This window comes from Sporosarcina sp. P18a (assembly GCF_002743135.1).
In the GTDB taxonomy this organism is placed as follows: Bacteria; Bacillota; Bacilli; order Bacillales_A; family Planococcaceae; genus Sporosarcina.
Genome location: NZ_PDYQ01000002.1, coordinates 1 through 115343 on the forward strand (window position 1 = coordinate 1; position 115343 = coordinate 115343).

A 115343-nucleotide genomic window follows, 5' to 3' on the forward strand; every position below is an offset into this window, starting at 1 on the left:
TACACCTTCACTACGTCTTTGATAGCCAGTTCTTTCACCGTGACGGTATCGGCGATACCCACATTATTTGCTACCGTGATCGTATCACCGTCAGGAGTAGGTGTTTCTTTCTCAGCGGCAAATGTAGCTTCCGTCTTCTCACTCTCTAGACTGTTGGCATTCGTCACACTAACTTGAACTTTTTCTCCTGTCAACTGTGCTTTCAAGCTCACAACGACATCGCCTGCTTTTAACGCGACTGCGGAGCCGAGTAACGTTTTTCCATCCTCCGTGTACACTTTCACTACGTCTTTGATAGCCAAGCCTGTCACTGTGACCGTATCGGCCACCCCGACATTGTTCGCTACGATGATTGTGTCAACCTCTGGAGCAGCTGTTTCTTCCTCAGCGGCAATTGTAGCTTCCGTCTTCTCACTTTCTAGACTGTTGGCATTCGTCACACTGACTTGAACTTTCTCGCCTGTCAACTGCGCTTTTAAGCTCACGATTACATCGCCTGCTTTTAACGCGACTGCGGAGCCGAGTAACGTTTTTCCATCTTCCGCATACACTTTCACTACGTCTTTGATAGCCAAGTCTTTCACCGTGACGGTATCAGCGATACCCACATTATTTGCTACCGTGATTGTCCCCACTACCGGTGCCGGTGTCGTCGCTTCTGCTACTACTTCAGCTTCCGTTGTAGGACTTTCTTTACTATTTGCATTCGTTACACTGACCTTAACCTTCATTTCGTCCAGTGGAGCTTTCAAGCTGACAACTATCTCTCCATCTTTCGTCGCGGTAGCTGTACCTAGTAACGTTACGCCATCGACTTTATATACTTTTACTACATCTTTTGCAGTTAAGTTTTTTACCGTAACCGTATCGGCCACCCCGACATTGTTCGCTACGGTGATTGTGTCGACCTCTGGAGCAGCTGTTTCTTTTTCAGCCGCAATTGTAGCTTCCGTCTTCTCACTCTCTAGACTGTTGGCATTCGTCACACTAACTTGAACATTTTCTCCTGTTAACTGTGCTTTCAGGCTCACAACGACATCGCCTGCTTTTAACGCGACTGCTGAGCCGAGTAACGTTTTTCCATCCTCCGCGTACACTTTCACTACGTCTTTGATAGCCAAGCCTGTCACTGTGACCGTATCGGCCACCCCGACATTGTTCGCTACGGTGATTGTGTCGACCTCTGGAGTAGGGGTTTCTTTCTCAGCGGCAATTATTGCTTCCGTCTTCTCACTCTCTAGACTGTTGGCATTCGTCACACTAACTTGAACTTTTTCTCCTGTTAACTGTGCTTTTAAGCTCACAACGACATCGCCTGCTTTTAACGCGACTGCGGAGCCGAGTAACGTTTTTCCATCCTCCGCGTACACTTTCACTAAGTCTTTGATAGCCAAGCCTGTCACTGTGACCGTATCGGCCACCCCGACATTGTTCGCTACAGTGATTGTGTCGACCTCTGGAGCGGTTGTTTCTTTTTCAGCCGCAATTGTAGCTTCCGTCTTCTCACTCTCTAGACTGTTGGCATTCGTCACGCTGACTTGAACTTTGTCTCCTGCCAACTGCTCTTTTAAGCTCACGACAACATCGCCTGCTTTTAACGCGACTGCGGAGCCTAGTAATGTTTTTCCATCCTCCGTATACACCTTCACTACGTCTTTGATAGCCAGTTCTTTCACCGTGACGGTATCGGCGATACCCACATTATTTGCTACCGTGATCGTATCACCGTCAGGAGTAGGTGTTTCTTTCTCAGCGGCAAATGTAGCTTCGGTCTTCTCACTCTCTAGACTGTTCGCATTCGTCACGCTAACTTGAACTTTTTCTCCTGTCAACTGCGCTTTTAGGCTCACAACGACATCGCCTGCTTTTAACGCGACTGCTGAGCCTAGTAACGTTTTTCCATCTTCCGTGTACACTTTCACTACGTCTTTGGCCACTAACCCTTTCACAGTAACTGTATCTGCAATTCCCACATTGTTCGCTACAGTGATCATTTCAGCGTCTGGTGCCGTAGTGGCAGTTTCATCCGGAACATCCGCTATAATTTTACTACTCTCTAATTTGTTATAATTAGTTAGGCTTACCTGAATTGTTGCCTCCGAAAACTGTGCTTTAAGAGAAACAGTCAAATCACCATTTTTAGTAGCAGTTGCACTACCAAGTAGTTTTTCTCCTTTAGAATCATAAACTTTCACTACATCTTTGGCTACAACACCTTTAAACACTACTGTATCTGCCGCTCCTACATTATTGTTTACTTCAATATAGGATTGTGTAGCAGCATTCACACTCCCAATTGGTGCTACTACGCTTGCCGTTACTAAAGCTGATGCAATTAGAGTAGAATAAAGCTTTTGTGATTTACTTTGCATAATTATTATCCCCTTTTAAATTGTATTCTACCGCCTCAATCTGTTGAACAAAAAGCAAGCTTCTAAAATATTAATAGCCAATAAGGAATAGGTATTTCGGAAGGCTCCCTTTGCACTAATTGATATATCGGTTCTAATTTATAGATTTATAGATAGGAAAAAAATAAATTATGTTGATAATAATTAGATATATAACAAATTCCACTAGTGTCAGAATGTAAAATATTTATTTCAACTTATACAATTGTCGTAAATGTGGAATTTAGTTTACACGCACAGATTTGCGGATAATTATTAGGGAACTGCTGTCTGACTACACAAGGAAATAGAAAGTCAAGATTTTAATTCAGGTATCGAATTGAGGATGCTGGCCAGGCGCGATATTGTTATGAACTCCTGCAAGGTTCCCGGCCTCTCTATACGCCTTCCTACTCGAAATTCACGAATCCGCACTATAGTTAACAATACACAAGTGATTTCAACTTTGAATTATACAAATCAAAAACGGATCTGAATAGTTGCGCATCACTATTTAAAGCATTACTTAGATATTGAGTACGGAAAGATTCAATATTTAGGTATTAGAAAATTAAGTTGATTTTTTCCAGCTATTTATATATAGTTATACAAATAGGAAATAGGGATTAGATAATATGGCAATATACGAGGAAATGGCAGAACTACAATCTTTATACTTCTTACTTAGAGAAAATACTTATGATGTTCTTGATAGCTGCGGCTCAACAAATAATGACCTAATTATCATGCAAATGCCTGGAATAAATGATGAGTTGCTTGAGGATATGATAAACAATTTGGAAAGTATCAACGATGAACTCAAATCTAGCCTATTAAATAATATTATAGAATATCTCGATCCAGATTCGAAAATAATGGAGTATGTTAATTTTGATGAAGAATCATTTCAAATGAATCATATTAATGACATTTCTGATGGAGATGAGGAAAATCTTAGTATCTACCAAAATGAGGCTGCTCAACTAACTGGAGAGAGAAAATTACAACTATGGCATGACGCATATGACGATTTCCAGTATTTAATGGAAACACTTTTTCCAAGGCTGTTTGATGTATCAGATAGCATATAACTAATATTAATAACACTTAGATCCTACACATTACCTGTAGGATCTAAGTGTTATTAATTATATTGAAGTAAGAATAATCTATTAAGATTAAGATCACAAATAATTCCGCAAGCACTCAACCACCGCCCTATGCTCTTCTATCTGCTTCTTCAACTCCCGCTTCCGTTTCCCCACGAAGCCGATACTTCAAAGGATACTCCGCAATCCTCTCATCTTAAACAACTGCTTCCCTATCTCTTCTAATATCCGATCCTGCTGTTTAACCTGCTCTAGTTGTTTTTCAACTGCTCCAGTTCTTCCTAGTTATCCTACATTTACTACTCTCCCTATACTTGCACACCAGTTCAATTAAACGATTATAATTAGCTAATAACCGTCCAATATTATATAACAAGAACATACATTCTTATCTTGTAGGAGGGTTCACTATGACGATTGGAAAATTGATATATACTACGAATTCACGATCTTACGGCTTTTTACTAGAAGATGGTAAAGCGGCAAAGGAACAATACACTGCCAATTGTAAGGACAGCAACTCGAAGTTAAATTTACTGCCTTCTTCTAATGAAAAATTGAACAGTCTGCTCTGCGCATTGCTGCTTGGCAATGGACGTATTATGTCTTCAACAACTAACCACAAATATTTCCGTTTCACTTTCAATACAAAACACAGTGAATGAGCCCATTCCTGCTATCAGCAGTTACAATCGTATGTACCAGACTTTCTTATAAAGAAGGAACAAACTACGGATAAACGGAGTAAATTCGGCTTTACAGAGCGCGTGGTGATTGAATCTGCTTCTTGTGCTACTGCTGAAGCATATTATACTGCGATTGGTATCGGAACGGCTCTAAGGGCATGTCTCTGGAGTTTGTTGAACAGCATATGACCGTCCAGACACTCGCGCGGTGGTACCAGGAATGCGGTCACTTGAAAGTGAAAGAAAACGGTACGCTGGAGAAACTGATTCTCTCAACCGAGCAATGGACCGAGGACGAGCTTCGGTTACTTCAATATGTAGTAAATATCAAATTCAATTTCCTGTTTGCAATAGACGGTCAACGAAGACTTATTCTATATAACCAACTGCAAATCAAATACTTTATAGGTATGGTTGCACCTTGGATCCATCCTGTCTACTCCTATAAAACTATGAATGTAGAAGTTCGCAAACCCATTGCAAAACGGACCACTATACGGCTTCCCAAACAGATATCTATTCCCTCACCTACTGAAGAAATCAATCAAATCATTCAGCAATACGCTTCCTCTATCACAGTAACAACAGAGAACTTTCAAAGATTCAACTACGCTAGGCAAGAGAACAATGAATCCAAACGCTATCAAGTGAGCCTTACTGAAGAAAATCGAGACATTCTTTGCTCCGTCCAAGCCTCAACAGGTTTAACTTTAGGTGAGATTGTGCACGAATGTTTTCATCAACAGAATAGTATTTCGCCGCGACCACTGAATACGTTGGATGATCTTTCTACTACACAGCAAAATATTGTGCTTGGTTCTATTATTGGAGATGGTATGCTGACGCATAAAAAGTCCAAATACAAAGGTATACGAAGCAGTTATCACGAGCACTTTTCAATCAAACAAAAAGAATATCGTGCTTGGAAAGTAATGAAATTGAAACCCTATTTGAGTTTCATTCCTAGAGGAGATCATATTATTTCAAAAACAGAAGACTTGTGGAGCAGCCTAGAAGAAGTGATTTACAGTGAAAGTATAGAGGGGAAGAACAGGATTAAACAGCTGCCCCTCAGCATTCTGGAGAAATTAGATGATTTGCACAGCTTGGCCACTATCTATATGGACGACGGGTCGCTGCTGCTGACTACCCGTGTAAATCACAATTGTAAAAAGATTTACATCACTCCCCATATAGCAATTTATTTACAAAGTTTCACTTACGAAGAATTGTTGCTCTTACAAGGACAAATGAAAAAGTTAACCACAGTCGAATTCCGCCTGACCAAACTGCCAAGCGGCAATGGCTATTATTTACGAACTAGCCGGACAGCCGATACATTACAATTCCTACAAAACTTAGAACACGTTGTAGTTACCTGCCCTTCAATGAGTTACAAGACCAACTGGCAGTATCGATTTTACTTAGAGAAACAAAAATGGCGTCAAGAGTATCCGAACTATCAGTTGATTGTCAGCGACAGAAATCGTATGCGCCCCTACACGGCGGATGAAATAAGCAGGTTACGGCATATGAAGCAATCCCGTAAAACAGATTAACAGATAGCAGATGCGCTTGGCCGAAGTTACTGGTCAGTGGTCTACAAGATCAGTGAGTTGCGATTGCAAAATTTATTGTAAACTAAAAGAGACTCCCTTTGGGAAGTCTCTTTAAGCGAGCCGAAAGTTCTATTAACGTAATAGTTGTAGAACGCCCTGAGGCTGCTGATTGGCTTGCGTGGCCCCTAATTATTTCCAATTAGGTCTAGACTATATCTCCATCCTTGTATCTAAATACCTAGGATGCTGGGCACTTCGAACGTCTGTTGACGCCCTACGGATTTCATCGTCATAGCGATTTGCCTTAGACGGTATATCCTAGTCGTTGAACCTTCTCCAGAGTTTCCTCACAGGAGCTTGGCTGCTGATTGTCCAATTCCACTTTTTTTCAACCGTTCACGTTTGCCGTTTCCAGCTGCGTTGTCGGAAAGTGGACTTCAGGAGGTTCCAGCAATTCACCCAGTTATGCGTCCTATCCGTTACCGAATAGGCGTCCCTGAATCATTTACCGTAAGAGTTGTAGAACTCCATTCGGCATTTGATTCGATTGAGAAAGCATTGCTTGTGCTGCTTGAGTTAAGATGTTGTTCTTTGTGAAGTCCATCATCTCTTTCGCCATCGTGCGAACATTAGCTTTCACTAATGACTAGACTATATCTTCACCCTCCACTCTCGGTAGGGGCCGGGCACTTCGGATTCACAAGCTACTCAGTCTTGTGTTTCCTACGGATTTCATCACCATAGCTTATTGCCTTAGATGGTCTATCCTAGTCGTTGAACCTTCTCCACTCTTTCGAGACAGGAGCTTGGCTGCTGATTGCCCAATCTGTTCTTTTTTTGAGCCTTCACGCTGACCGTTTCCAGTTACGTTGTAGCAAGAACAGTTTCAGGGGTTTCCAGCAATTCACCCGGTCGTACTCTCTGACCGTTACCAGTCAGGACGACTGTGTCTGTTACTGCTTATGCAGCTAAGACATAATCCACGTCGCGGATACGTGATTCCGCAGCCGTTAAGTTTTCTGACGCATTATTCAAGTTATTAATAGTATGCTCTAAGCGGTTTTGAATTGAACCTAGATACGAACGACCAGTTGAAACATTTTTAATTTCATCATCAATCGTCTTAATTAAAGCCGTTGCCGTTGCATTATCTTTAACGTCATCGGCAGTTAAAGCACCTACAGCTGTTTCAACACCTGTTAAATCAACACCAGTTGTAGTAAAGTCTACGTCCATACTTTGAGCATTGTTAGCACCAACTTGAAAAACAACAGCACCTGCTCCATCACCAGCAGTCGCGTCAAGTAGGTTTTGTTCGTTAAATTGTGTAGTTTCTTTAATACGTGTAATTTCTTTCCCTAATTCTGTCAGTTCCTGCCCGATTGCCTCTCTATCTGCAGTAACATTTGTGTCATTTGATGCTTGTACAGCTAGCTCACGCATACGCTGAAGAATATCATGTGTTTCATTCAGTGCACCTTCAGTAGTTTGAATCATTGAAATACCATCTTGTGAGTTCTTTGAAGCCATGTCCAACCCACGAATTTGACCTCGCATTTTTTCAGAAATAGAAAGACCTGCTGCATCATCGCCTGCTTTATTAATTTTCAAACCAGAAGATAGCTTTTCGATATTACTAGCTGCATTTGCATTATTGACACCTAATTGGCGGTGCGTGTTCATCGCTGCCATGTTGTGATTGATAATCATAATAATTTCCTCCTTGAGTGTTTGTTGGGTACACGTCCTTGTGTCCCTTATTTGTATGACGGTTTTGAGTGCCGGCCGGACGCTCTCTGCCGCTTACACTACTAATATCGGACGGGTGACTAGAGTGTTTAGCAGTTTAGTGAAATCTTTTTTCTATTTATCTAAAATGTGGAGATTAGGTGACTTGCACTGGATAACTTGATGATGTAATCACGATTTACTAGTTATCCTTCAAGTTTTTATACCAGTCAATATCCAACGTCAATGATTCGGCATTGGTTTCTTTAATAGATTCAATGAGTTCACCACGTACAATATCCACTGACTTTGGCGCCTCAATCCCCACCCGCACCGTTTCGCCCTTCACTTCCAAAATTTTCACTTCTATATTATCTGCGATTTTGATCGTATCGCCCGCTTTGCGTGAGAGTACTAACATATTATTCGCTCTTTCTGCTAGTTGTTTTTTCTTTCATTTCATCCAATTTCTTTTCATCGATTGGATGTTTGATAAGAAAGCGCTTATCATTCAACACCATTTGTTTGGCTTTTCTGTTGTTTGTTTGGAATAGAAGTGGTGCTTGTAAGTTAATTGTGGAATCTTCAAATGGTTCTTTAATGAAGACAATACCGAGTACCATCAATTCTTCTGGGCTTTTCACTTCTAGTAAATCAATTGTCGGATCATCTACTTTGAAGTCATACTCTTTCACAATTTTGTATGGATTCGCTACGACGAATGCTATACCTGCTTCTTTCGTCGACTGCAATACTTGAAATTGTTGATTCTCACCGATTGGCAAGATGACGAATTCATTCTCCTCCTCGAATCCTGGAAGTCCTTTCGGGAAGTGCCATGCTTTCGATAAATCTACTTCTATTTTACTGTGAAATTTTGTTGCGATTTCTTTTAGTGGTTGTGTCACTACTTCTCTCTCCTCTTCAATGTTGTGCTAGTTTACTACGTACCGTTCTATTTATTAAACTTTCCAATCAATCTCTATCGATCCGTACTGTTGCATCTCTACAGATACTTTCCCGGGTGTGTAATGATGAATCGGTTTATTTATTTGGGCATCTATTTTCGGTTTCTGTGGCGTCACATTGATATCCAGTGAACCTTCAGAAAAACTCATTTTGATTTTGGTACGGTCGCCTACGAATTTCACTTGAAGTTCGGCCATTGGTTTCTCTGTGTTCTGTTTCACAATATCTGCTATCGTTGAACCGTTCTCAATTTTCATCAGTTGCTGGCCCTCTTGCGCGCGACGAGCTGCTCCTTCTTGTACTTTTTGCATGCCGTATTGTGCGTTCTCGGCAGTACGGCGGAACACGCTTTTCAGGTCAAGATCCGCACGGTTTTCCGTTGTGTCGAGTGATAGTTGCGGTCGGGTGGTCGACATTTCCAAAATGGCTGCTGGTTGTTCAATACTCAGCGTCGCTTTTGGTTGTTGAATTTCTTGAACAGGTTTCGTCACTTGTAGATCAATCTTGGCCGGTGTCGTTTGGATTTGAAGCTGTGGAATGTTCACTTCTATCACTCCCTTACTTTCTTATATAAAAATAGCGGACACTTGCTTAGTGTCCGCCACGTCATTTAGCGTAGGAAATCCATTAAAGAAGGCTGCATGATTCTAGCGCCAACTGACAATGTGGCACGATGGATCGATTCTGATGTAATCAAGTCCGTAATCGTTTTTTCATAATCCACGTCTTCGTTTTGCGAACGTTGCTTTTTTGCAGCGCCTTCTTGCATTTCCAAGCGATTATGCATAAGTTCTGCACGATTGGAACGTGCGCCGATGTCTGCACGTTTGGACAATACAGTATCTAACTTGCTGTCAATAGAAGTGATTAAGCCACTGAAGCCATTTCCTGTCGCAATCATACCCTCAACTTCTCCAAACATATCATCAATCTCTTTAAACATTTTACTTACATCTGTACTGACTCGTAAGTTTATGCCGTCGAATACTTCTATTTCTACATTTGCAGAAAAAGAATTTCCATCTTCAAACTTACCCGTCCCTTTATTAAAAAGTGGTTTATCCGTCATACTGCCGCTAAATATGTGCTTGTCGCCTACTTTAGTATTGGCGACATCACGTAAGTGTTCACGCAACTGATTCATTTCTGTTTCAATCGCTCTTCGGTCTGTCTCTGTCATCGTACCGGTATTAGCAGCATTCGTAGCCAGCTCTTTCATTCGATGCAATACTTGTCCTACCCCATCCAGCGCATCATCCGAACTATCCAGCCAGTTATTCACTTCGCCCATATTCTTTTGATATTGTTCCACTTTGTTCACTTGCATGCCGTAGCCCATGCCTTTCATGACGACGACGGGGTCATCGGATGGGCGATTGACTTTTTTGCCGGTATTCAATTGTTCTTGTAGTTTCCCCATATTATTATAACTGCTTGATAAGTTGCGCAGCATGTTTTGAGATAGCATGGATTGTGTTACACGCATGAGAATTCCTCCTTCATTATCTGCCGACGGTGCCCATTCCGTTGATGATTTTGTCGAGTGCTTCATCCATCACGGTGATCATGCGGGCAGATGCGTTATATGCTTGCTGGAAGCGGATCATGTCGGTCATTTCTTCGTCGAGTGAGACGGAGCTGATGGAGTCACGGCGGTTTGATACCGCTAATAGTAAAACACCCGAGCTTTCCGTCATTTTTAACGCCTGTTGCCCTTCGACTCCAAGTTGTCCGATCGTTTGCGCGTAGAAGCCCTGAACGCTCGAACCATCTAATTCATCTAATTTAGCGAAGAATACATCACTAAGTTTTTTAGCGTTTTGACCGTTACCGATTTCCGCGTTACCACTCGGGTTATCTGGATCTGTACTGATCGGGTCTGAAGTAGATGCCGCTAGCTGATTAGGATCCGTCCTAATGTTTTGATTTACTGCGATAGTGCTAGCAGAAAATTCCGCTGCGTCAGTTGTAGAAACAAAGAATGGTTTACCTTTTTCTCCTTTTAAGTTCGTACCGCCCTCATGTACAAAATTAAACGCCTTCGCAAATTCATTCGCCATTCTATCCAATTTCGTCATCATCTCTGGGTAAAAACCTTTTTCTTTTCCAGCTGAATCTATATAACCATACGAGTCCACAAGTGATTTCAATTCGCCGCTTTTGACCATTTCGTTAACAGACAGCTCACCTTTAGTAGGATCCTCAATCGGTCCGCCTTTAAATGTAAAGCCTGTCAGTAAATTTGGAAACGGTTTTTCCGGATCCTTGCCGTCTACAGTAAGTTCTGCTACTTTGTCTTTTTGTACTACGGTTATCGTTTTTCCTGGAATATTCGTTTTAATTTTAATCGTCACCGTACCTTCTGCTATAGCAAGAGCACGTCCACCAGATTTCTCATAGCTCGTTTCAATCGGTACATAACTAGACAACTTGTCCAGTAAGCCGTCACGTGTATCATAGAGATCATTTGGCAAGTAGCCATTCGGTTCGACGTTGGCGATTTGTTTGTTTAGTTCTCCAATTTGAGTTAGCAAAGAGTTAATATCATTTGTACTAAAGTCAATTTGGTCGCCTAGATTGCCTTTAATTTCAGAAACAGATTTATAAATATAGTTAAACGAGTCAGCTACCGCCACCCCGCGCTCCACAACAACCGCACGCGCCCCACCATTTTCCGGACTCGTCGCAAGTGTCTGCAATGATTGCCAAAAGTCGCTCATCGATTGCTGTAAACCATACTCGGAAGGTTCGCCTATCGCGTCTTCCATTTGTGCAATGGCATTCGTACGCGATTCCCAGTACCCAAGCTTCGTGGTTTCACTACGAAACTGATGATCGACAAATGAATCTCGAATCCGCTGAATGCTCCCTGCTTCTACACCCGTCCCGAGAAATCCTGGAACCGTACCCGCGTTCAGTCCAACGCCTGGAAAACCAGAAGTCGCCTGCATGTTGACACGCTGACGTGAGTAACCGGGTGTGTTCGCGTTCCCAATATTATGCCCTGTCGTATAAAGAGCGGATTGTTGTGTGTACAATCCGCGTTTGCTAGTTTCTAGTCCCATGAATGTCGAGCGCATGTTGTGTCCTCCTTAAGCTTGGGAGTCGAATGAGGAGAGCTTGGTTTTGGCTCCGCTTTGTGACTGCCCTTGTACTTCGTTTTTCGAATAGTTGACGGTTTCCGGACGCGGACGGACCATGTCCAGCGATAGATTCACAAATTGAAGAGATTGATAGGTCAGTTGCTGATTGAGTTCATTCTGCTGTTTCAACTCATGAATCGCATGCAGGAGACGGTCCCTCGCCTCTGCTAACTGTTCTTTGTCCGGATCGCTTGCTAGTTCGATTAATTGCGTCATGGTCGGTTCAGCAGGAACTGCACTTCCTTGTGCAGCTATGTACTGCTTCACTTCCTGTACACGCTTTTGGTCCATTTGCATAATAGCTGCTAAGTGAGCTTGCTCCTCCTTCAACAGCTGGTCAATCCCGTCGACGTCGCCGCTTTTTAGCAATGCGGTCTTATCGTTCGACAGACGGAGCAAGCTCGTATGCAGTTTTTCTAGGTGATTGAGCGTTGTCAAAATGGGTTCAATGGACATGTGTAACCCTACTTTCCTTATAGCTTATTAAAATACGACAGCATAGTGGAAGCGAGTTTACCCGCATCTACTTGATATTCTCCGGATTGTACTTGCGCTTTCAATTCCTGTACACGCTGTTGTCTAGCCGATTCAATCGGTGAAGTAGCGGATAATTTTTTCGCCTCTGAAGAAATCTCGAGCTTATCCGTTTTCACTTGTGCTGCTTGTTTGGTTTGATCGACTTTCATTTGCTGATTTCTGTACGGGTTGACGGCTTGTGGTTTAAATCCTTCTATTTTCATACGTCTCGCTCCTTTCAATTCTTATGTTGGATTTGGGTCCTACTCTTTACTTCGGCAGATATCATGAAGTTTTAAGAGGCTTTTGTACGAAAAAACGAGCAGTACGAACTGCTCGTTTCCTATGTCATCCTCTACGGTCTTTTTGTGTGAAATATGTGCCTTTATCTTGCGCGTTGATCGCTTCACGGAGTTCTTGCGCCGCGTCAAATGTCCGTAAGTCGGATTGAATCTCTTCCGTACATTTCGCACAGATCTTACCTGACGATGTTAATGCGCCACATTTATCACATGGATAGCCAAGGTTCGGGAACAATGCCGGTTGCAGTCTTCCTTTACGAACCCAGCGATGCAGTAATTCCTGTGTCACGCCTGTTACTTCCACAATCCGCTCGATATTCGCTGCACGGTTCTCTCGTTTACGTAAAAATCGATAGACTGTTTCATACATTTCCTCTTCCGCTTGCGCACACGTGCCACATACGTCCCGAAGTCCTGTGTAATTAAACATACTGCCACATGTCGGACAATTTCGTACTTCCGCCATCTCCATCACTTCTCTCTAATAGGTCTAAATAACGTCACTGCTTCCACTCGATGTACGCCGCGCTGTTTCAACGCTTCCGCTGCGTGACGCAATGTGGTGCCGGTCGTATAAATATCATCAACGAGCACGTACACTGCTTCATTATAAGGTATATCGGCTGGTATGTGGAATAGTTCAGTCATTGCGAGACGTTCACTGCGAGATTTTTCACCCATGACGGATTCCGTTGTTTTTTCAAGTAGCGATTGATACGGAATCTTCGCTGCTTCTAGTAACGCATCCACTTGCGAAAAAGTTCGTTTCTTTTTATTGAGAGGATGCATCGGAATCGGTACGACGATCTTTTTGGAGTCGTTTAATACGGTACGTAGTATGGGGGCAAAAATTTGTGCGAGCGCGACGTCTTGCATGAACTTGAATTGATGTAAGTACTCTCGTGCTGCTTCATTATATGCATAGAGTGAATGAACAGAATCGAGTACATCGTCTTGTATGATTTCGTCGATGCGTTCAAATCTTTCCAGACAGATTGGACAGGCGGACGCGTCTTTTCGAATTCCGAGGAAGTGTTGCCAAGTGGGCTGGTCGTGCAATGGCTTATCGCATAGTAAGCAAGTCATTGTGGCACCTCTGTGTGATTTAGCTTGCGAATTTCGCGTTTCGCTTCGTCCATAGCATATGTGATGCCTTGATGAAACAGTATGAAGTCCCCTGACGTGTTCGGTACAGAACGCCCTACTCGCCCACCGATTTGGATGAGTGCGCCTTTATTGAAAATCGTTTGCTCCGCTCCGACAACCGCCACTTGCACATTCGGAATGGTAATGCCGCGCTCAAGTATCGTAGTCGTCAGCAATCCAGGGACCGCTTTCTGTCTAAGTAACTGCACCCGTTCTTTCCGGTCTTCATGTTCCGCATGGACTGCGCAAATTCGCCCATCGAGTTCCTGGAATAGCGGTTCTGCGATTTCCATCAGTTCAATCTGATGAAAGAAGATGAGAAACGGTTGCTGTTTCTCAAGACGTTCCGTTGTCCAGCGCAGTAATTTCGCAGGAATCCGTTTCTTTTTCAGCTGTTTTTCGTAATTCCATAGCGCAACGTTTCGCGGTACGGGTAACGGCTGCCCATGATAGCGCCGCGCCAGAACCGAGATATGGTCTTGCTTTTTATTCATAGCAAGCAACTGACTAGAAGGCGTTGCCGTCACGAAATGAATTGGGGCGTTCGGTTTTGCTGCTTTCCTGACTGCTCGCTGTAACGTTTCGTCCGCCGTATACGGAAACGCATCGGCTTCATCGACGAAAACCGCATCAAACGCCTCGTGAAAACGATAGAGCTGATGGGTCGTCGCAAGGATCAGCTGTGCGTCAACGTGTTCTACTTCTGCCCCACCATATAATGCTTCTACTTTCGTATCAGGAAAAGCTGTCGTCAACCGCGGCAATAATTCTAAGATGACGTCCACACGAGGCGCTGCTAGACATACCCGCTTACCTTCTTGTAATACATAATGAATCGGTTGAAACAGCATTTCCGTCTTGCCCGATCCGCACACTGCGTAGAGTAAATGAGATACGCCTTGTTTCGTACTTTCAAGCAATTCACTCGTCGCTTTCTGCTGAGAAGGCGTCAAATTCCCTTGCCAGTTCATACGGTGGCTAGTCGGGAAAGTCGGTGGTGTGCCTGTCCACGTGAGCAGCTCTGAACAACATGACACGCGTCCCATGTTAAGACAGTTTCTACAATAAGCGCACGGTGCTTCGCATTGTGCACACGCAAATACGGTGAAGCGCGCTTGATTTTCATTGTGGCAACGCTGACAAGTATAGTGCGTACCATGCCACACTTTTTTTGTCGTGACGCCTTGTTCTATATGAATATCGCCTTGACGAATCGCTTTATCAACGGCTTCTTCCGAAAACGGCAAAAGATGACGCAACCAAATGCGCCCTGCCAAGAATTGCTTGAGTTGGTCTCGTTCGGACATGCAGTTCCCCCTGTTCAGGTTCCGCGTCGTTTCACCCAACCGAGTCCCATGGCGCCTTCACCAAGATGCGTGCCGATCACCGGACCAAAGTGGCTGATCGTGAAATCGACGTTCGGATGTTTTTCTTCTAATTGTTTCTTCCATTCTACTGCGTCGTCATAGCGATTCGCATGGATCACTACTGCATCGAGCAATTGATTTTTCGCATCTTCCGACAGTAAGTCCGAAATGCGTTTCATCGCTTTTCTAGACGTCCGGATTTTTTCGAACGGCACGATGATTTTGTCTACGAAATGTAAAACTGGTTTCACTTGCAACAATCCGCCAACTAGCGCTTGTGCACCCGATAAACGACCGCCACGTTGCAGATGCGATAAGTCGTCCACCATGAAATAGGCTTTGACGTCTTTCTGCATGTCTTTCAATTCTTCGATGATCACACGCGGATGTACGCCTTCATTCGCAAGCTGTGCTGCACGGATCGCGTAAAAGCCTTGGGGATAGGCAGAAACTTCCGAATCAAACGCTAGCACTTCTAATTCCGGCACGAGCTCGGCAGCTTGTAACGCGCCCATATAGGTTCCGCTAATGCCGCTCGACAAGTGGATCGTAATGACCGCGTCGTAGTCTTTTGCGAGTTGGCTAAATAGCGCTTCGAAGTCACCGATTGCGGGTTGTGAGGTTTTCGGTAGCGGGCCCTTGCCGCGTACCATTTCATAGAATGCTTCGGTCGTAATGTCGGCATCTTCTTTGAATTCTTTGCCGTCGATAGTTACGAGTAACGGGATGGTATGAATCCCATGTTCTGCTTTTATGTCATCCGGCAAATACGCCGTCGTGTCTGTCACAATCGCTGTTTTCAATATGATCAACTCCTGTTATTTATTCTACCTGAAATTGGTGGAGTTGGCACCTGTGAAGAGGTGATTGGAGTGGTTAGGCTGAATTAGTTTTCAGGAAGGGATTTGCGCTACAGAGGGGGACGCTTTCCGGAGGGCGTGGCTTGAGCTTCCTCGTGCGCTTCGCTTCTGCGGGATCTCAAGGCACACGCTGATCCTCCCGGAGTCGCCCCCTCTTACGCTCCAATCCTACTTATAGTGGGGTGGCACTTCGTGTTGCTCATTGAAGTCAGGTTTAAGTTCACATTCAAGACCTAATTCAAGGGCAAATGTTTAGGAAAGAACTGTTTAAGTGACTAAAAGGGGAAGTGATTTTTTTGAGGTATTGAGCGGTGGATTGGTTTCATAGAGCGGTTAGCGTGGTGGATAGAGCGTTCGACGGAATGATAGAGCGGAAAACATACTTCATAGAGCGGTAACCGAGCTGGATTGAGCGGATCTCGGCCAACTATGAGCGCGAGCCAGCTACTACCCCATCTATAAGTAACAAATCCTTCCAATAGCATTAGGATTTCAAATAAAAAATCCCTCCAAGTTTACTCGGAAGGATTTTTCATATTATCGCATCGTGGGTTTTGCCCAACGATTCCCGCAGCCCACGCGACTTTCGTCAAGATGGCAGTGGCCCCTTGACGGTCGGCTTCGTGGACGGCGCGGATGTAAGCGCTGTTGGATTCATCGACGACATATTGAGGTTTCACGTTGTTCAACGTCATCGCGAGTACGTCGTTCAAGCAATGTTCGCATGTACACGGCAAATGCAACTCGTCTTTATATTTGGATATCACGTCGCGTACTACAACTTCCATAATATTATGCACTTTCATAGTCGAATACTCCTTATTACTTAGAAAGAATAATTTTCTTCTTCAACAACTCTTTACCCGAAATACCAGGCTTCGTCATCTCGAATGGATGCAGAATCGTATCCAACTCTTCTGTCGACAAGATATTTCTCTCGATACAAATCTCACGAATCGACTTATTCGTTAGCAATGCTTCTTTCGCGATCTCTGATGCCACTTCATAGCCGACGTGCGGATTGATCGCTGTGATGATCCCGATACTCTTCTCCACATACTCCGATAAGTGCTCGACGTTCGCTGTGATGCCGTCTAAACAATAATCGCGGAATGCGCCGAATACATTCGTCATGATTTTCAGTGACTGCAGCAAGTTGAACACCAGCACTGGCTCCATGACGTTCAATTCGAACTGCCCCGCTTCCGATGCCAACGCGATCGTCATATCGTTACCCACTACTTGGAACGACACTTGATTCATTACTTCTGCCATAACTGGATTCACTTTTCCTGGCATGATAGAGGATCCTGGCTGTCTTGCAGGTAATGCAATTTCAGATAGACCTGTGCGTGGACCCGATGCCATCAAGCGCAAGTCATTACAGATTTTAGACTGGTTCAGCATTGTGCCGCGTAGTGCTGCGGATACTTGCACGTACGAATCCGTATTTTGTGTAGCGTCCACTAAGTGTGTAGAAGACTTCAATTCGAAACCACTGTTTTCTGACAGATAGCTTGCTACTTTTTTGATATATAGTGGATCAGCATTCAAGCCTGTTCCGACAGCTGTTGCGCCCATATTGATTTCATACAAGTAGACACGTGATACACGAACGCGTTCAATATCGCGACGTAACACCATTGCGTATGCTTCAAATTCCTGTCCAAGACGAATTGGTACTGCGTCTTGTAAGTGTGTACGGCCCATTTTCAAGACCGATTGGAATTCGATCGATTTTTTCAAGTAGGTTCTATGAAGGGATTCCATTACGCCAAGTAGCTTATCTACTTTCATTAGTGTAGCGATATGGATCGCAGTCGGGAACGCATCGTTTGTCGACTGTGCCATGTTGACGTGCGTATTCGGGCTAATGATGTCGTATTCACCTTTTTTGTGGCCGAGAATTTCGAGTGCACGGTTGGCGATGACTTCGTTTGCGTTCATATTCACTGACGTTCCTGCTCCACCTTGAATCGGATCCACGAGGAACTGATCGCGCAATGCGCCATTGATCACTTCTTCAGACGCCTGGATGATTGCTTCTGCAATGTTCGCGTCCAATTGACCGATGTCACGGTTAGCTTGTGCTGCAGATTTTTTGACGATTGCAATCGCACGGATCAAGTCGCTATTGACGCGGTAGCCTGTGATAGGAAAGTTTTCCGCTGCGCGTAGTGTTTGTATACCGTAATACGCGTCTTGTGGAACCTTCTTCTCTCCGATAAAATCCGACTCTATTCTGTACAGTAGTTGTTCTTCCATCATGCAGAACCTCTTCTCAAGTAGTATTTAAAAGTATAATTCGTCTCTCATTATACACACAATATTTCTCATGTATAGCCGTTTAGGCATACCTTTTCATCTTACCTCACAGATACCGTTTAAACCACCCGGTAATCTCTTCTAATCTCGCAATTCGCAGATTCGGTTTCCCTGTCCTCGACATATTATGATCGGATTCGGGGAAGCGAACAAATTCTGTTTCTTTCCCTAAATCTTTTAGTGTAATAAATAATTGTTCAGCTTGCTCGATCGGACAGACGAAGTCTCGTTCAGCATGAAGAATTAACAGAGGCGTCTCGATGTTCTCTGCATACTTTAATGGTGACTGATTCCACAGCGTATCGACATCTGTCATTTTTGCTTTCAAATGCCAGTCGGTAAAGTAGTAACCGATGTTAGAAACACCAAAGAAGCTGATCCAGTTGCTGATCGAGCGTTGCGTGACGGCTGCTTTGAAACGGTTCGTATGCCCGACAATCCAGTTCGTCATGAAGCCACCGTAGCTACCACCTGTCACGCCAAGACGCGTTTCATCAATCCAATTTTCGGTTTTCAGTACTTCATCCAGTCCTGCCATAATATCTTCATATCCACCGCCACCATAATCGCCACGCACTGCGTCAACAAACGCCTGACTGTAGCCGTGACTGCCACGGGGATTGACATAGAGAACGCCATAGCCCTGCGCCGCTAATACTTGCATCTCATGGAAATACGTAAATCCATACATCGCATGCGGTCCACCGTGAATTTCCACAATGAGCGGATACGTTTTACCTTCTATAAAGTTCGCAGGCTTCATTAGCCACCCCTGAATATTTACATGGTCATTCGTATAATGAATCGTTTCCGGTTCAACTAACGCGACTCTTTTCAGCCAGTCTTCATTAAATGAAGTGAGTTTTATTCGTTCACCAGTCGCTATCGTTTGGCGATAAAGTTCTCCGGGATTCGTCATCGTGCTAACCGTGAGCAACGCGAATTCAGCATCTCTCGCCACATCATACCCGTAAACATGCTCTTCTTCACCCGTCGCAGGATAAATCGCGCCGTCAAGTGTAGCCGCGTATAAACGCACTTCTCCCATACTTGATAACTGGAAATACAGTTGCTCGTCTTCCGTCCAAACTACGCCTGGCGCAATCACTTGTTGCAAGTGATCGGAAATACTTTCGTCTCCAATCGGTGCGTCAATTCCCGCTGTCAAATTCATCGTTTGACCATTCGTTTGATCATAGACGAAGACATCTGCCTGCGTGACGTTTTGGAACGTCATGTCATACCCTGTATACGCAATATAGCGGTCGTCTTTAGAGAAGGCTACACCGCCGAAAAAGCCTTGTTCATCGAGAATGACTGTCTCTTTTTTAGTCTCCACATCCAACAGCACGAACGGAATACTGAAATCATGATCCGACTGCTCGTTGCGATTGATCCCGACTACCAATTGCTTGCCGTCATGTGAAACCGCCTCTAGTGAATGATCAAATGGTTCCATAGTGAAATTGCAAATAGTACACGTGGCCAGTTCAACATAACCGATTTGTGTATATTCGTCTTGCGGTACTACACCAATGAAATCTGCTTTGTATTTCATTTTCGTCACACGGATCGGTTGCGGAAATCCCTTTTGCTTCTGTACTGTAGTAGAAAATGTTTCGCCTGTTTTCAGCGTACCTGTAAACCAAATTTTCTTGCCGCACGGCGACCACTCGAATGAATCGATTCCTTTTTTACAGTCCGTTAGCGCATAGGCTTCCCCGCCCGTCTTTTGCATAATGTATAATTGATTCGTTTCGCTGCGATTGGATAAAAACGCTAATTTCTTGCCGTCAGGAGACCATTTCGGCGCACTGACTTGATGCTTACCATATGTCCACCGCGTAACATCACCCGTTTGCAAATCGATATGATGGATAGCTGAGTGGTACGCATTGTCCTTTTTATTTAATTCCGTCACTGTAAACACCGCTTCTTGATCGTTAGGTGCCAATACGGGATTCGTGACAGATTTCGTTTCAAATAAATCTTCAATCGTTACAACTCGTTTATTCATCTCATACCTCCTGTTTTCCTACTATTCTCTCTAAACCATAACAAGTCAGCACTTGCTTTGGCAATACATGCGTAAAAAAAGAGTGACGGGTTATAATTCCCATCACTCGTTTCCATTTTCATTAACTCTTAATTTGATCTTTCAATGAACGTCTTAAAATCTTACCCGTTGTATTTTTCGGTAATTCATCCAAGAACTCAATAGACTTTGGTACTTTATACTTCACGAGACGCTTCCCACAATAATTAAGCAGTGAATGTTCCGTAGCATCCGAACCTTCCTTCAACACCACATATGCTTGTACTTCTTCACCGAAGTTCGCGTCCGGCACGCCAACGACTGCTGCTTCTACAATATCACGGTGGCTAAACAGCACTTCCTCTACTTCCCGAGGATACACGTTGAATCCGCCGACGATGATCATATCTTTCTTGCGGTCTACTATATAAAAGTAACCGTTTTCATCCCGTCGCGCCAAGTCGCCCGTATAGAGCCAACCGTCACGTAGGACAGCTGCAGTTTCTTCTGGCATTTTATAATACCCTTTCATGACGTTCGGACCGCGTACGATTAATTCACCGACTTCATTGTCAGGAACTTCTTCACCATTTTCGTCGACCACTTTATTCTCAACATTCATAATATTCGTTCCGATAGATCCAGGCACACGATCGCGATCTAACGGGTTGAAACACGTCACCGGTGAGGCTTCTGACAAGCCATACCCTTCCGAAACACGCACATTGAATTTCTCTTCGAAATCATGAAGCAAAGATACAGGCAGTGAAGATCCACCTGAAACCGCCAGTCTGATGGATTCAAAGTCCGCTGTTTTACCTTCCGGATATTGATAAAGGAAGTTATACATAGTAGGAACACCGGCGAATATCGTGGCCTTTTGTTCACGAATTACGTGGAATATTTCACCCGGACTAAAGCGTGGCTCAAGTAATATAGTAGCGCCTTTGACGAGTGGTGCATTCGCTACAACCGTTAAGGCAAATACGTGGAATAAAGGCAATGTCGCCACCACTTTATCAGTTTCGGAGAAGCCTAAATAGTCTCCTACGTCACGTGCATTGGAGTAGATATTCTTATGTGTCAACATCGCACCTTTTGGGTGTCCCGTTGTTCCTGATGTATAAAGTATGACAGCGCTTTCATTTTCGTCAACTACTACCGCTTCCGTCATCGGTTTTGATTGCTTGATGAGCACACTAAATGGATGCACTTTTGCCTTCACTGCGTCATTCAGCGCAGCTAATTTCTCCCCTGCATCCGGACTCATTTCACAGACGACATAGTTCTCTATCGTCGGGAATGACTGGCTGGCTATTGCTACAAGTGGTAGTAATTGATCGATTGCAATAACGGCTTTGGCTTCACTGTTTTCTAAAATATAGGAAATTTCGTCAGGTGTATAGAGTGGATTGATCGGCACAGCTGTTGCTCCGATCCGCATAGTCGCATAGAGAGAGATCAGGTAATGCGGCGTATTACCAAGTAAAAATGCCACTTTATCCCCTTTGTTAACCCCTAGGTTTTGTAGTGCGTTGGCGAACATGGATACCGACAAGTCAAACTCTGCGTACGTCGTGTCTTTCCCCATAAAACGATAGGCGATTTTACTTGGCTTGCTCTGTGCTGTCTGTTGAACACTAGAAACTAAATTCATGCTTTCATCTCCCTAACAAGTGAATGAATAACCATTCAGTATTTCGTTCATTATACTGACAAAATAATTAATTGGCAAGAGTTTACTGGGAATTTTGTTTATTTACTTTATTAGGTAAGGCTGGACGGAGTAAAGGGTTAGGGATTTGCGCTCTAGGCGGACGCTTTCCCATGGGCCCGCGGTGAGCCAACTAGGTCGCAAGCTCCCTTTAGTTGTCTCACCTGTCAGGCTGATCCATCGGGAGTCGCCGCCTGCCGCTCCAATCCCTTGCAATGTTAGTGGGTGATACTTATTGTTGTGCATTGAAGTTTGGCTAGTAATCAGTGAATAACTAAAACTTGAATTAGATTTGAACTTGAACTACATAACGTGTAAAGACAACACAATTCACACACTATCTACAGTGATTGACCTACGTATCTACACTATCAATGTAGGATTGAAGCGGAAGCTGGGGCGACTCCGGGAGGATAAGCGTGCGCCTTGAGACCCCGCAGGGAGCGAAGCGGACGAGGAGGCTCAAGCCACGCCCTCCGGAAAGCGTCCCCAGCTGGAGCTTCAATCCCCTTATGCTAACTACGCTCACTCCCACTAGAACTAGAACTTCAACAAGTTCTAAGACAACAACAATTCACACACTATCTACAATGATTGACCTACGTACCTCCACTATCAACGTAGGATTGAAGCGGAAGCTGACGGGGAGTGCAAAGATGTGCTCCTAACGCTGCGCTTTTACTCGCAAAAGCCGTTCTTCGTTACGGCTCTTCCCGCAGGATCAGCGAAAGCTTGAGACCCTGGACTGAACGTAGTGAGGGAAGCGGCTCAAGCCGAGCCCATGGGAAAGCGTCCGGCAGCTGGAGCTTCAATCCCCACCCACTCACTCCTTCCACTAATACTTGAACTTGAACTTGTACTTGAACTTGAAATTAAATAAGTTCAATCCCCTTATACTCACCACGTAACTCACCAGTCAAAAAAGACACCCCTCCCTAAGAAGTAGGTGCCTTAATATGTGAAATATAGCGCCAGCGGATCAGATAGAAATAGCAAATTTGCATCAGCGCAAAGCCTGCCAGCACAAGCGCCAGCTCCTTGACAATGGAAATCTCCGCAAGCGCATCCCAAATCACCTGCAACGCCATAAACGCAAACACACTGTGGATGAACGACACACCCCACGGGAAGAAAAACTGTGGAATCAATTGCCGGTTGACAATCTTCGTAAACTCTCTATCCGTCATCCCAATCCGCTGCAACACCGCATACTGCCGTCGATCATGACTAAGCGATGTATACAACCGGAAGTAAATGAAGCTGCCGGACGCAAGGAAAAATACGCCTGCGAGTAATAATCCAATAAACAACAGCAACGAGAACGTCATCCGGATATGCGAATAATTTAACCCGGGATTCTCAAACTCGTAGCGCACCGGGTCACGGTGTTCGAGCATGAGCCCAGCCAACACTTGGGCATGGATAGATAATCCGATTTCCCGCGTCTTCTGCCAATCCCTTACGTTAAATGCATAATAATTAAACGCCAGTGCATTGACATGTGCTTGTTCTTCAATGCGGTCGAAATCCAAATGATTCACAACGATCGTATTGAGTCCAAGTGCGTTTGGCGGAAACAATTTATACGGATACACACCTTCAATCTTGAGTGAGACGCCACTGTCCGCCAGTTTAGTGCTGACCGATTCCGTCGACAACTGATTGGCCGCAGCAGCTGTTGCGGGCAAGAACAACGCATGCCCTCTGTGTAATGAAAGTGGCTTTTCCCCAAAGCTTACAGCCAGTTCATTCAGATCAGACAGCTTGACGATATTGACTTTATTTTTCGTGTAAGAAGATTGCTGTTCAAGCACACGAAATCGTACAGCCCAGTAATCAAGATCCGCTTGATCGAGTTCATTGGTCAATTGTGCGATATGTGGATACTCGAATTCATTATGCGGCAAGCTTTTATAAATGAGCCCGAGCGGATTTACTTCACGATATTGCGAAGCGAATGACGTTAACGATGCCAAAATGCCGACGGACATGAACGCTATCGTCGAAACGAGCGTCACGATGAAGAACATCCGCGCATTTTCTTTTAAACGTACGATGCTTTCCGAAATTGAGATCATCCAAAAATCGCGCCAGAAGATGTTCTTTTGCCGTCGCAATGCATGCAATACGAGCGGTAAAGTGTCGGTGAAAAAGTAATAGGTTCCGACTGTGATGAGTGGCGGTAGTAGGAAGAACAGACTGATGATGCTCGAACGTGATACGAATGCCGCCATAGCGTAGGCGAGCAACAATAGCACCACTCCGAAGATCCCACGGCTTTTCGAGTACGAATACACCGATTGTACAGCCATATCCCCATGTAACAAATCCGACACCTGTCCTTGCTGAATGAATACAGGTGCGATATATGAAATGATAGCGAATAAACTAAGGAATGCACCCATCGTCAGCACGAATGGTTTCCAGGATAAATAGAGCGGTAATACCGGAATTTGTACAATGGCTTTGACGATCATGAAAAAGAATTTCGAAAACATGAAGCCAAGGAAAATTCCACTTATGATCGATGCGAAGCCAAGCAACATCGTCTCGATGAAAATGAGTCGATGCAACTGACGTTTTGCCATTCCGAGAAGCAACAGCACCCCAAACTCTTTCGATCGCGCCTGCAAAAATGCACGCATCGAATAGAATAGGAAAAACAGCGTGAATATGAATAGGATGATTTCCGCTATTCCCATGCCAAGGGCGGAGATCTCTTTTAGAAAAGTGTTTTCAATCGATGGATGGAATAGCAGCATCGAATAGAGGAAAAACACCATGACGGAAAACACACTCGCCATGAAGAATGCTGCATAAACCCGGCGGTTACGAACGACATTACGGTAAGCGAACTGTCGAAAAGTCATTCACATTACCTCCAAGTAATGACAACACATTCAAGATACGCTGGAAAAATGTTTGCCGGCGTTCATCTTTATAGATTTCATTGAAAAACTCTCCATCTTTAATAAACAGGACGCGGTCACAATAGCTCGCAGCAATCGGATCGTGCGTCACCATAATAATGGATGTCTGTTCATACTGGTTAATATGTTCAAGTAATTCGAGTACATCCTTCGCTGACGTTGAATCAAGATTCCCTGTCGGCTCATCCGCTAACAGAATGCGCGGTTGATGGATAAGCGCCCGTCCTATCGCGGTTCGTTGTGCTTGTCCACCCGATAGTTCATCCGGTCGACGCTCCAAAATATCTTCCAAATTCAACTTTTTCGCCATATCTACTACACGTTTTTTCATTTCTTCAACGGGTAGTCCATCAAGAGTTAACGGCAATACCAAATTTTCTTCCACCGTCAGCATTTGCAGTAAATTGATTTCCTGAAAGACGAAACCAATTTGCCGTCTACGGAATAAGGCGATTTCGTTTTGACTGAGCTTTTCCGGTTCCACGCCTCCAATGACAATCTTGCCATAGGTCGGAATATCCGTGGCCATCAATAGGTTCAGTAGTGTCGTCTTACCACTCCCGGACGGCCCCATAATCGCAACGAACTCCCCTTCTTGCACATCGAAATCCAATTTATTCAATGCACGATGTATGACTTTTCCTTCATAGATCTTCGTGACATCTTCCATCTTAACGACCGGTTGCGTCATCTACTTGTTCACCCGCCTCTCCATCTTTAAATAATAATGCGATTGTCGTGCCTACTCCTTGTTTCGAGGAAATCGTCAGTTGGTGACCGAGTTTCTCACAGACTTCGGATGCGATATACAGTCCCATGCCCGTCGATTCTCCAGATAATCTACCATTTTCTCCTGTGAAGAAAGCTTTCGTCACCCGGTGTAAATCAGATGCCGGTATGCCGATTCCTTCATCTATAATTTCAAGACACAGTCCTTCTGGTAGCTGGAATGCATTCACGTGTATTTTCTTACCTTTTTCAAATGTATATTTCACTGCATTCGTAATGAATTGATTGAGCATAAACTTGATCCACTTTCGATCAGTCGCGACCGTTAAGTGTTCCTCCACATTCAGCACAGGAAACAGACCGTTCGCAATGAAAAGTCGTTTGTTCTCATTCAGCACTTCCTGCAAGACGTGTCTCAGCAATAGCCGCTCAATTTGCATATCTTCTTCAAACGTTTCAAGCCGTGCATTGACAAGGACGATATCCAATCCATTTTGGATGCGTCCCACTTCCTGCTCGAGACTCTTCTTGTCCACTTCCTCTTCTTGCAATAATAAATTAATGACCGAAATCGGTGTTTTCATTTGATGCACCCATTGATTCATGAAATGTAAATGACGATTTTGTCTATCATATAATGTCTGGACCTCATGTTGGTACAGGCGATATAATTCGCGCGTAAATGCCGTCGTCTGTCGATGTTCGGGCGTCATGATGTGCCGAATCAAAGCATCTTCCATTTGCTTCGGTTTTTCAACGATCTTCGCATAATACGTACGTCGCATGATGAACTTCGCTCCCAAATAGCCCGCCGTAAGTAAAATACTCATCGCGACCGAATAGATGGCCGTATTCGGATTGCGAAAGCCGTCAAGCCAAAACAATAGTAGTATGAACGATACGAGTCCGATCTGAAACAGCATGAACGATACATGCTCTTTAACGAACAGTGTTAATGCTTTCATTCGACTTCTGATTCCGGCATGAAACGATACCCCGCGCCACGCACCGTTTCAATCCAAGATTGCACATCGTAATCGGTCAATTTCTTGCGCACTCGAGCCATATTAACGTTCAGCGTATTTTCGTCGACAAATGATTGATCATCCCACAATTCTTCGAGTAACTTTTCGCGCGATACGACTTTCGGTGACTCGCCCATCAGCAATTCCAGAATGACGCATTCTTTCTTCTGAAGTGGAATTTCTTCTTTTCCTTTTTGTAACGTCATCCGTTCTATATACAACGTCAAATCGCCCGATACAATCATGCGCTCCGACTGATTTGGTGAATACTCACCGAACGATCGACGCAAATGGCTTTTAATTTTCGCCAATACAATTTCATAATGGAATGGCTTCGTTATAAAATCATCGCCTCCATTTTCAAGCGCAAACACTTGATCCATATCACCTGAGCGTGCCGAAATAAAAATAATCGGACACACCGTATGCTGTCGTAACTGACGGCACCAATAGTAGCCATCATAAATTGGCAAGTTGATATCTAACAGCACTAGATGTGGATTATACGCTTTGCATTCCTCCACGACTCGATCAAAATCCTGTATAATTGCGACTTCATATTGATATTTCTCAAGCGTTCCCGCTAACAATTTCGCGATTTTCACATCATCTTCTACAATAAATATTCGATGTTTCACCGTGACCCCTCACTTTCTCATTATGTTAAGTATAGCGCATTTCCCATCACACATAAATGAATCCTCATACACAAAAAGCGCATGCCCCGCAAGACATGCGCTTTCCCTTAATAGATTACATCTACAAATTCTTCGAGCTTAATACCACCAAGGATTTTCTCAACGTCCATAGACTCCAGTGCTTCTGTGATCGCCTTGCGCTCATATTTCACACCAATTAAACGATTTTCGATTTCTTGGACATCACCCACACCGAAAAAGTCCCCGTATATATTCACGTTTTCTATACTGCCCTTTTCCACTTGCAAGCGAACATCAATTCCACCCACAGGAAAACGTTTAGTCTGCTGCAAGTTGAACTTCGGTGAACGGCCGTAATTCCACTCCCAGTTGCCATAGCGCTCCGCAGACAATTCACGGATTTTTGTCCAGTCTTCATCCGTCAACACACGATACTCAATATTTTCTTCGCCGTCGAACATCGAATTCAAGATTTCTTGTCTAAACTGTTCAATTGAAATGGGCTCTTCCAAGAATTCTGAAATATTCGCGACACGGCTACGAATCGACTTGATCCCTTTTGACTCAATTTTGTCTTTCTTCACTTTGAGTGAATTCACGACACCTTCCATATCTGTATCAAACAACAGCGTCCCATGGCTAAACATGCGATCCTTTGTTGCGAATTGTGCATTTCCCGAGATTTTGCGTCCATCAATCAAAATATCGTTCCGCCCAAGCAACTCTGCTTTAATCCCCATTTTCGCAAGCGCATCTGTTACGGGTTCCGTGAACTTCTTAAAATTACGGAACGACTCCCCATCGTCTTTCGTAATGAAACTAAAGTTCAAGTTTCCTTTATCATGATACACCGCACCGCCACCTGACAGTCTTCGTACGACGTGGATGCCGTGACGATCGACAAACTCTGTATTGATTTCTTCCACTGTATTCTGGTTTTTCCCAATAATGATGGAAGGTTCATTGATATAAAACAGCAAATACGAATCTTTGTATACGTCCATCGTGTTGAGCACATATTCCTCAATCGCCAGGTTAATACGTGGATCTGTAATGCCTTGATTATCGATAAATTTCATATTTTCTTCTCTCCTCACAAAATTGTCACAATTTATTTTCAGTCAATTCTCACAATTGGAAGCACTAAAATAGCTCGAAAGCGCGTCACAATAGGCCTGAATCCATTTTAACAGAAAAATAAATGAAATGTTGACTTCCGGTATCTGTTATAATACAATGTGTATATACCAAAGAGTTATACAACAAACAAAGGGGATGGATGGATATGGTAGAAAGCATCGTAGAGTTTTTCAAGAACTTGCCGGCGAAGGTTTGTGCGACATGTGGAACTGAAATTGAAGAGCAGCACGAGTGTTACTCTAATCAATGTAATCATTGCAACGTAAAATAAAAAAACTTTCTTTCGGCGAATATTCCTATATTCGCTTTTTTTTGCGTAGATACATAGATAAGGTATTTTTCGTATTATGCTAGGCAAAACGCGCCAATGATGTGAAACATCGCGCTAAACTCGCTGGCAACCGCGCTATTCTCCTGACAGACCGCGCTAAACTCACCGACAACCGCGCTATTCCTCTGAAAGACCGCGCCATACTCGCCAACGACCGCGCTATTCCCCTGAAACACCGCGCCAAAATCGATGACGACCGCGCTATTTATTCCACTAAAACACCGCGCTAAACTCACCGACAACCGCGCTATTCCTCTGACAGACCGCGCCAAAATCGCCAACGACCGCGCTATTCCACTGCAACACCGCGCTAAACTCGCTGACAACCGCGCTATTCCACTGCAACACCGCGCTAAACTCACCGACAACCGCCCCATCCCCATAACAAACCGCGCCTCCCACTCAAATCCACATACCATACAACATAAAAAATCCGTACAACGAATGTTGTACGGATTTTATTATGTTACGTAAATAGCTTCGCCAGCACTTGATCTTTCGCTGCGACTCCTTGATCGATACAGTCAGGTAAACCGACTCCATTATAGGACGCACCCGCAAGCTCGACCATCGGAAACGCGGATTGCATTTCCTCCCGCGCGCGTAAGACTTTCTCTTTATGGCCAACGCGGTATTGCGGTCTGTCCTCTTTCCAGCGTGTTATGATACAGAAATCCGGTTCACCTTCAAGCTCGAGAATATCTTCCAAGTCTTTGCGAACGATTTTCTCTATTTCAGCATCTGGTAAGTCGACAATCGCTTCTTCCCCAACGCGTCCAACGAATGCACGCACCATTACTTTTTCGTCAGGTGTAGTTGTCGGCCATTTTCGGTCGACAAGTGTACAAGCTGTAATGGAATGATTGCTGCTGCGTGGTACTAAGAAACCCGTCCCATCGATATCGCTCTTCATCGCCTTTTTGGGGTAACCAAGAGCGACAGTTGCGACCGATGTGGTCGGAATCGTTCCTAGTTCTTTCAACAGACCATGTGGTTCAAACAAATGGCTCGCTACGGTATGACTCGTTGACATGATGACCGCATCCGCAACGATTTGCTGTTGATCATTCAATGTCAGAACGGCGCGGTCGTCTTGTTTCATTATGCTAGTGACACGCGTACCTTTCATAACATTGACATCTGTCAACTGTTCTTCGAGTGCTATTACCAATGAATCCAGACCATTTTTAAGAGTATGGAAAGCTCCCGTTTTCTTCGAACTATGACTATTCTTTTGTGGAAGTTGTTTAGGAGTAGTCTTTCTCATTCCTAAAATTAAGCTGCGGTGATTTTTTTCCACTTCATAAAACTGTGGGAAAGTTGATTCCAGACTCATATGATCGATATCGCCAGCATAGACGCCTGACAATAATGGCTCGATTAGATTTTCCACCACTTCTGTACCAAAGCGACGCCGGAAAAACTTGCCGAGCGACTGATCTCCAGTTATTTCAGAACGTGGTAATACAAAGTCGCCCGCCGCACGTATTTTACCGCTCAAACTAAATAAACCGGATGTAATGAAAGGTTTGATTTCAGTCGGTACACCCATAACAGCACCTGCCGGGATTTTGTGCATTTGATTATGCAGATAGATATACGCTTGCCCTGTTGCGTTTCGGACAAGCTGATCTCCTATACCCAGTTCAGTCGCTAATTGGTCTACACTTTGTTTACGGATCAAAAAGGAGTCCGGACCGCGTTCGATTACATAGCCGTCTCGACGGACTGTTTGGATTTTTCCACCAAGTTCTGTTGATGCTTCAATCATGATGATGTCTATGGGAAGTCCTTTTTCACGGGCATCTTTTTGCATATAGTACGCTGCAGCGAGACCCGTGATTCCGCCGCCGATTATGACTACTTTTTTTCGTTCACTCATGTCCTTTTTCACTCCGATCCAATTGATTTCATTTTGTTGCGTGTAATTGATCCATTACAGCATCAGCCATTGCATCAATGAATAAAGGATCGGTATTCGGCATGGCAGGTCTGTGATACGCTGCGCCGATATCGTCACATACTACTTTACACTCGTAGTCGTTATCGTATAGAACTTCCAAGTGATCCGATACGAAACCAACTGGTGTGTAAACGAATGATGTATATCCTTTTGTTTCAAACAGGTCACGCGTTAAGTCCTGTACGTCCGGACCTAGCCAAGGTTCAGGTGTTTGCCCTTCACTTTGCCAACCGAGTGCATATGTTTTAACGCCTGCTGCTTGTGTGATCATTTCTGCTGTTTCTTTCAACTGATCAGCATATGGGTCACCGTTAGCCAGAATCTTTTCTGGTAACGAGTGGGCAGACACGATCAAGCAAGAATTCTTACGCTCTGTCTCTTCCATCGCATCATAGGTTTGACGCAATTGGTTCGCCCAGTACTCAATAAATTTCGGTTGCTTGTACCAACTTTCAACAGAAGTAAGTGTAATTCCGTGCTTGTCCGCTTCCTCTTGTGCACGACCGTTGTAGGATTTAACGGAGAACGTAGAGAAATGTGGTGCCAATACAATAGATACTGCTTCAGTAATACCGTCATCATGCATTTCTTGTATTGCATCTTCGACGAATGGCGCAATATGCTTCAGACCGACATAGACTTTAAATTCTATTTCGTCTTGTGCTTCATTCAAACGTGCGCCTAATGCGTCCGCTTGATCATCTGTAATCCGCGCAAGTGGTGAAATGCCTCCGATTGCTTCATAGCGATTGCGAAGATCTTCCACTTGTTCCGGAGCCGGTGGACGGCCTCTACGGATATGCGTGTAATACGGCACTAGATCGTCATAGGAGTTTGGCGTTCCATACGCCATAACGAGTAAGCCCATTTTCTTTTTCGTCATCATTTTCACCTCATGGTTGGATTGTTATTTCGAACGTAATTCTCTACTATAGTCATGTACGAAAGCTGTTAAGCGTTTCAATGTTGCAGGTTGTACTTGAGGGAATACGCCGTGACCTAAGTTAAAGATGTGGCTACCGTGCTCTACACCTTGTTCAACAATAAGCTTTGCACGTTCTTCGATGACTGACCAGTCCGCTAGTAACATCGATGGATCCAAGTTACCTTGCACTGGTTTAGTGATACCGCGTTCACCAGCTTCTTTTATAGACAAGCGCCAATCCAATCCAACTACGTCAACTGGTAGGTCGTGCCATTCATTCGCCAAGTGGCTTGCACCTACTCCGAATGTAATCAATGGAATATTTAATTTACGAAGTTCTGAGAAAATACGAGTCATCGTAGGTTTAATGAAGATTCGGTAATCCGATACATTCAATGCGCCTACCCATGAGTCGAATATTTGCACGGCTTTCACGCCAGCTTTAACTTGTGCTTGGATATAACTAATCGTCATATCAGCTAATTTATCCATCAATGCGAACCAAGCTTGTGGCTCAGACACCATGAAGGATTTTGTCAGGTTATAGCTCTTTGAAGGGCCGCCTTCAATCATATAACTCGCCAGTGTAAACGGTGCACCAGCAAAACCGATCAGTGGTACATTCAATTGTTCTTGTGTCAGCATTTTGATCGTGTCCAAAACATAAGGAACTTGCTCCTCTGCTGAAAACTCGCCTAAGTTTGCGATGTCTTGCGCAGAACGAATTGGATTGGAAATAACAGGGCCTACGCCTGATTTAATCTTTACGTCTACTCCGATACCTACAAGTGGTGTAACAATATCTTTATATAAAATAGCCGCATCTACATCATATTGATCTACTGGAAGTTTTGTTACATACGCACATAGTTCTGGCTGATGCGTAATTTCTTCCAAGGAGTATTTTTCTTTGATTTTAAGATATTCCGGCTGTGAACGTCCTGCTTGACGCATGAACCAAACTGGCGTGTGTTCAATTTCTTCGCCTCTCGCAGCACGTAATAGCGTATCGTTAAAAGTTGACATATTCAGAGATACCTCTTTCCATATTTTTAATTTCTTTCACGTAACTCTTATACGTTCTCATGATAAACCGTTGACAGGTCAATGTATAGTGAATTGCGCCTTTGTCATAATTTTGTGCTAGGACACCCCTCACTTCTGCCATGCTTTAGACAATCATTCCTAACTTGCTTGCAATTAGTGTTTGATTCGGGAGATTTAAGGGAATTACTATAGGTAGAATCATACACTGGTAAAGAGTGCTTTTAATCAAACTTAGCACAGACGATCGTTACTAGCCAAAGGAGGAATTTTATATGAATATTTATATGACAACTGGAACGATGGGTTTTATGGAGAAAATCAAAGACCAACATGCTGATGAGTCAATACTTTTAATGAATGGCGGCGGCAATACGCTGTTGCTACATGAGACGAACGGCAAGAGCATATTTCAAACGCCGAGGAAGTTCGAAGTGGTAGGTTCTTACGGTAACCTGACAGAACCTGGATTCTTCGCAATGGACAACGTCGCGGTGACAGATGAAGGCAAACCTATATTCGAACATCAGTACAAGCACCTAGGCGAAAAACTGCAAAACATGCCCGGCTTCGTAGCATACCGCTTACTGCGTCCAATCGGATCAGATACGTATACATTGCTGACACAATGGACAGAGCGACGTTTGTATGACATCTGGTATAACTCCCCTGGTAATCAATTATCCGATAAAACGGTATTCAAGGATGCAGGTGGTGCTACACAACATATCTTCACAAGCGCTCCATATACTACACATTATAAAACACCTACTGAGGAGGTTTGACGTTTTGACGTCAGACCTTCTTTTTTATGTAAAAGTTGTCACCCCTATAATTTACACACGATATTTAGTCACTTCATTTACCCAAAAGTTTAAAACACGTAGTTTGCGATGTGGCCTACTGCTTGCTATACTGAACGAGTTGATTGACTTATTTGTCTATTTGAAAGGGGTTTTATTAATGAAAGAACAATTATTTCAGAAACTGGAACAATCTTACGACGATATGGTAGAGTTTCGCCGATATTTACATATGAACCCCGAAGTTTCATTTAAAGAAACGAAAACCGCAGCTTATATCGCTGACTTTTATAAACGTCTCGGAGTAGAAGTACGTACTGGAGTAGGCGGCAATGGTGTCGTAGCAAGAGTCAAAGGTGCGAAGTCAGGGAAAACCGTTGCTTTGCGAGCAGACTTTGACGCATTACCAATTCAAGATCAAAAAGATACACCATACGCATCCACTGTACCTGGCGTCATGCATGCATGTGGGCATGATGGCCATACCGCCACGCTCCTTCAATTAGCAAAAGCTATGAATGAAATGCGTGAGGAGTTATCTGGCGAATACGTATTTATCCATCAACATGCGGAAGAGTTGGCTCCAGGTGGCGCCATTGCGATGATCGAAGACGGCTGTTTAGAAGGCGTCGATGTCATTTTCGGCACGCATCTGTGGTCACTTTTCGAATCGGGTGTCATCTATTATGCTTCAGGCCCGATCATGGCTGCAGCGGATCGATTCAATATTACCATTCAAGGAGCTGGCGGCCACGGTGCATCTCCCCATCAAACAAAAGACGCTATCGTAATCGGTTCACAGCTTGTGATGAACTTACAACAAGTCGTCTCAAGACGTGTTGACCCCATCGAATCAGCTGTACTATCCATCGGCTCATTCGTCGCAGAAAATGCCTTTAATGTCATCGCTGACCAAGCCGTTCTGGGCGGAACTGTTCGTACATTCACCAATGACGTACGCAACTTCATGGAACAAGAAATAAAGCGTATAGCTGAAGGCACAGCCTTGGCTCACGATTGTGAAATCACTGTAGAATACTTCCGTGGATATCCGGCAGTGGTCAATCATGAAAAAGAAACAACCTACCTGAAAACTGTAGCTGAATCCATTGCGGATCTAAGTGGTGTAGAAGAAATGCAACCACAAATGGGAGGAGAAGATTTCGCCTACTATCTTGAAAAAGTTCCGGGTACTTTCTTCTTCACAGGTGCCCGTCCGGCAGAAGCCTATCCTCACCACCATCCACGTTTTGACATTGATGAAAAAGCTATGATTGCAGCAGCGAAAACATTAGGCGCGGCAGCGATTGAGTATCAGAACTGAAGTAAAGTAATACACTGAAGATCACTCCTACGACGGTATGGGGATCTTCAGTTTTTATATTTCACCATAGCAGTAGCGGCTGAATTAGAATGAATGATTTAGGGAGAAAAGGGATACGCGCAGCTTGTATAACATTTTGATGTGTTTAAGCGTAAGAAGCGCGTTGAGTTGTAGTTTTGCACATACTTTTTCTGTACGTATGTGCTCATCAGATGGTGGTTCTGCTGGCAACGGCAGAGAAGTTCATTGGCCTGTGCGGTCGCACGCGAACGTGTCCGCTTGCAACATTAATTAATGTCGCTTCTTCCCCGCCCTACGACCATTCGATAATACCCGCCATGTTAATAGAATATTTACTATTTTCCAACATTACAGTTGATTTTAGTTTTTTCTATACTATAATTAATACGTATATGGTCCTATAAAACTGGGGGGAACAACATGGCTAATCCACATTATCTATCATCTTATATTGTTACATTTCATACTTTTGCATTACTTCATGGACAACATGCAAATCCGTACTATACAAAAGTAGTGGAAAGCGACCGGACTTTTATTGTTGAGAAAACTCCACTAGAAATTATGAGAGATTCTTGTGCGCATTACCGTTCCAACTTTGAATCCATTATTAACAGTTCCAAAACGGATTTGAAAAATCGTCCAAAACCACCTATCATGCTGACACATTCAAATGACCGGCCTTTATTATTTTTCCCTTTACTGTCCCCCACGTTACATAAAAACTCATGGGTAGCCTATCATGCAGTAAAAGACGCTGTTCAACACGAGGACGGCGTGACCGTTATGTTAAAAAATGATGCGCAAATGCAATTAGATACTTCGATAGCCACTGTTTATCGCCAAATGGCGCTATCACATATTTTGTTTCAACGATTTGAAAATGCGCAAGAGGAATTGCGAAGTTCCTATTATATGATCATGGAGCCGAAGAGTTCTGATTCGACAATTTCCTAATATACAGATTCAGTAACTCTTCTGACCGGTTACGTAAGCGAACATTCAAATAACGACGCATATCTTGATAGCCATCATGTAAAAATACATATTCCGTAAATAGTTCATCTGTTGAATGGCGTATCACTCGCATTTTATGCTTTTGTAAATACAAAGCAGTGGTTCGTAAATCAGCAGAAACTGTGTTCATCGTTTCGTCCAATAAATTAAGATATGGACTTTTCAATTTAAACGGAACCTCCTCCAGTAACCGACGATCTCGTTCCATAATCGTCAATAACATAGGAAGGTAAATGTAGTTTTCCAAATATGGCATTGCCTCTGCGGGGATCAAAGGCATGGATATCGCCTCCCAATAGAACATATGTTCTTGAATTAATTATAATTCCTTTAGCGAAGAAAAGCAAGTACTCTTAGTATGGCTTTATTTTGCATAAAAAAACTTCCAGTTGTAAGCACTGGAAGTTTTGTCGCTCAATCGATAGTTAAAACAAGATTATTCGTTTCCTGGTTCATCACCAATAAAGTGGATAGAGAACACTTTCCATGCCCCATCTTCTTTAGTGAAGACAGTTACTTGGCGGCCTTCGGGTGCATTTTCTACTCCTGTCTCACTGTCCGTGAATGTCGTTTTCAACGTAGAAAAAACCTGTGCACTATCCTTTGAATATTTTACAATCGTTTCATTCTCTGCTTCACGTTTCATCGTAGTATTCTCAAGCATTTCTTCCATAGCCTGACGTTCTTCTTCCAAATCATAGCCTTCGGTAGAAAGTGTAGCGAGATAACCTTCTACGTCTTGATTGTTCAATGTTTCGATGTAGCGTTCAAAAGCCGCTAGAATTTCTTCTTTATCTTCTTTTGGCACATCCGTAGCTTCTTCCACTTGGTCGCCTGACATGCTGAACCCTACTTTTTTATCGTCTACTCCATGATCGATAGCACCATTTCCCGGTGCAGCTTCACTAGTTTCTGGATGGTTCTCGTTTGTTTCATCTGCGTTACCACATGCGCCTAATACGAGCGCTAAAGCCATGGACGCGACTGCCACTTTTTTCTTCATATGACCCTCCTACGTAGAGAAAAAGGCCTCCCACGTACAAAGACCTTTTTCATTCTATTATTATTTTACTTCTACCCAACCATTTTTGATTGCTGTAACAACCGCTTGTGTACGGTCATTTACACTCATTTTTTGCAAAATGCTAGAAACGTGGTTTTTCACCGTTTTTTCTGAGATGAAGAGTGTTTCACCAATCGTCCGGTTACTCTGGCCATCTGTTAATAATTGTAGAACTTCACACTCGCGCTTCGTCAATAAATGAAGGGGGCGACGAATGTCGTTCTGCTGGAAGGATCCTTTATGTTCTCTCTCACTCAAACGTCGGAATTCTGTTACCAAATTATGCGTGATTTTTGGATGTAAGTATGATCCACCATTTGCTACTACTTTGATTGCTTGAATAATTGCGTCTGCATCCATTTCTTTTAGCATGTAGCCGAGAGCGCCTGTTTTCAAAGCATGTGTGACATAGGACTCGTCGTCGTGAATGGATAGCATGATAACGCGCGCATCGGGAAACTCTTTCACTAATTGCTCAGTCGCGTCTACACCATTCATGCGTGGCATATTAATATCCATCAGCACTACATCTGGCTCATACTCTCTATACAATTCAACTACTTCGACACCATCGTCGCCTTCTGCTACTACGTTAAACGATTCTTCAAAATCCAAAATTCGTTTAACGCCCTCACGGAATAATTGGTGATCATCTACTATCAAAATTTTTGTCGCTTCCATTTCCTATTCCTCCCAGTAATTACCTTACTTACAGATCTTCGTCCAATGGAATTTGAAAAAGAATCGAAGTGCCTTCCCCGACTTTCGAGGTGACTTTCATTTTTCCTTTCAATAACTCCACACGTTCTTGCATTCCAATGAGACCAAATGATTTCTCTTTAACTTCATTTGTATCAAAGCCGAGGCCTTGGTCTTTAATCAATATATTAACCGATTCACGTAACCATTCGATTTTCACCCATATTTCATCAGTTTTCGCATGTTTAATACTGTTATTTACTGATTCTTGTATGAGACGGAAAATACCTACTTCAAAATTGGAAGCAAATCTTTTTTCTGCTCCGTTACTTTGAAAATGAATGATTAGTGGCGCCTCGTATTCGCTAATGGTCAATAAATACTTTCGCAATGTCGGAACAAGCCCTAAGTCATCCAAAGCCATTGGTCGCAAATTATAAATGATACGACGCACTTCAGATAACGCTCCCCTAACCATTTCTTTTAGGTAAGACAGCTCTTGCATTGCTTCTTCTGGACCTTGCTGAACAAACGTTTTTTCGATTAAACCAGAGCGCATCAAGACATTGGCGAGCATTTGCGCGGGTCCATCATGAATATCACGTGATAAACGTTTACGCTCTTCTTCTTGTGCCTGGATAATCTGAATCGCAAAGTCTTGTTTATGGCGTGCCGTTTCCAGTGCTGTACTTACATTTTTCAAATCAGATGTTAAATATGTCATCACAGTGGTTACTTGGTTAACAAGCTGGTCTGCTCTTTCAATTGTAGAGAGCAGCAACATAAGTCGACGTTCAAGTTCATCCCGTCTTTCACGAAGTTGTTTCTCTTCCATTTTATTAATGGAGGCGCGTACAAGCAAGTCATTTGCCACACCATAAGCTTGTTTAACTTCTTCTTCACTATATGTTACAAAGTCTTTTGATACAGTAGCAAGACGCTTTCTAGAATGGCGTGATAGGTTCTCTAGGGAATCCCCTTCAGTTATCACATGAGAAATACTTTCTTTCACTTCTGCTAACTCTGTTTGCATTTCTTCATAACTTCTGCGGCTTTGTTCACTAATTAAGAAGATGTCGCTTTTTGAACGATCCATTACATTAACCATGTTGCCAAATATTTTCTCCATCTGTTGAATGTCAATTGCCTTGTCGCTCAAATAACTCCCCCCCGCCCTTGTTTATGTGAAAATTTGCAAAGTGAGCATTATTGCAGTTTAGCCTAAATACTTATACACTTCTTATACAGTATATCATTTTAATGATGAGAAAGTATTATAAGTATATTACAAATGTAGGGGGAACGACAAATGCGAGCTAATTATAAAACCGTAAAACTGTACGGAGAGAGTGAATTCGTCATCCAAAAATCCCGTTTTCTGTCATTTGTCAAGAGAGTCGAGACAGAACAAGAGGCATTGGACTTTATTCAGGACATCAAAAAGGACCATCATACAGCTACACATAATTGTTCAGCTTATATCATAGGAGAACATGACCAGATCCAAAAAGCGAACGATGACGGTGAACCTTCTGGTACAGCCGGCTTTCCTATTTTAGAAGTTCTAAAAAAGCAACACCTAAAAGATACCGTGATTGTCGTCACTCGCTATTTCGGTGGCATCAAACTCGGTGGTGGCGGATTAATCCGCGCTTACGGCAAAGCAGCTTCTGAAGGCATTGCCGCAACAGGTGTTGTGGAAAGAAAATTACACGCACTAGTTAAAGTTTCTATTGATTATACATGGCTAGGTAAAGTAGAAAACGAAGTACGGCAATCCGACTACCCGTTAAACGACATCATCTATGAAGAGGACGTTGAACTCTTTTTATATGTTCCTGAAGAAGATCAAGAGATTTTTGTGGAATGGATGATGGAATTAACGAACGGCCAGGCAATCATCGCCACAACCGGACATAAATTCCTAGAGTTCGACATCTGACTATACGTCCAATCGAAAACCGGGTATAATGGTAGAAGGTGGATCCTATGAGCATTAGGTCTGATTTTATTTGGTCACTATGGATTTTTATGTGAAGATGTGTAACTTATCATCAGAATCAACTTCCCATAGATTCGCCATTGACGGTTTTTTTCTGCCGCACACCCTGGAGGTTAAAAATGAAAAGAGAAGAGTATCGGAAAAAGAAGGTTTCTAAAACGAAGCGCTTTTTAAAAATAGTATTATTTACGTTCTTCATCGCGGCCGTAGTTGTTTCTACTTATGCATTCAAGCTTCATAACCAAGCGATGAACGTACTAGATCGTTCGTATGAACCTATTGCCAAGCAAGATCCGCCAGAAATATATGTAGAACCTGCAAAAGATAAAGTGTCGATTCTATTGATCGGCGTTGACGAAAGCGAAGCACGCCAGGATCGTGAAGTGCACGGAAGATCAGATGCTTTAGTGCTTGCAACTTTGAATCCTAGAACCAAAAGCATCAAACTCGTCAGCATACCTCGTGACTCCTATGTTTATATTCCACAGGTAAACTATAAAGATAAAATTACACATGCCCATGCGTACGGGGGAACGGTAGCCTCTATTGATACTGTTGAAGAACTATTTGATGTTCCAGTCAACTATTACGTCAAAATGAACTTTAATGCATTCATCGATGTGGTAGATGCACTCGGCGGTGTAGAAGTTGAAGTTCCATACGAGCGTATAGAAAAAGATGAAAACGATAAAAATGCAATTCATCTAATGCCAGGACTTCATCGCCTTGACGGACGCCACACATTGGCTTTAGCACGTACTCGTAAACTGGATAATGATATCGAGCGCGGTAAACGTCAACAAATGATTCTACAAGCCATGATCAAAGAAGCGACATCGATTACATCCATTACAAAATACGGGGACGTCATCAATGCGCTTGGCGATAACATGAAGACCGATATGACATCCAAGCAAATATTGTCGTTTATTCAGTATATTAAAAGCGGACTACCAGACGTTGATACCATCACATTGACAGGCTACGACGATATGTCGACAGGTACGTACTATTACAAATTAGATGAGCAGAAGCTAGAAGAAGTAAAGCAGATTTTAAAATCCCATTTAGGGTTCATCCCTGACTCCTCTTCTCTAACCGAGCTAGACACGGATCAATCCTCCGCATCAGCTCAAACCGATTATCAATAGTTCATTCAGAAGCGATGTGACCTTAACTGGTTTCATCGCTTTTGTTATAGATAGGGAAAAGGAGTAGGTTCGATTAAAGAGTGTAATTAGCTAGTGGTTTGGGATTTACGTTCCAGACGGACGCGTTCCGCGGGCACGGCTTCAATCTCCTCGTCCACTTCGAGTGCAAAGATGTGCTCCTAACGCTTCGCTTTTACTCGCAAAAGCCGTACTTCGCAACGGCTCTCCCTGCGGGGCTTTCAGCTCGCGCTGTAGTCGCCGCCTGGAACGTAAATCCTACCTTGCGACTATAAATAGTTTAATAGTACATTGAAGTTGTTAACTGACCTAATTTTGTTCATCGAATCTATTTACGTGCAAAATACAAGTTCAAGAAAGAAACACTAGTGAAGCGAAGTGCAAGGCGGCGACTCGGGAAGGATCAGCTCGACAGGTGAGACAACCAAAAGGAAGCGAAGCGACCTGGTTGGCTCACCGCGAGCCCTTCCGAACGCGTCCGCCTGGAACGTAGCGAAACGGCGCATTCCCCTTTCCGCTCCCTACTACAAATTCACTATCCAAGGTCAACAAAAAAGCCCTCATCCGCTTCGCAGCAGACAAGGACTCGTTTTACTTATTTACCAATCATGCGTACTAAATTTAACAACGGACGATAATTCGCCCCAGCCAAACCAATCAATTCTACAAACAGTTCTATCACAAGCAACATGACGAAGATCAAAAGCAATGCGCCCCACACTGTTGCTTGTGAGAACAATACTGCGGCTGCTCCAAATAGAATCGCAATACCGTAAATCGTAAGTACAGCTTGTCTATGGGAGAAACCTACGCGCAATAAACAGTGATGCAAATGCGACTTATCTGCCGCTGTAATAGACTGCTTCATGCGAACTCGTCTAACAATCGCGAAGAATGTATCTGAAATTGGAACACCTAGCATGATAATCGGAATAACTAGTGATACAACGGCAACATTCTTAAATCCGAGTAATGCCAGTACCGAAATCATAAATCCGAGAAACAGCGACCCAGTGTCGCCCATAAAAATTTTCGCCGGATGGAAGTTGAACAATAAGAATCCAAGCGAACTAGCTGCCAATATGGAAGCTGTAGCAGCAACAAAGACATCTCCCATTAATAGGGCCATTACCGTAATGGCAATGAGCGCAATCGTGGAAACACCTGCTGCTAAACCATCTAATCCATCAATCAAATTGACGGCGTTCGTGATTCCGATGATCCAAATGATCGTGATCGGAATACTTAAATACCCAAAGTCAAGCTGTCCAAGGAACGGTAAGTTAATGAATTCAATTTGTAATCCGCCCCATAGGACCACAACTAACGCAGCCGCTAGTTGGCCTAACATTTTTGCTTTTGCTGTGATTTCCAGCATATCGTCTAAAAAGCCAATCATGACGATCAGTACCGCACCGATTAGGATGCTTACTGCGTGCTCGTCTTTTGGCAATAATATAGCATATCCAATAATAAACGCTCCGAAGATTGCGAGCCCGCCGATTCTAGGCATGATTCTCGCGTGAACTTTCCGATAATTGGGGCGGTCAACCGCACCGATCCGATACGCGAATTTGATGACTAGCGGTGTTAGTATGATTGCAGCGATAAAAGCTACAGACATTGCAATGAATAACATGTCTTTCCTCCCCAAATAGCATTAAGTACATATCTCCTTGTAGTATAACATAATTTTTGCTAGAGTTCATCATTTAGCATGCATTACTCATCTATTCCCTTACTCGCTTACTTGCAAACCCTAATTAATACCGCCACAACAAGGATTTAACCATTTTACATGTGGTAAATTGTGATCAATCTATTGTTCTTCTCTATCTATATATAGATAGTCTTTTATCGATCCTTTTGGTAAAATAGATAGGAATCTCTCATTTAAGATAGAGATTTATAAAGGAGCGTCTTATTCATGTTAAAAATCTTTAAACGTAGAACTGGAACGAGTGAACGACAATTGCGTAAATACCGCAAAATTGTGGAGCAGATTAATTCACTAGAACCTAAATATATCGCTATGTCTGATGATGATCTATCTGAAATGACAGAGCAATTCAAACAACAGTTGGAAGACGGCGCAACTGTCGAGACCATTATGCCGGATGCATTCGCAGTCGTACGTGAAGCATCTAAACGGGTTCTCGGTATGCGCCATTTTGATGTGCAACTAATCGGTGGTGCTGTATTAACAGAAGGTAATATTGCTGAAATGCCGACCGGTGAAGGGAAAACACTCGTCGCTTCTCTCCCATCCTATGTACGCGCGCTTGAAGGTAAAGGCGTTCACGTCATTACAGTCAATGATTATTTGGCAAAACGAGACTTTGATCAAATCGGTCAAATTCATCGCTTCCTTGGATTGACTGTTGGATTGAATGTTCCGATGATGCAAGGACCAGCGAAGCAAGCCGCCTACGAAGCAGATATTACGTACGGTGTTGGAACAGAATTCGGCTTTGACTATTTACGGGATAACATGGTGCAACACACTTCTCAAAAGGTGCAGCGACCTTATCACTTCGCTATTATCGATGAAGTCGACAGCGTCTTGATTGACGAAGCGAAAACACCATTGATTGTAGCAGGCAAAACGCAAGCCGATGCGGATCTTCACCATATCGCAGCTCGCCTAGCCAAACGCTTTAAAGTAGATGAAGATTTTGACTTTGACGAAGCAACAAAGGCAACTTCCCTTACCGAAAAAGGTATTGAAAAAGTCGAGAAAGCATTCGGTATTGGGAACTTGTATGATTTAGATCACCAAACACTTTATCACTACGTCATCCAGGCTGTCCGTGCGTTCGTCATCTTCAAGCGTGACGTCGATTACATCGTACGAGACGGAAAAATTGAATTGGTAGATATGTTCACTGGCCGCATTATGGAAGGTAGAACTTTATCAGATGGTCTTCACCAAGCAATTGAAGCGAAAGAAGGCGTCGATATTACAGACGAAAATAAAGCACAAGCGCAAATTACCATTCAAAACTATTTCCGTATGTATCCAAAGCTTTGCGGAATGACAGGTACTGCAAAAACTCAGGAGAAGGAATTCCGTGAAGTCTATAATATGGATGTAATCCAAATCCCGACGAACCGCCCACGTGCACGAATCGATGCCCCTGATTGCGTTTTCAGAACGACAGAAGAAAAGTATAAAGCAGTAGCAAAAGAAGTAGCCTCTCGTCACGCAAAGGGACAACCTGTATTGGTCGGTACTACATCTATTCTCCAGTCCGAAGCAGTCGCCAAGTATTTACGTGATGAAGGATTGAAGTTCCATCTATTAAATGCGAAAAGTGTCGAACAGGAAGTTTCATTGATTTCCGAGTCTGGACAAGCGGGCAATATTACCGTCGCTACGAATATGGCAGGTCGCGGAACGGATATCGTCCTAGGTGAAGGCGTGGAAGAAAACGGTGGACTATTTGTATTAGGTACAGAAAAACATGAAAGTCGTCGTGTAGATAATCAGTTACGAGGCCGTTCAGGTCGTCAAGGTGACCATGGAGAAAGTCAATTCTACCTTTCTTTAGAAGATGAAATGTACATACGCTTCTCTCCTGAAGAACTCGAGAAATTCTTGACGAAGGTCCGTACGGATGAGAATGGTAAAGTACTGAACCCTGAAGTAGATGAACTGACGGAACGAACACAACGTATCGTGGAAGGCGCGCACTTCTCTATGCGTGAGTATAATCTAAAATTAGATGATGTCATTAATGATCAACGTGAAGTAATCTACTCTTTACGTAATCGCGTACTTGAAGGCGATGACATTTTCGATAAACTCAAGACGATGTTGTCAGAAACAGTGGAGTTCGTTGTGTTAGATAGTTGTCCAGAAAATGAAATTGCCGATAACTGGGATTTTGATCGTATCGAGCGGACTATGAACGCACTTTTACTGACGCCGGTGAATCTTCCCAATTCATTAGATAGAACCGCAGATATAATGAAAGAGTACGATGAAGAAATGGCAGAGTTGTTTGCATTTATTGACACTTTCACTGATAATGAACAAGTGAGCCAACTGTTGCCACAAGTCATGTTGAGCTATATTGACACGATGTGGGTTAAGCATTTGGAAGTAATGACTCGTCTAAAAGAAGGAATTGGATTGCGTTCATACGGACAAGAAGATCCTATGCGTATTTACCAGCGTGAAGGCTTGCAGTTATTCGCCAAGCACTATCAACGCCTACGCCGGGATATTGCGTCTGAGATTATCGCATTCATGAAGCAACTCAATACAGAACAGGAGGTTTCCCAATGAAACTCTTCAATTTATTCAAAAAAACCGAAAAAACCGGATTGGACAGTACAGTTGAATCCGAAGAAATTTTAGAAAATGGCCAAGCTGTTTCAGGCGATGAAGATATCGAAACAGAATTATCTCTTCATGAGCAATGGAACCTAACGCAGGAGCAGGAATATGTTTTTCGTTTCCTAGCAAATGAACTAGAGCCATTAAAACCAAATCAAATCTCCTTATCAGGTATCGATATTGATTTGGAACCTGCAAACGGTAGCTGGTTAGTTAAAGCATTCTTCCGTTCTTCACTTGATCAAGCGATCACTGTAGGCGAAATCGAGCTATTATTACTTGATGAAGAGGGCAATACAGCCGCATCTGCGGAGTTCGATTTGAATGAGTTAGGTGAAATCCCGGCGCGCAGTGCCCGTCCATGGGTATTCGTTTTCGAAAAGAAAGATCAATTAGTAGAAGAAATCCCTGCAGCGAATTGGAAGCTTGCATTCAACGTTCACTCGATGATGCCACATCAATTGGAATTGGCACCAACATGGGAAGAACAACTCCCTGCTGAGCAAAAAGAAGCGCTATCTAAAATTGTCAACGACCTTCCGAAATTGAAGCCACGCGAAGTAAATATCGCTGGATTCCAAATCCAATCACAAGATGAAGGTACGATTGCAGCATCCGTTTTCGTTCGGAACGGACACTCTAAACAAATCAATATTGAAAAGTTACCGCTTGAATTGATTGACGCAACAGGAGAATTGGTAGCACGAGGAACATTCGACCTCAATCCTCCACTTTCCGTGAAAGCAAATAGCACGACTCCTTGGACATTCATCTATCCTAAGGAATTAGTGAAGAAAGAAGAACCGGATTTCTCTCGTTGGACAATCCGCGTTCCACAAGACGCAACTAACTAATATTTACCGGATAAGATGGGGTCTCCCCTTCTCTATCCGGTATTTTTTCGCAAAAAAAATCGATCCTCCACGTAGGAAGATCGATGTCTCTTCTATTATATACCCGCAACACGCTTCGCACCTATATAGCGCTTGCCCCAATACGTATCATTCACTCTATCTACACGCACACCTTTTGATGTAGAAGCATGTGCGAACTTGCCATTTCCAACGTAAATTCCAACGTGAGAAACACCGCGTCCTGTCGTGTTAAAGAATACTAGATCACCATTACGTAGATTTGATTTCTTTACAGCACGCCCTGATGCATACATCGCTTTAGATGTTCTTGCTACTTTTAATCCATTTTGCTTGAATACATACCCAACATAACCTGAGCAATCAAACCCTGCTCTAGTCGTACCGCCATAGCGATATTTGATACCCGTTAAACTAGTTGCTGTCTTTGTGATATTCGTTGTTTTACCCGCTGCATCTGCTTGTCCCGCAAATGGCGAGACGATTAAAAGTGTGGTAAGTGCTAGGACTGAAATAACTTTTTGTAATAGATTCATAAGTTCCTCCAATAATAGTATGTATTTTTAGTAGTTTACTTGTCTGTTTAGATGTACTTATCTTAGCATTTTACAAACTCTATAATTATTACAGTAATGTAACAAGATTATTTCAGAGAACAAACAATATGTTACGCTTGAAATATACGTGTCTAAAATTGGCAAAGCCATGTACTAGGTTGATTGTATTGTACAAAAAAGACTACCCTAGAAGTCAGCTTGCACTTCCAGGATAGTCTCTAATAATACTCTATTCTACTCAATCAAGCTGTAAATCAGTGATCACAATTACATCCTCATGACGCAATAGCTTTGTAATCGGCCACTCCGTTGTAATTTCTCCAGCTTTTAATTTCTCCATCGCCGGACGCTTCTTCTCACCAAACGCCACCATGATCAACTTCTTCGACTTTACAATAGAAGAGATCCCCATCGTTAATGCGTTATTCGGAATCTTATCATCGTTTTCGAAGTATTGACTATTAACGCCCAGTGTAGAGTCTGTCAGTGTCGCAACATGTGTTACAGAATCAAATGGCGTTCCTGGTTCGTTGAATGCGATATGACCATTCTCCCCTACTCCAAGAAGTTGAATATCTAACGGATTAGAATTCAATTTATTCTCGTAATCTTTACACTCCTGATCTAAATCTTCAGCCATGCCATTCGGAATATGCGTTTCTTTGAACGGCTTTTTACTGAATAGATGCTGATTCATAAAGTATGCATAGCTATTCGGGTTGTCTGCGTCAATACCGACGTATTCATCTAAATTGAATGCGGTAATATTTGAAAAGTCTAACGACGAATTAGTCCATTCATTGTAAATCGGAATCATCGTGCTGCCTGTAGCCAATCCCAGTACATGCAATCTATTATTATGAAGTTCTTCAGAAATCAGTTTAAATACTTCTTTGGCCCCTTCATCGGGGTTTTCCACTGTTATCCATTTCACATTTTCCATTTCACACACCGGCTTCCTAGGTTTTACCTAATAATATTATAATTTCAATTCAACATACGGTCAACATTGAATACATGTGACCTCACTCCGTATTCCCTAATTCACTCACTGTTACACTTAATTTCCCTTGTGAATCTAACGAACTATTCCGACAGATCCTTCAACCTAGTTTAAATCATAAATACAACAAAGTGCGTATGACAAAAGCATGTAAAGTGGTTGAACATATTGTGAACATTACGTTTAATCTTCTATTCATAGGGATTTCCCTAATACTTTATTCCCTCGCTAGTATTATGATAAAAGTATGAATTCCATTTAGACAAGGAGGTGGCCGTATTGAGCAAGAAGATATCTTCTACAAATCAACCAAAAGAAGAAGCGAATTTAAAAGGTACCCTGATCATGGTGATGATCATCGGGATCGTCATTCTTGTTATGTGGTTCGGCGCTTACGGATTATTCTTATCTAGATAATAACTAGCATTAAAGGAGGAAACATTATGCATTTGCATAAGTATGAAAAAGTATGGATTGTGTTCGGTTTAGCATCATTGGTTTTATTCTTACTCATTATTGGCTTTGCGGCGTTCTGGAAAGGAACACATCCACAAAGTCATATCGAAACAATCGATCCACAAAACGTCGAAGCGAACGAATCATTCCAACCTGATAATCTCGGTTTGACAGAAGTTGCTGACGGTAAATACGTAGTCAATATTGTCGCTTCCGCTTTTAACTATGACCTCGGCAAAGAAGAAGACGGAACCGCTACTAAGACGATTCGTGTACCAAAAGGTTCCACAGTTCTTTTCCAAGTAACGAGTAAAGACGTTGTCCACGGATTCCAAGTGGCAGGTACAAATGTCAACATGATGGTCGAACCTGGACATATTAGTCGCTTCGAATCCGTCATGAAAAACAACGGCGAATTCACGGTAGTTTGTAACGAATATTGCGGCATCGGTCACCATTTGATGTTCGGCACAGTGGAGGTGTACTAACTCATGGAATTATTTAATTTCTCAAAAAAAGAATCCAGATTGTATATGGCCTTTATGCATGTCACATTTATCTCTCTTTTAATTGGTGGATTGATGGGACTGCTTCAGACATTAGTTCGTTCTGGTAAATACACATTACCTTTCAACATTGATTACTATACGATTCTAACGACACACGGTGTCATACTCGGTTTAGTTTTGACTACGTTCTTCATCGTCGGTTTCCAATTTTCTCTTATGGGAAAAACAGTCGGTATTTCAGACAAACAATTAATGTGGGGTTGGATTTCATTCTGGGTCATGTTGGTTGGTACGGTGTTATCTGCATGGATGATCTTAACAGGTGAAGCTTCTGTATTGTATACATTCTATACTCCGCTTCGCGCACACCCTATTTTCTACATCGGTCTGACTTTCGTCATTGTAGGGAGCTGGATTGCCGCTTTCACTAACTTCCGTCAACTATATGTATGGAAGAAAGCCCATAAAGGTGAAAAGTCCCCTTTACTAGCATTCATGGTAGTCATCAATATGATTATGTGGTTCGTTGCAACACTTGGTGTAGCATACTCAGTCATCGTATTGATCTTGCCTTGGTCACTTGGCTACGTCGCAACAGTTAACGTATTATTGACACGTACATTATTCTGGTACTTCGGTCACCCGCTCGTATACTTCTGGTTATTACCTGCCTACATGGCTTGGTATGCAATTATCCCGAAAATCATCGGCGGAAAACTATTCAGCGATCCGTTAGCTAGACTAGCGTTCATTTTATTGTTGATGTTCTCGATTCCAGTCGGATTCCATCACCAATTGACTGAGCCAGGTATTGATCCAACTTGGAAGTTCATCCAAGTAGTCTTAACGTTCATGGTAGTCATCCCTTCTCTGATGACTGCATTTTCTTTATTCGCGACATTTGAAATCACAGGCAGAAGAAAAGGTTATACATCTCTATTCGGCTGGTTCAAAAAACTTCCTTGGAAAGACGTTCGGTTCTTAGCACCTTTCGTGGGTATGGTGGCATTTATTCCAGGTGGAGCAGGCGGTATCATTAACGCTTCTCACCAAGTAAACTCGCTTGTTCACAACACGATTTGGATAACAGGGCACTTCCACTTAACAGTTGCAACAACCGTTATTTTAACGTTTTTCGGTATTGCGTATTGGTTGATCCCTCACTTGACTGGACGCCGATTGACTCCTACATTGAATAAATTAGGTATCATTCAGACGTTCATTTGGGCAATTGGTATGACCATCATGTCAACTTCCATGCACATTCAAGGGTTAATCGGCGGACCACGTCGTTCAGCATTCTCTGAGTACGCAGGTGGAGATCAAGTTTCTACATGGATCAGCTATCAGATATGGCAGGCTGTCGGCGGAACCATTTTATTCGTTGGTATTCTATTGATGTTCTACATCTTCATTCAATTGGCATTCTTCGCTCCACGTGGTTACGAAGAATATCCAATCGCTGAAGAAGAAGTAGATGCTGAGAAATCACCGAGAATATTGGAGAACTGGTATTTATGGGTTGGTATTACTATTGTATTGATTTTATTCGCGTATACGATACCGATGATCGATATCATTAAGCACTCTCCTCCTGGATCCATTCCATTTGACTGGCCTATTGGACGTTCTTAAACAGCAGAAAAGCCCTAAATAATCCGTCGTATTATCCGGATTATTCACGGGCTTTTTTCCACAATTTACACGGTGCGATAAAATAAACCTCAGCAATTTCTTATAAAATATATAATCGTCATGAACAAGTAGCAAGTCTTCAGAACTGTTTCAAGTCCACAAAAATAAATTTCAGGGTATTTTCACACGTATTAAACCTAACCAACTATTAAATTACTAAGTAAAGATAGTTCCAAAGATACGTTTAATATCCAATAGTGTATTGTATGATAGGTTTATAGGTTTAATAACAAATTAATACTCTGCAGTACAAAGTACCAAATCTAGTATACTAAAAGGAGATACGTCGAAATGAAGAAAATTGCCCTAGCCGCGATCGCCTCTTTTTTGCTTGCAACAAGCATCTCAGTTGGCAGTGTTGCCGCCGCATCGAAAACGCATGTTGTGCAAGCAGGAGATACTCTTTACAAGATTTCCAATCAGTACAAGATTACGGTAACCGAACTAAAACGTCTGAATTCTCTTACTTCTAATGATATCAAAGTTAAACAGAGACTAATAGTAGAAAATAAAGCAACCTCTTCAAAAACTGTTTCTTCTACTAATTCATTGGGTACATTATCATCTAGCAAGCCAGTGACACAGCCAAATCCCCCTATTACTAGCCAGACGCTAGGTAAAAAATTAGAAGCTATTACGCAGCCTTTGCTAGGAACTCCATATGTATGGGCTGGTGTAACCCCGGCAGGATTTGATTGTAGCGGATTCATTTTTTATGCATTCAACGAAGCTGGCGTTAAAGTTCCACGATTAGATACGATCGGTTTCTATAACCGTTCTCTATTCATAAAAGATCCGGTAGTGGGTGATTTGTTATTCTTCCAAAATACATATCGTCCCGGCATCTCACATATCGGTATTTATCTAGGAGACAATAAGTTCATTCATGCGGGGACAAAAGCTATCGAAGTCGCCTCACTCGATTCTTCTTATTGGAACGCACATTTTATGGGCTTTAAACGCTTTGTAGACGTAAGATAAATAACGGGTTGTCTTGTAAGTCATAATGACTTGTAGGACAACCCGTTTTATTTATTGTTTTACTCAACGTGCTGAATAACCACCATCAATCACAAGCTCCGCACCTGTAATATAAGACGCTTCATCCGATGCCAAGAAGAGTACCGCATTCCCCACATCTTCCGGTTGACCTAAACGTTGGAGTGGGGTCATTTTAATCAACATATCAAGTTGAGCCTTAGACTTTTCAAGATTTGCAACCATCGGTGTTTCGATAACTCCTGGGAATACTGTGTTTACACGGATTCCTACATGTCCATATTCCGCCGCCGCTGCTTTGGAAATTGCACGTACCGCGCCTTTAGATGCAGAATATGGATTCAAGCCCATACCAACCAAAGCAGTATAAGAAGAAATATTAACGATTGCACCTTTTCTCGCTTCTTTCATATATATTGAAGCATGCTTCATGCCTAGGAATGTACCGAAGCTATTAATATCTGAAAGTCTGCGCCAGTCTTCAATCGTGATTTGGTCTACAGTTTTTTCAGTTGAGATCCCGGCATTATTCACAAGAATATCAATTTTACCGAAATGATCGACAGCCTTTTTCATAGCATCTTTCCACTCTGCATCTTCAGTCACATTCAATTGGATAGGGAGAATATCGTCCTGACCGCCCCACTTCTCTTCAAGTGCTGCTGTATTAATATCAGCTGCAATTACTTTCGCGCCTTCTGCCGTGAATTGCTTTACCATCATTTCACCCATACCGGATGCTCCACCTGTAATGAATGCTACTTTGTCTTGTAATCTGCTCATCCTATATCTCTCCTTTATTGTCGTTACTATATAAGTTGAACTTAAGAAGTAGTAATCTCATGGGAACCGTTGATTTCCGTTCCAGGCGGACGCGTTCCGCGGGCACGGCCTCAATATCCTCGTCCGCTACGCTACCTGCGGGGCTTTCAGCTCGTGCTGTTCCCGCTGGAAGAGCCGTCACGAAGAACGGCTTTTGCGAGTAAAAGCGAAGCGTTAGGAGCACATCATTGCACACGCCGCCTTCCTCTCCAATCAACTTAGTGTATCCTAAAATCTTTAATTCAATTTATATACTATATACTTTAACATTAAAGTATATTGGATTCAATTATACGATTCGATACTATCTTCTTCAACAACGGAACATTTATACATTCCTTGTATAGACCTTATGCATACGGTATAATTAGTGTTGTATATATACTCTAAAAATGGAAGAAGTGAACAAACATGTTCAAAGATCCACGTTATCTACTTTATAATGCAGCGGGCTTCCGGCAGGATTTGATTGCAGGGATTACTGTTGGAATTGTAGCCATTCCACTTGGGATGGCTTTTGCAATTGCTTCCGGTGTGAAACCGGAATACGGGCTTTATACTACGATTATTGCTGGACTTTTAGTCGCGTTGCTAGGCGGTTCACGTTACCAGATCGCTGGCCCTACTGGCGCATTCATTCCCATATTACTAGCTATTGTACTGCAATACGGTTACGAAGATCTCCTGATCGCTGGATTTCTCGCTGGTATTCTTCTGGTCATTATGAGCTTTCTCGGTGTCAGTAATCTCATTCATTTCGTCCCGCGATCGGTGACAATCGGATTCACTGCCGGGATAGCAGTGATTATTTTTACTGGACAATTCCAAAACTTCTTTGGATTGACGGGAGTAGAGAAAAAAGAGTTCTTCCATGAAAGCATGGTGGAAATCGCTCGTCAATTTCATACCGTCAATACTTTTAGTATCCTGACTGCCGCAATCGGTCTCGTCGTCATCTTCCTATTACCGAAAATCGCTCCCAAAATTCCGTTGCTCCTTATTGCGCTGTTGGTTCCTACTATCTGCTCGATGTTGTTCTTCCCAGGTAAAGTAGAAACGATTGGGACAGCATACGGTGGCATTCCGCAACATCTGCCAAGTTTTCATTTTCCTGAAATCACGTTCGCTAAACTAGTGAATCTATGGCAACCTGCTTTAATCATTGCTGCACTCGGTGCAATCGAATCGTTGCTTTCCGCAGTCGTTGCAGATGGAATGAAAAGTAAGGTACCCAAGCATGATTCCAAGAAAGAATTATTCGGTCAAGGTGTCGCCAATATCATTACACCATTATTCGGTGGAATCCCAGCTACCGGTGCCATTGCGCGTACCGCCACAAATATCGGTTCTGGCGCGGTCAGTCCGATCTCCGGTGTTGTGCAAAGTTTATTTGTCTTAGCTTTCTTATTACTATTTGCACCTTATGCTTCTTATATACCGTTGGCCGCAATGGCACCCATTCTGATGTTCGTCGCGTGGAATATGAGCTCACGAAAGGCCTTCGCCCAAATCGCTTCGTTACGCTCGGGTGATTCACTTGTGTTACTGACAACTTTTCTTTTGACCATATTCGTGAATCTAACAATCGCAGTCGAAGTCGGAATCTTGCTTGCTGCCCTGTCATTCTTACGCAAGATGAGCGGCTCATTGGATATTAAAAAGAGTAAACTATCAGAGGTTGAAAAATTCAAGTTATCTACGGGAAATGAATCTGAGCTGATCAAATTCAAACTCTCTGGTCCTCTGTTCTTCGGTACAGCCAAATACTTCGAGGATCGATATCCTGAATTATTGAATCTTGAGCAGAAGACGATTATTTTGGACATGAAAAATCTAACAGCTATCGATGCCACTGGTGAAGCAGCCCTTTCCGCCATGCTCGACGAAGCAGACCGCCAAAACAAACGACTTATATTTAAGAAAGTACCTCCCGAGAAAGTAAACTTGTTCAAACGGAGTGGTTTATATGACAAAATTGGTGAAGATAACTTCTTTATGCAATGAGTCTTGGATTTGAGCTAGTAAGTGGTCAGTATTGCTTAAAGGTGAAGTGTATGAACTGTCGTGGTAGGCGAAACAATGAAACTAAGCTAAGTCCTGTCTGGTTCACCGTATAAATTATTCAGCAGCGTGTTAGTGAGGACAGCGACCTCTTCAGTTGCACTGCCAACACAAAAAAGCTTTCACTCAACTGAGTGAAAGCTTTTTTCATATCATTACAATTTCCATTTAAACCGAGCATACCCCGCAAGTAAAAGGAAGTTCACTGCAGCACTGATGACAGTACCATATGCAATGGCCTGCGCACCCATCTGATCAACAAACGCAAAAATAATACCAATATTAATTCCAAACACGCTGATCAAACTAAAGATAATAGGTGTGATCGAATTACCTTTTGCATAATAAAAACGAGTGACATACGTATTGGCCGCCAAGAAAAACATCGACAAAGCGAATACTTTAAACACCGGCACCGTCAGCATAACGGACTTCTCATCGAAATTCCCATAACCGAATACTAATCGGATGAGCGGCTCGGCTAGGAAGTAGCAGAACACCGTCGCTGGCAATAGTAACGCGACCATGTAGAGCATGCCTTTCTTGTAAAGCGCCTTGACCGTATTTGTATCCCCCTCGCCTTCTTTCTTCGCGAGCATCGGATAGATAACCGTCGTCACAGCCGTCATGAGAATCGCTTGTGGAAAGCCCGTCAGTTTCGATGCGTAGTTAATAGAAGAAATCGCACCTTCCCCTAATCCCCCCGCCGCAATACGGTGAATAATGAAGTAAAACTGCAATGATGCGCCACCGAATAAAATGGGCAGGGCGAGCCACCACATTCTCTTAATATCCGTCGGCATGCCGAATGAAGGTTTCAGAGAGGAAAGATCTGCACGTTTGATACCCCAATACAGGAAGAGCCCCATTAGGATCGCACTGACCATCGCGCCCACGCCATAGGATTCGGGACCCAGCCATTTTGTTAGCGCAAAGCCCACCGCAACAAATGCTGCGTTATACAATAAGATCGCGAGACTTGATAACTGAAAGCGGTCATTGATATTTAATAATCCACTCATCCATGTTGACATGACCAATACAATAGAAGAAGGCATCATCCAAAGGAAGAGATTTCTTACTAATGTATAGTCTTCCTCACTTAACTCTTTAAAGAATAGGTTTAAAATCGGATTCGTCAAAACGATAAGTACTAATGTAACGAGTGTAGCAGTCATCACCACTGTCGTGAACGCTTTGCGTACAAATAAGGGTCTATCCATATTCGCTGAATGGTAGATCGATATAAAGGCAGTCGTCAACGCTCCACCGAGCACTAGATAAATGAAGTTCGGAATCGTATACGCTGTCGCGATGGCATCCGCTACTGTCGAAGTACCATATTGTATGCCAATCACGACTTCCCGCCCGAAACCAAACAATCTGGCGACAATATTAATGATAGCGACAGTGCCAATGATCTTGAATAATTTACTCATTTGGAAGATCCTTTCCATTCTGTTCATAGATATCGTTCAACCTTTGGACGATTACTGTTGAAGAATGTTGCTGAATCACTTGTTGCGTGACTTCATGTTGCTCTCTTGTCACTTCATTCGCAAGTGCTTCTTCGAGTCCAGCAGCCAAGGCTTGCGCGTTACGTGGCTCGACTAACGTTCCGACATCGTCTTTTAACAAATAAGGAAGGCCTCCCACATTCGTTGCTACGACTTTGGCTCCCGAGGCAAGCGCTTCGAGCGCCACCAAGCCAAAACCTTCATGATAAGAAGGTAACACGAGAATATCGGTTGCTGACATCCATTTCGCAAGTTCAGTCTGGCTGACAGGCTCTTTAAAGCGAATGCCCGAGTTGTTGCCGACTTTTTCTAACGCTTCCGCTGTAAAACGCTGGTCCTTTTGCGAACCTACTATATATAGAAGAAGATCGTCATAGGTCTCTTGTAATTGTGTAAATGCATCGATCAATTCCATGACACCTTTTGCTTCAATAACGTTTCCTACAAAAAGCACTACACGTTCATTCAACGGCACGTCCAGTAAAAGCCGAACTTCCTCTTGAGCCATTGGCTTGAAGACACTCGTATCCACCCCCATACTCATGATTTCTACTTTGCTAGGGGCTATTCCATAATCCGTAATGACATCATTTCGCAACTTCTCTCCAACGGTAATCACCCCTGAAGATTCTTGTAAAATGCGTTTCGTAAATTTTGCGATACGTTCACTTCTTTTTGCCATTTTATCTAAATCTCCACCATGCACTGTCACAACGTACGGGATCTTCCATAATTTCTTTGCAAGCAACGATACTATTCCAGTAGGAAACGCGTAATGCGCATGTGTGATACTAATTTTCTTTTTATGCTGTAAAACGTATAGAAGGGATTGTATTCCCCATGAAAGATAGTTGGTTATCTTCCCGATCTTTCCTTTACCGGGATCATGTATGGCGATAACTTTCACATCTACGCCATCATTTTTTAATTGTTCCACTTGGTTTCTCACAAAAATTCCATAGGTTGGATGCTCCGTGGAAGGATACATATTACTAAATACTACTACTTTAGGCACGCATAACTCATCCTTTATTACTTACTGTCATAATCTACTAAGCACTTTGATATGTTGAATGATTATACCACATACTACGCGTATATAACGTCATAACGTCCATAAACTGACTATCTTATTTATTCTGATTAGGGGAAATGTCGTGAGTTATTCATATGAACATTTCATTCATATGTCAGCGTGTAATTTTCTTGTAATATAAATGTAATAATTCCCATGTTTATTCGTGCTAACATATTCCTAGATTACAAAGCGCAACAGTGATTGCGTGAAAGGGGAATTTGAGCACAGCATGAAACGTCTATTCACTCTGGTCATGGCAAGTCTACTATTCTTTTCATTCGTACCAGAATTTGCTTCCGCAAACTCACCAACATCATTAGTAAGCACCGCAAAAAAATATATGGGAACACCTTATCGTTTAGGTGGGACAACCCCAACGGCTTTTGATTGTTCAGGATTCACGCAATACGTATTCAATGAAGAAGGCCTTTCTATTCCGAGAACGACTGGTCAGCAAATCGGAATCGGCACTTCTATTGCTAAAAGCAATCTAGAAGTTGGTGACCTCGTATTCTTCAATACGTCAGGTCGCGGCGTATCACACGTCGGCATCTATGTAGGGGCTAATAACTTTATTCATGCTTCTGTTAGTAAAGGCGTCATGGTATCCTCATTGGATGATCCATACTACTGGAAGAGCCGTTATATCGGTGCACGTCGCGTAGCGAACTTCACTGATAATGTAAGTACAGAGAACAAGGTTGCAGCGTCTGCTCCAGTTAAAGAAATTGTGTATGCCACTCGCGGTGAAATTGCACAGGTACTTGCAGAAAAGTTAGATCTTGATATGACAACTGTTACTATGACATTTAACGACGTGGATGAATCAAATCCCCACTATAAAGCAATATCCGCAGTCGCTGAAGCGAATATTTTCTCTGGCGATGCAGGTAACTTCAATCCAAATAAAGAATTAACTCGTGCTCAAATGGCAAAAGTTTTAGTCGGAGCATTTGAATTAAGAGGTTCTGCTATTGCGAAATTCTCTGATGTTCCCACTGGACACTGGGCAACAGAATATATCAACATTTTATTCTATCACGAAATTACAACTGGTTACCTAGACGGTACATTTGGATTGTCAGATAAAGTATCAGTCGGTCAACTAAATAAATTCATCGAGCGTATAAATAATTGATGATCCTACCGAATGTTCAAACTAGAACATTCGGTTTTCTCTTAATTCACCTCTATCTCCCACTTCCGTACCACCTCTCCTTAAGTAGTAATGAAGAATCATAATTATACTATTTCTAATTTACGAACCATGACGAAAATATCTAGTAATTAGTTTTCATAACTGGTAAAATGAACCTATGAGTCTAGTAATACATTATATATTAAGGAGGATCTCATGAAACAATTTAAATGGGCAACAGTCGGTCTGTTGCTGCTAACTATCTTAGCTCTCTCACCTCTTCAGTCATTTGCAAGCTTCAAGTTTTCCGACGTCCCCGCCAACAGTGAATATTTCAAAGAAGTCCATTACATAGCGGAAAAAGGGATTATTAATCAAACACCTAAATTCAATCCTCAAGATAACTTACGACGTTCACATGTTGCGAAGATGCTCGTCATGGCAACTGGTACACAAAATACACAATTAAAAAACATGGAAATTAACGGACTGAAGACAACTAGTGAACAATACAAGTTTGCTAACATTGCCCTTCAAAAAGGATACTTCCCTAATACTGATGCAAACAACTTCAAACCGAACGAAGAAATTAAACGCGATGAAATGGCCTACGCGATGTCAGTGGCGTTTAACTTATCCGAAAAAGTAACGAGCCAAAAACCTCTAGGCATGGATGATGTGAAAAATCACAAATACGCTGATCGTATCAATGGTTTGTATTACGCAGGTATTACACAAGGCGACAATAAGAAATTCTTACCGAATAATTTATTAACACGTAAACAATTTGCATTATTCGTTGCACGTGCGATGGACAAGCAGTTCGCATTGACTGTTAAAACTCCAGACCAACAATCAAGCGTGAAGTATGTGCGCGTAGCCACTGGTGATGATTCAGATCCATTGAACGTGCGTAGCGCACCTTCTGAGTCTTCTGCTATTATCCATGTGTTGCCTAACGGTACAGTAGTAGAAGTAACAGGCAATCAAGGCATTTGGTTGAAAGTAAATATCAATGGTGTAGAAGGTTATATCCATGAATACTTTACGACAACTAATCTAAATGAAGCGAAACCGAATACACCAGCACCAACACCACCACCTGTCACTACACCGAAGCCGACGCCCGTTGCGAAAACAATGGGTAAAGTGACTGTCAATAATTTAAATATGCGTTCTGCAGGTAATTCTAGTGCACCTACTGTTGGTAAGCTTCAATCAGGCCAAAAAGTAGAAGTCTTGTCCGTTTCGGGATACTGGGCAAAGATTCGCACTGGTAGCACAACCGGTTATGTGCACAAGACCTATTTGAAATTGTTGAATCAAACAGGTAATCCATTGAAAGATCGTATCATCGTTGTCGATGCTGGTCACGGCGGACATGATCCAGGCGCAGGCAAAAATGGTCAATCCGAAAAAACGATCACACTGAACGTTTCAAAGAAAGTCGAAGCGAAGTTAAAGAATGCTGGTGCTAAAGTGTTAATGACGCGTTCCAATGATACGTATTACTCGCTCCAAGCACGTACGGATTTTGCCAAGAAGAATTTTGCAGAAACATTCGTTTCCATTCATGTGAACGCAGCAGGTTTTGCTGCAAAAGGAGCGGAAGTTTTCTATGATTCTTCTTCCAACGTAAATGCAACAGAAAGTCGCGATTTGGCTTCATTCATCCAGCGTAATATTGTGCAAAAGGCGAATATGTCTGATCGTGGTGTAAAGAATAAAGGTTTCTATGTAATCAAAAATAATAACGTAGCTGCTGTGCTTGTGGAGTTAGGCTTCATTACAAATTCTCAGGACTTTGCGAAGTTGACAAGTGAACAGTATTTGAATATTTATGCTGATGCGATCTACACAGGTCTATATCAATATTACAGCAAGCAATAATGTCATCCACCTCCTAGATATATTCTGGGAGGCTTTTTATATGTTCCTATTGTTGGACGACTGGCGATTCTGCGCTGATATGAGCCAAGTTATGGTTCATTACCCAACTCCTCACCCCACTTCTCAAGCAAAAAAACCGTTATAAGAAGCAAGCTCCCCATAACGGATCATTTCATTAGCCAATCAGCTGATTAACCTCTTTAGCAAAAACATTTTGTGCCTTAGAAATATCTACTTTATGACCCATCTCGTTCAACGTTTCACCAATTTGCATAACTGCTTTCTCTAACATATCCGCTGTCGTATTCCCCATATGTCCGATACGGAACGCCTTTCCAGCCAAATGAGCGAGTGAGCCGGATAGAACCGTACCTTTCTCCGCCATAGCCGAACGGAACTTTCCGTCATCAATACCTTCAGGATACAAAATACAGCTCAATGTTGGCGCCGCCACTTCTTCTGACGCAATCGCCTTCATACCATAGACTGCTAGACTCTGTCGAACAGCACGGCCGAATGCCTGATGGCGTTGAATACGTGCGTCTAGCCCTTCTTCTAATACGATACGTAGTCCTTCTTCTAGCGCATACACTAAGTTTACAGCAGGCGTTGCGAAATATTTTGAAGGATCGTGCATGATTGGAATCCAATTATAAATATCGCAATAGTAAGCTTGCACACGCTCCATAGCCGCACGAGCTTCCAAAGCTTTCTGATTAAACGCGACAAGCGCAATGCCTGGTGGAACGCCAATGGCTTTCTGTGACCCTGTCAAGACGATATCAATTGTGTTGCCTGCTCCACCGTATTCCTTACTCATGTCCTCATCCATCGCAGTAGTTGCACAAACACCGTCTACGATGACAAGAGCGCCATGCTTCTTAATAACCGGCACAACTGCTTCCAAATCAATCCTTACTCCAGTCGAAGTATCTGCATGTGTCACAGTTACCGCTTTATAAGTACCTTCAGATAATTTCTTGTCAATTTCTTCAGGGGAGACTTGCTGACCCCATTCGGATTGCAATACATCCACTTGAACACCGAATGCTTGTCCCAATTTTATGAAGCGGTCGCCGAAATATCCTTGGCTAACGACGAGAATTTTTTCCCCTTCTGCCACCGTATTCACAATTGCCATTTCCATTCCGATCGTGCCTGAACCAGCGACTACAAATACCTCGCCGTCTGTATTAAAGATTTCCCTCGTCTGATCAATAGTATGTTTATAGATTTTGACAAAGCGCGGATCCGTATGCGACCATGTCTCACTCGCCATTGCATCATAAATAGAATCCACTACTGGTGTGGGTCCAGGGATTAACAGCATCTCTTTATTTCTCATCATTTAATTCCTCCTCTGAATGAAGTACATATCTCTTATACTATACAAACTATCTAAATTTTTCAAATAAAAGAAAAGGAGGGAATTGGATGTAAATATCCAATTCCCTCTACATTTCACTCCATCTGATGAAAGATGATGTGACCCCGTTATCATATGAATACCCCTTTGTTGCAGCGAACGAGACTTTCTCCCAAAAGTCACGTTCGGTAAAGCAATGCCGCTATTAGAACTGTGCTGTTTCAGTTGAACCAGACATAGCAGTTGTTGAAGATTGACCTTCAGAAATTACTTGTGCCACTTCATCAAAGTAACCAGTACCTACTTCACGTTGGTGACGTGTAGCAGTGTAGCCTTTTGCTTCGTTGTCAAACTCAGCTTGCTGAAGCTCTGAATAAGCGCCCATTCCGCGAGTCTTGTAGCCGTGTGCCAATTCGAACATGCTGTGGTTCAATGTGTGGAAACCTGCAAGTGTAACGAACTGGAACTTGTAGCCCATTTTACCAAGTTCAACTTGATACTTTTCAATTGTTGCATCATCCAAGTTTGCTTTCCAGTTAAATGAAGGTGAGCAGTTGTATGCAAGCATTTTTTCAGGGAATTTCGCATGGATTGCATCAGCGAATTCTTGTGCTTCCTCAAGTGATGGGTGAGATGTTTCACACCATACTAGGTCAGCATATTCTGCATACGCTAGACCGCGTGCAATTGCTTGTTTGATGCCTGGCTTAGATTTGTAGAATCCTTCAGGCGTACGCTCTCCAGTCAGGAACTCCGCATCTACTGGATCGATGTCACTAGTGACCATATCCGCAGCATCAGCGTCTGTACGCGCGATGATTACTGTATCCACGCCTAGAACGTCAGCAGCTAGACGAGCAGCAGATAGGTTGCGAACTGCGTTTTGAGTTGGAAGAAGTACTTTACCACCCAAGTGTCCACATTTCTTTTCAGATGCTAATTGGTCTTCCAAGTGAACACCAGCAGCTCCAGCTTCGATCATGCCTTTCATCAGTTCAAACACGTTCAATGGACCACCGAAACCAGCTTCCATGTCCGCTACGATTGGAGCGAACCAATCAAATCCGTCTTCACGGCCTTCAGCATGGTCGATTTGGTCAGCACGTTGAAGTGCTTGGTTGATGCGTTTAACAACTGCAGGTACAGAGTTTGCTGGATATAAACTTTGGTCAGGATACATTTGTCCTGCAAGGTTTGCATCAGCAGCAACTTGCCATCCGCTTAGGTAGATTGCTTGTAGACCAGCTTTAACTTGTTGAACTGCTTGGTTACCCGTAAGTGCACCTAGTGCATTAATGAAATCTTCTTCATGAAGAGATTTCCAAAGGCGAGCAGCACCCTTTTCAGCTAGTGTATTTTGAATTAGAAGTGAACCTCTTAGTTTAACTACGTCCTCAGCAGTGTAGTTACGTTTGATTCCTTTCCAACGGCTATCTTCAGCCCAGCTTTTCTCCAGTTGTGCAATTTGTTCTTGTCTTGTTGACATTATCTTCACACCTTCCCAATTTTTCAACGGCTAACTGTTACAGTCTGTTTCATAACAGCTATCTTCGTTATGTATTACTATATAACAGTACTTCAGAATTGTCAGTCCATTTCGACAAAAAGGCTTTTTTAGCGGATGAAAGAATGATAGAATGGATGAAAGGGCATACATTGGACTATAACTATATAAAAAGGGGATTTTATGAAGATTATGGAAAATAAAGATATCCCAAAGAAAATTCTGAATCAATACGCTTCTGTTTTAGAGGACTGGGTTCCAAAAGACGCTTCTATAGCTATCGCAGTTTCCGATCACTATATCTACTACGTTCCAGGTATGCATGATATTCATTTGAGAGAAGGGCAGCATATCCAGACCGGTAGTATCGCCGAAGTGACGATCAAAAATCAGCGCAAAGTGGAAGTGATCATGGATAACTCTCTTTATGGTACATCCTACTTCGGTATTGGTTATCCTATTGATGTACAAGGAGAAGATGGCGCGTTAATCATCATCCTTCCGCCTAACTTCCACGTACTGAAAAAAGATCAGTTACAGTTCCTAACAGGAAAGAAAGAGGATGAGTGGTTCCCGATCCCTTTAGATCAAGTCAGTTATATAGAAAGTTTACATAAAAAAACATGGTTTTACACAGCGGGTGAGAATTATAATATTAGTTTTACGCTGAAAGATTTACACCTTCGTTTGCCGAGATGTTTCCTACGTATTCATCGTTCATACATTATTAATATGAATTGCATCGAGAAAATTTCACGGGATTTTTCTTCGAATCTGGTAATTAAGCTCATCGATGGTACGGAGTTGCCAGTTAGTCAGACGTATTTGAATGAAGTGCGAGCGCTTTTAGGATTTTAATATAAAAAAGACTGAAGCCCCTACCTATTCATTGAGGATGGATCTTCAGTCAACGCATATGATTCATTTCATATGCTTTTTTATTTGTTTTTTTTTATCGCGTCAGTAAATTGTTTGGTCCCTTTCATCGCTTTCTCATATAAGGAAGCGGAAAGTTTTGCGGTTTTTGTACACGTATCGTTCCAGTCTGCCGCTAACGAGTCAAAAGCTTTGGAGAAGTGGTCGTCCGCTTTATGCATTTCGCCAATTGGAATAGCCACTTCTGATAGATCTGCAAGTTTCATGAAGTCCGTCACTTTGTGGTGATAGCAGACTGCGATAACAGGTGTTTCCGTACACGTTGCTAGGATCAACGAATGCAGTCTTGTGCCAATTACTATATCTTGTTTGGCAGAAATTTGCAGTAAGTCCACTGGTAATAAATTTCGATCGATTACAGTAGTTTTTTGAGCTTCCTTCATTAAGGATTGAATATCTTTCGTAACATCAGCGTCTTGAGGGAACTTGGTAGCGAAGAATGTGATTTCGACGGGGTGTTTAGCCGCTAATTCATCTAAATTTCTCGCCATTCCTTCTATATATTGTTGATAAATATCTTCTTTGCTCTCCGGCCAGTAACCGGCATGATAATATGGTACAGCTGTAATGCCGACTTTCAGCGGACAATCAGCTGTAGCTTTGCGCTCACGTTTTAATGAAAATGCCGGATCCCCTATGACTTCTACAGATTTTTGTACACCAACTGACTTCAAAAGTTCAGCTGATTCAGGATCTCTCACTGAAATACTTTCCGCATGTTTACCCATGTACCGGATGAACCATTTGCCTAACTCACTGCTGAGGGGCCCGGCTCCACAGCCATAAATGACATACGGAACACCAGAATTCTTAGCCATCATAGCGTATGATCCGTATAATGGTGCTTCACGTTTATACAGATCCATTAAAATTCCGCCACCGCCTATAATCAGCAAGTCGAACGTTTTAACAATCTTTTTGTTTTGAAGATACGTAGCACCGAATGTTTTCACTGCGTTACCTTTTTTATAATATAAAGGCGCACTCATCACCTGATAGCGCTTCGCTGTTTGCTTCGGATTATTGCTGAATACCGTAATAACGTCACTTGGGACATTAAAGGTCGATGTAATTTGTGAAATAAGACTCAATAAAATGGCTTCATCGCCGTTATTATCATTTCCATAGTTCCCTACTATTCCTATTTTCAATTTATACCATCCTCTGCAGTTCGTTTGCTATAAGTATAGCAGAGTGACCTTTTATAGTGTATTCAAAAGACAGAGAAGCCTTCCAATCCAGGAATACGTCAAGGATCGGAAGGCTTCTATACTTACTTTTCTATACTCCTATATAGGAATGCACTGAATTGGGCACGGTTGACCGGCTTACCTGGCATGAATTCCCCGTTTTCATTTCCAGTAGTAATCCCGTGGTTTGCCAGAATATGAATCTGCTTGTACGCACCATGCTGTGGTGAGACGTCTATGAATTCCTTCGCAGACTCCCCTTCTAGACTATAGGCTTTAACTAAAATCATTGCCATTTGCGAACGAGTCAACTGTCCTGTCGGATTAAAGGACCCGTCAGAATAGCCGCCTACAATATTGGCATTGGCGATTGCACTGATTTCATTGTAATAACGATGGGTCTTTGGCACATCATTGAATTCTTTACGCGCTTCTTCAGCCGGTGGTAAATTGAAAGCTCGGCTTAAAATCAAAGCCGCGTGTTCTCTTGATAACGTGTTACCCGGATTGAAAGTTCCGTCAGTATCTCCATTGATAATACCACGGTCACGTAAGTAATAGATTTCTGTCGCGTAAGCATACGACAATGGTACATCTTTGAACAGTTCTTTACTCGGGTTATCTACAATAGGTGGCACGGGCTTAGGCGGTGCTTCGGTTGACTTCACTTCAACCGGTACAGATATCACTTTCTTGCCGAGAGTCGCCTGTACGTGTCCTTTTCCTACTTTTGTTGCTGTAAATGTTCCAGAAGAAGTGATGGTACCAATAGCATCTGTAACGCTCCACACTAATTGTTGCGGTTGATAGATGATCGGTTTACCGGAAGCATCTGCCGGAGTAGCAGTAAATGTAATTTTCTCACCTGGCTTGACGCTTGTTGCAGAAGATTTCACGTCGAGTCTTGCAGGCTGGTCAATGACCGTGACTGGGAAAGATTGTTCAGCTAATCCGTAGTTGACGCTGATGCGATCCTCTCCTGCCTGAACCGCTTTATAGGTCAGACCTGTTCCTTCAACCGTTCCTTTTGCAGACGTTGTTTTCAATTGAGAAGCATTCGGCACAATCGGATTATAATGCGCATCCAATACATGATTAAGTTTCAGATCGGCAGTTGCACCGACCAACATTTCCCCCATTTGAGAACGGGAAACACTTACGTATGCTGGTTGTCCTGTTGGTGCGGTACTTACCGCTTCGAGAATAGCTGAGATATTCCGTTGAGTCGAATTGGATGTACGATTAGCCAATACTACTTGGTTACTACCGTAGTTGCGAATTCCCATCGTAGTGGACCCGCCACCGTCAAAGTTCAATGCGCGATCATATCCTTGAGATACAAGATAATTTGCAAATTGGATCAATGTCATCCCGTTACTATATCCAGCCCTTGAATCAACCGTCACCATATGAACTTGCCTTTTATCTTTACTGATCGCAATAGCGGTTCTTGCCGTCTTTGCTGTTGCACGCCAGTTATTCGTATCCATTGTAATATGGCGTTGACCATCTTTCACAAGCATCGGGCCACTCGCCATCATGAATTCCGAGTCTTTCCATTTATCATCGATTGATAGACTCAATGATAGCGGATCTCCAACAGCGACGGATTTGAATCGTTCCAATCCTTTTTTTCCATGGATAGATACGACAAAACCATTTTTCGGTATCGTTACTGCCTGTTTATCTCCATATCCTCGGACTTTGACCACTTTACCTTGGAGTTGCTGGCCATAATGTGTCGATGTGATCGGTGCACTCGTTTCAACAACTAATTCAATACCATATTCATTGGAACCCGTTGCGCTTTTCACATGCTGTGGCGTGAAGATAATGGTTTCATCCGCTTGCCGCTCCCGGTTAAGACCGGTCATTTGAAAGGTATTACCATTGACTCCCACTTCAATTCCTAGATTGAAGTAATCAATTTCCGAAAGACCGTTACGCGTCACTCCAAATGCAATCGGATGGCTGACATAGAATGAGCTCGCACTCGAGATGACACCGCCATTCACGATTTCATTACCTTCAGATAACAGATACATCGGCATACCTGTGTTCATATCGAAAAACGAAGTATTTACTGCACCCACAACGCGATGGCCCTCTTTTGAATCCCGATTTGCCAATGTCAATGTGGGGGCAGTTTTCGAAATAGGCGCGGGAAGACCCATTTTTAATTTCGTGAACGGATCACTGAGATCCACGCCTATGTGATTGATGTGACTACTTGCTGAATATGTATAATGAGAATACGTAACACCTGAAGACACGGGGTAACTGGAAACGACTTTCGTGCTGGCTGCCGCTGAGAATGGCAATGAAATTAGCATAGCTGCCGACATAGCGGTAACGACTACTTTCCGCTTCGTGCGAGACAGCAAAGTATTTTGTACGATAACACAACTCCACCTTTCCTACTCCTATCAATCTCTAGTCTATCAAATAAGGCCTATTTTTTCATGTACCGTTTGAACGAAATAAGTAAGGAAAAGAAGAATTGTGGAGTTTGAGAGGGGTTTAGGGGTTGTTATGAGAGGATTCCAAACGACATTGAGCGGGACACTGAAACTATGAGCGAATCTCGAACAACATTGTCCAATCCCCCATCTTCACCCCATTAAAAAAACCTACGAATGGACTAGCCATTCGTAGGTTTCGATGTGTCTTGCTGCTTGCTAAACGCGACAAATGCGCCAAGCAAGATAAAGTAGAACAATGTATACATTTTAAGTTCCCAAATATTATAGTACATTCCGGAAACGCCTGTTGAAAACCATAGTGCAATCATAAACACACCGAAATTCGTGTGACGTGATTTCCAAAAATACCGCAACATACTTAGCAGGAAGAGCGCGAAAATCAATACTCCGATAATGCCGGTTTCTGCAATGACTTGAATATATTGATTGTCTGAATAGAAATACTTCCCTCCATAGATATCCGAACTGATACCATAGTGATCATAAATCGGTGATCCATATGATAATGTAGCGGAGCCGCCAAATGAACCGAATCCTGTACCCGTTATCGGATGATCACTGAAGATTTCAAATCCTTTACTAATATAGAAGAATCGTCCGCTCTCAGTCATGAGGGCTAAGTTCTTTTCATCAAACGTTTCACCGAAGCGTCCCCCGATACTGCCAGCTCCGCTAGGCTTCTGATCTACTGTCACACCTAGCTCTGCTATGTATTGTACAGCCAAGTTTACTGGATAATATATCAAGATAATTGATGCTACGCCTGCAATCACTAGTCGTTTCAGAAGATACCATTTTCTCGTCATCAGGATAAAGACAATACCGAACACTACTGCTGAAATCCATGTTCCTCTTGAATAAGTCAGAACTAGAACACCGAAGAACAATACAAGCAAGACACGGAATGTCCATTTGTATTTATTCTGCTGGTAAACATGTTGCAAATAAATGATCCCGATAATTCCGAAAAATAGAGACAATGCCAAAGAATTCGGATTACCGGTTAGTCCATAAATACGCACTGCATTCGTTGCAGATAAAACTTTATACTTCCATTCTTCAGGAAGCAGTAACTGACGCAAAGAGAGTTTTTCCACCAAACCATGAAGTGACATCACAATGTTCAACCATACCGTCACCCACGCAAGTTGTTGTAGCCATTTGTTCGTCAATGTCATTCTTGAAATGATGTAATAAAGCAAATACATAATCAAAAATGTTCGGACTTGGAAAATAATAGACGTTGGAGTGACATCGTTCAGAAATCCTATGATTGAGCCAAATAAAATAAAGGCGAAGTAAGACCACTCAAACCATTTGAATGTAAATAGTGAACGGATATTATATCGGTAACGGAACAATGTCCACGCAAATACGACAAAAATAATTAAATCTCCTATTAACTTCATTCCACTATTCACTTCTAGCAAAAATGGTCGTATATTGACGTAGATAATAAGAAATAAAATACTTTGCTGCGGTTTAATAATAGAAAATAGGACAAAAAATAAGGCCGTTCCGAGTAATGCTATTTTTGACGGTAGCAATAATGCAATGAGCATCACAGCTACTGCAATCAGTATGGTACTTGTAGATTGTTTTTCTAATCGCTGTTTCCATATATTCATTAGTCTATAAAACCCTTTCTACGCTTGCTAGTTCCTTGTTGCATTATATCACTATCTAGGACGGAATAGTGAAAGCATTCGTTGCATCTTTTCAAATAATTGTAGTTTGTCGTTTATTGCTATATTTGGCATCTACACTTTCATGCGTATTTTTCATAATTTGTATGCCCTCTCATCCTATTGGTCTAGTAATGCTACGCCGTATATAGGAATTTATTATATCAATAGTCTATTAATATACCAAAAGGTACTTACCAATAATAGTCCTTTCTGCTACAATAGTAGGAGATTTATATAGGAGGTTTTGATTTGAAACGTTTGATTACATTACTAACACTTTTGCTTTTGGTTGCTTCTCCTATCTTCACACCGGTGGCAAGTGCAAATGATTTCACTGGTCATCAAATGCAACAAGAGCTGACATTTTGGATAGATAAAGGTGTGATCCAAAAGGACGCAAAAGGGAATGTTTATCCGAACCGTGCAGTTACAAGAGGAGAATTTGCTTCGTATTTGGCACGTTCACTCGCATTACCTGCTTCGACAAGATATACCTTTACGGATTTAAAGGCAAATCATTCCCGCACAATTGAAATTCAAAACGCTGCTGGCGCTGGAATTTTGGCAGGATATCCCGATGGTACATTCAAGGCGAATCAGCAGATTACCCGACAGCAAATGGCGGGAATGATATTTAAAGCATTCCGCTTCCTTGATATCCCTGTCAATTCACCTACTGTCCAATTTAAGGATAGCAAGAAAATCTCGTCGAACTTCATTCCTGCTGTATCCGCGGCTTCTTCATTGAACATCATACGTGGAGATCAAGGGTATTTCAAACCGACAAGTAACGCAACGATTGCTCATGCTTCGGCATTTTTATACCGTATGTTCGCAGTCGCTGACGGAAAAGGTAATACCCGCCCCCCTACAAATGTTGGCGGCACGGAAAATCCTAAAGTCCATAAAGTCAGTTCGATTTCCAACAGTCAGCTAAATGTAACAAATGCGTCATACATCACATTTGAAGACGCTTTGGCTGCCTACAATGCTTCTTCCACTATTCAGACAATTTCCGTTAATAATACCATCATCAAAATGAAGTCAGGTCAGGCGTTTGCGTCAGAAAACCCAAAGCAGTATACGTCATTATATAGCGACCCGGCGTTAAAAAACGAAGTGACATATGTTCAGAAAGGGTATGAACTGGACTATGTTGGCAGTAGCGCAGAACGCGTTGTAGTGGATGTAGGTGGCTATACCTACTATGCAAAACACGAGGAAGTTGATCTAGTCCCTTCACCATTATCTAAAGGAGCAAGCCAGTATAAAGTAAGCAGTGACGGCTTACTCATTCACCAACCATATTATCGTACATACGATGCCAATACGAAACAATATAAAGGTAGTTACGCAGAGTATACAGTAGGTCCAGCTTCTCCTGCAATGAAAAAAGGACAGACCTATACAAGTAACGATGGAGTTCACTTTAAGGAATTGAATGGTTCGGCAACGATTACCTATTATCCGTATTTCCAATTCCAATCAGTACGCCAGCCTTCTACTTACACAGGACAGGAACTGGATCGTTTTATTTCTGATGCATTACAAGCGAGACAAAAAACAGGTATTGCACGCTATAAAAACGCTACAACCAAGTCGAAATTAATCGGACTTGGTACGTATGTGAAACAAATGGAGAAACAGCATCATGTGAATGCGATGTTCATCTTAGCAACAGCTATACACGAGAGTGATTACGGAATGAGTGGCAATGCACAGCAGAAAAATAACATTTTCGGTATCCGCGTATTCGACTCTTCGCCAGATAAAGGTGAAGTCTATGGTAATCCTACAAGAAGTGTCGATGCATTCATCACTCGCTATATCAACTTAAACTATGCGAATCCACTCGGTGCGTATGCCAATGGCGCCGCTCCAGGAAATAAAGCTGTCGGCTTCAATATGAAGTATGCATCCGATCCTTTCTGGGGGAGCAAGATTGCGGGCCATATGTGGCGTATCGATCAGTTTCTCGGTAAGAAAGACGCAAACCAAGCGCAATTAGCCGTGATTTCCTATACAGGTAATACAGCGGTGAATATCCGGACAAGCCCTGAGGCAGTGAATAGAAATAATATTTTATTCTCCTACAAGCCCAAGCATCCAGGCAGTCTGGTAGCATTCGGCTATCCACTGATTGTTGCGGATCGTACGACAGGCGCAGATGGCTTTGTTTGGTACAAAGTGCGTATGGACATCAATCCAGGAACGCAACCAATCAACGAACCATACGGCTGGATCCGTTCCGATCTAGTCACGCTTGTTAATTAAATAGTTAGATAGAGAAACCACCGCCTCCTGCTTAGGAGATGGTGGTTTTTAGTTTGATGAATGAATTCAGAAGACAGATGCTTGTCAAAACGCATGCAAATTGATCGACATTCGCCTTCCACTTACAATTAACTTCGTGTTATTTCTTTAAGAGAAAACGATCATAGTTCCACGATATCCGCTCATAAACCCTCAGAAGTGCTCTATGATCCCTCGAAAGCGCTCTATCAAACTATTTTATCGCTCTATAAACCCCGGCAAGCGCTCTATGCCCGTTAGTATCCGCTCTATTCATCTGCTTAGTAGGCTAAACTCCGCTCTATCGAAGAACATCCATCAACATCCCCTTCCCAATTACTCAGCAAACAACAAAACACCACCTCCTAAACTACGGAGATGGTGGTTTCATAATTATAATGCGTCCGTATACTCTTTACCTGCTGGCAATAAGTTGGACATATTGATACGTTTCAGACCTTCTTTGATCTTGGTTGTGTAACCTTTTTTCGTACTGTTTAAATAACCCGCCTTCGATTTAATCATCCGCTCAAATACTTTAGCTTTCGACGGATCGATTTGTGACCACTTTTCATAAGAATAAATCAAGTCTTCTAACGTCAGATGAACATAATCTGTACCTGAAAACTGACCATTCGGTGCACGTTTGTACCAGATGTCTCCATTTGAACGGGTCCAGTTCTTTTCTTCGAAACGTATTGCCTTTTCAATAGCACTAGCATTTTCCAAATAGACTGGATCATTAAACTCTTGGAACGCAAGCAAGAGAATGTTCATACCGCCAAGTAAATGGTTCATTGACGTATGCGTCTTCACTTGAGATTTCGCCGGGAAGTAGTCGGGAATATAATATGCAGTAGGAGACAAGAAGTTTACGTTCCCTTTTCTATGTTGCTGAACAAGCAAGTTCGCATAGTTCCGCAAACCTTCATTGTAGTCTTTATGATTGAATGCTTTTCCACCATGATAAAGGAATAATGCAATCTGTTCATTGAAGCGTGTATCGACGAATGGTGCTGTAAAGTTATATAAATGCGTCAAATACGTACTAGTCACTTCAGTTTCCCAATAAGGCTTACTTCCTCTGAAGACAGCTAGGTTTGTAAAGGCGTTATGCAAAATATCTTCATAATAGCGTTCTTTCGTTTGATTGTACAACAACATGACACGATCTTCTTTTACTAAAAGTAAATTACGACCATATCCACGCCCTGAAGCAGGCATAGGTTCAATAGTTGTTGCCATCTTATTGTACGGCCCTTCTGCTGTATACCATTTATTGCGCTTTTTATAGTTGGTAATGGACTCCCGAAGCCATGAATCCAATCTTTCTTTTGACGAAAAGAGTTTTTTATTGGATGCAAGATACCATTGATCCACCACATCGTATCCTCTAGAGTTTAACTCATACACTGATACACGAGTATCGCCCATTAGAATATTGCTGTACGATTCTTTCTCTTCCTGTAGTTCTCGCGTTCGGCTGACCGCACCATTACGGTACTTTAACTCAAGCTCACGCGAACGGTAGGTTTTTGATATCATTTGCTGTCCAGTACCTTGTTGCGAAATCGTTTCAAGGACACCAACTGGCGAAGTGGCAATATCGAATCCGAATGTATCATCCACGTCTTTTTTCATTGGGAATTTGTCGAAACGTTCCATTGTATTCGTTTTAATATCTCCATCAATTCGTACCAAGTCAACACGAATCGGCAGACGGTCAGGGTTTCTCAACTCTACGAATGTAAAGTAATCACCGTTTGGCAATTCGCGCTTGGTTACAGTGACTCTCGTACTTTTTCTTTCACTGACACCGTAGACATAAATATGATCGGTTGCATGTCCGTGTGCTTTTACTCGTTTAGCTGATAAAGACAAGAAATGGTTTGAACGCAAGTACGTCTTACCTTCTTGTGTCAGGGGTACTTCTGTAATAAATTGCTCAAAACGAATAGGTTCAAATTTCCCCATAGTTTGTGTTTTATTGAAAACAATCGGTTGCTTTTTTTCGAGCATTCCTGCTTGTATCATTGCTCTATGTAGAAATACAGCGAATGAACCACGGTTAACGGATAGTTTCGGTGCAAAGGATCCGTCTTCTTTACCCGTTGTAATTCCGTGCTGCATAAGTACCTTTACGCCATATCTGTGAGATTCACTAATTTTATGCTCATCTGTAAAATGTACTTTTTCACCTGTATCTTTTAATTTAAATGCATTAACCAACACACTTGCCATCTGTTCTCGTGTTAATTCATCACTTACACCGAAATTACCATCGGGCTTCCCTCTAAATATTCCTTCCTGATACGTAGACATTGCGCCGCGTAAGTTTGACGACTTTGCGCTGACGTCCTTGAATATCGGCTGATAAGGAGCTTCAGGTAATTGCAGTGCTGCGGTCAGTAAGTTTGCTGCTTGCCCACGTTTGATGCTAACACCTGGACGGTATTGTAGATCTTGATAACCGTTAATGATTCCTTCTTCCACGAGCTGTGTTACTTCATCTTTTGCCCAATATTCATTGCTTACATCGGAGAAACGCTGGTTTACCGTTTCTGCTTGCGCATTTATTGGTAGTACAATGAAGTATACTAACACTGCGATAAGTAAAGAATGGAAAATAGCGAATGTACTGTTCTTTGATGCGCTGAACATCTTTAAAATCAACCCCCGTCTTTGAATTCATTAGTTTTAGTATGCAGTTTCCTTCGACAATTATAGCATATCAATCCATTCTTTTGGACTTTCATCACAAAGGAAGAATCCTCCATACTGTGAAGCCGTAATACGTACAGAACTACTTCTCCATTCTGCAAACTGCCACCGTACAGACGCAGAAAAACAAAAATAGTTTCAACGTTTTACACTTTACTTTTACTATTTCTATTTACATGAAAAAACAGTTCATGCTAAGTAAGCGATGAACTGTTTGGAGTTATGCATGCTTTTGTTCGTACTCTGTAATCTTGTCTTCATATTGGAAGGTCAGAGAAATTTCATCCCAACCGTTCAACAACATCTTTTTTGAATACGGATCAATATCAAAGCTATACACCGAACCGTCTTCTCCCGTTACAGTCTGATCTTCAAGACTAACTGTTAATGTATACGGGGCTTCTTTCCCTTTTTGTAGAAACTCATCAATTTCCGCAACTGACAACCTAATCGGTAAAATCCCGTTCTTGAAGCAATTACTGTAGAATATATCTGCGAAGCTTGGAGCAATGACTACACGGAATCCGTAATCCAAAATTGCCCAAGGTGCGTGTTCGCGAGATGATCCACAACCGAAGTTATCATGTGCAACCAGGATAGTTGAACCATCATATCGGGGGTCATTTAACACGAACTCTTCATTTTTTGTACCATCTGCATTATAACGCCAGTGATAGAATAAATATTCACCGAATCCAGTGCGCTCAATACGTTTCAAAAACTCCTTGGATATGATCTGATCTGTATCTACGTTATTTTTATCTAAAGGAGTGAGTACACTCTCTATTTTATTAATTGGTTCCATCTGAATACCCTCCTCAAATTTGCACAGCTGCTTCAATTTTACGAACATCTACGAAATGTCCGTGTAGGGCAGCGGCTGCAGCCATGGATGGGCTGACTAGATGTGTGCGTGAGCCTGCACCTTGGCGTCCTTCAAAGTTCCGGTTGGATGTAGAAGCACAACGCTCGCCAGCTGGTACTACATCATCATTCATAGCTAAGCACATACTGCATCCCGACTCTCTCCATTCAAAACCTGCATCTGTGAAGATCTTATTAAGCCCGATCTCTTCCGCCTGTTTTTTCACTGTACGTGAACCAGGTACGACAATTGCAGTCACAGTTGGATGAACATGTTTACCTTTTACCACTTTCGCCGCCGCTTCTAAATCGCTAAGACGGGCATTTGTACAAGAACCGATGAAAGCGTGCTGAATTTCAATATCAGTTAATGCCATTCCCTCTTCAAGTCCCATATATTCCAATGCAGAACGAAGTGCGGACTTTTCTGTTTCCGATACATAGTCTGCAGATGTTGGAATGTTAGCCGAAATTCCAGATCCCATCGAAGGGTTCGTTCCCCACGTAACAAATGGTTCAATTTCATCGGCATCAATTTCAAGCACTTGATCATATTCTGCATCTACATCCGTATTCAATGCAAGCCAACGCTCAGCTGCTGCTTCGAATTCTTCGCCTTGTGGTGCATATCGACGACCACGTAAATAGTTAATTGTGGTTTCGTCCGGACCAATTAAACCTGCTTTTGCTCCCGCTTCTATTGACATATTACAAATGGTCATACGTTCTTCCATTGTGAGTCCACGAATTGCTTCACCTGTATACTCGACAATATGTCCAGTACCCACGCCAATTCCAAACTTTGAAATGATCGCAAGAATGATATCTTTGGCTGTTACACCAAAGCCGATTTGACCTGTCACGCGAATCTCCATCGTTTTCGGTTTACTTTGCCATAATGTTTGTGTAGATAGTACGTGTTCTACTTCGCTTGTCCCAATACCGAACGCAATCGCTCCGAACGCACCGTGTGTTGATGTATGGCTATCACCACAAACAATAGTCTTTCCTGGTTGTGTCAATCCTAGCTCAGGACCGATAATATGCACAATCCCTTGGTCAGGATGTTGCATATCTGCCAATTGAACGCCAAACTCTTCACAGTTTTTTTCAAGTGTCGTGATTTGTTTTTTGGCAATCGGGTCATTGATTACCGGTAAGTTCTTTGTCGGAACGTTGTGATCCATAGTGGCAAAGCATAGATCCGGGCGACGCACTTTACGGTTTGCTAGACGTAAGCCTTCAAACGCCTGTGGTGATGTCACCTCATGAATCAAATGAAGATCAATATACAATAGGTCAGGCTTTCCCTCTTCTTCGTACACAATATGCTCATCCCATATTTTCTCAATAATTGTTTTAGCCATAATTGTTTCCCCTTCCAAGCCATTACCATAATAATGTGTGGCGTCTTATTCAACTCGTCAGTCTTTTCTCTAGCTACACATAAAGGGCGCACCAGTTTCGGTATGCCCTCATGTGCATGTCGAGACGAAGACAGCAGTATTTTTTAAATATACGAATACATGATGCTATTCGAAACGAACTGAAGATCCAATTCATCTACAATCTTATCTGTCCATTCTTTAGTCGTTAATGAACGTTGATCTTTGCCAGCTAAATCTGCTGTAAAGTGACCTTCTTCAAATACTGTATTCACTGCTTTCTCAATTGCTGCTGCCTCAGTTTCTAATCCAAATGAATACTTCAGCATCATAGCAACGGAAAGAATAGTTGCTGCTGGATTTGCTATACCTTGCCCTGCTACATCCGGTGCCGAACCGTGCACTGGCTCGTATAAACCTAAACCATCTGAACGGACACTCGCTGAAGGTAGTAATCCAAGAGAGCCCGTAATTACAGACGCTTCATCACTCAAAATGTCTCCAAACATATTTTCTGTAACGATTACATCGAAATATGCAGGATTTGTAATTAATTTCATTGCTGCGGAATCCACTAGCTGATGCTCTACTTCCACATCTGGATACTGCGCTTTTTTCTCTTCTACAATCTTTCTCCAAAGCTTACTGGATTCGAGCACATTCGCTTTGTCCACAGAAGTTACTTTGCCTCTACGCAGGCGAGCCAACTCGAAACCTTTGTCGACAATACGTTCGATTTCTTCACGTGTATATACAAGTGTGTCAACGGCTGACTGATCTGTATGACGGCTCGGTTTACCGAAGTATAGACCTCCAGTTAATTCTCGAACAATCATCATATCGACTTCTTTGACGATGTCTTCTTTTAAAGGAGAAGCTTGGATCAAAGAAGGCACAGCTGCAACAGGACGAAGGTTTGCAAATAGATCGAAATGTTTACGTATCGCAAGCAACCCTTTTTCCGGTCGTAATTCAGATGGATTCTGATCCCATTTAGGACCACCCACTGCTCCTAGAAGAATGGCGTCGCTTGTCTCACATAACTCAATTGTCTCTTTAGGAAGTGGATTATTCTTTTCATCAATCGCCGCTCCACCAATTAGTCCAAATTCTGTATGGAATGTATGGTTAAAACGTCTGCCGATCACTTCCAATACTCTAACTGCCTCTGCTACTACCTCGGGTCCTATGCCGTCTCCGGGTAATACTGCTACTTTCTTTTCCATAGAACTTCTCCTCCTTGATCAATCTCGTATCACTCGATCGAATACTCTATCCCTTTGATCTATGTTACTTATTTCATTAACTCTTCTTTCCGCAATTGTTCGCGAACTAGTTGACGATTGATAGCATTCAAATAAGCTTTTGCAGACGCTTCTAGTACGTCTTGCGCTACGTCTCGGCCTGTAAGCTCGAGTCCGTTATGTCTTAAATTGACTACTGCCTCTCCCAGTGCATCGCGGCCCTTACCGATCGATGTTACACGATAATCCAGAATGAGTACTTCACCTTTAATGGCCAATTCTAGTGCATTAAATATGGATTCAACAGAACCTGCACCAGTCGTTGCCACTGTAACTGTTTCCCCGCTAGGCACTGTCGCTGTAACGGTAGCAGTCGGAATATTATTCGTTCCGTATTGAACTTGAACATTATGCAATTCATAAATAGGTGTATCCGTATCAGCCAATTGCTGTCCTGTAAATAGAACAAACAAATCGTCTTCTGTGATTTCCTTTTTACGGTCTGCCAATTTTTTGAAGTCATCAAATGCTTCATTTAATTGGAGATCCGTCAGTTCAAACCCCATTGTAATGGCCCGGTCTTTGAACGCAGCGCGCCCAGAGTGTTTACCAAGCGCTAGTGGTATATCCGTTTCACCAATTAATTCCGGTGTAATAATTTCGTATGTCTCACGGTTTTTCAGCATGCCATCCTGGTGAATACCAGATTCATGAGCGAATGCATTCTTACCGACAACTGCTTTGTTTGGCTGGATGACTACCCCTGTCAAGCGGCTAACAAGCTGACTAGCTTTTTTGATTTCTTTCAAGTTGATTCCAGTCTCCATATTGTAGAAGTCTTTACGAATGTGCATAGCTACAGCAATTTCTTCTAATGCCGCATTACCTGCACGTTCTCCAATACCGTTAATTGTACATTCAACTTGATCTGCACCATTCTCGACTGCTGCAATAGAGTTTGCAACGGCCATACCGAGATCATCATGACAATGAGCGGAAAGCTTAACGTTTTCTATTCCTGTTACGTTCTCTTTCAAGTACTTGAATAGAGCGCCATATTCTGCAGGTGTTGCATAGCCTACAGTATCCGGAACATTAATAGTTGTAGCCCCTGCCTCAATTACTTTATTAATAATACGCACTAGATATTCCTTATCAGATCGGAAAGCATCTTCTGCTGACCACTGAACGAGTGGAAAGTACTGTTTGGCATATTTGACCGCATCCACTGCAATGTCCACCACTTCGTCTGGAGATTTTTTTAACTTATACTCCATATGAATCGGTGATGTGGCTAAAAACACATGGATATGCGGCTGTTCTCCGCCCCGTAATGCTTCCCATGAAATATCAATGTCATTCTTCATCGCTCTAGCAAGACCCGTGACAGTAGAGTTTTTCACTGTATTGGCAATGCGTTGAACGGCTTCGAAATCGCCTGGGGATGAAGCAGGAAAACCTGCTTCAATAACTGCTACCCCTAGCTTTTCCAGCTGACGAGCGATCTCTAATTTTTCTACTGTATTTAAATTAATACCTGCAGATTGCTCACCGTCGCGAAGAGTTGTATCGAATAGATCAATTTTTCTCACTCGCAACCACTTCTTCCTCTTTTGATTTAGCTCCTTCGTTGATGAATGGCATCATAGAACGAAGCTTCTGTCCTACTTCTTCGATTTGGTGCTTAGCTTCTGCCTCTTCGATTGCATTGAATTGAGGACGTCCGTTTTTATTTTCTTCAATCCATTCTTTTGCGAACTTACCTGATTGGATATCCGTAAGAATATCTTTCATACGTGCTTTTGTATCTGCATCAATTACACGTGGTCCGGAAACGAAATCGCCCCACTCTGCTGTGTCAGAGATTGAATAACGCATTCCAGCCATACCGCCTTCATACATCAAGTCAACAATTAGTTTCGTTTCGTGCAATGTTTCGAAATAAGCTAGTTCAGGCTGGTATCCAGCTTCTACTAGTGTTTCAAATCCAGCTTTAACTAGTGAAGTCAATCCGCCACAAAGTACTGCTTGCTCTCCGAATAGATCCGTAACTGTCTCTTCTTCGAAAGTAGTTTCCAAAACGCCGCCACGAGCAGATCCGATTCCTTTTGCATACGCAAGAGCTACGTCTTTTGCTTGGCCAGATACATCTTGATACACTGCGAATAGTGCAGGAACTCCGCCACCAGCTTCGAATGTTCTGCGCACAAGGTGTCCAGGTCCTTTTGGAGCTACTAGGAATACATCTACATCAGCAGGTGGTTTGATTTCACCAAAGTGTACGTTGAATCCGTGAGCGAATACTAACGACTTACCTTTAGCAAGAGCTGGTTCGATTTCTGCATCGTAGATTGCTTTTTGGTTTTCATCTGGAAGTAAGATCATGATCAAATCTGCTTTTTCAGAAGCTTCTTTTACTGATAGTGTTTCTAGACCGTCCGCTTTTGCTTGATCGAATGATTTTCCAGCACGAACGCCTACTACAACGTTGAAGCCTGAATCTTTCAAGTTACGTGCGTGTGCGTGTCCTTGTGAACCGTATCCGATGATTGCGATAGTTTTACCTTCTAATAGTCCTTCATTGATATCCTGGTTATAATACATTTTTGTCATTTTAATTTCCCCCTAAGTGTGTGTTATTGTTTTAAAATCGACAGCTGTGGTGCTTGAACTTTTTGCATATCGCGGGCAAAGCCGGTTGCGCCAGTTCGTGTTAATTCTTTGATGCCATATGGTTTCAGCAAATCGATAAACGCTTCGATTTTATCTGGGTCACCCGTTACTTGGTAAGTTACTACATTCTTTCCGGAATCGACTATAGTCGGACGGAAAGGTTCCACAATACTATTCATTTCAGAGCGAATCTGTGGTGGTGAGATTACCTTTACTAGCGCTAACTCACGTAACACGATTGCTTTGTCTGTTATATCTTTCACTGTAATAACATCAATCTGCTTTTGCAGCTGTTTTACAAGTTGTTCAATTTTGTTTTCATCTTCTACGTGAACTTGGAATGTCATCTTGGATCTATTCGGCTGTTCTGTAGCACCAACGGTAATACTTTCGATATTGAATTGACGCTTCATAAGCAGTCCCGTTACACGGTTTAATACACCGCTCTGATTAATTACTGTTACTGTAATAATTCGTTTCACTGAGGACTCACTCCAATCATGTCTTGTAATCCTTTACCTGGCGCAACCATCGGATAGACGTTTTCACGTTGTTTGACTCGGCAATCGATCAGCACTGGCTCGTCAGATAATAGCGCTTCTGTAAATACTTTTTCAGCTTCTTCTAAATTGTGGATGCGATATCCTTTTAGGTCATATGCTTCCGCCAATTTAATAAAGTCTGGTTGTACAGGGACAAGTGACTGTGAGTAGCGTTCTTCATAGAATGTCTCTTGCCACTGACGTACCATACCAAGTGCTCCGTTATTTAAAATAATCACTTTCACGGGAATACGCATCTCTTGAAGAAGTGAAAGCTCTTGTGCCGTCATTTGGAAACCTGCGTCTCCAACAATAGCAACTACACGATCTTTCGGTCTTGCAAGTTGTGCACCGATTGCTGCTGGGAAGCCGAAGCCCATCGTTCCTAATCCGCCTGAAGTTACCCAGTTATCGGGATTATTGAAACGGTAATATTGAGCAGTCCACATTTGGTGCTGTCCAACATCCGTCGTCACAATTGCATCACCATTTGTAATCCGATGTATGATCTCAAGTGCTTGTTGAGGTAATAAAGCTTCCTCATCCGTTTCATACCAAAGCGGATATTTGTCTGCTAAATCATTCAAATAGCCAATCCATTCTACTGTATCCGGTGATTTGAAATCTGCCTTTAGCAATGCTGTTAAAGCTTCTTTCGCATCCGCTACGATAGGAATTTCAGTCACAACGTTTTTACCAATTTCCGCAGGGTCAATGTCGATGTGAATAACACGTGCATTCGGTAAGAATACATCTAAGTTACCTGTTAAACGATCATCGAAACGAGCACCAACATTGAGCAATAAATCACATTCACTTAGTGCATAGTTGGCAGTTGCTGTACCGTGCATTCCAGCCATTCCGTAGAAAAGTTCATGTTCTCCATGGATTGTACCTAAGCCCAGTAATGTATTGACGATTGGGATACGATGTGTTTCGACAAGCTCTTTTAGCTCGGCCGTTCCGCCTGCATGAAGTACACCTGCCCCTGCAAGAATCATTGGCTTTTTCGCACCAGAGATAGCTTTCGAAGCTTTTTGAATTTGCAGATAATTTGGTGTAGTAGTTGGCTGATAACCAGGTAAATTCACTTCTTTATTCTCTTTTTCGACAGGAACAAAGATATCTGTTGCGACATTTTTAGGTACGTCAACAACGACTGGTCCCGGTCTTCCGGTAGAAGCAATATGGAAAGCTTCACGCATAATACGTGGAATGTCCGCTACACTTTGCACTTGATAATTATGTTTTGTAATAGGTTGAGTAATCCCTATGATATCCGCTTCCTGGAAAGCATCCGACCCAATAACAGTACTAGCTACTTGGCCCGTAATAACTACTAGTGGAAGTGAGTCCATCATAGCATCCGTAATTCCCGTTACTAAGTTCGTTGCACCAGGACCAGATGTGGCAATGACCACCCCTGTTTTACCGGATACTCTTGCATATCCTTCTGCTGCGTGGATTGCGCCTTGCTCATGACGTGCTAATACATGTGGAATCGGGTCGTTATATAGCGCATCATAGATAGGGAGAACAGCTCCTCCAGGATATCCAAAGATCACTTCTACGTTCTGTTCTTTAAGAGATTGAATCAAGATTGCAGAACCATCTGCAAAATTATTCTTAGTTTGTTCCTTTGGCGTAGATGCGGTCTGTTTTTCTTGTACTTCAGCACTCATACTGAACTCCTCCTTACAATTTTCAACTATATTTATGTTGGCCAGTGACATTTTCTCCTAAAAAAAAACCTTTTCATCCCACGCAAAGAATTCTTCTCTCTTTACATAGGGATGAAAAAGCTTTCATGGTACCACCCTAGTTCGTGACATTTGTCACCTTATGAAAAAGCAAGCCAAGGCCGTACTTTCTCATTGTTAACGAGCCCGAATATCAAGCCCGGGACTGCCTAATCGGTATACCTTTTAGCAATCCACTCCGAGGGGATGTCGCAAATAGTTGTATTGCCGGCTCGCAGCACCGCCGGCTCTCTGTGAATACGATTTCTATCTACTTTAACCTCATCAACGTTTTGTATATTAAATTTTCATGACTCCGCCAGTACTTGCTGAAGTGACTAGCTGAGAATATCTAGCAAGATATCCTTTTTTAATTTTAGGTTCGAACGGTTTCAGTGCATGGCGCCGTTCTGCAAGAACTTCATCAGATACTTTAAGTTCAATTGTACGGTTTGTCAGATCAATTTCTATAATATCCCCGTTCTCTACAAGAGCAATCGGTCCACCGGATGCCGCTTCTGGTGAGATATGTCCAATAGAGATACCTCGTGATGCTCCAGAGAAACGACCATCCGTAATTAATGCAACTTCTTTACCAAGCCCTTTCCCCATAATTGCTGAGGTCGGCGCTAGCATTTCTGGCATTCCAGGTCCGCCTTTAGGACCTTCATATCGAATGACGACCACATGACCTGCTTTTACAGTGTCATTATCAATATTTTCTTGGGCTTCTTCCTGTGAGTTAAAGACAATCGCTTCGCCTCTGAATTCTTTGATAGAGGGATCCACTGCCCCAACTTTAATGACGGAACCTTCAGGAGCGATATTACCAAATAGAATAGATAGACCACCTACTGGACTATATGGATCGTCTTTCGTTCGAATGACATCAGTATTTGTAATTTCATGTCCTGCAACATCTTCTGAAATGGTTTTACCAGTGATTGTAATACGATTTTTGTGGATCGCTCCATCGATTTTACACAATTCATTGATAATTGCGCTCACACCACCGGCTAGATGAATGTCGTGCATAGAATAATCAGATGCTGGCATGATCTTGGATAAGTAAGGTACTCGCTTAGCTACATCATTTACATCCTCAATGTTGTAATCAATTTCAGCTTCGTGCGCAATCGCCAATGTGTGAAGAACTGTATTAGTCGAACCACCCATTGCCATATCGAGTGCGAATGCATCGTCGATTGTTTCTTTTGTGATGATGTCTCTTGGTTTAATATCTTTTTCGATACAATTCATCAAATGTTTTACAGCGTCTCGGATTAGCTGATGACGCTCATCCGATGTTGCAAGGATTGTCGCATTTCCTGGAAGAGCCATACCGAGCATTTCCATTAATGAGTTCATGGAATTCGCAGTGAACATTCCTGAACAAGATCCGCATGACGGACAAGCGTTTTGTTCAATGTCGAGCAACGCTTCAGCTGTCATGTTCCCACTCTTGTACGCACCAACACCTTCGAACACGGAAGTCAATGAAAGTGTCTCGCCTGTTGCGGAAACACCCGCTTCCATTGGTCCTCCAGAAACGAATACTGAAGGGACGTTTGTGCGAACAGCTGCCATCAACATGCCTGGTGTAATTTTGTCACAGTTAGGTATATAGAAGACTCCGTCAAACCAGTGCGCATTAATGACTGTTTCTGCCGAGTCTGCAATTAACTCCCGACTTGGTAATGAGTAACGCATACCGATATGCCCCATGGCGATTCCATCATCTACACCAATTGTATTAAATTCAAACGGTACGCCGCCCGCTTCCCAAATGGCTTCTTTAACTACTTCCGCAAATTTGTTTAAATGCATATGTCCCGGAATGATATCTATATAAGAGTTACACACTCCGATAAATGGTTTGTTCATATCTTTCGTTTTAACACCAGCTGCATATAGTAAGCTACGATGTGGTGCACGATCGATTCCTTTTTTAATCATGTCACTTCTCATTTGCAATCTCTCCTAAACTAATTGAACGAATCAATTGCTAATTACATTAATTGCATTCAGTTGAATATTCTGAACAGCTAGTGAAACATTCACCGCTATGAACTAGATTGCTGTAATCATATCTTGTATATGAATAAAGGTCAACCGTATTTTTAAAGTTTTTCATCAATTGTGACTAATTTAAAACGTCTGAATACGCTTACACACCCTGTATATAGCGATATATTGCATATCGAAGTTTCTAATTTTTTTTTTGATTCGACCTTGTCTCTTTAATTAAATATAAAGAAGGGACAGGTAATATCTTTACTCTGCAAACAGATATCTGTGCTTGTACCTTCTATGAGGCTGGGACATAACTTAAAAAACAGTCCGTTCCCCTACGCTACAAAAGGCGCGCTTGAGCCTCCTCGTCGCTGGCGCTCCTGCGGGGTCTCAACATTCGCGCTGAATTCCGCAGGAGTCGGCCTTTTTCCGCTTCGGTACACTCTTGATTACTAACTAATTAAACTTTATAAATAAGTTTCAGTGAGTAAAAAAAGGTATGGAGGTGTCTTCTCCTTCATACCTTTTGAGGTTTTGTCCCAGCCTCATCCTTTTATTTCGCATAGTTGGAGTAGATTTATTGCCCTATTTAATTCAAATGAACTTATCTATTCATTGATCGATTGTTGTAGATTTTAATCAATACTCTACTATTCTTATTCAAAGAGTGGATACTTATTCATTGAATATGTAGGGTATTAGTAGTTCTATGACAAGTTTCGCTCGACAGTATTCGACATTTACATTTTGTTTATAACTCTATACACATTATACACCGCGTATCTTAGCAGTTTATGTAAACCATTCACATATTACCCACAGCTTACCCACTAGTACTGTGGACAGTTAGAACGCTTGTTCTTTTTGTGAAAGTTTGGTAAAGTTAGATATAACATCTAGAGAGAAACATGCAGACTGATTACAATCAATTCATCCTAAAGGAGGCGGTTCTACTGTGTTGCATTTATCAGATCAAATGTTACTGTATTCCTACCAACAGGCGCAAAAGCATCATCTAAATGTGGAGTTCATCCAAATGTTAGAACGCGAGATACGTAAACGTGCCTTGGAATCGATAAAACTCAGTAGCTGATCTTTCGGATACAATAAAACGGACATGCCTGTTAACATAGGCATGTCCGTTTTCCATTCTATATGTACATCTCCTTCTATTAAAGAAGATATATTTTATGATAACGCTTTGAGTCCAACTACCCCGATGACGATGAGTATGAGACTCACAACTCTACCTGTACTCTTCGATTCACCAAAGAATAGCATATTGATGAGTACGGCACCTGCTGTTCCTACACCAATCCACACAGCATACGCTGTACTGACTTGCAAATACTTAAAGGAGTTATATAGAAAGAAGAATGCTATACCGAATCCACCGTAGTATAGTAAGCCGTTAAACCATGTTTTATTTTCACTAAATTTTTTTAGCCCTATGACACCAGCAAACTCACTTAGTGCTGCCAAAAACACTAGAACCCAACCCATCGCTTTCCACTCCCCTCAGCGCTTTCTTTTCATCCAGTCCATCCGCTACCTTTAATCCCGCTACACCCATAACTAGAATGAAGATGAAAAGGATCTTCTCTATACTAATATGTTCACCAAAGAACAGGACGTCCATCAAAGTAGTACCCATTGTTCCAATTCCGGCGAATACGGCATAGACCGTTCCCGTTGGTAAACCTTCACATGCTTTCGTGAGGAAATGAAAATCCACAAATATAAAGCCTATGATCAATATCCAATGCCACCAGTGAGTCGCAGTATTAAAGCCAAAGATCCACACTAATTCAAAAAAGCTAGTTAACGCAACATATAGCCATGCTTTATTCATACTATCCGCTCCAATTTAATTAAATTTAAACTGCTTGACTGATTGTCATTCATTTTATCACAAAGGCTAACATTTTGCTATGTTAACCTTTCACTGTTTGAAATTGCAGTGCATGAGACATGAAATCGAGGACTTCTTCTTTCTGTCTGTCCGCTTCATTTTCATCATGATGGGCATAAAGAAATACTTGCTCAGCCGTCGATTCGATTAAACCGATAATAATCTTCGCTGTCCGGTCAGGTTTGATCGATTGGCGAATTGCACCTGCTTTTTTTGCTGTATCAAGCTTTTCACTGATCCATTCATAGAATGGCGCGTATACCGATTCCCACTCACGAATATGCTCGGTTGAAGCTAGACCGGAATATATAACGGCTAATATTTCGTAATATTCTTTGTTCACTTTATATATTGCATCTACCATCTGCTCGAACTGTTTGGCATATGACGCATTGTCATCGACAGTAAGTTTGACGATATCCATCGTTTTTGCCACCATTACCTCAGCAATCGCAGGCATTAAAGATAATTTTGAAGGAAAGTACAAATAAAATGTGCCTTGCGCAATCCCTGCACGTTTCACAATATCGGAAATTTTGGTCTTTTCAATTCCTTGTTCCTGAAACACTTCTATAGCTGAATGTATAATAGCCGTTTTTTTTCCCAAATGAATTCCCTACTCTCTATCTATAGATTCTATTATTGTATCGCAAGCATACTTTTCTGACAATCCGTGATGAATTCCTTATCTTTCTTACATTCAAAATTAAATATATAATTTTACTTGACCATTAAATAACAATTCAGATTTTTCATCGAAATACACTTGACATATGACTCATATTCATTTATTGTGAGTAAACAAGAGATTGAGCGTCACGAATATGTCACATTTTATAGTCCTTTCAAATATATCGTTTTACTGTCTATAGTTTTACTTTCAGTAAGCGCTTTATTTTATCAAGCAATGAAAACGCTTACTACAACCTGACTATAATACCGTGTGACTGATATTCATTCATTTTTCACTCGATCACAATATCATTTCTATCTGGAGGGATACCTATGAAAACAGGTTATATTTTTGATGAAAGTTATTTTTGGCATGACAATGGAAGCGGAACGCTCTACTTACCATCAGGCGGCTATATGCAGACAGACGTATTTGTCGAACATCCAGAAACTAAAAGGCGTGTAAATAACTTACTCGCACGTTGCGGACTAATGAAAAAACTAAAACAGATCGAACCTCGTTCTGCTACTAAAGAAGAAATTGAATTATTTCACACAGCCGAATATGTGGAAAAGGTAAAGCTACTCAGTGATACGACAGGTGGCGATGCAGGCGATCATGCCATTGTGGGAAGAGGGTCTTATGAAATCGCGCTTTTATCTACCGGTGGCGCGCTTCGGGCAGTCGATGCTGTCATGGAAGGCGAAGTGGATAATGTCTACGCGATGACTCGTCCACCAGGTCACCATGCTGAGCGTGATAAAGGTATTGGATTCTGCATCTTTAATAATGTCGCGATTGCCGCAAAATACGCACGAAAAAAATACGGGTTAAAACGTGTCCTCGTTTTAGACTGGGATGTGCATCATGGTAATGGTACTGAGCAGGCATTTTATGATGATTCGAATGTCTTGTTCCTGTCTATCCACCAAGACTTGAGCTTCCCTAGTAATACTGGTTATAAAGAAGATGTCGGTATTGGAGAGGCTCGCGGTTACAATGTCAACATTCCATTGCCTCCTGGGACAGGTGATGCAGGATATATTCATGCCTTTGAAACAATCATTGAACCAATTGCAGCAGAATTCCAACCCGAACTGATTATTATTTCAGCAGGACAGGATCCTGGCATGTTTGATCCACTCGGCCGTATGATGATGACCGCCGAAGGTTTTGGAAAATTGACCGATATCATGCTACGTATTGCAGATGCCCATTGTGGCGGTAAAATTATATTATGCCACGAGGGAGGATACAGTAATGCATATGTGCCATTTTGCACACTGAAAATTATTGAGCGCTTGAGCGGGTTGGCCACAGACGTAACTGATCCTTACACAGCAGGTGCGCAGGGGTATCCTGACAAACTTTATTCCAATCAAAAAGAGACTATTGACGAAATCTTAGAAATACAGCAAGAGTTTTGGCAAACATTACGTCCGGCAATCAGAAATTAGAAAAGGCCATATTACATTGGTTACTAACGAGGGTCACTTCCCTTTTTTACTATATTAAGGAGGCGTTTAAATGGGTACAAAACAACAGTCAATTGAACAAGTAGGATTTGAATTTATCCCTGAAAGTGAGAGGAAAGGTAATCCGAGAGAATTGTTCTTTACTTGGTTTGCCGCAAGTACTGTATCCACGACGCTAGTAACAGGGGCACTCGCTGTCATGATCGGACTTAGTTTCTGGTGGGCAGCGCTGGCAATTCTATTAGGTCATGCAATTGGTTCCGTAATTATGGGACTGCACTCCGCGCAAGGTCCGAAATTAGGTATTCCCCAAGTCTTGCAAAGCCGCGCACAGTTTGGTTATTTTGGTGTTATTTTACCTATGTTAATTATTCTGACGATGTATTTTGGCTATGGCGCGATGAATACCATCTTAGTAGCACAGGGTATACAAGAAACACTTGGATTTAATATCAATGTTACTGTCCTTATCAGTTTGATTCCAATGGTTTTACTAGCTATTTATGGACAAAATATTATTCAGAAGTATATGAAACTTTACACAATCGTATATACAATTATTTTTGTAGTGCTTTCAGTAATAGTTATGAGTCAATTGTCGATGGATTTATTGAGTCAAGGTACATTTAATTGGACACTTTTCATCCTAGCGACTTCCATTTGTGTAACGTGGCAGATTACATATGGCCCATATGTATCTGATCACTCTCGATTCATGCGTTCTGAAGAAGCCCGTAAAACATTCTTCTATACAGCGGGCGGTAGCTTTCTGAGCTCTGCCTGGTTGATGTTAATCGGTGCAGCGATTGCAACAATGGTTGTCAACGGCAATGTCATGGCAGAAATTAAAGACATGGGTGCAACAGGATATGTCATCGTCATTTTACTGTCATTAGGTGTTTTAATCATTAATTCTTTAAATATCTATGGCGCGGGTATTATCGTGTTATCAATCGCCAACAATTTCTGGACTTTTCGGACTTCTGCACGTTTACGTATCCTCACCTCCATCGTTATCGGAATTATTATTGCCTTTGCCGCCACGGCAGGTGCAGGTAACTTTATGTCTAACTTTCAAATTTATCTAGGTTTCGTTTTATTCTTTATCATTCCCTGGAGTGTTATCAATTTAACAGATTTCTATGTGTTGAAAAGACGCTTTCACCATGAAGAATTTATGAAGAAGGACGGACAATTCGGTAGGCTGAATAACAAAACAATGGGAATCTATTTATTAACAATAGTATGTCAAGTCCCTTTTATCAATACAGAAATATATCAAGGATCACTTTCTAAGGCCATGAACGGTTTGGATATTGCCTGGATTGTTGGTATCATCGTTGCTTTCACATTCTACATTTCTGTTGCAAAAATTAGTAATCGCTATTCTAGTAAAGAAGTTTCATCTATTCGTGTAGCGAATCCAGCTGAGTAGAGGGTAACTATCTGAATAGTATTAAATGTTTACTGATGAATAGATATCGTGTCGAATGTTAATTACCAAACAAGCAACCTGCAGAGACCATTCCCTGCAGATTGTTTGTTTCTTAAAAAATACCGCCCTACAGTAAGGACGGTATTTTTTCTTTCATTATTTAGCTGTTTTTGTTTCTTGTACAAATGTTTCTCCGCTTTTGCGCGCTTGGATATCAACGCTATGTTCTGGGTATTCTTTTTCAAGACGTTCATAGTATTTTTTACTTATTTTTTCAGCTTCTTCTTTTTTCATGTCTTCCGTTACTTCAAAGTCTAGCAAGACAAAGCCACCTGCATCTTCAGTAATGATCAAACTTACTTCTGATACCCCTTCTTCTTTCTCAAACTCTTCTTTTAACTCATCATTAGTAGTTGTTGTTTCAGATTTATCTACAGGCTCTTTCACAACATTTTCAGTTGGTTCGGTTTGTTCCTTGTCCACATCTGTAGCTTTTTCAGTATCCGCATTACAAGCTCCTAATAATAGAAGTGATAGACTTAGCGGAGCAATAATTTGTCTTTTTTTCATGGTAAACCGACCCTTTCTTTTGGTAACTATACTGTGTATCCTATCATATCTGTAAAACCTTGACAAATAAACCGATACTATGAAACGTGCAGTTAAACGGTTGCGTGACTAAATGACTATATTCAAATATCAGTGTTTTTTCTCGCATCTATACCAATTGACCGATACAGAATATATACGAGAATTTTGAAGGTGGAACAAATAGTAAAGAGTAGATAGTGTGCTATTTTCACATGGAGTATAGCAATCTCAGCGGAAGCAATCGCCTAGGTAACTGACAGCGTAGTGAAGACTATATTAGAAAGAAATTTAGTGCACCGTTTTACATTCCACACACCAATCTTCCGTCAACGTTCACCAGGTTTTTGAAGAATGATAAACGGGTATGCTATATAGAGCAACTATAATGAGGGAGGCTATACAATGGATGAACTGATAAGCAAAACATTTATTGGTGTGTATTATAACGACGCTGACCTTCTAAGCAAGATAGAAGAATTAAAAGTGACCGGCTATCTCGATGATAATATTTATGTAATTGCTAAAAATGAAACTGACGTAGCTATGCTACGCAGTAGAACAGGTGCAGACGTGTACTCCGCATATGTTACGTGGACAGATCGCTTTATGGATTTCCTAACAGGTGAAAATCATATTAAACAAATGATGTATGGGATCGGGATGGATACGGATCAAGTAGACCGCTATTACGAAGAAGTTCAACACGGTGGCATGATGTTATATGTAGATGAAGGTTGGGCTTTCAGTGTATATTCGAAAGACAAGACGTTCCAAACAGATAGATTATCAAATCATGCGCCTAGCCCTGTCACCGATTCCACTAAAACAACAATTCCATTCATTGAAGATATAGAATCTGAACCGTCTTATGGCGGATATGAACCACTGCAAAACCCTGCACATCCTGAAGTGTTGAAGTCAACTAGCCAAGCTGGGAGCATTCAGACAAATAATTTAACTTCTAAAGAAGAGCGTACCGTATTATCCGAACAAATCGAGCATGAAGATTCTGCTGCTTTCCCTAGAGAATGAGTACTTTCGTGATGGGCCTTCCTTTCCTACAGGAAGGCTTTTTTGCTTTTTTGCTTTGTTACAATCTGTTTACAAAACGCTATTCTTGTAACCCCTTCTTAATATGAACGTAATGTTTACCCTGTAAGCTGTCGTGTAAGATATAACTTGCAGCTAGAGAGTGATATATAATGTTTCGGAGGAGAATTATTCATGAAAAAGTTTTTATGTTCAATTTTGATGGCATCCGCCATGTTCGTCGGATTCACTGGCGGGACAGCCGATGCAGCAGGTAAAGCGACAGCTAAGAGTGGTACATACATAACAGTACATAATGCGAATGTTCGAGCAGATGCTGGAACCAAACATAGAAGAGTCTTTACATTGAAAAAAGGTACACGTGTCCAACTGACACATCAAAAATATGCAGGTAAGCAATTGTGGTATAAAGTAAAGATTAACGGTAAAAAGGGATATGTTTCAAGTTCCCTGTTAAAGAGATCTACAGGCAAGGCAGTAGCAGCGGCTTCTAGTGCTAAAAGTGGAGGATCTGGTGTTGTGAAAACAGCAATGAACTTGCGCGGAATTCCGTACCGTTTCGGCGGCACTACAACTAGAGGATTCGACTGCAGTGGATTCATTCAGTATTCATTCAAGAAAAATGGTAAGTCTGTATCTAGAACAACAACTGGGCAATTCAATCAATCGTCTAAAATTAAATCCCCAAGACCTGGAGATCTAGTATTCTTCCACAACACATATCGCAAAGGGATTTCCCATGTAGGAATCTATGTTGGAAACAACAAATTTGTTCATGCTGGTGGCAAGAAGTCAGAGGTTGTCAGCCTAAACAATCCGTACTGGAAATCTAAATTCAATAGTTTCAGAAGAATATAATCCATAAAACGACCCGATGAACATTCATCAGGTCGTTTTTTTACTCAATTGAATGGATTTTTCCACGCTCGTCTTTATAGACTACATGATGTCGTTCAAACTTTGTTGGAGAATCCAAGCCCGCAGCCGCAGCCACTCGGAATAACCCTTCCCTCATCGTCAAAATATAGTTGGTTACACGGAATTTCTTTTCTTCTATTACAAGCGCTCGCTGTAAACTTTTATCCGTCGTGGCAACACCGGCTGGGCAAGTATTCGTATGGCACCGCTCTGCCATGATACAACCTACCGAAATCATGAAGCCACGTGCAACTTGTATTAGATCGGCACCTAAAGCCAATGCAATTGCTGCTTTATCAGGTGTGATGATTTTCCCTGATGCAATAACTTTTACTCGGTCCCGCACTTCAAACTTACGCAGCGCATCATCTAATAGAATAAGAGAAGAACGAAGTGGTAAGCCTACACTATCCGCCAAGTCTTGATAAGTAGCCCCAGATCCTCCTTCCGCGCCGTCTAGCGAGATAAAATCAGGCCCCATACCTGTTTCCGCCATATATGATGCCAGTTCTTCAGCATCTTGTTTTCCTCCAATGACTATTTTAATCCCTACTGGTTTACCACCCGCGTGACGGATATCTTCAATGAATGAAAACAATGTTGGATAATCGTGGAACTGTTTAAAACGGTTCGGACTGTTGATAGAAGTATAAGCTTTCACATTTCGTATAGCCGCAATCTCTTCTGTGACTTTCTCTCCCTCTACGTGCCCTCCACGCATTTTTGCTCCTTGGGCTAACTTGATTTCAAATGCCTTTATTTGTGGTATTTGTGCTTTCTCTTTTATTTTGTTCATATCGAACTGCCCATCTTCTGTTCGGAATCCGAATAAACCTGACCCGATCTGCGCAATGATATCGGCTCCACCTGCTAAGTGGTGGTCTGATACACCACCCTCCCCTGTGTTCATCCAAGCACCTTGGGCCATACCAATCCCTTTGGATAGCGCAGTGATTGCATGATCTCCGAGTGCTCCATAACTCATCCCCGATTGCCCCAACAAACTGCGCACGACAAATGGATGCTCACAATTCGGACCTAATACAATCGCATCTTCCTCAGGTAACAACCAAGGCAATGTTGTCAATTCTTCGCGGTGTTCTTTACGCGAGAATAAATTGTCAGTATCCACTTCATAGCGCATAGTTTTTATTAGACAATCATTATCCACACGCATTTCTTCATTTTGCTTCGTAAACATGGCATTACGAATGTAGTGACCAGGCTCCTGAAAGTCGCGTTTAGATCCAAAACCGATGATACTGTTTAAATACTTCCCCGGCATCACCATATGTAAATATTCTTCACGGCTGAATGGCTTGCCGCTGTTGTCATCATTGAATAAATACTGCCTAACCTCTGGCCCCGCCTTCTCAAACATATAGCGTACTCTACCTAAAATGGGATAGTTGCGCAAGATTGCGTGCTGCTTTTGACTGCGATCAAAAAAATATAGAAAAATTCCAATACTGATCGGGATCGCCAATATGATTAGCACTACCAATGAAGTCGTGAAATTAATTCCTTCCAACCAATTCATAGCCTCACTCCTTTCTAATTGTCTGTACTGTACCTGTACCCTTGATAAGTAGCTGACTAAACGTAAAAAAGCCCTAATCCTTGAATGACTCTCAAGGATTAGGGCTGGATCTTGCTAGATTATTGATGTGTAACTGAAATTAGATTAGTTGCTTGCAGGAACATTTACTTCGATCGTTTTTGTACCAACCGGTGTAGACTGTCCTTCATTCTTCACACTTACTACTAGAGTACCTTGCGCACCAGCTTTTACAGTACCAACAAGTTTACCACCGTCTAATTGTAACTCGGTAACATCGTTAGTACTACCTGAATAGCTTTTTGCAACTGTACCTAATTCAATTTTTTTGTCATTGTTCGTAATGAAAATATTACCCTCATCATCAATACCTGGAGTGAATTCCGTTGATGTTAATTTAATACCTTCTGTTTTAAGCACTTGCATATCGACAGCTGAAGTAGTTATGGACTTAGTATCTTCAAATACTACTGATGAAATAGTTGGAGTCGAATCCGTTACTGTAATAGTAGCCGTCGCTCTTACAATATTTCCTTCTTTAATTTGAACTTCAGTAGTACCTGCTTTTACTGCTTGAACCGTTATAACACCTTTATCATCCTTAGCAACTGTCGCGATAGTATTATCAGAAGACGTAACGCTGTATTGAGCCATCGGGATCAGATCTTTACCGATAAGGAAACCTTGGCTATTGTATTTATTCCATGCTAGTTTGACTGTACCATCTTGTGAACCATCAATTGCATCAATCGTTAGATCGTCAGTTGCAGTGATGGTTTCCAACTTTTTAGTAGCCACTACATTATCTTCTGAACCAGATACCGCAATTGTACCTAGTACTGCGTCACCAGATTTAACTAGAACAGTAGTAGATCCTGCTTTTAATGCTTTCACATTTACTGTTGCAAGGCCATTTTCAGTCGATCCTACAGTAGCAGTTGCCACGTCAGTATCTTTAGGTTCTACAGTCAGTTGACCATTGAAAAGATCGCCGTATTGATCTTTTACTGTTACAGTGATTTCTTGTGTAGCGTCTTTGATTAACTTAGCTTCAGTAGATGAAAGTGTAGCGCTTGTTGCCATACGTTTGCCCACACCAACCGTTAGTTTAATGTTTTTCGTTACATCGCCGACTTTAGCTACAATCGTAACTTCTCCAGCACTGATTGGCGTCACTTTACCATCCGTACTGACTGTTGCTACGCTTGGATTAGAAGATGTGTATGTTGCAGCTGGATTATCCTTCGTTACACCATTAAGTGTTACGGCTTTTGTTACTTTAACATTGGCCTGGCCATCTTCAAGTGAAATCTTACCACTGTTCACCACTGTGCTGGCTTGTGTAACTTCAACTTCCGTAATGTCAGCAAACGTAGCATCGAAGTCTACTACTTTAACATCTACTAATTCTGATTCAACTTTTTTTCCATCTTTGTCCGTAATAACAACTTTATAAGAGAAGTCATTGCCCACTGCAAGTGCCTTCAACGTACCAGTTGCCTGCTCTGAGAACACATCCGGTTTAGTAGACTGGAACGCAACCGTATAACCAGCATCCGTTAATTTCTTCATATCAACCGGCTTACCATCAACGTTGAACGCTAACTTCTGACCAGCCTCTTCAGCTTTCACTTGAGTAGTAGTAGCTGTAACTTTTTCTACTTTAAACTCATACGTGAACTTATAAGAAGTAACTACGTCTTCTTCGCCTTCAGCTTCTGCTTTAGTCGTCAAGTTAAGAGTCATTTCTTTACCCGACGTTAGTTCGTTTTTTAACTCGAGAGTTGCTTTTGTACCGTCTTCGTTCGCTTTGAATGAAGCCAGTTCATTTCCTTCAATTTTCAACTGTTCAGCTTTCAACTCTTGTAAGTTCTTACCTGTTAGCTCAAGTTGTTTTTCACCGATTGCAGTAACAGCAGTGATTTCCGCTACTTCGGGAGCTTCTGGAGTTTCAGATACTTCTACTTGAATAGTTTTATAAAGGAATGAAGCGAATTGTGCACGAGTTGTTGTTTCTTTCGGTCTGAAGTTTGGTGCAGCTGGGTTCGTAATGTCGAAGTAGTCTAATACGTCGATTGCAGTACGTGCTTCAGCTTTCGCCTTATTCAAATCTACTACATCTTTATCAAATTCTTGTCCTTGAACGTAAGATAATAAGTCAGTTTTGTTAACTGAATCATATGCACGAACTAATACAACCGCCATATTTTCACGGGTAATAGAACCAGCCGCGCCTAATGATCCATCTTCATATCCTCTAAATACATTGTTATCCTTTACGATTGCCGCTGATTGCAACAATTCGTCATTTGACTTCGATGTTAAATCTGTGAAGCGTGGATTTGTTTTATAGTCTGTCGGAATTGTATAACCTTTTGATACAAGCCATTTTCCCATTAACTTTACTACGTCAGAACGCGTTAAAGTCTTATTAGGCTTGAATGAACCGTCCGGATAACCACTGATAACACCTTCTGCTGCTAGTGCATCAATTGCTTCCTTATGTGAGTTAGTGTCGGCAACGTCATTAAAATCTGCTGCGCTGACTACTGGTGCCACCGCTGATGCAACTAATGCCGCTGATGCTACACCTGTTAGATACTTGCTGTACTTCTTTTTTGATTGTGATTTCATTAAATAATTTCCTCCTTTAGTTCGTTTATAAGCGTGATTGCTGGTTGGTTGTAGAGCAGCAGAAAAACCACTCTCTTACTCTCATACCCTCTTTTCCATTAAATAATCCAGCAGACTATTAAATAAATAAAGTATATGAAAGAAAAAAGTGATTACTAGCTACTCCACTTTATATTAGCATACTTTTCCACGATTGGTAATGGCAAATGATGGATAGCTAGTACAGATTATGGAACCAGCAACCTGAATGTACTATACAACTTGCATATTACATTCAGGTAACAAGCTTGTAACTTTGTAATGTCAAATAAAAATATAACTTGCTTGCATCAGAAGTTACTTTTCATGATACAATCCCCATATGAAAAAATTACTTGCTCTTCTCTTACTTATAAGCATATTAGTCGGGCTATCCATCTCATCCAGTCAGACATATGAACAGCAATCGCTTGTCTCTACATTACAAGAGTTGCTACCGGGGGAACCCGGGAAAGCTATCCTATCCACGTGGGAATTCAGCTATTGGAATAGAACGATCTCTATTGATGAACGTGGATATTATCACTTTGTTGAATTCCTGATCCGAAAAGCTGCACATTTCTTTACATTTGGTTTTTTAGCTTTGGTAATTTATTGGCTATTACCTAAAAGTACGGGGCGCTTATTATTGGCCGCTTTATTTACCTTTCTGCTAGCGTGCGCTGATGAATTGCATCAATACTTTACAGGAGGCCGCACTGCAACCATGCAAGACGTGTATTTAGACACAATTGGCGCTGTAACATTTCTTTTACTAGTAGCTATTGTTCGTGTAATAAAACGCTCTCGTAAGAATTGGTTCTATAGTCATATTTAGATTTTTAGTATTCCTAACGTTTTTATGAGCATAATACTCTATGTTATGCTAGTGACGAAACAGGAGGGTAATTAATGAATAACTCAGGTGATCAGTTCATACTTTCGCTTAGCTATATTTCCATAAACCGAGTCGTGGACCGCTTAGAACAAACCTATCAAAAGTCTTACCACACGATTTGTTTATTCCGAGATCGGATTACGACGTCCCAGAGAACTTTCCCTTTACAACATGTTTTTGATTTATCCTACCGCCCGTTCTCAGGACAATCAGGATTGTTTTACTTGCACACAAATGAAGGAGTTTTTACATTTGAAATTGAAGAGGAGCCAGAACACTTCATTTCTCTATTCAAACAAATCCAATCAAAATAAGAGTCTAATAGTGTATAATTCAACGTCCTACTTCATAATTTGAAATAGGACGTTTATACTTTTATTGGTCGGGGTATAAACAACTAAATAACAACGGAAATGAAATAAAACATTCATTAAAATGGCCTATTTGATTCTATCTATTTATTCTTAAAATGATATAATGTAAATGTATTCCAAATACAGAAAACATGATGAATGTACTAGTAAAGAGACTGTTACTTCCTATATTGGAGGAGAGAAACTATGGCGGGGAAAAATGAGATAAACGCTGTGCAGCGTAAAATTAACGAAGTAAAAAATGATGGACGCCATGACCTAGTCATTGGACACGCAGAAGATTTATTAAGTAAAGGTCTATTGTTTTCAAATAAAGAAGCTGTTTTATCCGCTCATTACATTTGCGCTATATCCTATTACTACGTTGGTAATTTTGAAAAAGTTCTTTTTCATATAGAAGAACATCACACACAATGTATTTCGTATGGCGAGAAGTCTGATTGGATGCGCTCCTATTATTTGCAATATTTTGTCAGCTCATTTGCATTGGATTATACTAGGGGACAAAAATTACTAGAAGATATGCTATCCATCGCGCTAGAAATTGAAAACTATTCATATATTAGCATGGCATACAGTCAGCTAAGTCATCTATATAATAAAATAGAACAATACGAGAAAGCTTCGGAGTTTGCGCAGCTAGCCATTTCTTTCGCAAAGAAGAAAGGTGTGGACAGAGAAATTTTAATGATCCGAGCTCATTTATACGCAATTGAATCCGCTATCAATCTACAAAGCCCCAATTGCGCGATGACTAGCCTACATTATTTAAGCCAATTCCCTACTATAGACCATCATCCTCGTGAATTAGCAGTTCTTGAAATTTTGAAAGGCAGATTTTATGAGTTTATAGGTGATTCTAAAAAAGCCTTCCATTTTTATACCAACGCCAAAGAACGAGAAGAAAAATGGAGAGATTACACCCTCCTAAAAGAAATTCAGCAAAAACGCATTGTGTTAGCCGAAAAACTGTGTAGCTTTGATGAATTAGCCATCATCCAGAAAGAATACATTAATTTACTGCATGAAATTGAAGACAGTTGCTGGGTAAAAGTAGCACTCGAATTGCAAATTCGTTTGCAAAGCTCTGCTATTAAAACTAGTGAAAACTTGGATTACTTAACAGGTATCTATAACCGAAAGTATTTGGAAGAAACGACTAATTTATGGTTGACCGAAGCAACAGTAACTAAAAAATCCGTTGTGTGCTTGGTCTATGACATCGATAATTTAAAAGCGATTAATGACACATATGGCCATCTAATTGGCGATGAAGCGATTAAATTCGTAGCGCATACTTCTATGAGTGAAATTAGAAAAGAAGATGTACTTGCTCGATTCGGTGGTGATGAATTCGTTTTAGTAATGCAAGACATTTCATTAGCAGACGCAATAAAGAAAGCTTCTTTACTCGCTAGAAAAATTGAGTCTTTGTCTACTTCTTCTAATGTGATACCCATTCCACTTACTATTAGCATAGGGCTTAGTGACAATAAAATGTGTAGCGAGCAATCTTTCAATGAATTGTTTCATCTAGCTGATCTTGCTCTATACAAAGCAAAAGAGAATGGCAAAAACCAAGTCGTCTCTTTCACATAACCTAAACATGATGCCTATAAATTGGGTTTCATGTTTTTTTGTTAATGAGAAAGTATAAAAAATCGTACGCACTATTCAAAAAAGCTCACGCAGCAGTTACGATGTGTGAGCTTTCGATATCTTAGTTCAATACTTTTACTTTTACATTTTTGCGTCCCCATTCGTAGGCACGTGATTTATTTGGAATGAATACGTCAATTTTATTCCCTTTGATTGCTCCGCCAGTATCTCCAGCGATAGCATATCCGTACCCTTCAACGTGGACTTTAGTTCCTAATTCTATAACTCGTGGATCTACTGCAATGACTTTCAAGTCAGGATTTTTACGTAAGTTCAAACCTGTTCTTGTAATACCTGAACAACCATTACAATGTGCTGTATACGCTGTTGCACTTACCATAAGTTCTTTAGAGACATTCGCTCCATTTGAACGTGAAGGTGTGTTTTGTTTCTTCGGAGTACTAGCCGCCACTTTAGAAGACTTTACTAAACGTAATTTTTGTTTTGGATAAATAACTGTCGATTTTAAGTTATTCCATTGTTTAATATTTGAGACAGACACTTTATGTTGTTGTGAGATTTTATATAGTGTGTCACCTTTTTTAACTGTATGAACTGATGCTGCAGCAGACGTTTCGTTCATTCCGCTTGTGAATAGTGTGATGAACATGGCTACTGTCAATGCAAATACTAATTTCTTCAATATGCCACCCCTAACGATTTAATAGCTTTAGCTTACCAAGACTATATTACAAAAAGATTACAATCGTGAAACAATGCCGTGACATTGGTACGTCTTATGTTACAAATGGCAGGTTTCTAGTCAGATTTGTATGACAAATGAAGTCTTAAGACCCATAAATTACTTTGCATTTGGGTAGCTCCATACGTTTTCAAGTGTTAATTGGATAAAACGGGGTAGTAATAAAACAGCATAAAACATTATCTATAAGAACTAGAACAAAGTATATTCATAAATTAAGAGCCAACTGGCAAAGACTTTCTGTTGTAAATCAAAAGAAGTCACTACGGAGGCTTTTTTATTGGCCAAAATGACTTTAAATTATGTCTTATGGTTTCTTTCCCCCTATATGAGGGAATGATTGAATGACCGTAACTATTTATAGACAAGAGAGGTGCGTTACATGCCAGTGACACGGAATCAAGACGATGTTTCACGAGCGATTATACAACTGATTAAAGATGGTAATCTGGAATCCTTAAAAAAAGCAATTGGTGAACTAGAACCTGCGGAAGTCGCTAATCAATATAAACGATTGCCGCTAAAACGACATACTACATTTTTGGAAGTACTAGATAAAGAAACTTTAGTACACATGCTAGGCTTTCTTTCGAAAAATGAACAATTACGAGCGTTAGATTTAGTAGGACCAGTTCGTTCCACTGAACTACTGGAAGAAATGAAAGGTGAAGACCTATCTTATCTTTTGACCGACCTTTCAGATAAACAAGTGGAGAAACTCATAGCGGATTTGCGACACGAAGAAAAAAGAAATATTCGACAGCATAGAAAATATCCGAAAGATTCCGCTGGACGTATTATGACGACGCGGTATGTATGGATTCACCAGTCATATACCGTTGAGAAAACGATTGAAAAGCTTAAGCATTATGAAGCATTTGCCCATTACTTAAATTACGTCTATATCATTAATGATGAAAAGCAATTAATTGGTGTACTTTCTTACCGGGATTTATTACTCGCACATGCAGATAGCAATGTAACAGAAATCATGGAAACTGGTCTCGCCAAAGTATTCGATACAACGGATCAAGGCGATGTAGCCAAAATGATTGGACGATTTGATTTCGTCTCACTACCCGTTGTCAACGAAGAGAATGTCTTAGTAGGAATTATTCGCACTGATGAAGTACTCGATTTAGTTGTTAGAGAGGCAAATAAAGATATTGAAATGCTTTTTGCTTCCGGTAAGTCCATAGACTTCAATACAAAGCCTTTCGTAGCAGCCTATCGTAGACTTCCTTGGCTGATTCTTTTATTATTTATCGGACTTGTTTCAGGCAGTATCATTTCCAAATTTGAAGCAACGTTGGAAGCCGTTGTCGCCCTCGCTTTCTTCATGCCGATGATTGCTGGCATGACCGGTAATACAGGAACTCAGTCTTTGGCGGTCGTTGTGCGTGGTCTAGTCTCTGAAGACTTGGATATGAAAAAGTCCTTGCATTTAGTCTTTCGTGAATTAATTGTCGGCATTATATTAGGTGTCGTTTGTGGTGCCGCTATCGCAGTGATTGCTTATGTATGGCAAGGCAGTTTTACACTTGGATTAGTTGTAGGTTCGTCTTTAGTCGCTACACTGATTATCGGAACAATTGCAGGAACAGTTATTCCTTTGATTCTCAATAAATTTAAAGTAGACCCTGCCGTAGCTTCTGGTCCTTTAATTACTACGATTAACGACATTCTGTCGTTACTGATTTATTTCGGAATAGCTACAATGTTCATTTCGAAATTAATGTAGTTGAATATTCTGACTTATATGTATATAATCAGAACATTCAGCATAATATAATGTATTGAAAGGTTAGTGTAAGGTTGTAGTAAGGTTGTTGTAATTTATCTCAATTTGATGCCAAACACTACAGAAATATGACATTCTTCACAGTTTGATGATTTGCGTTTATTGGGCTTTTGTTAGGTTATACTACTAGTAACAGCAATTGCACAAACGGATTTGGGTTGAAGTTTGGTGCAGCTGGGTTTGTGATAGTGAAGAAGTAACGTCGAATCGTCTGTACCGCTTCGTCGAAGAGCGAGTACATAACGAAAAACTCCGCGGCCATGGGTTGACCGCGGAGTTTTTTTCATTTTATGCTCTTGTTAGTAAAGCGGGTTTTCTGTTTTTCATAGGATTTGTCTGTTCGATTGCATAACCGACATCCAGCAATAAGGCTTCCGAAAAGGCAGGTCCAATAATTTGTACACCTACAGGAAGGTCTCCCTTGAAGCCACCCGGCACTGACAATGCAGGGTTACCTGTTAAGTTACTAGGCCCTGTAAAGCGTATAATATTGTCAATTAAGTCCACTTGCTTGCCATTTAAGTCCACTGTATCTTCGCCGATTTTACTGGCCACTACAGGCAGTGTAGGTGCAATCAATACATCGACTTTCTGGAATACTTCATGGAATTCTTGCTTCAACTGACGACGTACTTGCTGTGCTTGAAGATAATCGACAGCAGATGGCAGTTCCCCCAGCTCGAATAGCATGCGGATATCATCACCGAAATCTTGCGGTCGCTTCAGCATATCTTCGTGATGAATAGTTGACGCTTCTGAAAGTGACGTGACCAGCTCTGCCCACTCTGCATATTTAAGTGTTGGAATCTTAACCACTTCTACTCTCGCACCTTGATCGGTCAGCGCTTTAATCGTTCCACGCACCACTTGATCTACATCGTTGTCTACTTCATTGAAGAAGTATTCTTCATTAACGCCAATAACCACACCAGTGACATCGCCCTTTATTCTCTCCAAATGTTGGCCTACAGGAGTATCGACTGAAGTTGGATCTTTTGCATCGTATCCTGAAATAATATCCATCATTCCCGCTGCGTCTTTAATCGTCTTAGTCATCGGTCCAATATGATCGAGCGACCATGCCAATGGATAGCATCCGTATTTACTGACTCGCCCATGTGTCGGCTTCAATCCGACGATACCGCAAATTGATGACGGAATTCGGATGGAACCAGCCGTATCGGTACCTAATGACGCGACACTTGAACCGACCGCAACAGCAGCTCCCGAACCACCACTCGAACCGCCAGGAATTTTATCGGTATCCCAAGGATTTCTGACCGGTCCGTAATGGGGGTTATTGTTCGTAATTCCCCAAGCATATTCGTGCATACTTAGTTTACCGGTAAAGATCACACCCGCGTCTCGTAACTTACTGACTACAGTCGCATCGTCTTCCGGAATGAAATCCTTATGAATTTTAGATGACATGGTCGTCACTTTACCTTTAAAATATAAATTATCTTTCAAGGCCATCGGAATTCCGTGATACATGCCTCGATAGTTTCCATTTTTGATCTCTTTCTCTGCTTCACGCGCCGCGTGTTCGGCTTCATCCCGGTAGATTGTCATATAGGCATTAATCGTATCCTGCGTTTCTTCCGCATGATCAAGCACTGCCTTCGTTAGTTCAACTGGTGATAGTGATCCACTTTCTAAAAGCGGTGCCAATTCCTCGACTGATTTCTGAATCAAATCTTTAGCCAATATGATCACCTCCGGGAATATTTCGAAGCCCGATATCCGCGTCCTCGATTTTTACATTCTCTAGCGTACCTCTTAACTTTTTCATCCCATTCCAGCGACTTTCTAGGATTTTCAAATGTTCTGGCTTAGCTTGAATCCCTTTGCTTTCCAATAGTTGCTGCACTGACAAAGACAATGCATTCACTCCTTCAGTTTGTATTTATCTTCATAGGGTTCCCCTAGTGAGATCAAAACGAAAAAAAGTTACTTTTACTATACAACTCGGTCGCTAAGTTCATATTACCGTCTATAGATTACCAGTCATCTGACTAATAATCAAACGATTTCGAATAGTTTTATAGTTATACACCATTCGACTTTATTCGATTCACCATATAGGATGTTCTGGAATTATGTGAAAGACCGTTTATATTCGGTAAAAAAGGGAAATTGTGAAGTAGGAGGTGATATCGTATGCCATGGAGTAAAAATGATTATCCTGCTTCGCTGAAAAATCTGGATCCGGCAGTACGCAATAAAGCAATCGAAATAGCGAACGCTTTGCTACGTGAAAATTACTCCGATGAGCGTGCGATTTCCATTGCAACTGCTCAAGCACACGAGTATGTACAAGGCAAAAGTGAAGGTCGTCCTCACTACGAAGTGAAACCACGCGAGAATGAATGGATTTTCAGTAAGACCGGAAGTGATCATGTACTATTTAAAGAAGATACCAAGTCCGCATTACTTGAAAAAGCAAAAAAGTATGTGAACGAACATGAAGGTATTTTAAAGGTCTTTCATGCTGACGGATCACACGATAAAACATTATATGAATAAAATCAGTGCCTTTTCTCAAAAGGCACTGACTTCATTCATCTTCATTCTGTTTAGGAGGATACGTCACTTCTCCATCGTCTGATACAACGGGTTCAGCTCCCCACTTACCTACTTCATGATCTTCAATCAACGTTTTTTCCTTAGGTCCATCTATAATATGTTTTACGCTAATGCCATGTGTGGCGAGCCAATTACTAATCAACAAGCGATGGCATCTTGCTGGGTGACGTTCGGAACAGCATATCGCTATCCGTTGGCCTGAAGCTTCCTTCATCAATTCCTCTATACCTTCTTCGAATTCAGGTGTCAATGTATAATCCGCGTAGTTGTGGAAGGATTGATTATTCCATCCTTCGTTGACTTCATTGTCAATAGTTTTAGATTTCCTTCTACGTCCACCTAATTTTCCACAATGTCTATAAGCAATACCATGTGCCGGTAACCATTCAGTCATTCGATCTTCATGAAAATGCGGAAATTTACGACTACCAGGAAATGCACGTACATCGACCAATTTCTCGATACTTGCATCATCCAATAATGTCAAAAACTCTTCTTTTGTATGTGTGGAATGTCCAACGGTGTAGATTTCCAATATACTCACTCCCTTTATAGCTATTATTCCCTAAGTTTCATATAGATAACCTATCATTTATTCTGATTTGTCTTGCCCAGTAGTGCATTAAACACTCTTGTCGTTAGGTATTCTACGAGCTTTGATTGAAAAAGCCTTTTCCTTCCCCTATAGCCCTCCCCTACTATTTACATAACCCTTACTATTTAATTTTGCACACCACATGGTATTCTATAGGTACAAACATCTGTATCGGGGGTTCATCATGATTCGTATCCGTAAAGAAGATTTATCCATCCATCGAAAGAAAAACAAACCCTTCGTCAATCTCCACTTGAAAATGATTGGCTTAATTGGCGCGCTCTCTGTCACGATTATTCTGATCATTGGTGGATTTATGAGTTACTTCGTCACGGATACATTAGAAGCCCAAATTGGAGAAAGGGCCCTCAGTGTAGCAAAAAGTGTAGCTGTGATACCTGAAATTTCCCAGGCTTTCGAATCGAATAATCCTTCTGCCATCATTCAGCCGATCGTGCAGAAGATCCAAGCCCAGACCGACGCAGAGTTTATCGTTGTGGGCAACCAACAAGAAATCCGTTATGCACACCCGAGTCCTGATCGGATTGGCAAAAAAATGATCGGTGAAGATAATGAACGTGCGTTGCATAATGGAGAATCCTATACTTCTATTTCAACCGGTTCATTGGGAAACTCACTGCGTGCAAAGGCTCCAGTCTATTTAAACGGTGAAATTGTCGGTGTCGTCTCGGTCGGTTTCTTGGTAGATTCTATTGATTCAATCATTTGGGAGTATAGCCTAGAAATTTGGCTCGTCCTTCTAGGCATTTGCACAGCTGCTATCATCGGAGCTGTATTCATTGCGAACTATATCAAGAACGTCTTATTCGGATTAGAACCAGAAGAAATCTCGCATTTACTGTTTCAAAAAGAAACGATATTGCATTCTATCCATGAAGGCATTATCGCTATCAATACAGATGGCCAGATTACGATGGTCAACTCTGCTGCATTGAAATTATTGACGGGTGGAGAGCAGAATGCGGACGACTGGATTGGTACACCTATACATGAATGCTTCCCGAATTCAGACTTACCGTATGTGCTAGAGCATGGCGAATCAGTTTTTGATCAGGAAAGACTTTTTAGTAACCATATCGTCTATGTAAACAGTGTGCCGATTTTCTACGAACATGAATTGCTCGGTGCAGTCGCTACTTTCCGGAATAAAACCGAGATTGAGAATTTGACTAAAAAACTGGCACATATCCAACAATATGCCAATGCCTTGCGTTCACAAACACATGAATTCGCAAATAAACTGTATACGATCATGGGGCTAACTCAACTGAATAAAAAAGATGAAGTGCTCGACTTCATCCAAGAAGAAACAAGCATCCAGCAACACTGGACAGACGCACTACTTGATCATATAGATGATCCCTATATTAGCGGATTGCTTGTCGGAAAGCTGAATCAAGCAAGTGAGTTGCAAATTAATGTATCGGTCCAGCCTGACAGTCAATTGCATTCCACACTTTCCGACGCAAACCGCCAAGCATTGCTGACGGCTATTGGAAATTTGCTTGATAATGCATTCGATGCTGTATATGACGAACGCGCCATTTCCCGGGACATATCGATTTCATTTACTGATATCGGACAAAATCTGCTGTTTGAAATCGATGATGCAGGTCCAGGAATTGATGAAGCTTCGCTTGATAAAGTCTTATCCCACGGTTTCTCAACAAAAGATGGAGCTGGAAGAGGTTTCGGCTTGGCTTTAACAAAGAATGCCATTGCCACAGCGAATGGCCAGCTGTCCATTGAACCGAGTGAACTGGGCGGTACATATTTTGTCGTTTCATTACCAAAAGATTACTAAAGGAGGGATCCCCGTGATCAGTACTATACAAGTACTAATTGTAGAAGATGATTTCCGAGTCGCAAAGATTAATCGCCAACTAGTCGAACAGATCACCGGCTATGAAGTCGTATCAGAAACGCGAACTGCCTCTGAGACTATCGATTTTTTGCAACAGGCAAAGACGCTACCCGATCTGGTTTTATTGGATGTGTACATACCTGACAGTCCAGGGCTAGATTTGTTTTGGCATCTACGAAGAGAATTCTCCGCAATGGATATTATGCTGCTAACGGCTGCTAAAGAAACTAAAATAATAGAGGAAGCACTCCATGGAGGCGTGTTGGATTATTTAATCAAACCTGTTGAGCCTGTGAGGTTTGCAGAAGCATTTAGACGGTACCGTTCAAGGAAAGTATTGCTGTCATCTAAAAGTGAACTTTCCCAAGAAGATCTCGACCGCGTATTATTTGGCACGGAGATGCGGCAGGATTCTGCTTCTGACGCATTGCCAAAAGGTATCGACCGTCTGACGCTTGAAGTGATAGAAAACGTTTTACTTCAAAGTCCCGCTGAAGGAATAACTGCTGTTCAAGTAGGTAAAGCAGCCGGTGTTAGCCGTTCTACTGCACGTCGATATCTAGAATACCTTGTATTGATTGAAGTAGTAGGAGCACAGCTGCATTATGGAGATGTCGGTAGACCTGAACGGACATATAGAAAAATCTAAATACGCAACCGTGAACAAAATGAACAAAACGCATAATATGAATTATATCGTTCTTATGTAAACAAGCTTTTTAGCGGCTTTTCGACATGGTACATTATGGACAGCTTAAGTGGAATTATTCAGATACTTTGATTTGTATCCGCTTACAGACTCTTTCACCATTTTATCCATTGGAGGGAAATCGCTATGTTAAGTATTATTGGAATACTAACGATCTTTATTATCGTCGCATTATTGATCAGTGGCCGGATCACACCCATTGTAGGGTTGGTCATCGTTCCGATCTTCGGTGCATTTTTCGCTGGATTCAACTTCAAGGAAGTCGGAGAATTTTTCAACAGCGGAATTGAGTCTGTCATTAGCGTTGTGATTATGTTCATCTTTGCGATTTTATTCTTTGGTGTTATGCAAGATGCCGGCGTATTCAACCCGCTAATTAATACGATGATTAAAATTTCACGAGGAAATGTAATTGCTGTTGCTATGGCGACGGTGGTAATCGCTGCTATTGCACAGTTAGACGGCTCTGGCGCCTCCACATTCCTAATTACGATCCCTGCGCTTTTACCGCTCTATAAAAGGTTGAAAATGAATCCTTATTTACTGCTACTACTTGTCGGTATCTCAGCAAGTATCGTCAACATGGTTCCATGGGGCGGCCCGCTTGGACGGGCAGCAGCTGTACTCGGTGTCGATGTTACGGAATTATGGCGACCACTTATTAAAATTCAAATCATCGGTCTCCTACTACTAATTGCAGTTGCTTTCATTCTCGGATTACGTGAAAAGCGAGTTATCGCTAAGAAAGTAGCTAGTGGGGTTTTTGATGACAAACTGGATGAACTAGGAGAAGTGGACGAGCAAAAAGTAGAATCAGAAGGCACTTCTCTCCTGCGTCCAAAAATGTTATGGATTAACGTGATTATTGCCGTAACCGTCATCGGTTTACTCGTTTGGGGAAAAGTACCTGCAGGCTTTATCTTCATGGTCGGATTCAGTATCGCGCTTCCATTAAATTATCGCTCTGTGAATGAACAGATGGACCGTATTAAAGCGCACGCACCGAATGCTCTACTAATGGCGGCAATCATTCTAGCAGCCGGTTCGTTCCTCGGTATTTTGAATGGGACCAATATGCTAGATTCGATAGCGACCGATTTAGTGAAAGTGTTGCCGGCAATCATTGTACCGTATTTGCACATCATCATCGGCCTATTCGGGGTTCCGTTCGATCTATTGTTAAGTACCGATGCGTATTACTTCGCATTACTGCCGATTGTAGAGCAAGTCGTCTCCGGTTTCGGTGTTCCATCCGTTTCCATCGCCTATGCATTAATCGTTGGAAATATTATAGGTACATTCGTTAGCCCCTTCTCGCCTGCACTTTGGCTGGCATTAGGACTTGCAGGATTAGAGATGGGCAAGCATATTCGCTACTCATTCGTTATCATGTGGGGATTCAGTATCGTCTTATTCCTCATTACAATGGCTATGGGCGTTATTACATTGTAAAGTCTCTACTCATTTCATATCGTTATTAGCACCATCATGAAAAAATAGGCTGTCGCGGAACGTCATGTAAATGATCTCCTCGACAGCCTATTTCTATTCACAACGCTATAAGTAGCTGAAGAACGATTGCACTAGTTGTTTTTTAACGTTCTATTTCTAGTATAGATTCATTAGGATTCGACGTACCTGCTAATTCATCACGTAATAAATACGCCCCCAACATACTGTAGACCGTTCCGTTCCCGCCAAGACCAATCAAATAATAAATATTCCGTTCAAATGGATGGCGGCCAATGACTGGTAACTCATCCGTCGATTCTCCAAACAACGCTGTCCACTCATACTCAAAATTGAATAATTGATTAGGAAACAGCTCTTGCAATTCCTTTTTTAATTGCTTAAATTTCTTATCGATCTCTTCTTTTGAGCTCGGTAATGTATCCATATTTTGATCCAAGCCACCTGCTACGATACGATGATCATCCGTCAATCGCATATACAAATAAGGACGTTTGGTTTCCCAAATCATCATTCGATCGTGCCAAAATGACAAATCTTCTATTGGCTGTGTTGCGATGGCATATGTAACTTTTACGTCTTTTTGGGGAATCTTCATATCCGGAGTCGGTGCATAACCAGTAGTGACCACGACGGATTTTGCCTGAAATTCCCCGTTCGTCGTTTGGATGAATACACGTTCTTCTGTATCTAGAATTCCGAGTACTTCGGTATGTTCAAAAATATCCATGCCCTTTTCATATGCATACTGTATCGCGCCCATACACAAACGCAAAGGATTCACTTCTGCATCCCCCGCCGTCACGATAGCGGCAGGTTGTGAAAACGGAAAATGCGCTTTAATATCTTCACGTTCCCAAAACTCTACCGGAAAACCATACTTTTGTAACACGTCAAACTCTTTACGCAATCTCACTACATCTTCTTCAGTGCTGGCATAATATAAACTTTCGCGTGTGTGGAAATGGACATCAAATGGTGCATGTTCCGCAACGTCTTGCAAATGGATCATTGCTTCTTTACACGCCCGATAAAATTCCACAGCTTTCTCCTCGCCAATTTGCTCTATTAATTCATGCAGCATAATATCATTGGAGAACTGCAGTAAACCAGTATTTGCAGCAGTACTCCCCCCACCTACTTCTTCTTGTTCAATCAACACCATCGTATACCCTTCATTCGCTAATACGTATGAAGTCAGCGCACCCGACATCCCGCCACCTACTATTGCGACATCATATAGATCTTGACGTTTCACTTCTGCAAAACCTTCTTTTGTAAAAGTCGACTCCCAATATAATGACCCCGTATGTAACTTCATTAGTAGCAGTCCCCTATCTATTCGTTTTTTACTTTATTTACCCTGTCAGACTGGTCCTATAAACATAGACAAAAAAGGTGCTCAATCAGTAGCTGAGCACCTTTCCTTTATCCTCTAAACGGCCACCAAACACCGCGTCCAAACGAAATCGTAATGGCTGGAATTAACAATGGCAAAATAATTAAACCATAGAGCAGTAATCCCGAAATAACAATCGTTGCGATCTGCATGAGGCTCAAGACGCCTGAAGGCATCATAGCACCGAATGTTCCTGCCAAAATAACAGCTGCCGTAATAATAACAGTACCCATCTTCGCCATAGAATACATCAATGCTTCCCTGACCTTCATTCCCCCAATACTCTCTTCGCGGAAACGATCGAGTAAGAAGATAGAGTAATCTACGCCAAGCGCAATCAGCATGATAAATCCGAAGAATGGAACTGCCCAACTGATTCCGTCATAACCAAGACCATTGACAAAAATCAATTCCGTAATAGATATCGCTGTGTAATATGTCAGCAATAATGAACCGATCATATACAATGGCATAATCGCTGAACGGAATAAGACGAAGAGAATGATGAATAACCCTATTAACATAACGGTTACTGTACGTGTAAAGTCAGCGGATGAAATATCACTCAAGTCCGAGTTCATGCTCGAAATACCGCTGAATGCTAAATCTGCATCTTCAAATGGTGTACCGATGACCGAGCGCTTCACAGTATCTTTAATATCTTTCACCGTTGAAATGGCTTCACGTGAATAAGGATTTTCCTTCAAGATCACTTCCATCAAAATTCCTTTTTCACCGTCGAATGTGTAGCGGTCCATGACTGGTGCAAACTCCTCACTATCAAGTGTTCCTTTAGGAATGAATAAACCCGTGTCGCGCACACTTTTCGTATCCGCCATATCGTCAAGCATATCCGCAATTTCTTGAAGACCTGTCGTCACTTCAGCCAAACCGTCTTTGGATGCTTTGACACCGCTGCCTAGCTGTTTCAAACCACTTTTTAATTGTCCGATTTGCGAACCACTTTGGTTGATTTGTGATCCAGCGCCTGCAATACCTTTACTGATCTTTTCCAACTCTTTACCTAGTGCATCCAACCCTCCAGCTGCTTGCGCGGCAGGAAGACCTTGTTGGAGGCCGCCAGAAATTTGCGCTAGCTGACCATTGATCTGCTCAATACCGTTTGCAGCTTGGATTAAGCCGCTGCCCGTTCCGCCAGAAGGCAATTGATTAGCTGCGTCGCGTAAATTATACTGAACTGTCGCCAAACCTAAACGAATTTCCTGTATACCATCATTCGCTTGTTTTAAACCGTCTGCCATCAAACCGATTTGATGGTCTACATATAAATCTTCCAATAATTCACCAGTCGGTCGTGTAACGGTACGAACACTTTTGACGCCTTCTACTTTCTCCAAATCTCGGGCAATCGCTTCTAAATAGGTGACATCCCCTTCTTTCACGATTGGAGAATCTTTTTTTAACAGGATTTGTACAGGTAGTGAATCCCCTTCACCAAAAGCATCCGATATAAGATTTAATCCTTTGACAGACTCTTTACTACTATCAATTTCATCTACCGTATTGAATGACAGATCATTGTCATACGTCAATAATAGCGGAATTGTGATGATGGCTACGATGAACATGGAAAGTAGTGGACGCATAACGGATAATTTACTGAAAGCAATCCACAATTTACTATCCTTATGCGAAGCCGCGCCTTTTGCAGGCCAGAATAATTTGTCTTGTAAAATGGACATTAACAGTGGTACGACAGTGAATAGAACGAACATCAATACCGCAATCCCTACCGCTACTGCGACTGCCGATTTAAATATCGGGAAGTCCGCAAATCCGATTGCCGCGAAACCGATAAACACCGCAAGTGCACTGATGAATAGTGTGCGTCCAGCTGTTCTATACGTGTTGATAATTGCTTCTTCCACTTCATGTCCGGCTAGTAATTCTTCTTTATACCGACTTAATAACAGAATACAATAATCTGTCCCTAGACCGAATAAAATCGCGACTAAAAATATTTGGGTATAGTTCGAAACTGGGAACCCAAACCAGTCGATGAAGAATGCTACGAATGACTGACTTAATAAATACGCGATTCCTACCGCCACTAACGGAACGAATGGTGTGATAATCGAGCGAAAAACAATGAGCAATAAAGCAAAAATCAACACCACCGTAATAATTTCTGTCTTTTTAAGTCCTTCTTGCGCACTTTCATTTACGTCATGATTGATGATTACTTCGCCTGTCATATACACTGTATCTTCTGTAGATACGATATCTCTTTTTATTTTTTCAGCCAATTGAATAATTTCATCATCTGTACCGTCTACCATGATGGGGAGCAATACAGTTTTTTGATCTTTAGAAACGAGCTGATCTTTCATTTCTTCACTATCAAACGGATCTAGAACATCCGTTACAATGTTGCTGGCATCCCGGATTTCTTTGGCAGTTGCAGAAATTTCCTGTTTTTTTGCTTTATCTGCCGGTTTATTGAGGTCATAGACGAGCGAAATGGTTTCATCCGCTTGTCCCGCATCTTCTAACATTTTTGCAGCCTTCTGGGAATCTGCCGAATCTAGCAATTGGAAAGAACCTGCTTTTTCCGCCTGCTTTGCCAAATCAGGTGCTAGTATAAATAAAACAGCCGTCAGTATGACAATACCGATCGCAATAGGCCATTTAAATTTTAGTATCGTTTTCACGCCTTATCTCTCCTTTGTGACTAAAATCGATTTCAGTTTACGGAATGTCTTGATGAATTGTTCAAGCTCCTGTTCATCGATTTGATCTTTCAACAAGTTTTCGATGCTTTCATTTATTGCGGCATTTGAAATCGATAGTACTTCACGACCTTTTTCGGTTAGTGATATTCGATTCATCCGCTGATCATTTACGTCTTTTTCAGACTGTACAAGATCTTTTTCGACTAGTTTTTTAAGACGACTCGAAATGGCACTTTTATGTACGCCTTGAATCTCCGCCAGTTGTCCACTGGATAGCTGACCATAGGCAGATAGTATTTTCAGTACGTGGATTTGTTCTGGTGAGTAATCTTTCCATATAGGAACGTCCAAGTTTTTCACAACATGCTCTGTACCGTAGATCATGACTTCTTCAAATAGTTCTACTGCTTCTTGAAGCTGATTTTTCAAAGTAGTCCACCCCCTAAACCAATAATTAATAGTTTAGGGGGTGGACTAAATAAAGTCAACTAGTTTAGACGTGTTTTATAAAATTTTTATTACTGGCAAGTTGTGGATAGAATCCGCTACGAAAAAGTCAGCCTACGAGATAGTTACTCGTAGACTGACTTTTTATCAGTATAGTGTATTAAATAATGAAATAGGCGATGACGGATAATAGTATGGATGTGACTGTCATGGCGGCAAGTGGACGCATCGCGCGGTCTTTTACATCACGTAGACTGACGTTTAGACCAAGTCCAACCATGGCTGCTGTTAGTAACCATGTGGTCAGTGTAAAAACGCCTTCCATTGCGTGATCTGAGACAGGAATGGAGTGACCAAACACATAGCTTCCTAAAATACTTAGAATGATAAAGCCGACGAGGAACCATGGAAATTCAATTTTAGCGCCCGTTTCGTCTGTATGCTTACGTTTCATGATAGCAATGAAGATGAAGCATAGTGGTACCAAGAGGAATACTCGGCCAAGTTTAGCCAATAAGGCAATTGCTAAGCCATCTTCTCCTGCCGGTGCACCCGCTAAAGCCACGTGCGCAACTTCATGTAGACTGATTCCTGCCCACATTCCGTACTCGATTGAATCGAGTGGAAGAATGGGGCGTAAAATCGTGTAGCCAATCGCAAACACTGTACCCATTAATGCGATGATTCCTACACCTATTGCAGTGTCTTCATCTTTCGCTTTAATAATCGGTGCCACTGCTGCAATGGCTGCTGCACCGCAGACCCCTGTCCCGACACCTAAAAGCAAGGAGATATTTTTATCTGCTTTAAATACTTTGGCGAGCCAAATGGTCATGAATATCGCGAAAATGATCACACCTACATCCCGAGCAAGTAAGCCGAGCCCGTCGCTTAAGACGGTATCTATATTTAATTTCAAACCGTATAAAATAATTGCTGTGCGAAGCAAACGCTTTGATGAGAAGGCAATTCCACTTCGAATCATTTCAGGATAGCCAAAAAATTGACGGTATGCCACTGCGATAATAATTGCGCAGGCCAGTTGACCGATATGATTGAAACCTGGTACTTTTGCTAATAAATAACCTAAAAATGCAATAAAAAATGTAAAAGCTATTCCACTGATCCATGATTTCCATTTAGATGGATGTTGTAGTGCGTGCTGTTCTGGAGTCATATTCGAACAAATCATGATGACACCCCCTAGTAACAGTATAGGAAACAGCTGGCTATAAGAGAAATAACTATTTATAATAGCTATGATAAGTAAATCTATATACATGGAAAGGAGTTGCCGTCCTATCGATCAGCAACTGCAAGTATTCATTGAGGTAGCCGAGCAAAAGAACTTCTCTAAAGCAGCAGAAGAACTGCATATGACACAACCTGCTGTCAGTCAATATATTCGTTCATTCGAAGAATCCATTGGTGTACGATTGCTCGAGCGAACGAATAAATATGTACGACTCAACCAAGCTGGGGAAATTGTCTATCATCACGCAAAAGAAATCGCGGGCTTGTATTCAAAAATGCAAAACTTAGTAGATGACTTAGCCCATAAAGCTAGCGGTCCTCTCGCCATTGGAGC

General features: G+C 41.8%; 98 protein-coding genes, 1 pseudogene and 1 other annotated feature (1 of these 100 running past the window's edge). Of the genes and pseudogenes, 34 read left to right on the plus strand and 65 right to left on the minus strand.

Annotated features, from left to right (window positions below; all coding sequences use genetic code 11):
• The coding region (locus tag CSV75_RS07670) for a hypothetical protein (RefSeq protein WP_099675360.1) at positions 1-2372 on the minus strand (2372 nt) is incomplete at its 3' end.
• Positions 2373-3025: 653 nt separating this feature from the next.
• Here CSV75_RS07670 and CSV75_RS07675 point away from each other — a divergent pair.
• The 3 genes from CSV75_RS07675 to CSV75_RS07685 all read left to right on the plus strand — a co-directional run bounded on the left by CSV75_RS07675 (position 3026) and on the right by CSV75_RS07685 (position 5744).
• Positions 3026-3481: a hypothetical protein gene (locus CSV75_RS07675; protein WP_099675361.1), complete on the plus strand. Its 456-nt coding sequence runs from the start codon at positions 3026-3028 to the stop codon at positions 3479-3481.
• 428 nt (positions 3482-3909) lie between these two features.
• Entirely contained in the window at positions 3910-4164 is a 255-nt protein-coding gene (locus tag CSV75_RS07680) for a hypothetical protein (protein ID WP_099675362.1), read from the plus strand.
• Positions 4165-4304: 140 nt separating this feature from the next.
• Complete coding sequence (locus tag CSV75_RS07685; RefSeq protein WP_255406637.1) at positions 4305-5744, plus strand: hypothetical protein; 1440 nt, start codon at positions 4305-4307, stop codon at positions 5742-5744.
• A gap of 505 nt (positions 5745-6249) precedes the next feature.
• Here the strand turns inward: CSV75_RS07685 and CSV75_RS07690 are convergent.
• The 22 genes and pseudogenes from CSV75_RS07690 to lplA form a co-directional block, all read right to left on the minus strand.
• Positions 6250-6363 (minus strand): annotated as a pseudogene (locus CSV75_RS07690) (flagellin); the annotation flags it as partial.
• A 341-nt stretch (positions 6364-6704) separates the two neighbouring features.
• Positions 6705-7454, minus strand: a complete 750-nt coding sequence (locus CSV75_RS07695; protein WP_099675364.1) for a flagellin N-terminal helical domain-containing protein — start codon at positions 7452-7454, stop codon at positions 6705-6707.
• Positions 7455-7674: 220 nt separating this feature from the next.
• On the minus strand, positions 7675-7893 hold the full coding sequence (gene csrA / locus CSV75_RS07700) for a carbon storage regulator CsrA (protein ID WP_099675365.1): 219 nt from the start codon (positions 7891-7893) through the stop codon (positions 7675-7677).
• Between the two features lies 1 nt (position 7894).
• Positions 7895-8380: a flagellar assembly protein FliW gene (gene fliW, locus CSV75_RS07705; protein ID WP_099675366.1), complete on the minus strand. Its 486-nt coding sequence runs from the start codon at positions 8378-8380 to the stop codon at positions 7895-7897.
• A 54-nt stretch (positions 8381-8434) separates the two neighbouring features.
• Complete coding sequence (locus tag CSV75_RS07710; RefSeq protein WP_099675367.1) at positions 8435-8986, minus strand: DUF6470 family protein; 552 nt, start codon at positions 8984-8986, stop codon at positions 8435-8437.
• Positions 8987-9051: 65 nt separating this feature from the next.
• Positions 9052-9927, minus strand: coding sequence for a flagellar hook-associated protein FlgL (flgL, locus tag CSV75_RS07715; protein WP_099675368.1), 876 nt, complete (start codon positions 9925-9927; stop codon positions 9052-9054).
• 16 nt (positions 9928-9943) lie between these two features.
• A complete protein-coding gene (gene flgK, locus CSV75_RS07720) occupies positions 9944-11521 on the minus strand; it encodes a flagellar hook-associated protein FlgK (RefSeq protein ID WP_099675369.1) in 1578 nt (525 codons plus the stop codon).
• A 12-nt stretch (positions 11522-11533) separates the two neighbouring features.
• Positions 11534-12040, minus strand: coding sequence for a flagellar protein FlgN (locus tag CSV75_RS07725; RefSeq protein WP_099675370.1), 507 nt, complete (start codon positions 12038-12040; stop codon positions 11534-11536).
• Positions 12041-12057: 17 nt separating this feature from the next.
• Positions 12058-12324: a flagellar biosynthesis anti-sigma factor FlgM gene (flgM, locus tag CSV75_RS07730; RefSeq protein WP_099675371.1), complete on the minus strand. Its 267-nt coding sequence runs from the start codon at positions 12322-12324 to the stop codon at positions 12058-12060.
• Between the two features lie 124 nt (positions 12325-12448).
• A complete protein-coding gene (locus tag CSV75_RS07735; RefSeq protein WP_099675661.1) occupies positions 12449-12868 on the minus strand; it encodes a TIGR03826 family flagellar region protein in 420 nt (139 codons plus the stop codon).
• A gap of 5 nt (positions 12869-12873) precedes the next feature.
• On the minus strand, positions 12874-13488 hold the full coding sequence (locus CSV75_RS07740; RefSeq protein WP_099675372.1) for a ComF family protein: 615 nt from the start codon (positions 13486-13488) through the stop codon (positions 12874-12876).
• Positions 13485-14855, minus strand: coding sequence for an ATP-dependent helicase ComFA (locus tag CSV75_RS07745; RefSeq protein WP_199171327.1), 1371 nt, complete (start codon positions 14853-14855; stop codon positions 13485-13487). Before CSV75_RS07745 ends, CSV75_RS07740 begins: the two co-directional genes overlap by 4 nt.
• 14 nt (positions 14856-14869) lie before the next feature.
• Positions 14870-15718 (minus strand): DegV family protein, encoded by an 849-nt coding sequence (locus tag CSV75_RS07750; protein WP_099675373.1) that lies wholly within the window; start codon positions 15716-15718, stop codon positions 14870-14872.
• Positions 15719-16290: 572 nt separating this feature from the next.
• Positions 16291-16581 (minus strand): late competence development ComFB family protein, encoded by a 291-nt coding sequence (locus CSV75_RS07755; protein WP_099675374.1) that lies wholly within the window; start codon positions 16579-16581, stop codon positions 16291-16293.
• Positions 16582-16597: 16 nt separating this feature from the next.
• Entirely contained in the window at positions 16598-18043 is a 1446-nt protein-coding gene (gene aspA / locus CSV75_RS07760; RefSeq protein WP_099675375.1) for an aspartate ammonia-lyase, read from the minus strand.
• Positions 18044-18146: 103 nt separating this feature from the next.
• Positions 18147-20117 (minus strand): S9 family peptidase, encoded by a 1971-nt coding sequence (locus CSV75_RS07765; RefSeq protein ID WP_099675376.1) that lies wholly within the window; start codon positions 20115-20117, stop codon positions 18147-18149.
• A gap of 121 nt (positions 20118-20238) precedes the next feature.
• Positions 20239-21792, minus strand: a complete 1554-nt coding sequence (locus tag CSV75_RS07770) for a fatty acid--CoA ligase family protein (protein WP_099675377.1) — start codon at positions 21790-21792, stop codon at positions 20239-20241.
• A 992-nt stretch (positions 21793-22784) separates the two neighbouring features.
• Positions 22785-24719: an FtsX-like permease family protein gene (locus CSV75_RS07775; RefSeq protein WP_199171328.1), complete on the minus strand. Its 1935-nt coding sequence runs from the start codon at positions 24717-24719 to the stop codon at positions 22785-22787.
• Positions 24691-25470: an ABC transporter ATP-binding protein gene (locus CSV75_RS07780; RefSeq protein ID WP_099675378.1), complete on the minus strand. Its 780-nt coding sequence runs from the start codon at positions 25468-25470 to the stop codon at positions 24691-24693. Before CSV75_RS07780 ends, CSV75_RS07775 begins: the two co-directional genes overlap by 29 nt.
• Positions 25451-26473 (minus strand): sensor histidine kinase, encoded by a 1023-nt coding sequence (locus CSV75_RS07785; protein WP_099675379.1) that lies wholly within the window; start codon positions 26471-26473, stop codon positions 25451-25453. The genes CSV75_RS07780 and CSV75_RS07785 overlap by 20 nt, the downstream gene beginning before the upstream one ends.
• The gene (locus CSV75_RS07790) at positions 26470-27171 is read right to left on the minus strand and encodes a response regulator transcription factor (RefSeq protein ID WP_099675380.1); all 702 of its coding nucleotides are present in this window, start codon (positions 27169-27171) and stop codon (positions 26470-26472) included. Before CSV75_RS07790 ends, CSV75_RS07785 begins: the two co-directional genes overlap by 4 nt.
• A 107-nt stretch (positions 27172-27278) precedes the next feature.
• Positions 27279-28271 carry a lipoate--protein ligase gene (lplA, locus tag CSV75_RS07795; protein ID WP_099675381.1) on the minus strand — a complete coding sequence of 331 codons (993 nt, stop codon included), beginning with the start codon at positions 28269-28271 and terminating at the stop codon, positions 27279-27281.
• A gap of 206 nt (positions 28272-28477) precedes the next feature.
• Here lplA and yhfH point away from each other — a divergent pair, with 206 nt between their 5' ends.
• Entirely contained in the window at positions 28478-28603 is a 126-nt protein-coding gene (yhfH, locus tag CSV75_RS07800; RefSeq protein WP_083035173.1) for a protein YhfH, read from the plus strand.
• Positions 28604-29129: 526 nt separating this feature from the next.
• Here yhfH and hemY read toward each other — a convergent pair.
• The 3 genes from hemY to hemE are packed head-to-tail and all read right to left on the minus strand — an operon-like array spanning position 29130 to position 32577.
• Positions 29130-30545, minus strand: a complete 1416-nt coding sequence (gene hemY / locus CSV75_RS07810) for a protoporphyrinogen oxidase (protein ID WP_099675383.1) — start codon at positions 30543-30545, stop codon at positions 29130-29132.
• 28 nt (positions 30546-30573) lie between these two features.
• Entirely contained in the window at positions 30574-31509 is a 936-nt protein-coding gene (gene hemH, locus CSV75_RS07815) for a ferrochelatase (RefSeq protein WP_099675384.1), read from the minus strand.
• Between the two features lie 24 nt (positions 31510-31533).
• Complete coding sequence (gene hemE, locus CSV75_RS07820; RefSeq protein ID WP_099637170.1) at positions 31534-32577, minus strand: uroporphyrinogen decarboxylase; 1044 nt, start codon at positions 32575-32577, stop codon at positions 31534-31536.
• A gap of 293 nt (positions 32578-32870) precedes the next feature.
• On the opposite strand from hemE, the gene CSV75_RS07825 reads away from it, so the two are divergent.
• The 3 genes from CSV75_RS07825 (at position 32871) to CSV75_RS07835 (ending at position 35700) form a co-directional block, all read left to right on the plus strand.
• A complete protein-coding gene (locus CSV75_RS07825; RefSeq protein ID WP_099631136.1) occupies positions 32871-33380 on the plus strand; it encodes an antibiotic biosynthesis monooxygenase family protein in 510 nt (169 codons plus the stop codon).
• A gap of 178 nt (positions 33381-33558) precedes the next feature.
• A complete protein-coding gene (locus tag CSV75_RS07830; RefSeq protein ID WP_099675385.1) occupies positions 33559-34722 on the plus strand; it encodes a M20 family metallopeptidase in 1164 nt (387 codons plus the stop codon).
• A gap of 441 nt (positions 34723-35163) precedes the next feature.
• Positions 35164-35700: a competence protein ComK gene (locus tag CSV75_RS07835; RefSeq protein ID WP_099675386.1), complete on the plus strand. Its 537-nt coding sequence runs from the start codon at positions 35164-35166 to the stop codon at positions 35698-35700.
• Here CSV75_RS07835 and CSV75_RS07840 read toward each other — a convergent pair.
• The 4 genes from CSV75_RS07840 to CSV75_RS07855 all read right to left on the minus strand — a co-directional run bounded on the left by CSV75_RS07840 (position 35663) and on the right by CSV75_RS07855 (position 38681).
• Positions 35663-36040, minus strand: coding sequence for a YhjD family protein (locus CSV75_RS07840; RefSeq protein WP_099675387.1), 378 nt, complete (start codon positions 36038-36040; stop codon positions 35663-35665). The two genes, CSV75_RS07835 and CSV75_RS07840, sit on opposite strands and share 38 nt — an antisense overlap.
• 156 nt (positions 36041-36196) lie before the next feature.
• A complete protein-coding gene (locus tag CSV75_RS07845) occupies positions 36197-36763 on the minus strand; it encodes a nuclear transport factor 2 family protein (RefSeq protein WP_099675388.1) in 567 nt (188 codons plus the stop codon).
• A 60-nt stretch (positions 36764-36823) separates the two neighbouring features.
• Positions 36824-37504 (minus strand): response regulator, encoded by a 681-nt coding sequence (locus CSV75_RS07850; protein ID WP_085132956.1) that lies wholly within the window; start codon positions 37502-37504, stop codon positions 36824-36826.
• 28 nt (positions 37505-37532) lie between these two features.
• Positions 37533-38681, minus strand: a complete 1149-nt coding sequence (locus CSV75_RS07855; RefSeq protein ID WP_199171329.1) for a sensor histidine kinase — start codon at positions 38679-38681, stop codon at positions 37533-37535.
• A gap of 150 nt (positions 38682-38831) precedes the next feature.
• Here CSV75_RS07855 and CSV75_RS07860 point away from each other — a divergent pair, with 150 nt between their 5' ends.
• Together CSV75_RS07860 and CSV75_RS07865 are read left to right on the plus strand one after the other, a co-directional pair.
• Positions 38832-39464 (plus strand): YigZ family protein, encoded by a 633-nt coding sequence (locus tag CSV75_RS07860; protein WP_099631141.1) that lies wholly within the window; start codon positions 38832-38834, stop codon positions 39462-39464.
• Between the two features lie 179 nt (positions 39465-39643).
• Positions 39644-40675 (plus strand): LCP family protein, encoded by a 1032-nt coding sequence (locus CSV75_RS07865; RefSeq protein WP_099675389.1) that lies wholly within the window; start codon positions 39644-39646, stop codon positions 40673-40675.
• Positions 40676-41288: 613 nt separating this feature from the next.
• Here CSV75_RS07865 and CSV75_RS07870 read toward each other — a convergent pair.
• On the minus strand, positions 41289-42332 hold the full coding sequence (locus CSV75_RS07870; protein ID WP_099675390.1) for a glycosyltransferase family 4 protein: 1044 nt from the start codon (positions 42330-42332) through the stop codon (positions 41289-41291).
• A 288-nt stretch (positions 42333-42620) separates the two neighbouring features.
• Between CSV75_RS07870 and secA2 the strand changes: the two genes are divergently transcribed.
• Both secA2 and CSV75_RS07880 read left to right on the plus strand, forming a co-directional pair.
• Positions 42621-44984, plus strand: a complete 2364-nt coding sequence (secA2, locus tag CSV75_RS07875) for an accessory Sec system translocase SecA2 (RefSeq protein ID WP_099675391.1) — start codon at positions 42621-42623, stop codon at positions 44982-44984.
• The gene (locus tag CSV75_RS07880) at positions 44981-45889 is read left to right on the plus strand and encodes an accessory Sec system S-layer assembly protein (protein ID WP_099675392.1); all 909 of its coding nucleotides are present in this window, start codon (positions 44981-44983) and stop codon (positions 45887-45889) included. The genes secA2 and CSV75_RS07880 overlap by 4 nt, the downstream gene beginning before the upstream one ends.
• A gap of 95 nt (positions 45890-45984) precedes the next feature.
• Here the strand turns inward: CSV75_RS07880 and CSV75_RS07885 are convergent, their stop codons facing one another.
• Positions 45985-46443 (minus strand): C40 family peptidase, encoded by a 459-nt coding sequence (locus CSV75_RS07885; RefSeq protein ID WP_099675393.1) that lies wholly within the window; start codon positions 46441-46443, stop codon positions 45985-45987.
• Positions 46444-46702: 259 nt separating this feature from the next.
• Complete coding sequence (locus CSV75_RS07890; RefSeq protein WP_099675394.1) at positions 46703-47407, minus strand: glucosamine-6-phosphate deaminase; 705 nt, start codon at positions 47405-47407, stop codon at positions 46703-46705.
• A 339-nt stretch (positions 47408-47746) separates the two neighbouring features.
• Here CSV75_RS07890 and CSV75_RS07895 point away from each other — a divergent pair, with 339 nt between their 5' ends.
• From CSV75_RS07895 to CSV75_RS07910, 4 genes are all read left to right on the plus strand, one after another.
• The gene (locus CSV75_RS07895) at positions 47747-47884 is read left to right on the plus strand and encodes a cytochrome c oxidase subunit 2A (protein ID WP_233189615.1); all 138 of its coding nucleotides are present in this window, start codon (positions 47747-47749) and stop codon (positions 47882-47884) included.
• Between the two features lie 26 nt (positions 47885-47910).
• Positions 47911-48411 (plus strand): cytochrome c oxidase subunit II, encoded by a 501-nt coding sequence (locus CSV75_RS07900; protein ID WP_099631148.1) that lies wholly within the window; start codon positions 47911-47913, stop codon positions 48409-48411.
• A gap of 3 nt (positions 48412-48414) precedes the next feature.
• Entirely contained in the window at positions 48415-50067 is a 1653-nt protein-coding gene (locus tag CSV75_RS07905) for a b(o/a)3-type cytochrome-c oxidase subunit 1 (protein ID WP_099675395.1), read from the plus strand.
• Positions 50068-50418: 351 nt separating this feature from the next.
• A complete protein-coding gene (locus tag CSV75_RS07910; RefSeq protein ID WP_099675396.1) occupies positions 50419-51108 on the plus strand; it encodes a C40 family peptidase in 690 nt (229 codons plus the stop codon).
• Positions 51109-51171: 63 nt separating this feature from the next.
• On the opposite strand, the gene CSV75_RS07915 is transcribed toward CSV75_RS07910, so the two are convergent.
• The gene (locus tag CSV75_RS07915) at positions 51172-51909 is read right to left on the minus strand and encodes an SDR family NAD(P)-dependent oxidoreductase (protein ID WP_099675397.1); all 738 of its coding nucleotides are present in this window, start codon (positions 51907-51909) and stop codon (positions 51172-51174) included.
• A 450-nt stretch (positions 51910-52359) separates the two neighbouring features.
• Here CSV75_RS07915 and CSV75_RS07925 point away from each other — a divergent pair, with 450 nt between their 5' ends.
• Complete coding sequence (locus CSV75_RS07925) at positions 52360-53952, plus strand: SulP family inorganic anion transporter (protein WP_099675399.1); 1593 nt, start codon at positions 52360-52362, stop codon at positions 53950-53952.
• Between the two features lie 212 nt (positions 53953-54164).
• On the opposite strand, the gene murJ is transcribed toward CSV75_RS07925, so the two are convergent.
• Positions 54165-55448, minus strand: a complete 1284-nt coding sequence (gene murJ, locus CSV75_RS07930) for a murein biosynthesis integral membrane protein MurJ (RefSeq protein ID WP_099675400.1) — start codon at positions 55446-55448, stop codon at positions 54165-54167.
• Positions 55441-56541 carry a glycosyltransferase gene (locus tag CSV75_RS07935; protein WP_099675401.1) on the minus strand — a complete coding sequence of 367 codons (1101 nt, stop codon included), beginning with the start codon at positions 56539-56541 and terminating at the stop codon, positions 55441-55443. The genes murJ and CSV75_RS07935 overlap by 8 nt, the downstream gene beginning before the upstream one ends.
• 292 nt (positions 56542-56833) lie before the next feature.
• Between CSV75_RS07935 and CSV75_RS07940 the strand changes: the two genes are divergently transcribed.
• A complete protein-coding gene (locus CSV75_RS07940) occupies positions 56834-57742 on the plus strand; it encodes a C40 family peptidase (RefSeq protein WP_099675402.1) in 909 nt (302 codons plus the stop codon).
• A gap of 216 nt (positions 57743-57958) precedes the next feature.
• A complete protein-coding gene (locus CSV75_RS07945; RefSeq protein ID WP_099675403.1) occupies positions 57959-59632 on the plus strand; it encodes an N-acetylmuramoyl-L-alanine amidase in 1674 nt (557 codons plus the stop codon).
• A gap of 175 nt (positions 59633-59807) precedes the next feature.
• On the opposite strand, the gene CSV75_RS07950 is transcribed toward CSV75_RS07945, so the two are convergent.
• On the minus strand, positions 59808-60977 hold the full coding sequence (locus CSV75_RS07950) for a pyridoxal-phosphate-dependent aminotransferase family protein (RefSeq protein WP_099675404.1): 1170 nt from the start codon (positions 60975-60977) through the stop codon (positions 59808-59810).
• Between the two features lie 226 nt (positions 60978-61203).
• Positions 61204-62484: an isocitrate lyase gene (gene aceA / locus CSV75_RS07955; protein WP_099675405.1), complete on the minus strand. Its 1281-nt coding sequence runs from the start codon at positions 62482-62484 to the stop codon at positions 61204-61206.
• A 201-nt stretch (positions 62485-62685) separates the two neighbouring features.
• Between aceA and CSV75_RS07960 the strand changes: the two genes are divergently transcribed.
• The gene (locus CSV75_RS07960; RefSeq protein WP_233191622.1) at positions 62686-63360 is read left to right on the plus strand and encodes a LytTR family DNA-binding domain-containing protein; all 675 of its coding nucleotides are present in this window, start codon (positions 62686-62688) and stop codon (positions 63358-63360) included.
• A gap of 80 nt (positions 63361-63440) precedes the next feature.
• On the opposite strand, the gene CSV75_RS07965 is transcribed toward CSV75_RS07960, so the two are convergent.
• The 3 genes from CSV75_RS07965 to CSV75_RS07975 all read right to left on the minus strand — a co-directional run bounded on the left by CSV75_RS07965 (position 63441) and on the right by CSV75_RS07975 (position 68739).
• A complete protein-coding gene (locus CSV75_RS07965) occupies positions 63441-64589 on the minus strand; it encodes a polysaccharide pyruvyl transferase family protein (protein WP_099675406.1) in 1149 nt (382 codons plus the stop codon).
• A gap of 122 nt (positions 64590-64711) precedes the next feature.
• Positions 64712-66973 (minus strand): S-layer homology domain-containing protein, encoded by a 2262-nt coding sequence (locus CSV75_RS07970; RefSeq protein ID WP_144034771.1) that lies wholly within the window; start codon positions 66971-66973, stop codon positions 64712-64714.
• Between the two features lie 296 nt (positions 66974-67269).
• Positions 67270-68739, minus strand: coding sequence for an O-antigen ligase family protein (locus CSV75_RS07975; protein WP_099675408.1), 1470 nt, complete (start codon positions 68737-68739; stop codon positions 67270-67272).
• A 309-nt stretch (positions 68740-69048) separates the two neighbouring features.
• On the opposite strand from CSV75_RS07975, the gene CSV75_RS07980 reads away from it, so the two are divergent.
• On the plus strand, positions 69049-71073 hold the full coding sequence (locus CSV75_RS07980) for an S-layer homology domain-containing protein (RefSeq protein ID WP_099675409.1): 2025 nt from the start codon (positions 69049-69051) through the stop codon (positions 71071-71073).
• Between the two features lie 411 nt (positions 71074-71484).
• Here the strand turns inward: CSV75_RS07980 and CSV75_RS07985 are convergent, their stop codons facing one another.
• The 9 genes from CSV75_RS07985 to ilvD all read right to left on the minus strand — a co-directional run bounded on the left by CSV75_RS07985 (position 71485) and on the right by ilvD (position 84227).
• Positions 71485-73752 (minus strand): S-layer homology domain-containing protein, encoded by a 2268-nt coding sequence (locus CSV75_RS07985; protein ID WP_099675410.1) that lies wholly within the window; start codon positions 73750-73752, stop codon positions 71485-71487.
• 280 nt (positions 73753-74032) lie between these two features.
• A complete protein-coding gene (gene leuD / locus CSV75_RS07990) occupies positions 74033-74617 on the minus strand; it encodes a 3-isopropylmalate dehydratase small subunit (RefSeq protein ID WP_099675411.1) in 585 nt (194 codons plus the stop codon).
• 13 nt (positions 74618-74630) lie between these two features.
• The gene (gene leuC, locus CSV75_RS07995) at positions 74631-76043 is read right to left on the minus strand and encodes a 3-isopropylmalate dehydratase large subunit (RefSeq protein WP_099675412.1); all 1413 of its coding nucleotides are present in this window, start codon (positions 76041-76043) and stop codon (positions 74631-74633) included.
• A 143-nt stretch (positions 76044-76186) separates the two neighbouring features.
• Complete coding sequence (gene leuB / locus CSV75_RS08000) at positions 76187-77287, minus strand: 3-isopropylmalate dehydrogenase (RefSeq protein ID WP_099675413.1); 1101 nt, start codon at positions 77285-77287, stop codon at positions 76187-76189.
• Between the two features lie 68 nt (positions 77288-77355).
• On the minus strand, positions 77356-78897 hold the full coding sequence (locus tag CSV75_RS08005; RefSeq protein ID WP_099675666.1) for a 2-isopropylmalate synthase: 1542 nt from the start codon (positions 78895-78897) through the stop codon (positions 77356-77358).
• Positions 78884-79918, minus strand: coding sequence for a ketol-acid reductoisomerase (ilvC, locus tag CSV75_RS08010; protein WP_099675414.1), 1035 nt, complete (start codon positions 79916-79918; stop codon positions 78884-78886). The genes CSV75_RS08005 and ilvC overlap by 14 nt, the downstream gene beginning before the upstream one ends.
• Positions 79919-79941: 23 nt before the next feature.
• Positions 79942-80460, minus strand: coding sequence for an acetolactate synthase small subunit (ilvN, locus tag CSV75_RS08015; protein WP_083035136.1), 519 nt, complete (start codon positions 80458-80460; stop codon positions 79942-79944).
• Complete coding sequence (ilvB, locus tag CSV75_RS08020) at positions 80457-82202, minus strand: biosynthetic-type acetolactate synthase large subunit (protein WP_099675415.1); 1746 nt, start codon at positions 82200-82202, stop codon at positions 80457-80459. The genes ilvN and ilvB overlap by 4 nt, the downstream gene beginning before the upstream one ends.
• A gap of 104 nt (positions 82203-82306) precedes the next feature.
• Positions 82307-82557, minus strand: a binding site (T-box leader).
• A gap of 2 nt (positions 82558-82559) precedes the next feature.
• Positions 82560-84227 (minus strand): dihydroxy-acid dehydratase, encoded by a 1668-nt coding sequence (ilvD, locus tag CSV75_RS08025; RefSeq protein WP_099675416.1) that lies wholly within the window; start codon positions 84225-84227, stop codon positions 82560-82562.
• A 1021-nt stretch (positions 84228-85248) separates the two neighbouring features.
• Between ilvD and sda the strand changes: the two genes are divergently transcribed.
• Positions 85249-85365 carry a sporulation histidine kinase inhibitor Sda gene (gene sda / locus CSV75_RS08030; RefSeq protein WP_233191634.1) on the plus strand — a complete coding sequence of 39 codons (117 nt, stop codon included), beginning with the start codon at positions 85249-85251 and terminating at the stop codon, positions 85363-85365.
• Between the two features lie 95 nt (positions 85366-85460).
• Here the strand turns inward: sda and CSV75_RS08035 are convergent, their stop codons facing one another.
• From CSV75_RS08035 to CSV75_RS08045, 3 genes are all read right to left on the minus strand, one after another.
• Positions 85461-85775 (minus strand): DMT family transporter, encoded by a 315-nt coding sequence (locus CSV75_RS08035; protein WP_099631171.1) that lies wholly within the window; start codon positions 85773-85775, stop codon positions 85461-85463.
• Positions 85738-86124, minus strand: coding sequence for a DMT family transporter (locus tag CSV75_RS08040; RefSeq protein WP_099631172.1), 387 nt, complete (start codon positions 86122-86124; stop codon positions 85738-85740). The genes CSV75_RS08035 and CSV75_RS08040 overlap by 38 nt, the downstream gene beginning before the upstream one ends.
• An 82-nt stretch (positions 86125-86206) precedes the next feature.
• Complete coding sequence (locus CSV75_RS08045) at positions 86207-86791, minus strand: TetR/AcrR family transcriptional regulator (RefSeq protein ID WP_099631173.1); 585 nt, start codon at positions 86789-86791, stop codon at positions 86207-86209.
• A 398-nt stretch (positions 86792-87189) separates the two neighbouring features.
• Between CSV75_RS08045 and CSV75_RS08050 the strand changes: the two genes are divergently transcribed.
• A complete protein-coding gene (locus CSV75_RS08050; RefSeq protein ID WP_099675418.1) occupies positions 87190-88314 on the plus strand; it encodes a class II histone deacetylase in 1125 nt (374 codons plus the stop codon).
• A gap of 70 nt (positions 88315-88384) precedes the next feature.
• Positions 88385-89767: a purine-cytosine permease family protein gene (locus CSV75_RS08055; protein WP_099675419.1), complete on the plus strand. Its 1383-nt coding sequence runs from the start codon at positions 88385-88387 to the stop codon at positions 89765-89767.
• A gap of 156 nt (positions 89768-89923) precedes the next feature.
• Here the strand turns inward: CSV75_RS08055 and CSV75_RS16285 are convergent, their stop codons facing one another.
• Positions 89924-90337, minus strand: a complete 414-nt coding sequence (locus CSV75_RS16285; RefSeq protein WP_099675420.1) for a cation transporter dimerization domain-containing protein — start codon at positions 90335-90337, stop codon at positions 89924-89926.
• Positions 90338-90760: 423 nt separating this feature from the next.
• Here CSV75_RS16285 and CSV75_RS08065 point away from each other — a divergent pair, with 423 nt between their 5' ends.
• Both CSV75_RS08065 and CSV75_RS08070 read left to right on the plus strand, forming a co-directional pair.
• Positions 90761-91390: a YflT domain-containing protein gene (locus CSV75_RS08065; RefSeq protein WP_099675421.1), complete on the plus strand. Its 630-nt coding sequence runs from the start codon at positions 90761-90763 to the stop codon at positions 91388-91390.
• Between the two features lie 192 nt (positions 91391-91582).
• A complete protein-coding gene (locus CSV75_RS08070) occupies positions 91583-92266 on the plus strand; it encodes a C40 family peptidase (protein WP_099675422.1) in 684 nt (227 codons plus the stop codon).
• 40 nt (positions 92267-92306) lie between these two features.
• On the opposite strand, the gene CSV75_RS08075 is transcribed toward CSV75_RS08070, so the two are convergent.
• On the minus strand, positions 92307-93866 hold the full coding sequence (locus CSV75_RS08075; protein WP_099675423.1) for an FMN-binding glutamate synthase family protein: 1560 nt from the start codon (positions 93864-93866) through the stop codon (positions 92307-92309).
• 144 nt (positions 93867-94010) lie between these two features.
• The gene (locus CSV75_RS08080) at positions 94011-96518 is read right to left on the minus strand and encodes an S-layer homology domain-containing protein (RefSeq protein ID WP_099675424.1); all 2508 of its coding nucleotides are present in this window, start codon (positions 96516-96518) and stop codon (positions 94011-94013) included.
• Between the two features lie 361 nt (positions 96519-96879).
• On the opposite strand from CSV75_RS08080, the gene CSV75_RS08085 reads away from it, so the two are divergent.
• The 3 genes from CSV75_RS08085 (at position 96880) to CSV75_RS08095 (ending at position 99407) form a co-directional block, all read left to right on the plus strand.
• Positions 96880-97374, plus strand: coding sequence for a VanZ family protein (locus tag CSV75_RS08085; protein WP_099675425.1), 495 nt, complete (start codon positions 96880-96882; stop codon positions 97372-97374).
• A gap of 74 nt (positions 97375-97448) precedes the next feature.
• Positions 97449-97748, plus strand: a complete 300-nt coding sequence (locus CSV75_RS08090; protein WP_099675426.1) for a hypothetical protein — start codon at positions 97449-97451, stop codon at positions 97746-97748.
• Positions 97749-97994: 246 nt separating this feature from the next.
• Positions 97995-99407, plus strand: a complete 1413-nt coding sequence (locus CSV75_RS08095; RefSeq protein WP_099675427.1) for a GGDEF domain-containing protein — start codon at positions 97995-97997, stop codon at positions 99405-99407.
• 121 nt (positions 99408-99528) lie between these two features.
• Here CSV75_RS08095 and CSV75_RS08100 read toward each other — a convergent pair whose 3' ends face one another.
• Positions 99529-100110 carry a LysM peptidoglycan-binding and 3D domain-containing protein gene (locus tag CSV75_RS08100; protein ID WP_099632201.1) on the minus strand — a complete coding sequence of 194 codons (582 nt, stop codon included), beginning with the start codon at positions 100108-100110 and terminating at the stop codon, positions 99529-99531.
• A gap of 442 nt (positions 100111-100552) precedes the next feature.
• Here CSV75_RS08100 and mgtE point away from each other — a divergent pair, with 442 nt between their 5' ends.
• Positions 100553-101911 carry a magnesium transporter gene (gene mgtE, locus CSV75_RS08105; RefSeq protein WP_099675428.1) on the plus strand — a complete coding sequence of 453 codons (1359 nt, stop codon included), beginning with the start codon at positions 100553-100555 and terminating at the stop codon, positions 101909-101911.
• Positions 101912-102089: 178 nt separating this feature from the next.
• Here the strand turns inward: mgtE and CSV75_RS16640 are convergent, their stop codons facing one another.
• The 3 genes from CSV75_RS16640 to CSV75_RS08115 are packed head-to-tail and all read right to left on the minus strand — an operon-like array spanning position 102090 to position 103862.
• Complete coding sequence (locus CSV75_RS16640) at positions 102090-102212, minus strand: hypothetical protein (RefSeq protein WP_255406635.1); 123 nt, start codon at positions 102210-102212, stop codon at positions 102090-102092.
• Positions 102213-102259: 47 nt separating this feature from the next.
• Positions 102260-103678 carry an amidase gene (locus tag CSV75_RS08110; RefSeq protein ID WP_099675429.1) on the minus strand — a complete coding sequence of 473 codons (1419 nt, stop codon included), beginning with the start codon at positions 103676-103678 and terminating at the stop codon, positions 102260-102262.
• Entirely contained in the window at positions 103671-103862 is a 192-nt protein-coding gene (locus CSV75_RS08115; RefSeq protein ID WP_233191623.1) for a hypothetical protein, read from the minus strand. The genes CSV75_RS08110 and CSV75_RS08115 overlap by 8 nt, the downstream gene beginning before the upstream one ends.
• A gap of 269 nt (positions 103863-104131) precedes the next feature.
• On the opposite strand from CSV75_RS08115, the gene CSV75_RS08120 reads away from it, so the two are divergent.
• Entirely contained in the window at positions 104132-104497 is a 366-nt protein-coding gene (locus tag CSV75_RS08120; protein WP_099675431.1) for a DUF2188 domain-containing protein, read from the plus strand.
• 31 nt (positions 104498-104528) lie between these two features.
• Here CSV75_RS08120 and CSV75_RS08125 read toward each other — a convergent pair whose 3' ends face one another.
• The gene (locus CSV75_RS08125; protein WP_369825356.1) at positions 104529-105101 is read right to left on the minus strand and encodes a DUF488 domain-containing protein; all 573 of its coding nucleotides are present in this window, start codon (positions 105099-105101) and stop codon (positions 104529-104531) included.
• 235 nt (positions 105102-105336) lie between these two features.
• On the opposite strand from CSV75_RS08125, the gene CSV75_RS08130 reads away from it, so the two are divergent.
• The 3 genes from CSV75_RS08130 (at position 105337) to CSV75_RS08140 (ending at position 109198) form a co-directional block, all read left to right on the plus strand.
• The gene (locus tag CSV75_RS08130) at positions 105337-106977 is read left to right on the plus strand and encodes an ATP-binding protein (protein WP_099675433.1); all 1641 of its coding nucleotides are present in this window, start codon (positions 105337-105339) and stop codon (positions 106975-106977) included.
• 13 nt (positions 106978-106990) lie between these two features.
• The gene (locus tag CSV75_RS08135) at positions 106991-107686 is read left to right on the plus strand and encodes a response regulator (protein ID WP_099675434.1); all 696 of its coding nucleotides are present in this window, start codon (positions 106991-106993) and stop codon (positions 107684-107686) included.
• 186 nt (positions 107687-107872) lie between these two features.
• Entirely contained in the window at positions 107873-109198 is a 1326-nt protein-coding gene (locus CSV75_RS08140; RefSeq protein ID WP_099675435.1) for a CitMHS family transporter, read from the plus strand.
• A 142-nt stretch (positions 109199-109340) separates the two neighbouring features.
• On the opposite strand, the gene CSV75_RS08145 is transcribed toward CSV75_RS08140, so the two are convergent.
• The 4 genes from CSV75_RS08145 to CSV75_RS08160 all read right to left on the minus strand — a co-directional run bounded on the left by CSV75_RS08145 (position 109341) and on the right by CSV75_RS08160 (position 114947).
• Entirely contained in the window at positions 109341-110537 is a 1197-nt protein-coding gene (locus CSV75_RS08145; protein WP_099675436.1) for an NAD(P)/FAD-dependent oxidoreductase, read from the minus strand.
• A gap of 107 nt (positions 110538-110644) precedes the next feature.
• On the minus strand, positions 110645-113287 hold the full coding sequence (locus CSV75_RS08150; protein ID WP_099675437.1) for an MMPL family transporter: 2643 nt from the start codon (positions 113285-113287) through the stop codon (positions 110645-110647).
• A 3-nt stretch (positions 113288-113290) separates the two neighbouring features.
• Positions 113291-113737, minus strand: a complete 447-nt coding sequence (locus CSV75_RS08155) for a MarR family winged helix-turn-helix transcriptional regulator (protein WP_099632212.1) — start codon at positions 113735-113737, stop codon at positions 113291-113293.
• Between the two features lie 178 nt (positions 113738-113915).
• The gene (locus CSV75_RS08160; protein WP_369825357.1) at positions 113916-114947 is read right to left on the minus strand and encodes a YeiH family protein; all 1032 of its coding nucleotides are present in this window, start codon (positions 114945-114947) and stop codon (positions 113916-113918) included.
• Positions 114948-115056: 109 nt separating this feature from the next.
• On the opposite strand from CSV75_RS08160, the gene CSV75_RS08165 reads away from it, so the two are divergent.
• Positions 115057-115343, plus strand: the 5' portion of a protein-coding gene (locus CSV75_RS08165; RefSeq protein ID WP_099675667.1) for a LysR family transcriptional regulator. Its footprint extends 628 nt past the window's final position; only the first 287 of its 915 coding nucleotides appear in the window; the start codon lies at positions 115057-115059; its stop codon lies beyond the right edge, outside the window.

Bases quoted from the DNA above. Each gene is read 5' to 3' on its own strand.
- CSV75_RS08065 (WP_099675421.1), top strand. From the start codon at position 90,761: ATGGATGAACTGATAAGCAAAACATTTATTGGTGTGTATTATAACGAC.
- CSV75_RS07740 (WP_099675372.1), bottom strand. From the start codon at position 13,488: ATGACTTGCTTACTATGCGATAAGCCATTGCACGACCAGCCCACTTGG.
- flgK (WP_099675369.1), bottom strand. From the start codon at position 11,521: ATGCGCTCGACATTCATGGGACTAGAAACTAGCAAACGCGGATTGTAC.
- hemY (WP_099675383.1), bottom strand. From the start codon at position 30,545: ATGAGTGAACGAAAAAAAGTAGTCATAATCGGCGGCGGAATCACGGGT.
- CSV75_RS08095 (WP_099675427.1), top strand. From the start codon at position 97,995: ATGGCGGGGAAAAATGAGATAAACGCTGTGCAGCGTAAAATTAACGAA.
- CSV75_RS07900 (WP_099631148.1), top strand. From the start codon at position 47,911: ATGCATTTGCATAAGTATGAAAAAGTATGGATTGTGTTCGGTTTAGCA.
- CSV75_RS08130 (WP_099675433.1), top strand. From the start codon at position 105,337: ATGATTCGTATCCGTAAAGAAGATTTATCCATCCATCGAAAGAAAAAC.
- CSV75_RS07950 (WP_099675404.1), bottom strand. From the start codon at position 60,977: ATGAGAAATAAAGAGATGCTGTTAATCCCTGGACCCACACCAGTAGTG.
- CSV75_RS07925 (WP_099675399.1), top strand. From the start codon at position 52,360: ATGTTCAAAGATCCACGTTATCTACTTTATAATGCAGCGGGCTTCCGG.
- CSV75_RS07775 (WP_199171328.1), bottom strand. From the start codon at position 24,719: ATGACTTTTCGACAGTTCGCTTACCGTAATGTCGTTCGTAACCGCCGG.
- CSV75_RS08090 (WP_099675426.1), top strand. From the start codon at position 97,449: ATGAATAACTCAGGTGATCAGTTCATACTTTCGCTTAGCTATATTTCC.
- CSV75_RS08085 (WP_099675425.1), top strand. From the start codon at position 96,880: ATGAAAAAATTACTTGCTCTTCTCTTACTTATAAGCATATTAGTCGGG.
- CSV75_RS07735 (WP_099675661.1), bottom strand. From the start codon at position 12,868: ATGGCGGAAGTACGAAATTGTCCGACATGTGGCAGTATGTTTAATTAC.
- CSV75_RS07860 (WP_099631141.1), top strand. From the start codon at position 38,832: ATGCGAGCTAATTATAAAACCGTAAAACTGTACGGAGAGAGTGAATTC.
- aspA (WP_099675375.1), bottom strand. From the start codon at position 18,043: ATGATGGAAGAACAACTACTGTACAGAATAGAGTCGGATTTTATCGGA.
- CSV75_RS07910 (WP_099675396.1), top strand. From the start codon at position 50,419: ATGAAGAAAATTGCCCTAGCCGCGATCGCCTCTTTTTTGCTTGCAACA.
- CSV75_RS07905 (WP_099675395.1), top strand. From the start codon at position 48,415: ATGGAATTATTTAATTTCTCAAAAAAAGAATCCAGATTGTATATGGCC.
- CSV75_RS07765 (WP_099675376.1), bottom strand. From the start codon at position 20,117: ATGAATAAACGAGTTGTAACGATTGAAGATTTATTTGAAACGAAATCT.
- aceA (WP_099675405.1), bottom strand. From the start codon at position 62,484: ATGTCAACAAGACAAGAACAAATTGCACAACTGGAGAAAAGCTGGGCT.
- hemH (WP_099675384.1), bottom strand. From the start codon at position 31,509: ATGACGAAAAAGAAAATGGGCTTACTCGTTATGGCGTATGGAACGCCA.
- leuD (WP_099675411.1), bottom strand. From the start codon at position 74,617: ATGGAACCAATTAATAAAATAGAGAGTGTACTCACTCCTTTAGATAAA.
- hemE (WP_099637170.1), bottom strand. From the start codon at position 32,577: ATGTCAACTTTTAACGATACGCTATTACGTGCTGCGAGAGGCGAAGAA.
- ilvB (WP_099675415.1), bottom strand. From the start codon at position 82,202: ATGAGTGCTGAAGTACAAGAAAAACAGACCGCATCTACGCCAAAGGAA.
- CSV75_RS07885 (WP_099675393.1), bottom strand. From the start codon at position 46,443: ATGAATCTATTACAAAAAGTTATTTCAGTCCTAGCACTTACCACACTT.
- CSV75_RS07785 (WP_099675379.1), bottom strand. From the start codon at position 26,473: ATGAAAGCATTAACACTGTTCGTTAAAGAGCATGTATCGTTCATGCTG.
- CSV75_RS07675 (WP_099675361.1), top strand. From the start codon at position 3,026: ATGGCAATATACGAGGAAATGGCAGAACTACAATCTTTATACTTCTTA.
- lplA (WP_099675381.1), bottom strand. From the start codon at position 28,271: ATGAAATTTATCGATAATCAAGGCATTACAGATCCACGTATTAACCTG.
- CSV75_RS07780 (WP_099675378.1), bottom strand. From the start codon at position 25,470: ATGACGCAACCGGTCGTTAAGATGGAAGATGTCACGAAGATCTATGAA.
- CSV75_RS08160 (WP_369825357.1), bottom strand. From the start codon at position 114,947: ATGATTTGTTCGAATATGACTCCAGAACAGCACGCACTACAACATCCA.
- CSV75_RS07725 (WP_099675370.1), bottom strand. From the start codon at position 12,040: ATGTCCATTGAACCCATTTTGACAACGCTCAATCACCTAGAAAAACTG.
- CSV75_RS07890 (WP_099675394.1), bottom strand. From the start codon at position 47,407: ATGGAAAATGTGAAATGGATAACAGTGGAAAACCCCGATGAAGGGGCC.
- CSV75_RS08035 (WP_099631171.1), bottom strand. From the start codon at position 85,775: ATGGGTTGGGTTCTAGTGTTTTTGGCAGCACTAAGTGAGTTTGCTGGT.
- CSV75_RS07680 (WP_099675362.1), top strand. From the start codon at position 3,910: ATGACGATTGGAAAATTGATATATACTACGAATTCACGATCTTACGGC.
- leuB (WP_099675413.1), bottom strand. From the start codon at position 77,287: ATGGAAAAGAAAGTAGCAGTATTACCCGGAGACGGCATAGGACCCGAG.
- CSV75_RS07985 (WP_099675410.1), bottom strand. From the start codon at position 73,752: ATGTTCAGCGCATCAAAGAACAGTACATTCGCTATTTTCCATTCTTTA.
- CSV75_RS07960 (WP_233191622.1), top strand. From the start codon at position 62,686: ATGAAGATTATGGAAAATAAAGATATCCCAAAGAAAATTCTGAATCAA.
- murJ (WP_099675400.1), bottom strand. From the start codon at position 55,448: ATGAGTAAATTATTCAAGATCATTGGCACTGTCGCTATCATTAATATT.
- ilvD (WP_099675416.1), bottom strand. From the start codon at position 84,227: ATGAGAAGTGACATGATTAAAAAAGGAATCGATCGTGCACCACATCGT.
- CSV75_RS16640 (WP_255406635.1), bottom strand. From the start codon at position 102,212: ATGTACTCGCTCTTCGACGAAGCGGTACAGACGATTCGACGTTACTTC.
- CSV75_RS08080 (WP_099675424.1), bottom strand. From the start codon at position 96,518: ATGAAATCACAATCAAAAAAGAAGTACAGCAAGTATCTAACAGGTGTA.
- CSV75_RS07745 (WP_199171327.1), bottom strand. From the start codon at position 14,855: ATGTCCGAACGAGACCAACTCAAGCAATTCTTGGCAGGGCGCATTTGG.
- CSV75_RS08120 (WP_099675431.1), top strand. From the start codon at position 104,132: ATGCCATGGAGTAAAAATGATTATCCTGCTTCGCTGAAAAATCTGGAT.
- CSV75_RS07850 (WP_085132956.1), bottom strand. From the start codon at position 37,504: ATGGAAGCGACAAAAATTTTGATAGTAGATGATCACCAATTATTCCGT.
- CSV75_RS08040 (WP_099631172.1), bottom strand. From the start codon at position 86,124: ATGAATAAAGCATGGCTATATGTTGCGTTAACTAGCTTTTTTGAATTA.
- CSV75_RS07825 (WP_099631136.1), top strand. From the start codon at position 32,871: ATGAATATTTATATGACAACTGGAACGATGGGTTTTATGGAGAAAATC.
- CSV75_RS08145 (WP_099675436.1), bottom strand. From the start codon at position 110,537: ATGAAGTTACATACGGGGTCATTATATTGGGAGTCGACTTTTACAAAA.
- ilvC (WP_099675414.1), bottom strand. From the start codon at position 79,918: ATGACAAAAATGTATTATAACCAGGATATCAATGAAGGACTATTAGAA.
- CSV75_RS07770 (WP_099675377.1), bottom strand. From the start codon at position 21,792: ATGAATTTAGTTTCTAGTGTTCAACAGACAGCACAGAGCAAGCCAAGT.
- CSV75_RS07755 (WP_099675374.1), bottom strand. From the start codon at position 16,581: ATGAAAGTGCATAATATTATGGAAGTTGTAGTACGCGACGTGATATCC.
- secA2 (WP_099675391.1), top strand. From the start codon at position 42,621: ATGTTAAAAATCTTTAAACGTAGAACTGGAACGAGTGAACGACAATTG.
- leuC (WP_099675412.1), bottom strand. From the start codon at position 76,043: ATGGCTAAAACAATTATTGAGAAAATATGGGATGAGCATATTGTGTAC.
- CSV75_RS07835 (WP_099675386.1), top strand. From the start codon at position 35,164: ATGGCTAATCCACATTATCTATCATCTTATATTGTTACATTTCATACT.
- CSV75_RS07840 (WP_099675387.1), bottom strand. From the start codon at position 36,040: ATGCCTTTGATCCCCGCAGAGGCAATGCCATATTTGGAAAACTACATT.
- CSV75_RS07975 (WP_099675408.1), bottom strand. From the start codon at position 68,739: ATGAATATATGGAAACAGCGATTAGAAAAACAATCTACAAGTACCATA.
- CSV75_RS07970 (WP_144034771.1), bottom strand. From the start codon at position 66,973: ATGTCGGCAGCTATGCTAATTTCATTGCCATTCTCAGCGGCAGCCAGC.
- CSV75_RS16285 (WP_099675420.1), bottom strand. From the start codon at position 90,337: ATGAAAAAAAGACAAATTATTGCTCCGCTAAGTCTATCACTTCTATTA.
- sda (WP_233191634.1), top strand. From the start codon at position 85,249: ATGTTACTGTATTCCTACCAACAGGCGCAAAAGCATCATCTAAATGTG.
- CSV75_RS07940 (WP_099675402.1), top strand. From the start codon at position 56,834: ATGAAACGTCTATTCACTCTGGTCATGGCAAGTCTACTATTCTTTTCA.
- CSV75_RS07865 (WP_099675389.1), top strand. From the start codon at position 39,644: ATGAAAAGAGAAGAGTATCGGAAAAAGAAGGTTTCTAAAACGAAGCGC.
- CSV75_RS07915 (WP_099675397.1), bottom strand. From the start codon at position 51,909: ATGAGCAGATTACAAGACAAAGTAGCATTCATTACAGGTGGAGCATCC.
- yhfH (WP_083035173.1), top strand. From the start codon at position 28,478: ATGGTAGAAAGCATCGTAGAGTTTTTCAAGAACTTGCCGGCGAAGGTT.
- flgM (WP_099675371.1), bottom strand. From the start codon at position 12,324: ATGAAAATAGAAGGATTTAAACCACAAGCCGTCAACCCGTACAGAAAT.
- CSV75_RS08070 (WP_099675422.1), top strand. From the start codon at position 91,583: ATGAAAAAGTTTTTATGTTCAATTTTGATGGCATCCGCCATGTTCGTC.
- CSV75_RS08075 (WP_099675423.1), bottom strand. From the start codon at position 93,866: ATGAATTGGTTGGAAGGAATTAATTTCACGACTTCATTGGTAGTGCTA.
- CSV75_RS07880 (WP_099675392.1), top strand. From the start codon at position 44,981: ATGAAACTCTTCAATTTATTCAAAAAAACCGAAAAAACCGGATTGGAC.
- CSV75_RS07695 (WP_099675364.1), bottom strand. From the start codon at position 7,454: ATGATTATCAATCACAACATGGCAGCGATGAACACGCACCGCCAATTA.
- CSV75_RS07845 (WP_099675388.1), bottom strand. From the start codon at position 36,763: ATGAAGAAAAAAGTGGCAGTCGCGTCCATGGCTTTAGCGCTCGTATTA.
- CSV75_RS07830 (WP_099675385.1), top strand. From the start codon at position 33,559: ATGAAAGAACAATTATTTCAGAAACTGGAACAATCTTACGACGATATG.
- CSV75_RS07870 (WP_099675390.1), bottom strand. From the start codon at position 42,332: ATGTTATTCATTGCAATGTCTGTAGCTTTTATCGCTGCAATCATACTA.
- flgL (WP_099675368.1), bottom strand. From the start codon at position 9,927: ATGCGTGTAACACAATCCATGCTATCTCAAAACATGCTGCGCAACTTA.
- mgtE (WP_099675428.1), top strand. From the start codon at position 100,553: ATGCCAGTGACACGGAATCAAGACGATGTTTCACGAGCGATTATACAA.
- CSV75_RS08050 (WP_099675418.1), top strand. From the start codon at position 87,190: ATGAAAACAGGTTATATTTTTGATGAAAGTTATTTTTGGCATGACAAT.
- CSV75_RS08140 (WP_099675435.1), top strand. From the start codon at position 107,873: ATGTTAAGTATTATTGGAATACTAACGATCTTTATTATCGTCGCATTA.
- csrA (WP_099675365.1), bottom strand. From the start codon at position 7,893: ATGTTAGTACTCTCACGCAAAGCGGGCGATACGATCAAAATCGCAGAT.
- CSV75_RS07945 (WP_099675403.1), top strand. From the start codon at position 57,959: ATGAAACAATTTAAATGGGCAACAGTCGGTCTGTTGCTGCTAACTATC.
- CSV75_RS08055 (WP_099675419.1), top strand. From the start codon at position 88,385: ATGGGTACAAAACAACAGTCAATTGAACAAGTAGGATTTGAATTTATC.